Below are 114,564 nucleotides of genomic sequence, written 5' to 3'. Positions count from 1 at the left end.
AACGTCGCGAAGGTGACCCGGACGAGGTCGAGTTCCGCGCCGAGCGGGACGCCGTCGGCGTTCGTCGGCTGAACGTCTTCGTGACAGACGGACGCGCTGTGGTCGTGGACGTGTTGTTCGACGTCCGCGCCGACGGGGCGACCCTCCTCGAAGAAGGCCCACGTACAGCAGTCCTGTACCCACGGACCGTCACCGCTCGGGCCGCCTGCACACTCGGTGTCGCCCTCGGCCGTGATGAGGTGCGCCTGGAACGAGCGCTCGAGGATGTCGGCGTCGCACTCCGGGGAGACGTCGACGAACACGCCCGACTCGTCGCGGTCGCTCATCGCCTCCCGACGGACGTGGAACGACCCGTCCCAGCCGTCCGATCCCTCGGCGCAGTCGACCGGTTCGTCGCCGACGAGCTTCCGGAACGACGAGGCGCTGAGATACCCGACCTGCTTTTTCCCGCCGATGCAGGTCCCCTCGCCGCCCTCGATCTCGTCCACCGACCACGGAACGACCGCCACGTCGTCGCCGACCCGATCCCCCTGCGGATCGCTTCGGGGGTTGCGCTCGGTCTGCGGGCCGCTCGGGTCGCCCCAGTAGTTACACCGAGCGTGCACCCGGTCGGAGACGAAATCGGGCGATCTGTCGACGAGCGCGCCGTACTCGTCGTTGTCCCGTACGTTGTTGTCTTCAAGCACTGCTCGATAGCGACGGTCGCCCGTGAGCAGGTAGCCGTGTCGGTTGTCCCGGATGTCGCAGGACCGGACTTCGAGGAAACTGCTGTCGTGGAGAATTCCCGGACCGTCGTTGCCGCTGATCGCGCACCCGGTCACCGGAACCGACTCATCCAGAAGCGGGGTGTCGATGAACCCCGTTCGGAGCCCCGCTCCCGAGCTGTCGCGAATCTCGGTGTTCGAGATCTCCGTCCCGGAAACCGGGGGGAGCGCCACCGGGCCGCCGTTCCCGACGACGACGCAGTTCGAGACGCTGATCGCGGTCGAGACGCTCGGGGCGATCGCTCGGCCGTCGTTGTCTCGGACGTCACAGTTCCGTACCGTCAGATCGCTGCGCTCCCCGACACCGATCCCGACGCCACCGTTCTCGCGGACGGTACACCAGTTGAACGCGGTCCCGGACGTCCGGAGCCCATCGACTCCGTGGCTCTCGTTGTCCTCGATCACGAGCGACTCGAAGGAGAGGTCCCCGGTCAACGACCCGACGAACAGTCCCACGTCGAAGCCGGTGATCGCGAGGTTACGGACCGTTAGGTCGAAGACGTCTCCGGAGACGTCGATGCCTCGTCCGGTCCCGTCACCGCGCAGCGCGTGACCGTCGCCCTCGATGGTGACCTCCCCGTCCACCGCCTGGACCGTGAGACACGTCTCCTCGGCGTCGATATCGGTGCCGAGCACGTATGCTCCGGGTTCGTCGATGGTCGTCGGCTCGGTGATTTCCACGGGGCCGTCTCCGGTGGCGCTCGCCGAACCACGGGTCACCCCGTTCGACCGCGCCGCCCCAGTGGCTTCGGCGTCGTCCGAGACCGCCGAGAGTCCGAGCATCGCCCCGACGGGGCCGACCGCACCCAATTTGAGGACTGTGCGGCGTGTCGACCGCCGTTCGTTCGAGTCCATAGTCTCTCGTTCGGACAATTCCGGTTTTGTTATGAGTCTCCTACGCGGGACGGTCGAACATCGTCAATCGGGCGCTTCCCGTCGTTAGGGAGGACCAACTGCCGGGTCCCTGCGCCTGACTCAGACGGCGCGAGCGACCGGGCCCGGTAGCCTTTAGCGAACGGGACGAGACACTCGTGACGTGAGTCAGTACGATCGGAGCGTCGAGACGGACGCGGACGAAGAGCGCGGCGATCCCAGCGACGGCGACGCCTCGCTCGCCCGCCGTACCGAGTCTCGCGTGCTCCCCGCCGAGGTGTTTTCGACGCTCGGCAACGACACCCGCGTCGCCATCCTTCGCGCCCTCTTGGAACTCGGCGCCGACGAGCGGCCCGTGAGCTTCACCGACCTGTTCGACCGCGTGGACGTCGACGACAGCGCGAACTTCAGCTACCACCTCCGACAGCTCACGGGCCACTTCGTCAGGCGAAGTGACGAGGGCTACGCGTTCCGCTCGCCCGGCCGGAAGGTCGTCAGCGCCATCTTCACCGGGTCGCTGACCGAGCGCGCACAGCTCGGCTTCTTCCCCGTCGACGGTGCCTGCTACGACTGCGACGGCGACCTCCACGGCTGGTACGTCGACGACGCGCTCACGATCGGCTGTGCCGACTGCGGGGCCGTACAGGTGAGCTACCCGTTCCCCTCCGGCGGACTCGACGACCGCACGACCGACGAGCTGTTGCAGGCGTTCCACCACTACGTCCGGCACCACTACTGTCTGGCCGCGGACGGCGTCTGCCCCGAGTGCACCGGAGCCGTGGAGACGACGATCGTTCGCGAGCCCGACGAAGACGACCTCGATATCGCCGTCGAACACGTCTGTCAGCGGTGCAGCTATCGACTCCGCTCAACGGTCGGCGTGACGCTGCTGGACCACGCGGAGACGCTGGTGTTCCACTCGGACCGCGGCGTCGACTTAAATACCGAACCGTTCTGGCAGTTCGACTGGTGCGTCAGCGACGAGCGGACGACCGTCGTCTCCGAGGACCCGCTCCGGGTCCGGCTCTCGCTTCCCTGCGCGGGCGACGAGCTGCGCGTGATCCTCGACGAGACGTGCGGCGTGCTCGAAACGACGGTCGCCGAGTGAGTTCCGTGTTAAGTAGGGGGGTCGGTGGATTTCGCGGACGCGTCCGACACGACGAGCGAAACCGCCCGTCGACCGACGCGGCGGGATCGCAGTAGAATACCTCGGATGGTCGGAGCGGTCTGTCGGCGATCCGCTGTCCGTCCGTTACTCGAAGAGCTCGACGGCCTGCTCGTAGCGGGTCGCGGGCTCGTTCCAGTCGACGACCTCGAAGAAGTTGTCGACGAACTCGCCGCGGGCCGGACCGTAGTCGTGGTAGTACGAGTGCTCCCACACGTCCAGTGCCAGAATCGGGTGACCGCCCCAGATCGCGCCCTGGTCGTGCTTGTCGACCACGACGTTGCGCAGCTGATTCGAGAACGTGTCGTACACGAGGAGCGCCCAGCCGCTCGCCGCGGACGCCGCCGCCTCGAACTCGCCTTTCCACGCCTCGTAGGACCCGAAGTCCTCCGCGATCCGGTCCGCGAGCGCCCCCTCGGGCTCGTCGCCGCCCGCCGCGCTCATGTTCTGCCAGAACAGGTCGTGGAGGATGTGGCCCGACGAGTTGTGGGTCACGCTGCGAAGCGCGCCGCCCGACGAGGCGAAGTCGTGGGACTCACGGTTCTCCTCGAGCGTCTCCTCGGCCGCGTTCCACCCGTTCACGTAGCTCTGATGGTGCGTGTCGTGGTGCCATTCGAGCACCTGCTCGGAGATGTGCGGTTCCAGCGCGTCGTAATCGTACGGCAGCGGATCGAGTTCGTGGCTCATGTCTACATTCATGTCCATGCACGGGACGGGTATGAACGTTCTCTGTAGCGTTTTTCAGTAATACTGTTGTTACTTCTTAAGCGGCATATATTCGCCCCTATCGGCCTTTAAACTCAAATCTCGGGATACACATATACGATCTGTCTGCTCTCGGCTACCGGCGACGCGGAGCTTATCCGTGCCAGACCCGTCAGATCGAGTATGACACCAGACGAGACGATCGCGGGCGGCGTCGAGCCGCTCTCGGGCGAGACGGTCCGACACGGGACGGGCGTGAACTCCGACCGCGCGTTCCCGACGAGCCGGCATCCCGACAATCTCGACCCCTTCGTCCTCTTCGAGCGGTTCTACATCGATCCGGACACGGGATTCCCGATGCACCCGCACAAGGGGTTCGAAATCGTCTCGTACATGATCGACGGCGGCATGGATCACGCGGACTCGCTCGGCGTGGAACACACCGCTCGCAGGGGCGAGGCGATGCGGATCACGACCGGGAGCGGCATCCGCCACTCCGAGTTCCCCGCCGACGGCGCGGCCTGTAACGGGCTCCAGCTCTGGGTGAACCTCCCGCGCGAGGAGAAGGAGGCGGACCCGGACTACGTCGACGCGAGCGCCGCCGAGCTCCCCACGGAAGAGACCGCGGGCGCGGCCGTCACGACCGTCGTCGGCGACGGGTCACCGATCGAGCTGTACACGCCGATGGAGTACCTCGACGTACGGGTCACGGACGAATGGACGTGGGCGGTCCCCGAGGAGTGGTCCGGGTTCCTCTACGGCGTCGAGGGGAACGGGACCGTCAGGGCCGCCGACGCCGGGGCCGACACCGACCGCCGCCGTGAGTTCGCCGCGGGCGACGTGCTACCGAACGCGGACGCGCGGGACGTGACGGTCGAGAGCGACGGAGACGGCGAGGGACTCCGGCTCGTCGCCGTCTCCGGTCGACCGCACGGCGAGCCGATCCGCCAGCAGGGGCCGTTCGTCTTATAAACCATCTCGGCGAAAGATAACGAGGTATGATAACGCAGGACACCGAAAGAGCGGTCGAATGTCATTTGACCCGGACCGCGTTCGGACCGTGACGTTCGACTCGTACAGCACGCTCGTCGACGTGGAGGCGGCCGAGGCGGCGCTCGCCGACCGCGTCCCCGACCCGGAGCCGGTGTCCCGGCTCTGGCGGTCGCGGTCGCTGGCGTACACGTTCGTCGCGAACGCGATCGACGCCTACCAGCCCTTTTACGAGATGAACCGCGACGCGCTGACGTACGCGCTGGCGGCTCACGGCGTTGACCTGTCGACCGCCGAGCGAGACGAGATCCTCGCGGTGTATCACGAGTTGGAGGTGTTCGACGACGTCCGGTCGGGGATCGAGCGTCTGCGCGACGGCGGTTACGAGTCGTACGTGCTCTCGAACGGGAACCCGGAGATGCTCGATTCGATGGTCGAGCACGCGGGGATCGGCGATCTCGTCGAGGACGCGATAAGCGCCGACGAGGTGGAGACGTTCAAGCCGGCGGCCGAGCTGTACCGCCACGGCGCCGCTCGGACCGGGACGCCGATCGACGAGATCGTCCACGTCACGGCGGGCTGGTTCGACGTGTTGGGCGCGTCGCACGCGGGGATGCAGGCCGTCCGCGTCGATCGGAAAGGAACTCCGTGGGAACCGTTCGCAGGCGATCCGGACCTCACGGTCGAGTCGATCCACGAGCTGGCCGACGCACTCGGGGCCTGAGGCGGTCGCCTCCGGTGTCCGGGCGAAGTAGTGCTCGGTGATTTCGGTCGTCTCCTCCGTTGAGGGGCGGTCCTGCTGGCGAGGCCCCGCCGTGCGCTCAGTCCCGCTCGGCGATGATCGTCTCGCCGGCGCGGACCGCGTCGCCCTCGCGGACGAGCAGGTCGGCCGCGTCGACGTCGGCCGGGAGGATCACGTCCGCGCGGGAGCCGAACGAGACGTGACCGACGCGCTCGCCGCGATCGACGGTGTCGCCGGGTTCGACTGACGGGTGGATCCGCCGGGCGAACCAGCCCGCGATGATCAGGAGCTCGTACTCCCCGAAGTCGATCGCGACCTGTTCGTTGCGGTCGGACTCCTTGTCGAACGCGGGCCGGTTCGCGCCCGGGCGGTGTCTGACTTCGCTGACCTCACCGGCGATCGGGGCGCGATTGACGTGCACGTCGGTGACGTTCATGAACACGCCCACGCGGATCCGCCGTCCCTCTTCGCGGACCACGCTCACGGTCCCGTCGGCGGGCGCGACGACGATGCCGTCCGCGTCCGGCGGCGAGCGGTCGGGGTCGCGGTGGAACCAGAGGATACCGAGCGTCAGCGCGAGCAGCGCGGCACCGACGGGCGGCAGGAACGGCAGCGTCACGGCCGCGCCGATCGCGGGTACGAGCGCGAGCCGCCACGCCTCGTCGACGACCGGGAACGGGAGCAGACGGGCGAGCGGCGGGTTGCGCGCCATTATTAAGCCTCCACCGGGTCTCGTAGCGGCTCTCGGAGTTCGGTGCGGCCCGCGGCCCACGACGCGAGCAGGTGGGTGAGATGGATCCGGTCGTCGAGCCCGTCGGTGAGATCGAGGTCGGCCTCGCCGGCGAGCACGTGGAGCCGCGCGAGGTCGTCGCCGCCGTACTCGGAGCCGGCGCGAGCGACCCGGAGGACCGCTCTGAGCAGCTCCCCGCCGTCGTACCCCCCGTCGTCGAGGAGGTCGTCGAGCGTCGACCGGGCGTCCTTGAGGTCTCCGGCGCGGGCGTCGGCGAGCGCTTCCCGGATCTCGTCGTCGTCGCCCACCTCGCCGAGCGTCTCGTAGGCCGTCGACATGGTGATCTCGTCGCCCTCGACCGCGGTCGCCTGCGCGGAGAGGATCGCTTCACGGAGGTCGCCACCGGCCGCGCTGGCGACGAACTCCAGCCCGTCGTCGTCGTACGCGACCCCCTCGCGCTCGCAGATCGTCGCCAGCACGTCGATCGTCTCGTCGGTGGTCGGCGACCGCACCCGAACCGGGAAACAGCGCGACCGGATCGGCGCGATGAGCTTCGACGGCTGCCGGGTGGCGATCACGAACTGCGTCGTCCGGTGGTGTTGTTCCATCACCCGTCGGAGCGCCTGCTGGAAGTCCTCGCGGATCGCCTCGGCGTTGTCGAGGAGGACCGTCTTGTACTCGCCGGACATCGGCGCGTACGACGCCGACTCCTTCAGCACGCGGTTGATCATGTCTCGTTTCGCCATCCGGCTCCGTCCCTGTAGGAATCCCTCGAAGCGGGGGTCGGTCCGGATCTCCTTTTTCGTGCGTCCGAAGAAGTCGGCGACGTTGATCTCGATCAGATCGCTCTCGGGGTTCTCGTGGGACACGCGAGTCAGCGCGCGCGTCGCCGCGGTCTTACCGACGCCTGGCGGTCCCTGCACGACGAGATTCATCGGCTCGTCGACCGCGCGCTCCAGCCGCTCGCGGGCCTCGTCCTGCCGGATCTCGTCGAGCGACGGGGCGTGCGCGTCGGTCCACAACGGTCCGTCCATTGCGTTCACATGGGGGCCGCGCGCTCAAGAATCGGTCGGTCCCGGGACTGAACGAACGGAGCCGCGTGAGTAACTAACGCAAAAGAATTACTTGACATATGAAATAATCGAACATCAATTATTAAGTGTTCACGGTGTCGATCACTAATATACATGTCACATGACAGCCCATCCGACGAGACAGGCCGTCTCACTCGCCGGCACTACGTCGCCGGCGCCGGGACCCTCGCGACCGTGGGGATCGCCGGTTGTTCAGACGACGGGAACGGCTCCGGCGACGACGGCGGCGCAGATGACGGGAGCGCTGACGACGGCTCCGGCGACGACGGAAGCGGTGACGGCTCCGGCGGCGACGCGTCCAGCGAGCTGGAGATCATCCACTGGTGGACCGCGGGCGGCGAGGAAGACGCGTACAACGCGATGCTCGACGGGTTCCGCGAGGAGAACCCCGACGTCGAGATCGTCGACAATCCGGCACCCGGCGGTGCGGGCTCGGCGATCGACGCCGTCGTCCAGAACCGCGTCATCGACGGCAACCCGCCGAGCACGTTCCAGATCTGGCCCGGACAGGCTCTCACGCCGTACACGAACGAGGGACTCTTGGAAGATATCGGCGACTCCGTCTGGGACGACGACATGCGCGAGGCGTACCTCGACGACGTCGTCGACCTCTCCAGTCCGGCCGGCGACCTGGTCGCGGTACCGATCAACATCCACCGCCTGAACAACCTGTTTTTCAACGTCTCCGTGGTCGAGGAGGCCGACATCGATCCGACCGACATCGACGACCCACAGGGGCTGCTCGGTGCGCTGGAGACGATCGACGCGGAGACCGACGCCACGCCGCTGGCCCATCAGACCCAGAGCCCGTGGTCGTCGCTCCAGCTGTGGGAGAACATCTTCCTCGGTCAGCAGGGCGTCGACGACTACCAGTCCATCCTCGACGGCGACGTCGAGGGGCTCGAAGACGAGGTCCGTTCCGCCCTCGAACTGCTCGCGGACTACCTCGACTACGTCCCCGAAGACGCGGGCTCCATCTCGTGGGACCAGGGGAACGACGAGCTGATCAACGGCAACGCCGCGGTCATCCACCAGGGCGACTGGGCGGCGGGCCAGTACGAGGGCGCGAGCGGCTTCGAGTTCGGCGAGGACTGGGACATGGTCCCGTTCCCGGGCACCGACGGCGTGTACCACTCCGTCATCGACTCGTTCGTCTTCCCGACCAACAACCCGTCACCGGAGGCGACGGAGCGGTTCCTCAACTACGCCGGCTCCGTCGACGCCCAGGAGCGGTTCAACCCGATCAAGGGGTCGATCCCGCCGCGTACCGACGTGCCGATGGACGAGTTCGGTGACTTCCTCTCGCGGCAGTTCGACGACTTCCAGAACTCGAACAGCCAGCCGCCGACGATCGCGCACGGGACCGGTGTCGCACCGGCGATCCACTCCGCGCTGGAGGAGGTCTTCGCCAACTTCAACGGAAACCTCGACGTCGACACGGCGTACGAAGGGATCCGCGACGCGTTCTAACTCGCGATGTCTTCGCGGATTTTTGCAGCGTTGACGCGTGACACCGGCAGGTCATCGGCCGCCGAGAGCGACGCCGGTTCCGTCGCCGAGAGCGACGCCGATCCCGCGGCCCGGACCGACGGCGGCGCGGTCGTCGACGCGGAGCCGGAACCGAGCGACCCGGCCGACACCGATAGTGCTCCGCTACTCACGCGGCTCGGCCGCAGTCGGTTCCTCGAGTCGCTGCCCTTCTGGGGGCCGCCGGGGCTGCTCGTGTTCTTCTTCGTGTACGGCGCCATCTCGTGGAACTTCGTCATCTCGCTGACCGAGTGGGAGGGGCTCGGGTCGCCCGACTACTCCTCGCTATCGACGGCGGCGTACGCGGAGCTGCTCTCGGACGCCTCGTTCGTCGCGGCGTTCCGGAACACTATCGCACTGCTCGTCGTGTTCACCGCGCTCTCGCTCGTCGTCGGCCTGTTTCTGGCGATTCTGGTCGACCGGAAGATTCGCTTCGAGAACACGTTCCGGACGATCTACCTGCTGCCGATGAGCCTCTCGTTCGTCGTCACCGCGATCTTCTGGTCGTGGATGTACAACCCGCGAATCGGGCTTATCAACGAGGTGTTGCGCGGGGTCGGGCTCGACGCGCTCACGCAGGCGTGGCTCGCCGACCCGCGATTCAAGCTGGCGTCGATCATCTTCGCGCTGATGTGGCAGTTCTCCGGCTACTGCATGGTCGTGTATCTCGCCGGACTCCGCGCCATTCCGAACGCCCAGTACGAGGCGGCCCGTATCGACGGGGCGTCGACGCTCCGGCTCTACTGGCGCGTGATTATCCCGCAGCTACGGGCGTCGACCATGTCGGCGGCCGTCGTACTGATCGTGTTCGCGCTGAAGGCGTTCGACTTCCTGTTCGTGCTGTTCGGGGTCAACCCCGGCAGCTCCGCGGACATCCTCTCCGTGATGATGTTCCGCGTCGCGTTCGACAGGCTTCAGTGGGCGTACGGCTCGGCGGTCGCGATGGTGCTGTTCCTGATGGCGCTGAGCGTGATCGGTCCGTACCTGTACCTGCAGTACCAGCGGGGTGAGCTATGAGCGACGACGCGAGCGACGGGTCGGTGTTCGGACGGATCGAGGCGTCGCGGGTCGCGCTGTACGCGGTGCTGCTCGCGATGGTCGCGTTCTACCTCGCGCCGCTCGAATCCGGGCTGATGACCGCGTTCAAGACCCCGGAAGGCTTCCGGACGACGACGCCGTTCGCGCTCCCACCAGCGGGCGAGTTCACGGTCACCGCGTGGGGAACGGCGTTCGAGCGGCTTTCGACCGGGCTGCTCAACAGCGCGATGATGGCGGTTCCGGCGACGGTGTTGTCTGCGCTGTTCGGATCGCTGGCGGCGTACGGGCTGACGAACCTCGACTGGCGCGGGCAGGTCGGCGTCCTGATGCTGTTCGTCGCCGGCGTCTTCATCCCGTACCAGGCGGTGTTAGTGCCGCTGACGCAGTTCTGGTCGTTCGTCGACCTCGGCGGCCGGATCCCCCTCGCGTTCGTCGACGACTACCAGGGGCTGATCAACCTGAGTATCACCCACGTCGCGTACGGGATTCCGATCTGTACGGTGCTCTTCCGATCGTACTACGCGACGATCGACGACGAGATGCTGGAGGCGGCGCGGCTGGACGGCGCTTCCGCGGCGACGATCTACCGCCGCATCGTGCTCCCGCTGTCGGTGCCGATCTTCGCGGTGACGCTCATCTACCAGTTCACGCAGATTTGGAACGATCTCCTCTTCGCCATCGTCTTGGTCAGCGACCCGTCGAACCAAGTCGTGACGGTGGCGTTGAACCAGCTGCAGGGGTCGTTCGTCCAGCAGTACAACCTTCAGATGGCGGGGGCGTTCATCGCGGCGTTACCGACGCTTATCGTGTACGTCCTCTTCGGCGAACAGTTCGCGAAAGGCGTCGCAGGTGAAACATAATGGCACAACTCGAACTCGACTCGGTGACGAAGCGATTCGGCGAGGGGGACGGCTCCATACTCGCCGTAGACGACGTGAACATTGACATCGCGGACGGGGAGTTCCTCGTCCTCGTCGGCCCCTCGGGCTGCGGCAAGTCGACGACGCTCCGAATGATCGCGGGCCTCGAGTCGATCACCGACGGCGAGATCCGACTCGACGGTCAGCGGATGAACGAGCGGGGGCCCGCGGAGCGAGACATCGCGATGGTGTTCCAGAGCTACGCGCTGTATCCGCATATGACCGTCCGCGAGAACATGCGGTTCGGCTTAGAGGAGTCGACCGACCTCGACGCCGCCGAGATGGACGACCGCGTCGAGCACACGGCCGACCTCCTCGACATCACCGAGCTGCTCGACCGGAAGCCGGGGGCGCTCTCCGGCGGCCAGCAGCAGCGGGTCGCGCTGGGGCGCGCCATCGTGCGCGAGCCCAAGGCGTTCCTCATGGACGAACCGCTCTCGAACCTCGACGCCAAGCTCCGCTCGCAGATGCGCACGGAGCTCCAGCAGCTGCAGGCCGACCTCGACACGACCACCGTCTACGTCACCCACGACCAGACGGAGGCGATGACGATGGGCGACCGGATCGCGATCTTAGACGCCGGAGAGCTCCAGCAGGTGGCGACGCCGCTCGAAGCGTACCACCGGCCGGCGAACCGGTTCGTCGCCGGATTCATCGGTGAGCCGTCGATGAACTTCATCGACTGCGAGGTAGAAGGAGACGCGCTCGTCGCCGAGGGGCTCCGCTACCCGCTCGCCGACGAGGCAGCCGCTGCGGTCGCCGAAAGCGTAACCGTTACACTCGGGATCCGTCCCGAAGACATCGTCGTCGACGTCGACGGCACTCCCGACGGAGCTCCTGACGGCGACGGGCGTGACCACACCTTCCTCGCCACCGTCGACGTGGTCGAGCCGATGGGCGACGAGAACGTGGTCCACCTTTCCGTCGAGGAGGGGCCCGGGCTGATCGCGACGGTCGACGGGCTCCGGCAGATCGACGCCGGCACGGCTATCACCGTCACGATTCCGGAGGACGCGATACACGTGTTCGACGACGCGTCCGGTGAGGCGCTTCACAGCCGCTCGCTCGACGACGCCGAGCTTGACGACGCGCGGGTCTGAGCGGACGGGCGTCAGTCGAGGACCGCACCGCTCGGGCGGTAACCACTCAGATTCCGCGCCGCTCCCACGCCCGGCCCGTCGCGTGACCGATCGCGGCCGCGGCGACGACTTCGACGTAGAATCCGACGAAAAAGCCGAGAGCGACGGCGTTGAGCGGGCCGTACGCCGCGGCGGTCAGCCCCAGCCCGCCGGCCGCGAGGAGGGTCGCGACGAGGTACCCCGCGTCCCGCGTCGCAGTCCCCACGAGGGTCGTGTCGACCGCGGCGCGCAGGGAGCCCTCGCGGGCGACGGCGACGAGCGCGGCCGGAAGCGGGTAACAGATCGCAAAGGCCAGCAGCGTCGAGACCGTCGTCCCGACGAGGAAGAAGACGCCGTCGGTCGTCCCCGTCGGATCGATCCCCTCCAGCGGCCCGCCGAGGGTGACGAGGAGGAGCGCGACGGGCGCGATAAGGTAGCCGACGGCCGTCACGAGCAGCCGGAGTCCGTCGCGGAGCAGCGGCCCGACCGGCCGCCATCCCGGACGCTCGGCGGTCTCATCCGGGCCAGCGGACGCAGTGGCGGCGAGCACCCGCGAGAGGTAGCCAGCGACCGCGACGAACGGAACAAGCGGGATCCAGACGGCGAGCAGGTGGAGTCCGCCGCCGACGACGAGCGCGTCGAACCGCGGCGGTCCGCGAATCGGGTACGCGAGGAGTTCGGGAATGGAACGCGTCACGCGAGACCCCCGCTCCGAACGCTCACGGAGTCGAACCGGTCACTCACGAGTCCGAACCGGTCACTCACGGATCCGCTCGACCTCGCGACGGATCCCCTCGCGAACGCGGTCGGCGACCTCGTCCGGATTCGATCCGCCCGCGACCTCCGCGTCCTCGGTCTCCAACAGCCGATCGAGCTTCCGTTCGAACTCGGTCTCGTCGATCTCGCCGCGAGCGTAGCGCTCGCGGAGCGCGTCGAGGGCGGGGTCGGTCTCTTCTCCGGTCGCGTCGCCCGAGGCGTCGCCGTCCGGGAGGGGGCTCGTCAGCGTGTGGAGGACGGGCAGGAGGATGAACAGCCCGACGAACCAGACGAGCGGGAGCGACCACCACACACCGGTGACGAGGGGCGCGACGACACCGACGCCGACGACGAGCAGGGCGAACACCCGTCGCCAGCGGTGGCGGAGGTTCCACGCGATCCGGCGGGTGAGCCCAGTCATAGTCGGATCGACGACTGCGAGGGGGAAATCGGTTTCGTCGCCGTCGGGCCGGAGGCGGTCACGGCAGCGCAAGGACGGTCCCGTTCACGGCAGTTCGAAGACGATCCTGTCGCCGGGCGCCACCCCGTTGCGGTCGCTCCACCCTCGCGGCACTTCGAGGACGTACTGCCCGGTACCACGATACTCGGTGAGCGGTCGCGACTCCGGCTCCGCCTCGTGGATCGCGGTGACGGTGCCGTCGGGGGCGGCGAAGATGATATCGATTCCGAAGGACATGTCGCGCATCACGTACGGGTACTCGCCGGGTTCGTCGTGGACGAACAGCATCCCCTCGTCGGCGCGGAGTGCTTCGGTCGCCGAGAGTCCGACGTACCGCTTCGCGATCCCGTCGGCGACCCGGACCTCAACCGTCGCGAGCGACTCGCCGGTCTCGCCGTCGACGGCCTCGACGGTCGTGGTCTCGTAGTCCGTGATCAGCAGCGCCGGGTTCATCGCGACGACAGCCGCTCCCGCGAGGACGAGCAGACCGACGACCAGCGCGAGGCGACGGCGGGTCACGAATCGGCGTCGGTCTCGGGCGTCTCGGCGGCAGTCTCGTCCTGCTCAGTATCGGTGTCGTCCCGCTCGGCATCACCCGCGAACAGCCCGGCGACGACGGTGTCGATGAGCGCCGCCTCGACGGCGTCGTAGTCGGCGGTACCGCCGATCTCCACGAGCGTCTCCTGCGACCGGGTAGTGAAGACGAGCGAGCGGATCACCCCGCCGACGACCGCGGGGTCATCGAAGCGGAACTCGTCGAGTTCCACCCACCGGTCGGCGTAGGAGAGGTCGCTCTCGCGGACGCTCGCCGCGAGCGCCTCCTGCTCCGACTCCGAGAGCCGCGCTTGGAGCGCGTGGAGCTCGTTCTCGACGATCAGCCGCGAGATGAGCGGATTCGTCCTGACCTCGCTGAACATGGTTTCGAGCATCGTCCGGAGTTCCGCCCGGGGCGTCGTGGCGGCCGACACCGCCTCGTCGATTCGCGCTTCGAGCAGGTCGCGTTCTGCACACAGTACCTCGACGTACAGTGCCTCCTTGGAGTCGAAGAACCCGTAGAACGTGCTCGTCCCGATATCGACCGCCTCGGTGACGTCTCTGATCCGGGTCCGCTCGAACCCGAACTGCGTGAACAGGTCGCGACCCGCCTCCACGAGCTGCGAGCGGATCCGGTCGCGGTCCGCCTCGCTGAACCGGCTCATCGCGGGATTCCGAGACGATCCGACGGGCGGTCGGCTCCCGAGTCGGTCGATCCGCGAGGGAGGGTCACTATCAGTTCCATACGCCCCGCACGATTCCACGAACGAAAACATTATGGATTCGTGGACGCTCAGTTTGGTCGTGAAGCGAATCGCATCCGCGACGACCGTCGGTCCGTGTCCGCTGCGTCGGTCGTCGCGTCGGTCGTCGAACCCGTTTCTTCCGTTGAGTTCTCCGTTCTCGTCGAAATCGCGCCGTCCTCCGTGGGGGCGGTGACCGAATGCGTTCGACGCGAACGCCGTCGGCCGTCGCCGTCGTTGCCGTCGTCGTTGCGGTCCTCACCGTCGCGATCCTCTCGGCCGTCGGAGGGATCGCCGTCGCACAGGGTAACACGGCCCAGCAGACGGCGGCGCCGCAGGCCGGAGGCGAGCCCGACCTCGACGTCCACGCCCCGAACCCGACGCTCACCCCGGGACAGACGAACGAGGTCACCCTCCAGATCTCGAACGACGGCGAGTTGGACTACGGCTCGCCCGAGCTTCGCGAGGCGGTCACCACCGCCCGCAACGTCCGCGTCGAGGCCGACGCCGACGGCACCCCGCTGACGGTTGAGTCCGGCGAGACGGCGATCGGTTCCGTCACCGAGGACCGTCCCGGCGAGGTACCGATCGCCGTGAGCGTCCCCGACGACATCGAGGAGGGCTCGTACACCGTCGACGTGCGGGTTCGGTACTCGCACACGTACCGCACCGGATCGGTGGTCCAAGAGCGGTCGCGATCGACGACCGTCTCCGTCGACCTCGAAGTCGACTCGGACGCGCGCTTCGAGGTCGTCAACGCGACGACCGACGCCCGAATCGGCGACACCGGGACGCTGGAAGTCGAAATCGAGAACGTCGGCGCCGAGTCCGCTCGCGACGCCAACGTGATCCTCGAATCGCAGAGCGCGGGGCTCGGGTTCGGCGAGAGCGCGAGCGACGCCGCGCGAATCGGCGAGATCGAGGCAGGCGAGACCGCGACCGTCAGGTACGACGTGGGCTTCGCGCCGGACGCGCCGGTGCGCGAGTACGCGCTCGACGCGAGCGTCGCCTTCCGGACGCCGGAGGGGCTTCAGCGGCTCGACGAGACGCCGACGCTCGGCGTGACTCCCGCGGAGCGTCAGCGGTTCTCCGTCGCAGACGTCGAATCCGACCTGTACGTCGGCGAGGAGGGCGAGGTTCGCGGGACCGTCACGAACGACGGGCCGGTAACCGCGCAGAACGTCGTGATTCGGTACGCCGAAGAGTCGCCGAACGTGATCCCGATCGAGACCGCGGTCGCCGTCGGGACGCTCGAAGCGGGCGAGTCGGCCGACTTCCGGCTCCCGATCGAGATCAGCGGCGAGGCGGAGGCAGTCGACCGGACCGCCGACATCGCGGTCCAGTACCGGAACGCCGACTCCGAGCTGCGCCTGTACGAGGACGTCGAGCTCCTCTTCGACGTGTCGCCGAAGCGCGACCAGTTCGTCCTCGACGTCCAGCAGCGGGAGATCACGGCGGGCGAGTCGATCACCCTCGACGTCGAGGTGACGAACAACCTCGACGAGCCCGTCACGGACGTCGAGGCGCGGCTGTTCACGGACAGCCCGCTCGACAGCGACGACGACGAGGCGTACGTCGAAGCGTTGGCCCCGGGTGAATCCACAACGATGACATTCACTCTCGACGCGGAGTCGTCGGCGACCGCCAAGACGTACCCCGTTTCCGTCGACTTCCGGTACGACGACGCTCGCGGGAACAGCCAGCTGTCGGACACCACGCGGGTCCCGATCACCGTCGTCGACGGCGAGGGCGGGGTGCCGTGGCTGGTCATCGTCGGCGCGCTCGTCCTGATCGTCGTCGCGGGCGGCGCCGTCTACTACACGCGGGCGACGTAGATGTCCGGAGCCGGCGAGCGGATCGAAGCGGTCACCCAGCGGGTCAACGAGCGGATCGTCACGCGTCCGCGGGCGGTCGTCGTCGCGTTCCTCGTCGTCACCGCCCTGTTCGCCGGGGGGATTCCGGCGATCGAGACGCAGACGGACATCACCGAAGGGTTCACCGAGGGACTCCCCGAACAGGAGGCGCAGGACGCGATCGACGCGGAGTTCGACGATCCGTTCACGGCCGACGAGGAGACGACACAGCTGATCCACGTCGGAACCGACGTGCTCACGCGCGGGGAGCTGTTATCGATGCTCCGGGTGCTCGAACGCGTCGAGAGCCGCGACGAGCTACGGATGGCCTCGGCGAACGGACCCGCCCCGATCGTCGCGCAGGCGCTCGACCCGACGGCGGTGACGGCGGCCGAACAGCGTCGGGCCGTACAGCGCGCGAGCGATTCGGAGATACGGCGGACGGTCCGTCAACTGGGCGAGAACCCCGGATTCTCGGCGCTCCTCTCAGACGATTTCAATCCGGATCAGGCCACCGCCTCCGCGTCCGTGACGGTCGTCACTCACGAGGTGCCCGGGAGCTCCGACGGCGACGACCTCGCGGACATCCAGCGGACGACGGGCACGATCGCGGACGACGAGCCGAGCGACATCCGCGCGTTCGGGCAGGGGGTCATCGACGACGAGTTCGCGGCGATCATCGGCGACTCGCTTTTGATCGTCATGCCCGTCGTCGTCGTGCTGCTCTTAGGCTTCCTCGTCGTCGCCTACCGCGACCCGATCGATCTCGCGCTCGGACTCTTCGCCCTGCTGATGACGCTGATCTGGACGTTCGGCTTCCTCGGGTACTCCGGGATCCCCTTCGACCAGCAGCAGATCGCGGTCCCGGTGTTGCTGCTGGCGGTCGGCGTCGACTTCGGGATCCACATCATCAATCGATACCGCGAGGAGACCGTCCAGGGGTACGACGCGGTGCCCGCGATGCAGACCGCCGCCAACCAGCTGGCGATCGCGTTCGTCATCGTCACCGTCACCGCGGTGTTCGGGTTCGGCGCGAACGTCACCTCGGCGCTCGAGCCGATCCGGAACCTCGGGCTCGTCTCCGCCGTCGGGATCGTGTTCACGTTCCTCATCTTCGGGCTCTTCTTACCCGCGGCGAAACTCGAGATCGACCGGCTCCGTGTGCGATACGGCGTCCCGGAGTTCAACGCCTCTCCCATCGCTTCCGAGGGATCCGCGCTCGGACGGCTCCTCTCGGTGTCGGCGACGGCCGGGCAGAAGGCGCCCGCGCTGTTCGTCGTCGCCCTCCTGCTCGTCGGCGGCGGGTTGGGCGCGTACGGCGCGGGCGTCGACACCACCTTCGAGGAGGAGGACTTCTTACCGCCCGAAGAGGAGCCGGGGTATATCGAGTACATCCCCGAGCCGTTCGCGCCCGGCGAGTACACGGTCACCGAGACGATCAACATCCTCTCGGACCGGTTCGAGGCGAATCAGGACGAGTCGATCACGATATTCGTCGAGGGCTCCTTCGAAGAGGATCACGCGCTGGAGGCGCTCGTCGCCCCGAACGACGACCCGCCGGAGAGCCTCGCGGTCGGCCCGGGCGGGACCGCCGACACCCGGAGCATCGTCACGGTGATCCAACAGCACGCGCAGAACGACGAGGAGTTCGCGGCGCTCGTCGCCCGCAACGACCGGAGCGGGAACGGCGTGCCCGACCGGAACCTCGATCTGATCTACGACGAGCTGTTCGCCTCACCGGCCGGGCCGCAGGCGGAGCGGTACCTGACCGAGGACCGCCGCGGCGCGCAAGTCGAGTACACCGTCGCGGCCGACGCGACGCAGGGCGAGGTGTCCGCGGACGGTGCGGCCCTCGCCGACGACTTCCGGTACGCCGCGACGGCGACGGGCCAACTCATCATCTTCGACGCGATCACGTCGGTGATCTTCGAGTCGGCGGTGCAAGGCATGATTCTCGCGGTCGGACTCACGGGCGTGTTCCTCGTGATCACCTACGGGGTGTTGGAGGGGAAGCCGATGCTCGGCGTGGTGAACGTGTTCCCGATCCTCATCGCGGTCGCGTCGCTGATCGGGACGATGCGATTCCTGGGGCTGCCGCTGAACGCCCTGACCGCGACGATCCTCTCCATCGCGATCGGGATCGGGATCGCGTACTCGGTACACATCACGGCGCGCTTTATCGACGAGTACAACGCGACCGCTGACACGCTCGGGTCCCTGCAGACGACGCTGACCGGGACGGGCGGGGCGCTCACGGGGAGCATGCTGACGACGACGCTGGGGACCGGGGCGCTCTCGCTGGCGATCACGCCCGTGCTCGGCGACTTCGGGTTCCTGATGGCGATGAGCGTGGCCTACTCGTTCGTCGCCTCGATCGTGGCGCTGCCGCCCGCGCTGTTCCTCTGGGACCGGGTGCGTCGGGCGGAGGGGTCGAAGCTCGCGGCGCTCGTCGGGAGGCAGTAGGCGCGCTGTGGCCGGAGTCGGTCGAAGTAGTAACCGTTTTCAGCGCACGGCGGGTCCGTCTTGGTGCGGGCTCGTGGTCTAGCTGGTTATGACGCGGCCTTTACAAGGCTGAGGTCGGCGGTTCGAACCCGCCCGAGCCCATTTCTGGGACGAGCGAAGCGAGTCACAGAAATGTATGCGAAGGCGGTCGAACCGAGTATACTATCCGACTTGGTAGCGATAGCGGTTTGCTATCGAATACACGCGAATCGTTCTCTATATTCTCAGAGTCGTGGAATGGTAGCAACGGCTACATATTGTGTTCACTAAATTGAAACATGGCTGGATCCGAGTGGATAGAGGCGATTAAGCGCCAACGTGTTGGAGTCAAGATCGCCCTTGCGCTCGGCGGGTTGGTCGTCATCGGATTGGTGATTTTCGGCGGGCTGTATGCGTTCGGAGCGTTCCTTTTCTACGACTCGTACGAATCGTCGTACAACTACGAGACGAGAGTTTCCGTCGACGGAGCGACGGAAGATCTCGTCCTCGTCGCTCCCGTTCCGGTCCATAACGACGAGGTCGATATCGGCGAGATCAATCTCTATACGTATGACGATCAAGTGGGTGACTGGGAATATGCCGTCATTGATACCGAACACGGCCCCATGCTGGAGATTAGGATCTCCGAGATCACCGGTGCCGATGAACTCGTCTTCGAATCGACCGTCTACTCGGATCGGACCATAGAGACGAAAGCGCCTCGTGGAGTCGAGCCGGTCCTCTCACCGATGTACGATGTCGAGGAGCTCGACGCTTCGTTCGAGCGTCGCCCGGATACCAAGCTGTATAGTCTCACGAGCATGGCGTATGCAGAACACGGCGGTCCCGGTGACGTCGAACTGAGCCTGGTCGTCCGGCATGAGGGAGCGAATACGTGGTGGACGTTCGGCTGGAGTGGGAATCATTACGAGACGTACGTAACGACGTTCGGCGCCACACCCGATCCCGCTGGAGAGTGGTTTCGGCTTGAGGGAGATCACCGAGAGGGGGCCGGAAGTTACGCCCGCTTTGGCCCCCCACTCCCACAGTGAAGTTCGAACCAGCTGTCGGCCATCGCCCCGATATCGATTTGCCGCTCGAACGACTAGAGAACAGTAGCGTTCGAGGTTCAAAGTAGACATGATGCCGCCTATTATCCGTCGGTGTCCCGAGTGCGGCCTTATAAGCCGGAGCCGTCGGTTCACGGTCACCGTCACCGATGCCGGCGACCGGCTGGTCGTGTGCCCCTCATGCGACCATCGGTTCAGACCACTCGACGATCCGCGGCGCAACTGATCCGAGAGAGGGACAACCGGCTCTGTCGAACTCCCGGAAAGCGAGATGTTCTGACCGCACGTAGCCAGTGCAGACGCGGCGGATCGATAGTACGTCGAGCGTCTCGGTCGCGGCACGTCCGAGGATAGCGATATTCGTCCCTCGATGTCGTCGAGACCGCCGGTGACAGCGAGCGAACGTGGCCCCGGTCTCGATATCGAACGCGTCCGACCGAACGCAGGTGGGCCAGATCGATGTCGAGTGGTAAGCCGCCGACCGCCTCCTCGCAGAAGGTTCCCTCGTCACCCTCGGTCGAGAGAGAATCAGTGACATTCCAACGGTAGTGTTCAGATAAGTTGACTCCATGCGAAAGCAAACGATCTCAACCACTCGTTAGCAGTTTCTGCTTCGGCGTTGCTGAAACAATTTGAGAAACAGATAGTTCTGCATTTTATCTCACGAAAGACACGTTCGACACTGTTCCGATTTCCATGTCGTTCGCATCTGAAATCGAGCCCATACTTTTCACGGGGTCGGTGAAGCGGAACCGCGCCATCAATGAGAAAGATCGCGTCATCTACATCGTGGTTTTCGCGGATTTTCCACGAAAAACTGATCTGTTATAACGTTCGTTCTTATTGTCTCGAGCTTTGTATGTAGCAGATCGTTCGAGTCGGGATCGACAGCGGCGTACAGCCAATATTGTTCGTGATCAAGCTGGATCACCGTTTCATCAACTGCAACGTGATTCGGACTCCGATCTGATTCCAGCTGTAGATCGGCCTTATCAACCCAGTTATGAACGGTAGATCGAGCCCGATTAACGCTGAATATTTCAAGAAAAAAGATAGTATTTAAAAACGATAGTTCAGACAGATGAAGCTGAATACTGAGCTCATCAACAGCCGCGGTGTTGCTTCTCGGGTCGCGTTAAGTTTGGCGTGAATTGTGGTAGACGGCGACGGCTTCAAGCCAGTTTTGAGCTGTTTCTAACTCGACATTGCTGAAACTATTTGCGAACGAGGATGTTCGTCGTTCTATTTCTCAAAAACACACGTTCGATGTCATTCCGGTTTCCATGGCGAATGACTCGAAATCGATAGCCATCCTCAGCGAGGACTGATCCAAGATAGTCTGCGTCATCGACGGGAGATTCGACGTTATTCAGTTGGTAGCGCCGATGCAGCTCGGTTAAAAATAATCGTGTTGTTTGCTTATTTGTGGTTGGATAGTGGTTTACGTGGAGGATTTCAGTCGTAGACGGATCTGCGTCGTACAGCCAGAACTTCTGGCCGTGGAGGCAGATCATCTTTTCGTCAACCGCGAGTTGATCCTCGGAGACGGTTGAGATTAGCTGTAAATCAGCCTTCTGAACCCAGTTGTGAATGGCGATGTGACTCCGATCGATCTCATATTTATCGGGGAATTTACTTACCTCACGTAGTGACATATAGGCCAAGTGACCGCAAATCCCTACTTCAATCGCCCACCGCGGCGTTCGATCTCGCTCCACAAATGACAAGTCGATACACGTGATACTCTCGCCGAGGCGTTCGATTTCGGCCATAGACACGCTGAAGTCGAACGCCTCATCCTCTAACGTAACGCGACGGTGAGATCCTCAATTACACTGTAACCGGCTAACAGGCGATTGTACAGTCTCCGCCGAAACAAGGTCGGGTTCGATATCCGTCGGAAGCGTGTTCTATCCTGTGATTCACCCCCATTGACCGAACAAGACTGATCTGCTGTCGTGTATCTCTCGGATGACCTCAGCGATCTCAAGAGGTCGATCTGTCGACGAGACTGGAACATTCGTGTCCCTTCACAGCGATGGACGTGTCGCTAAATATCTGTAATAGGATATAACAGTCAATAGGTCTGATTTATTTAATTTAAACCCGATCGACTCTCGACCACGACGGCCTGGATCGGTTCCACAGCGGCCTGGTGGAGTCGCACCTCTCGAACGCGACGATCCCGACAAGTGGTAGCGGGTTACGGTCGACCGCGTGAGAGTTACCGTTATGACCGGCAGAAAATTACAGTACTATATTTGTAATGATTCCCTACAGACAAATGGTCGTCGTGGGATCCGACTTCCCGAACGGAAACTGTTACACATCTCTCCGTCTCCGAGTCGGCGGTTTACGTAGCCGTGAGCAGCAACGCCTCGATCCAAAATGGATTGTCCATCCGACGTAACCCATATCTTCGTCACTGATTGCTACAGTTCGCTATTCACCGTCCGTCGGGACGAGGACATGCGTCACTCAGTTCGTCGTATGCGAACAAAACGCGGACGACATGCTGCTATCGGACGTACCGTTACTGCATCGACTTGCTCGCACTTGACATGTTGAGCTTCGCTTCGATCACGTTTGCGCTCTCGGTAACGGTCCCCGAGAACGTCTCGTGGCAGCGATCTAGCGTGAATCGACCGGTCGGCCCCGAGACACTGATCGCACCGAGAACCCCGCCGTTCGCGTCGCGAATCGGGGCACCGACGGCGCGGATCCCGACGACCTCTTCCTCGTCGTTGATCGCGTATCCGCGGGAGCGAATGGTGGAGAGCTCTTCGAAGAGGTCGGACGGCTCGGTAATCGTCTTCGCCGTCTTTTCAGGGAGGTCGTGGTCCTCGATGATCGACTCGACTCTCTGTTCGGGGAGGGCCGCCAACACGGCCTTCCCGCTTGCGGTGAAGTGCAGATAGTCCGGCTCCTGCTCTTTCGTCGCGTGGTACTCCTCCCCGACGGCGTGCTCTCCGGCGCATTTGAGGATGTTCCGCTCGAGTCCGTGCTGTTCACACATCAGATGAACGTACTCCCCCGTTTCCGCGGCCAACTCTTCGACGACCGGTTTTCCGTATGTAAACAGAATGTTTCGGCGCTGAACCGCGTTCCCGAGGTAGAGGAACTCGAGGCTCAGTCTGTACTTCCCGTCTGTCTGGACGACGAGATGCTTCTTCCGTAGCGTGTTGAGATACGCGTGAGCCGAACTCTTCGAGATGCCGACGTGGGCCGCCACCTCTGTCACTCCCGCCTCCTCCAATTGGTTCAGCGTCCGTATCACATCACACGCACGTCCGACGGTCGCGAGCTGCCGGGATTCGGATCCGGATCCGGTCATAACTAACACTGGGAGCAAACCGACATAATTGTTCTCATTTGACGAACATATTATAAACCAATGATTTGTTTCTGAAATAAAGGAGGTACCCGTACAGAGGTGTGTAATACGAACGCTTAACACACAGTACGCAACACCAAGGTGACAATGGACACAGTGTCAACGACGCGCTTACGGTCAGATATCGAGGCCAACGCCGAATTCGGACGGATCGATGTCGACGAGGGGCGGGGGCGAACGGTGCTCGCGGGGACGGACGCGAACCGCGATGCCCGTGATCGCTTCGTGGACCGGTTAGAGGAGGCCGGACTGACGGTCATGATCGACGCGGTCGGAAACATCGTCGGCCGGTGGGTCCCGGAGTCCGCGGACCCGGACGCGGCTCCCGTCGCGTCCGGAAGCCATCTGGACTCCGTGCCTAAGGGCGGAATATTCGACGGACCGCTGGGCGTGTATGCCGCGCTGGAGGCGGTGAGAAGCCTGCAGGACGCCGAGGTTGATCTCGCTCGGCCCGTCGATGTCGTCTGTTTCACCGAAGAAGAGGGTCAACGCTTCGGGAACGGACTCGTCGGATCCTCGGTTGCGACCGGACGCTCGACCGTCTCTGAGGCCCTTTCGCTCACCGACGAGTCGGGCCTCTCGTTCCGAGAGGAGTTCGAGCGGATCGGGTATCACGGGAGCGGAACGGTCGACGCCAGCGAGTGGAGCGCGTGGATAGAGCTCCACGTCGAACAGGGAACCCGCTTGGAAGAGGCGGGGGCAAAGGCGGGGATCGTCAGCAACATCGCTGGGATCACGCACTGCTACGCGGACGTGGTCGGAGACGCCGATCACGCGGGATCGACACCGATGGACCAGCGGAGCGACGCGCTGGCCGCCGCGAGCGAGCTTGTGCTTGACGTGGAGTCGGATGCGCGTCGGATGGCGGCCGACGAGTCTCCGACCGCAGTGGGAACCGTCGGAAGTCTCGAGGTGTCGCCGAACGCGACAAACGTCATTCCCGGCGACGCACGAGTGGGGATCGACATTCGCGACGTCGACAACGAGTCGATCGACTCGCTCGTTTCGTCGCTCGAAGCCAGCGCTCGGCGCATAGCGACCGATCGGGATGTCGCGGTGCGAGTTGAACGGCCCTACAGCGTCCCGCCGGAACCGATGGCGGAACGCTGTCGATCCGGGTTGCGCAGTGCGGCCGAAACGGCCGGTATTCCGGCGCTGGAACTCCACTCGGGGGCGGCACACGACACGATGAACGTGGCGCGAGTGACCGACGCGGGACTGTTGTTCGCGCCGTCGAAGCACGGTGTCTCCCACAACCCGCGCGAGTGGACGGACTGGGTCGACTGCACGGCGGCGACGACGGTACTCGCCGGGGCGATCAGAAGTTTGGCGGCGTGACGGGACGACCTCCCGATACGCGAGAGACGCTGTCGAGTGAAACGGACAGTATCGATAGAGCGGAGCGATACGTATTAGGATCTAATACGATCACCCATCCACCGAAACGGGTTTTACCCATAGTTTTATATATTCGAGATTGGTACGAAGCTACAGCGAATGACAACAAGTAACAGTAGCCATAGTGGTGGAGAGTCGTCAGACGGACCGAGCCGCCGCCTGTTCGTGAAGGCCGCGGCGACGGGAGTTCCGATCGCGTTTGCCGGGTGTCTCGGTGGCGGCGACGAGAGCGGTGACGACGGCGGCGACGGCGGTTCCGCCGACGGTGCGGACGCCCCCGACACCGGTGGCGTGTCCGACGAGGAAAATGCCCTGTTGTGGGGCGGGAGCGTCCCAGTCCAGAGCCTCGATCCGCACTTCGAGAGCGCGGCGGCGACGGCACGCGTCCTCGAAAACATCACGCAGGGGCTGCTCAGGGTCAACTGGGAGTACGACCTCGAACCGCTGCTCGCGGAATCGTGGGAGACGTCCGACGACAACCTGGAAATCACGTTCTCGCTCAGAGAAGACGTGGTCTTCCACGATGGGACGGAGTTCACTTCAGAGGACGTGATCGAGTCGTTCAGGCGGATCCGTGACGGCGAGGCGATCGCCGCCGAGTACATGGACCGCGTGGAGTCGATGGAGACGCCGGACGACAACACGTTCGTGATGCGACTCGAGGAGCCGTTCGCGCCGATGCTGTTCCGGATGGCGACGTCCGACATGCACATCCTCACCGCCGAGCAGGCCCAGCAGGACTCGATATCCGAACCGATCGGAACCGGTCCGTTCGAGTTCGACAGCATGGAGATCGACAACGAGTTCGTGATGACCAGCTTCGACGACTACTGGGACGACGAGCTCCCGTACCTCGACAAGGTCACGAAACTCGAAATCTCGGACGACGACAACCGGCTGAACACGTTCCGCGCCGGCGAGGTCGACTTTATCAACGACGTGCCGCCCCGGCACGCGGAAGACCTCGAAGACGACTCGGACGTCGATTTCATCCGTCGGTTCCCAAAATCCCTGACCTACCTCGGTGTCAACTGCAACGAGCCGCCGTTCGACAATCGGGACGCCCGGCTCGCGCTCGAATACGCGATCGACAAACAAGAGGTCATGGAGGCTGCGCTGTACGGACAGGGACAGGTGGCGACGAGTCCCGCCTCGCCCGGAAGCCAGTGGGAGCACCCGACCCTCGAACCGCGAGAACAGGACCTCGAGAAGGCTCAGGAGCACCTAGACGCCGCGGGGTACCCCGACGGCTTCGAGGCGACGTTCAAGATTCCCCAGCAGTACAACGACCAAGTCACTGCCGCACAGGTCATCGAGGCGTCCGCCGCACGGGTGGGAATCGACCTGCAGATCCAGCAGATCACGTGGAGCAATTGGCTCAGTGACGTGTACACCGACCGGGACTTTCAGGCAACGACGAGCTCCTACCTCGCGCTTTGGTTCCCCGACGCCGGGTTCCACCGCCCGCTCCACAGCGAGGGCGCGTTCTTCTTCACCGGCTGGGAGGACCAGGAATACAACGACTTGATCGACGAGGCCCGGACAATATACGACATGGAGGACCGCGCGCCCCTGTACCACGAGGCTGCGGAGATGCTCAAGGAGCGTCGCTCCGGGCATATCCTGTTGTACTGGGCACCGACGCTCATGGCGCGTCACAACAACTACACCGGAGAGGTCATGTCGCCGGACGGCTCGACCTTCCGATTCGAGGAAACGAAGTTCGAATAACGATTCCCGCACAATGACACAGACTCCTGCGCATCGGTCCGGGCTGCACCAATAGATGGCGTTCGCCAACTACCTCATCAAACGGCTCGGATTCATGATGGTGACGCTGTTCCTCGTCACCCTCATCACCTTCGGGTTAACGAACATCCTTCCGGGGAACGTCGCGCTCCTCATCCTCGGACCGAACGCGAACGAGGCGTCGATCGCCCAACTAGAGGCCCAACTCGGGTTGAACCAGCCGCTCATCGTCCAGTACGCCGATTGGATCACGGACTTGGCGCGGGGTGACATGGGGATGTCGCTGCGGTACAACACGCCGGTCGCCGAGCAGATCGGGGTCCGCCTCCCGCGATCGCTACTGCTCGCGGTGTCGGCGACCGTCGTCTCGGTGACGCTCTCGATCCCGCTCGGGATTATCGCCGCGGTCAAAAAGAACACGCCGACCGACCTGACCGCGTCGATGCTGGCGTTCCTGGGACTTTCGCTGCCGATCTTCCTCTGGGGACTCGTGTTCATCTACGTGTTCGCGCTCTCGCTCGGCGGCTTTCCTACGCGCGGGTACGTCTCCCCGTGGGTCGACCCCGTCGGGGCGTTACATCACCTCATCCTGCCGGCGAGCGCGATGGGCGTCGCGCTCACTGCGTACATCATGCGGATGACCAGATCGAGCATGATCGACGAGATGAGTGAGGACTACGTCGAGTTCGCGCGGTCGAAGGGGCTCAGCGAGCGGGCCGTCGTCCTTCGGCACGCACTAAAAAACGCCGCGATCCCGGTCATCACCGTCATCGCGTTCCAGTTCAGCTACGCGTTCGGCGGCGTCGTGGTGCTCGAAGAGGTGTTCTCGTGGCCGGGGATCGGTCGCCTCACGCTGACGGCGATCGAGAACCGGGACATCCCGCTGTTACAGGGCTGTATCATCGTTATCGCGCTCATCTACATGCTCTCAAACTTCCTCGCGGACGCGTTCTACGCGTACGTCGATCCGCGTATCCGATACGGAGGATCAGAGTAATGTCGTCCGAAAGACTCTCGCTCAGCGACGAACGCAAGGCGCACTACGCCCGGTTCATCCGGCAGTTCCGCCGAAACCAGAAGGCGATGATCGGGCTCGGAATCGTCGTGAGCCTGTTCGCCATCGCGATCGTCACGTACCTATTCCCGGAGATCGTCCCGTACGACCCGGGAGCGACGGACGTGCCGAACAGGGAGGCCGCGCCGAGCCTCTCGAACCCGATGGGGACCGACGATCTCGGGAGAGACGTGTTCAGCCGCGTGGTGTTGGGCACGCAGATCTCGCTGTACGTCGGGTTCACGTCGATCAGCGCGGCGATGATCATGGGTACCTCGATCGGTATCGTCGCGGGCTACTACCAGGGGCTCACGGACGAGTCGCTGATGCGGGCGATGGACGCCATGATGTCGTTCCCCCCGATCCTGTTGGCGCTGACGATCGTCGCGGTCATGGAACCGAGTCTGAACAACGTCATCATCGCGTTGGCGCTGGTGTACACCCCGTTCATTGCACGCGTGGCGCGCAGCGCGGCGCTGTCGGTGCGCAACGAGTCGTACATCGAAGCCGCGGAGGCCCGCGGAGAAAGCGACCTGTACATCATCTTCCGCGAGGTGCTGCCGAACTGCGTCGGGCCCCTGTTGGTGCAGGGGTCGATCAACATCGCGTTCACCATGCTGCTCGAAGCGAGCCTCTCGTTCCTCGGGCTCGGCGTGCAGCCGCCGGAGCCGTCGTGGGGGCTGATGATCAACTCCGGATGGGCCTACATGGGCGACGCCCCGTGGATGGTCTTCTTCCCGGCGGCGGCCATCGCCATCGCCGTGATCGGCTTCAACCTGCTCGGCGACGGCCTCCGTGACGTGCTGGATCCGAAAGGAGAGATAATCGAATGAATTCGAACACCACAGACCCGCTGCTGTCGGTCGAATCGCTCCGGACCCAGTTCCGCACAGAAGACGGTACGGTGACCGCCGTTGACGACGTCTCGTTTACCCTCGAAAAGGGCGAAGTAATGGGGATCGTCGGCGAATCGGGCGCCGGAAAAAGCGTCACTGCCCGGTCGATCATGCAGCTGATCGAGTACCCCGGCGAGATCGTCTCGGGTTCGATAGCCTTCGACGGACGCGATCTGCTCTCGCTTTCCGAAAAAGAGATGCAGGGTGTTCGGGGGAACGAGATCACGCTCATCCCGCAGGACCCGATGACCGCGCTGAATCCCGTGTTGACCGTCGGGCAACAGATAACCGAGACGATCGAGCTCCATCAGGACGTGAGTTCCACGGAGGCCCGCGAGATAGCCATCGAAGCGATGCGAGAGGTGGAGATCCCGTCCCCGAAAGAGCGGATCGACGAGTACCCGCACCAGTTCTCGGGCGGGATGCGACAGCGCATCCTCATCGCCATCGGGCTGGCGTGTGAGCCGGACCTGATCATCGCCGACGAGCCGACGACCGCGCTCGACGTCACGACGCAGGCGAAGATCCTCGACTTACTCAACGATCTGCGCGAGAGACGCGACGTATCGATCCTGATGATCACCCACAACCTGGGTGTCGTCGCGCAGACCTGCGACCACGTCGGCGTGATGTACGCCGGAAACCTCGTCGAAAGGGGGCCCGTGTCGTCGATTTTCGCACGGCCGAGACACCCTTACACGCGGACGCTCATCGACGCGATCCCGGCGGTCAACTCCGACCGCGATCGCCTCTACGCGCTCCCCGGCTCGATGCCGGACCTCAAGTCGCTGCCCGACGGATGTAACTTCGCCGACAGGTGTCCACACGCAGTCGACGCGTGTCGGACCGGCGACGATCCGGCGCTAGAGCCCATCTCTGGCACTGAATACGATGACCGCGGAGATTCAGAGGTGGCGTGTATCCGGTCTGCGGAGCTCGACCTCTCCGAGTCGGCCGTCACGGAAGACGCCGGCCGGCAACAGAAGGAAATCGACGGTGACCCGCTCTTAGACGTGAGCGGACTCAAGAAGCACTTCCCGTCCGGCGACGGACTGCTCGGGAACATCTCCCTCGCGCGAACCGACGGGGGAGGGTTAACGCTCGAACGCCGATACGTGAAAGCGGTCGACGGCGTGGACTTCAGCATCAGCCGCGGGGAGACCGTCGGTCTCGTCGGTGAGAGCGGCTGCGGGAAGTCCACCGTCGCGCGGACCGTCATGCAGTTGCTCGAACCGACTGACGGCGAGGTGTACTTCGACGGACAGCCGCTCCACTCGCTGAGTGACTCGGAGATGCGAAGTCTCCGGCAGGAGATACAGATCATCTTCCAGGACCCGAAGAGTTCGCTCAATCCTCGGAAGACGGTCGAGCAGATCGTCGGACGAGGGATGGAGAAGCACGGAATCGCGACGGGCGACGAGAAACGCGCCCGGATCGAAGAGCTGTTGGAGCGCGTCGGACTCCAAGCGAGCGACATCGATAAGTACCCGCATCAGTTCTCCGGCGGGCAGCAGCAGCGGATCGCGATCGCCAACGCGCTCGCTGTCGAGCCGAAACTCATCGTTTGCGACGAACCCGTCTCCGCGCTGGACGTGAGCGTGCAGGCGCAGATTCTCAACCTTCTCGACGACCTGCAGGCAGAGTACGGGCTCTCGTACCTGTTCATCTCACACAACATCAGCGTCGTACAGCACATCTGTGACCGCGTCGCCGTGATGTACCTCGGAACGATCGCCGAGTCCGGATCGGTCGAGCAGGTGTTTAATCCGCCGTTCCACCCGTACACGGAGAGCCTTCTCTCGGCCGTTCCGCATCCGACTCCGGACGACCAGCCCGAGCGGATCCTGCTCGAAGGCGACGTTCCGAGCCCCTTAGACCCGCCGACCGGATGTCCGTTCCACACCCGCTGTCCGAAGAAGATCGGCGAGGTCTGCGAGACGGACGCTCCGACGCGGGACCCGGTCGAGGGCGCGCCAGGTCACCGGATCGCCTGCCACCTGTCCGAAGCAGAGATGTCCGAACGGCTCTATGGGAGCGACGGGAGCGCGACGTGACGTTCTCGATCTGCGCGTCGGTCGACGGCCGCCACGGCGCCGCGATAGCCACGAAGGCGATCGCCGTCGGCTCGACGGCTCCGTTCGTCTGTCGTGACGGAGCGGTCTGCACGCAAGCGATGACGAAGACGCCGATCGGCGTCCACGCGATCGGTCGCCTAGAGCGCGGAGCCTCGGTCGTCGAGGCCGTTTCGTCGTTGCTGGCAGCCGACACGCACTCGGCCCAACGGCAGGTACACGGGATCGACAGTTCCGGTCAAACCGTCGCACGGACCGGCGACGACTGCGAGCCGTTTGCAGGCGATATCGAGGGGGAGACGTACACCGTGGCCGGCAACATGCTCGACGGACCGGCAGTCATCGAGCGGATGGCCGACGCGTTCGAACGGTCCCGGGATCGGACGCTCGATCGTCGGCTCTTGGCGGCGCTTCGGGCCGGAGCAGACGCTGGTGGAGATAAGCGGGGCCCCAACGCCCAGAGCGCGGCAATCGTCGTCTTTGATCCCGAGACGCCGCAGCTCGAACACGACCTTCGCGTTGACGAGCACGACGACGCGGTCACAGAGCTCGAGCGGATTCACGAGACGGCCAGAACGGCCGGCGCAGACTGGGCCGCAGAGTACCCGAATCTGGACGTACAGCGCTGGCCCCCAGCAGAACGGGACTGAAACGAGAGCGGGCCGTAGCCGTCGATAACGTTCGACATTTCGTGTTATCTGCCAGAAATACCAGTTTTTAGTAATACTATACATTCTTATATTTAGTGGAGATCGGGATCGATCTACCGTTCACAACGGGGCATACAAAGCAGATCTCCCTCCGGAGACTAATTCAAGTGCGACTCATGCTACAGTGGCCGTTACCGTGGTGCAAGTTGAACACGAGTAGTACTGGTTATTCAAGACTCAAACCGACAAACTCTCGTGGTTCGTCAGTTTGAATGTCTCCGTCAAAATAACGAAAATAATGAGATTAGCTCACCGATTGAACATTTATATTCCACCAAGATTACGTAGTATGCATTTTTATTATGCTCGCGTTAAGTTTGGCGTGAATTGTGGTAGACGGCGACGGCTTCGAGCCAATTTTGAGCTGTCTCTAGCGCGACATTGTTGAAGCTATTCGAAAACGATAATATTCGTCTTTCTGTTCCCCAAAAGACACGTTTGATGGCGTTCCGATTTCCATGTTGAATGACTTGAAATCGCTAGCCGTCTTCAGCGAGAACTGATCCGAGATAGTCTGCGTCATCGACGAGGAATTCCACGTTATCGAGCTGATAGCGCCGGTGTAGTTCGGTTAGAAACCACCACATCGTCTGTTTATTTGCGGTCGGATAGAGACTCACGTGAGGGACCTCATTCGTCTGTGGATCAACCGCGCCGTACAGCCAGAACTTCTGGCCGTGGAGGCGGATGATCTTTTCGTCAACCGCGAGTTGATCCTCGGAGACGGTTGAGATCGGCTGTAGATCGGCCTTATGAGCCCAGTTATGGATCGCGACGTGACTCCGATTGGTCCCAAACAGTTCAAGATGCTTACTTACCTCACGTAGTGACATTTAGGCCAAGTGACAGCGGATCCCTACTTCAATCGCCCAGCGCGGAGTTCGATCTCGCTCCACAAACTCTAAGTTGATCTCGTCTAAACAGCCGCTGAGACGGTCGTTTTCGGGCATGAACCACTTTGAAAACGCACCTCCTCACCCTTCAATCCTTATCTGAACACCGCGTTCCAACGGAAGAAAGTCATTTCAGTGGTACGTCCCACAGCACGCTCATGCCCTCCGCTGTGCGGTCGTTCAAACCCCACTCGGTCCCGCTGGTCGTGTTCCTCGTGGTGGCCCTCGCGGTCCTCGCCGTGCCCCCGGTCGTGCTGGGGACGCGACGACGAGCACGTACGCCCTCACGGCGGCGGTCCTCGTTCTCGCGGGCGGCTCCGTCTTTCCGTATGCGGTAGTCGTCGCGGTGGGGACGCTCCCGCTCCTCTATGTCGGTGTCGCGAGTTTTGCAGCGCCACAACCGGGGGCCGAGGTGCCTCACTCGTTTTCCACCGGCGCGGCGATCCGACACCCTCCGGGGCGAGGTCGCCCGGCTCACCGTCCTCGGGACGATCGCGCTCGGGACTCTGGTGGCCGCGTCGCCGGTCGTCGCCTTCTGGGCCTTCGACGGCGTCCTCTGGTGATCGACGACGACGACCGAGTCAGGGCGATCGATGTCCCGCAGGCGGAGGCTGTATTCGGGGAGCGCGGGTCACGAGGACGCCTGCGAAAACGGTCGAATTCCTCCGACTTTCCGCCGCTCACCGGGCCGTCCAGCCGCCGTCGGCCGCGAGGGTCTCGCCGGTGACGAAGCTCGCCGCGTCGCTCGCGAGGAACACGACCGGCCCGGCGATCTCCATCGGATCGGCGAACCGGTCGAGGGGCGTTCGGTCGACGATCGATTGCCGGAGCCGCTCGTTCTCCTGAAGGGGTTCGGTGAGGTCGGTCGCGACGTAGCCGGGAGCGACCGCGTTCACCCGCACGTCGGGGGCCCAGTCCAGCGCCGCGCTCTTCGTCAGCCCGACGAGCCCGTGTTTCGAGGCGACGTACGGGTGCTGTTTCGGCAGTCCAACGAGCCCGGCCACGCTGGCGACGTTGACGACGCTCCCCCCGACCGCTTTCAGGTGCGGCCCGGCGGCTCGAACCGCGCGGAACGCGCCTCGCAGGTTCACGTCGAGCACGGCGTCGACCGCGTCGCTCTCGACGTCGTCGGGGTCGCCGAGCGCGTCGCCTGGATTGAAACCCGCGTTGTTGACCAACACGTCGAGCGAACCGAACGCGTCGACGGTCTCCTCGACGAGCGCGTTCACCTCGTCGTCGTCGGTCACGTCGGCGGTGATCCCGCGCGCCTCGACGCCGTACTCGCGGGCCTCGGCGGCCACGGCCTCGACCTCCGCCGCGGTCCGCGCCGAGGGGACGACCGTGGCCCCCGCCGCGGCCATGCCGAGTGCGATCGCCCGCCCGATCCCGCGGCCGCCGCCGGTGACGACGGCGACGCGCCCCGAGAGGTCGGGGAGAGCGGCGGCGGGGGCGAGCGGCGGCGACTCGTCGTCGCCGGTCGTCGGATCGGTGTCGACGACGTCGGCCGCGTCGTCTCCCGTCATTCGCCCTCACCCGGCGCGTACGGCAGCTCCGGGTCCTCGACGGTCTCGCGGAGCGTCTTCTTGTCGAACTTCCCGGTCGCCGTCTTGGGGATCTCCTCGCGGAACCGCACGTCGTCCGGGAGCCACCAGCGCGGGAACTCGTCGGCGAGGAACGCCCGGATCCCCTCAACGTCGAGGTCGCGGCCCGCCTTCGGCACGACGAACGCAAGCGGCCGCTCCTGCCATCGCTCGTGGGACGCCGCGATCACGACCGCCTCGGCGACGTCCTCGTGGGCCATCAGCGCGTTCTCCAGTTCGATGCTGGAGATCCACTCGCCGCCGGACTTGATCACGTCCTTGACGCGGTCGACGACCTCGATGTAGCCGTCCGCATCCACCGTGGCGATGTCGCCGGTGCGGAGCCACCGAGCGCCGCCGTCCTCGGCCGCCACGAAATCGGTCTCGGTCGCCTCGGGACGGTTGTAGTACTCCTCGACGACGGAGGGGCCGCGGACGAGCAGTTCGCCGAACGCCTCGCCGTCCCAGTCGACCGGATCGTCGGCGTCGTCGACGATTCGCATCTCCAACCCCGGCGAGAGCAGCCCCTGTTTGGCGCGCTTGTCGAGTTTCGCCTCGCGGTCGTCGTCGGTCATCGACGACTTCGGGCGGGAGACCGAGCCGATGCTCATCGTCTCGGTCATTCCCCACGCGTGTTCTATCGTCACGTCGTGTTCGTCCGCGTAGCGCCGCATCACCTCTCTGGGCGCCGCGCTCCCGCCGACGACGATGCGCTCCAGCGAGGAGAGGTCGCCGCCGTGTTCGTCGAGGTGATCGAGCACGTCGATCCAGACGGTCGGCACGCCCGCGGTGAGCGTCACTCCTTCCGCCTCGATCAGTTCGACGAGGTCGGCGGGGTCGGGCGACGGACCGGGGTACACCTGCTTCGCACCCGCCATCGTCACGGCGTAGGGGAACTCCCACGAGTTCACGTGGAACATCGGCACGACGGGCATCACCACGTCCTCCTCCGCGATGTCGAGCGCCGACGGCGTCATCACCATCATCGCGTGGGCGTAGATCATCTTGTGCGTGTACTCGACGCCCTTGGGCTTCCCCGTCGTTCCGGAGGTGTAACACATGCCAGCCGGGTCGTCCTCGGCGAGCGGCGGCCACGAGCCGACCGGATCGGCCGCCGCGAGCAGCTCCTCGGAGGCCGACAGCGGCATGTCGGCCGTCGTTTCCGGGACGGTGTCGCCCATGACGACGACTTCGCGGACGCCTTCGATCCGATCCCACAGTCGGTCGAGGGTCGCGACGGCGTCGCGGTCGACGAGGAGCACGTCGTCCGCGGCGTCGTTGATGATGTACTCGACGTGGTCGTCCTGTAAGAGCAGGTTCACCGTGTGGAGCTGCGCCCCGGAGAGGGGGACCGCGTAGTACGCCTCGAAGTGCCGGTGGGTGTTCCACCCGAGGGTGCCGACGCGGTCGCCGGGCTCGACGCCGAGCGCTTCGAGTGCGGCCGCCAGTCGCCGAACGCGGTCGCCGAAGTCGGCGTACGTGTAGCGCTCGACCCCGTCGTGGGTGCGCGAGACGACTTCGGTCTCGGGGAACAGTCGGGTCGCCCGCCAGAAGAACGGGCGGAGCGTGAGTTCCTCAGGCATCGGCGCTTCCCACGGAGAGGTACGTTTCGAGGAGGTCCTCCCGCTCTTGGATCTCCTCGACGGTGCCGTCGAAAACGATCTCGCCGGTGTCCATGATGTAGCCGCGTTCGGCGAGGTCGAAGGCGAAGTCCACGTTCTGCTCGGTCAAGAGGACAGTCACGTTCTCGTCGACGACCGTCTGGACGATCTCCCGGAGGTCGTCGACGATGACGGGTGCGAGCCCCTCGGTCGGCTCGTCGAGTAACAGGACGTCAGGCGCCTGCACCAGCGCGCGAGCGACCGACACCATCTGTTGTTCGCCGCCGCTGAGGTTCTGTCCGTCGTTGTTCCGCAGCGGGTCGAGCGCGGGGAACAGCTCGTACATCTCCTCGACCGGCCGCGGGTCGGTGGCGAGGTTGTGCGCGAGCCGAAGGTTCTCCTGAACGGTCAGCGTGGGGAACACCCGGCGGTCCTCGGGCACGAGTGAGATCCCCAGCTTGTTGATCTCGTCGGGCGATTTGCCCGCGATCTCCTCGCCGCGGTAGGTGATCGACCCGGTTCGCGGCGGCGACGCGCCGACGATGGAGCGCATCGTCGTCGTCTTGCCGGCGCCGTTGCGTCCCAACAGCGTCACCACCTCGCCCTCGTCGATCTCCAGCGAGACGCCGTGGAGGACGTGGCTGTTCCCGTAGTACGTATCGATGTCGTCGACTGTGAGTATCGTCATGCGCTATCGCTCCCCAAGTAGGCCTCGGTCACGCGTTCGTCGGTCAACACGTCCGTCGGCGTGCCGTCGGCGAGGATCGAGCCCTCGGCGAGCACGACGATCCGGTCGGAGATGTCTTTCACGACGTCCATGTTGTGTTCGGTCACCACGAAGGTGGCGTCGAGATCGGCGTCGAGGTCGCGGATCAGCGAGACGATCTCCGTCACTTCCGTCGGATTCATTCCCGCCGTCGGCTCGTCCATCAGGAAGACGTTCGGCTCGATGGCCAACGCCAAGGCGATCTCGACGGTCCGTTTCTCGCCGTGACTCAGCGTGTCACACGCCGTATCGGCGATGCCGGTGAGCCCGGTCAGATCGAGGATATCCTCGATTTCGGACTCCATTGCCTCGTTTTCATTCGCACGGGACCGGAAGTCGAGCCGCGTCTCCTCGTGGCTGATCCGCGCCACGCGGACGTTCTCGCGAACGGTGAGTCCCTCGAAGATATTCGTGATCTGGTAGGAGCGTGAGAGTCCGGCTTGCGCCACCTCGTGCGGCTCGGCGTCGGTGATGTCGCGGAGGCCGTCAGACGGGCCGTCGGCGTTGCGGCCGCCGTCACCCCCGCTCTCGTCGCTCCGCAGCCAGATCGAGCCGGCGGTCGGCTGGAGCACGCCCGTCAGCAGGTTGTAGAACGTGGTCTTGCCGGCGCCGTTCGGGCCGATGATACTGGTGATCTCGCTGTCGTCGATCTCGATCGAGACGTCGTCGACGGCGGTCAGTTCGCCGAACTGCTTGCGTAGGTCTTCCGTTTTGAGGACGGTCGTCACGAGTCGTCACCCCGGTCGTCGGATCGGTCGTCGCGCGATTCCGCGTTCTCGCCGCCCGGGTCGGCGTCCGGTTCCGCAGCCTCGGCGTTCGGATCGCCGTCCGATTCCGCGCTCTCACCGTCCGTATCGTCGCCGAGCAGCCGATCGCGGAGCAGCACGAGTCCGCCGACGGCGCCCGCTTTGAAGTACAGCACCACACCGATGAGAAGCGCCCCGAAGAAGAACTCCCAGTGCGCTTCGAGCGCGGGGAACCGGCTGATCCCCCACCGGACGTACAGGAAGATGAACGCGCCGACGACCGGCCCCGCGAAGTACGTCGCGCCGCCGATAACGGTGGCGACGACGGCGACTGCGCTGGTCGACCAGTAGGCCAGTTCGGGCGACGCGACACTGGAGAGGCCAGCGCGCAACACACCGGCGATGCTCACGATCGCCGCCGAGAGGATGAACGTCATCCACCGGTGATGCCTGACGTCGATCCCCAGCGCAGCCGCGCGGTCGGGACTCTCGCGGATCGCCTTACAGACGGTGCCGAACGGGGAGTTGACGATCCGCCAGACCGCGTAGATCGTCGCGACCACGACCGTCGCCGTGAGGACGTAGTACCCCTGTCGGTCGCCGATCCGGAAGCTCGACCCGCCGATATCGACGCTGCCGAGCAGGATGATGATCCCGTCGGTGCCGTTCGTCAGCCCCGCTGGATTCTGAATGATGAGCGAGTACGCTAACATCCCGAACGCGAGGGTGATCAGCGCGAAGTAGATCTCCTCCAGTCGGACGCTGAGCCAGCCGACGGGGACGGAGACGAGCACGACGAGCGCGAGCCCCGCGAGCCCGCCGATCACGAACGTGACGAGCGGAGCGACCCCGGTGCCGACGACGTCCGCGATCACCGGACCCAGGTCCCGCAAGACGATGGCGAATCCGTAGGCGCCACCGGCGTAGAACATGCCGTGGCCGAACGACAGCAGCCCGGTGTAGCCGTAGAGGAGATTGAATCCGAGCGCGAACAGCGCGACGATCAGGAACTCCGTGAACAGGAACACCTGGAAGCTCGGGGCGAACGCCATTACCACGAGCCCGAGCACGCCGAGCACGCCGAAGCGCTCGCGCGTCCAACCGTCTGCGACGGCGGCACCGAACGAGCGAAGCGTCCCGGTGTCGTCGGTCGTCGTGCTCATTCGCCGATCCCCCCGAAGAGCCCCTCAGGGCGGAACAGCAGGACGATCACCATCGCGAGGAACGGGATGGCGATCGAGCCCGCAGAGATGAACTGCGGACCGATACTCTGCATGATGCCGATGATCATCGCGCCGACGAACGCGCCGGTCATCGAGCCGAGCCCGCCGATGACGACGACGATGAACGCGTCGATTATCACCTGGTCGCCGAGGCCGGGACTGGTCGACTGCAGCGGCGCGGACAGCGCCCCGCCGAGCCCGGCGAGCAGGCTGCCGAGGAAGAACACCGCGGTGTACAGCCGCGGAACGTTGACGCCGAGCATCGACGCCATCTCGCGGTCCGAGGAGGTTCCCCGGATCAGCGAGCCGAAGTACGTTCGCGTGATGAACAGCCAGAGACCGGCCATCACGACGAGGGCCATCGCGATTACGAACAGGCGATACGCGCCGAAGGTGCTTCCACCGACCGACAGCGAGTAGTCGAACAGTGCGGGCGGGTCCATCGAGTACGACTGCGAGCCCCAGATGAACCGCACGGCCTCGTGGATCACGAGCACGAACCCGAAGGTGACGATCAGCTGATCGAGCTCGCTCTCGACCCGTCCGTACAGCGGCCGGATCGTCGTTACCTCGATGAGCGCGCCGACGACGCCGACGGCCAACGCGCCGACGACGACGGCGAGCCAGAAGTTCGAGATGACGCTCGTGGTGACCGCGAGCGAGAAGTACGCGCCGAGCATGTAGAGACCGCCGTGCGCGAAGTTGAGCACGCCGAGCACGCCGAAGATCAGACTCAGCCCGACGGCGATAAGGAACAGCCGACTGCCGAGGCTAAGCCCGATCACGATGTCGGCGACCCCGATAAGCGGAACGAGCGATGGTAGGCTCATTGGATGTGTAAACGGCGTTCACACGCCCGTCGGCAGGTCCGAGTCGCCGAGCGCGTCCGCGATCTCCTCCGGCGAAGCGTCGTACACGGTCACCGGGTCGAGGACGTTGCTGTCGTACTCCTCGTCGTAGCGAACCTCGCCCCAGATCGAGGGGACGGTCGCCTGATTCGTCCGCTCGTTGAACTGATAGTCGCCGACCGGGCCGGAGTGCTCCATCCCGTCGAAGGCGTCGATCAAGTCGTCGGGGTCGGTTCCCCCGGTCGACTCGATGACTTCCCTGTACAGGTAGACGGCGCGATACGCGCCCTCGGCGTTGTACGTCGGGAGGGTGTCGTACTCGTCGAGGTAGCGGTCGCGGAAGGAGTTGTTCGTCGAGTTATCCGGCACGAACGGGTCGTATCGGGTCGACGCGAACTCGCCCTCCGGGAGGGGACTCCCGTCGGTCGGGAGGTCCGTCCCCATACCGACGCTGAACAGGGTGTGATCGATCTGTTCGAACCAGCCAGCCTCGTCGGCCTGGCTGAGGAACGTCGTGAGGTCTGCACCCCACAGCGGGGTGATAACGCCGTCGGGCTCTTGGTTGAGGATCGAGTTGATGTACGGCGTGTAGTCGCTGGACGCCAGCGGCGGGTACTGCTCGGCCGTGAACTCGGCGTCGACGCCGAGTCCCTCACAGAAGTCGCGGAAGTAGTCCCACGTCTCGTAGCCGAACGCGTAGTCGGGGCCGATCGTCGCCCACTCCTCGGCGTCGAGCTCCGCCGCGGTTCGGGCCGCGCCGTACATGTCCTGCGTGAGGTTGTTCGAGCACCGGAACATGTAGTCGTTGCCGACGGAGTTCTCGTGTTCGCCTGCCGGCGACGTGATGTACGGCGTCGCGGCGTGGGTGACCATGTACGGCATCCCGATCTCGGCCGCCTGCGGCGCGACCGCCTGCGCGACACCGCTGGAGTCGAGCCCGAACAGCCCGTCGACGTCGTCCTCCTCGACGAGGCTGCGCATCTGTCGGATCGCCGTCTCGGAGTCGCCCTCGGTGTCTCGCGAGATGATCTCGAGGTCCTGTCCGTTGATCCCGCCGTTGTCGTTGATCTCTTGTTCTGCGAGGTCGAACCCGCGTTCGGCCTCCTCGCCGTACAGCGAGGCGAATCCGGAGAGGATGTACGTCGCGCCCAGCCGCACCACGTCGTCGTCGCCCCCTGCACAGCCGGCCAACGCGACGGTCGCACCGGCACCGGCGGCCTGCAGGAATCGCCGCCTGGCGACGGGCGATGAACTTTCCGAACCGCTCTCGTTTACCCGCTCGTGGTTACGCTTGTTTTCTGTTTCCGAACCTGAAGTTACCATTGTTAACGATTATCCGTGCGCGTCCGCCCCATATAAACATGCGGGTCAATACCACGCGACGAGGCACCGGTGCGACACGGGCTCCGTTTCGGGCGCCAGCACCCGGTGTCACGGGCGTCATCGAGCAAAATAGACGGGTACGAGGAGCAAGGGCGCCCGTAAATTGATTTCATACTGTCACTTGCCACACTATATCATACCGGCACTCGTAGTAGAGTTCATGGAATCAGAACCCTTCGAAAACGAGCAGACCGTATTCACACAGCAACGAGACGAGACGATGGACGAGTTCCATCGTTCCTACGACCGGGCCATTGAAACGCTCAAAACGACACTCGGGGGCACTCACTCGTTGCGTATCGACGGTCAGCCAGTGGAGACTGACGACCACTTCACGGTCACCAGTCCGGGAGATACCAGCCTCGAAATCGGGAGGTTTGCCGATGGGACAGCCGACGCCGTCGACCGCGCTGTCACGGCCGCGAGCGACACCTTCGACGAGTGGCGGGGGACCCACTGGAGTGAACGGGCGGAGATCGCTCGAGAGGCGGCGGATCGAATGAGCGACCGGAAGTACGAACTCGCCGCGGTACTGACGCTCGAAAACGGGAAGAACCGAACCGAGGCGATGGCCGACATCGACGAGGGGATCGACTTCCTGCGTTTTTATAGCCGTGAACTCGAACGGAACGGCGGATACGTTCTCGACACGGGAGAGCCGACACCCCGACAGCACTGCACCAATCACCTCGAACCGTTCGGCGTCTTCGGTGTCGTCGGACCGTTCAACTTCCCGTTCGCCATCTTCTCCGGCATGACCATGGGAGCGGTGCTTACCGGCAACACCGTCGTAGCGAAGCCAGCGAGTACGACACCGTTAATCGCACACGAGATCGTAAACGTCCTCTCCGAAGCGGGGCTTCCCGACGGAGTCGTCAACCTCGTCACGGGCGGTGGACGTGCTGTCGGCCAGCCACTCGTCGAACATCAAGCGGTAGACGGCGTGGTTTTCACTGGGTCTCGGGACGTCGGCCGGACCATCCAGCAGACGTTTTTCGAGCAAGAAAAAAACGGCCCGGTGATCGCAGAGTTGGGTGGCAAGAATCCGGTCATCGTCACGGCGAACGCGGACCTACAGAAGGCGGTTTCCGGAGTCAAAAACGGCGCGTTCGGGTTTAGCGGGCAGAAGTGTTCGGCAACGGCGCGGGTGTACGTCGAGGAAGGCGTCGTCGATCAGTTCACTCAGCGGCTGGTGAGCGAAACGGAAGCGCTGCCGATTCAACCACCGGAACACGAAGACGCGTTTCTCGCCCCGCTTATCGACGAGAGTGCGGAGGAACGGTATCGAAGTATTTGCGACGCGGCACGCGAAGAGGGAACGGTTCTGACGGGTAGAAACACCGTCGCGTCGGCTGACCTTCCGGACGGACGGTACGTCGAGCCCACCGTTGTAACCGATATCCCGCACGGTCACGAGTTGGCCCGCGAAGAGCACTTCCTCCCGTTCGTAACGATCCACCCGGTATCTGATCTGGACGAAGCCATCACGAAGGCGAACGAGAGCGAGTACGGACTGTGTGCCGGACTGTTTTCCGAAGACGAGAGCGAAGTGACAGAGTGGTTTGAGCGGATCGAATCGGGGATGTGTTACGTTAATCGCCATCAGAGCGCGACGACCGGCGCACTCGTCCAGGCACAACCGTTCGGTGGCTGGAAATCGTCCGGAACAACGAGCAAATTTGCCGGCGGGTACTGGTACCTCCCCCAGTTCATGCGCGAACAGACTCGTACTGTCGTCGGCGAGGTCGGTCGGCAGTAGCTCTCCACTCTGCGTTCCCAAACTGCTAACTCCGCGGATCGGTCGATCTGTGCCCTTCACAGTGGAAATTCCGGGTAGATACGCCGAGCCTCCGGACGGTTGTTTCGAGACAGTGGAAGCAGTCCACCGGGGAGTGCATCCCGGGCGAGCTCGCCGGCGAACGACTCCGAGTCCGGCCGGGGCCGATGACGACGTGTGCGGCCTTTCGCGAGGCTCATCCCGACGGAGTTGTCCTCCAGCCGGAATCCGACGGATCGGCCGCCGCGAGCGGGTACGACTCCTCGGGCTACGAGGCGTACGAGGAGCGCGAGGCGTTCGGTCTCCGCGGGATGCGCGGCGAGGGTCCGGAGCGCGAGTGGGATCGCGATGACCTCGACCCGACGACGGTCGTCCTCGGCGTGACGCCGGTCGATGGTGGTGCGCTCGGCTTCCCGCTACCCGTTGTTGAGGCGGCTGGCGGTGTCACGGAAGCGACGGTGGGAGAGACCGATGTCGTGGTTCTTGCACCTACTGATGGCCTTCACGCCTTCGAGCGACCCGCCTTCGAGCTCCGGATGGAGGACGGAACGGTCCGCGGGGACGGCGCGACGTGGGCTCCCGCGACGGGCGAGAGCAGCGACGGACGCCGGCTCCGACGGGTACGGACACGCCGCCTCTACGCGTTCGCGTGGCAGGACGACCACGGGCCTGACGCGTTCTCTTTCGATTGATCTGCTTCCCAGCCACTCCCGCATTCCCTTCGCTGATTCCGGAGCTATAGCGGACCGAGCGACCTGGTTGGTGGTGTCCCAAGACGTCGCTCATCTCGTTGGGAGCCCGATAGCATTGCTATCGGGGAGCCTAACTGATTGTCTGGCGAACTGATGACAGACTAGTCGGCGACTCGTTCGGTTCGTCGGGCCCGCTCTACTTGGAGCGGGTCGGCCGTCGATGTCGCGGTGACCAGTCGCAGGAGCTGTCCCGCGTTCGTGAGGAGTTTGTTCTCTGCTTTTCGGAGGTGTTCTTCGTACGTCGAGCGAGCGACAACCGTCTGATCGGCCAGGTCCCGGAGAGAGGTTTCTCGCGGTTGCTCGTAGTACCCGCGTTCCAGTGCTAACTGGAGTGCCGCTAACTGCCGGTCAGTGATGTCCTCGAACAGTTGATTCGCCGGAGCCAACATGCTGTGGGGAATCTGCTTCTCCGAAATCGACGTTTTCGAGAGCAGTTCGATCTCTCTGTCGGAGCGGAGATCTCCGAGCAGCTCCCGAATGTCTTCGCCGTCGAACGCGACCACCGTGTAGTGCTCCCAGCCTTGACGGTAGATCGTCGGCGACTGGTACAGGCAGTTGTGTTTCTCAAACCGGTCGATGATCGACTGTTCGAGTGAACACAGACAGGACTGCGTGACGATATGATACCCCCCGTTACCCTTCGATTCGTGCAGAACGGTTCCGAGTTGGTCAATGTCGTCACGCAGCTCGTCGGTCGGGGTCGTCTCTGACGTGATTTCCAGCACCTGGCAGTCGCTCAGCGGCCACTCACGGATGGTCAAGTCCGGATGCCGTTCCGAAATTTCCCGGTACGGACACTCGTGTTTAACCCGAATAGAGGCCTCGTACAAACTCATACTGATCATTTTGAGCTAATCGATTTTAACGGTGCCGGTCATGTCCGGCAGTGTTCATATACAGAGATACCTCGTATCGATAAACACCGATGCAGGAGATCTCGCCGGAAGCACTCAGTGAACAGGTACGTAATGGCGACGGCAAGCCACTCGTCCTCGATATTCGCCACCGAGAAGAGTTCGAAGAGTGGCGTGTTCCGGGTAGTATCAACGTCGATGTCTACGACGAATTGACCGATAGCCCTGAACGAGCCAAGGGGCCTCTTTCGGACCTTCCCCGTGAAGCGGAGATCGTTACGGTCTGCGCCGCAGGTGTCGTCTCGGAGACGGCGACGGAAGTGCTCCGAGAATTGGACTACGATGCGGTGACGCTCACCGACGGGATGAATGGCTGGAGCCGTGTGCACCGCCACGCAGAAGTACCAGTAAACCTCGACGGCACGCTCGTTCAGGTCGCACGCCCGGGGAAGGGCTGCCTCTCACACGTCCTCGTCTCAGCCGGTGAAGCCGCAGTCTTCGACCCCTCGCACTACCTCGATGAGTACGACGCGATTCTTGACGGGGACGACGCCGACCTCGTCGGTGTCTTCGACACCCACGCCCACGCTGACCACGTCTCGGGTGCTGCGGAGTTCGCGGGTCGTCACGACGTCCCGTACTATCTCCACCCGAAGGATGCGCTCGCCATCGATGCGACGCCGGTTGAGGACGGACAGACTGTCACGGTCGGCGGTCTCGATATCGAGGTTATTCACACACCGGGACACAGCGAAGGGAGCGTCTCGTTCGATATCGACGGTGCAGCGCTGATCACGGGCGATACGCTCTTTCACGAGAGCGTCGGGCGTGTCGAACTCGGCGTCGAAGCCGGTATCGAAGACTCCGACGTCGAACAGAACGCTGCGACGCTCTACGAGAGCCTGCAGCGGCTGCTGAACAGGCCGGACGACGCGGTTGTGCTGCCTGCACACGATCCTGGCTCGCCTGAACCGCCGGTGACGGCGACCCTCGCTGAGGTCACAGAACGGAATACGGATCTCGACCGCGGCCGCGCCGAGTTCGTCAGAGAACTCGCGTCGGATATCCCGGACCATCCCCCGAATTTCGAGCGCGTCAAGCGAACGAATGTCGGCCAGGAGTCGGTTCCCGCCGACGAGTTAGCTGAACTGGAGTTGGGTCCCAACAACTGCGCTGCCGAATAACCCCATGAGCACAGGAACTGAAATCAAACAGGGTATCCGCGAGCACCTCGGGCAGTTCTCGCTACACGTCCTGCTGGTGTTCGCCACCGGATTGACCATCGGGTCCGAACGGACCGTCGTCCCCGTTCTGGGAGAGGAAGTCCTCGGCGTCACGTCGTTCCTCGTTATCGGTTCGTTCGTCGTCTCGTTCGGGATCGTGAAGTCGATCCTCAATCTCTACGCTGGCAAATGGGGCGAGGAGTACGGCCGGAAGCCGGTTCTCGTCGCCGGATGGGCGACGGCACTCCCCCTACCGATCATCCTCATCTTCGCTCCGAGTTGGGGGTGGATCACGGTCGGAAACATCCTGCTGGGTATCAACCAAGCGTTGACGTGGAGTATGGCGATCAACGCGAAGATCGACCTCGCAGGACCCGACCAGCGCGGTCTCGCGGTCGGAATCGACGAGTCGTTCGGATACACTGGTGTCGCTGTCGGTGCGTGGCTCACTGGCGTCATCGCTGGGCAGTGGAGCCTCCGGCCCGAACCGTTCTACTTCCTCGCGATAGTCGTCGTGCTGGCGTTCCTCATCTCGATCTTCCTGATCAAAGAGACCGTCCAGTACGCCCAGGCCGAAGGCGGTGACGACCACCGCGACGCGAACTTGCCGTTCAACGAAGTGGTGAAGCGGGCGACCTACGGCGACAGAACGCTGTTCGCTGCCGCTCAAGCGGGCCACATCGAGAACTTCGTGGATACGCTGTTCTGGATCGCCGTCCCGCTGTATCTGGTGAGTCAGGGTCTCGGTATTGCGGCTGTCGGTGTCGTCGTCGGAATCCACAGCGCGATGTACTTCCTCCAGATCGCGACCGGTGGGCTCGCTGACCGTATTGGCCGCCGACCGCCCGTCATCTGGGGGATGTTCCTCGCGGGAGCCGGCGTCCTCGGAATGGTACTCGTAGAGGGATACCTCGCGTGGGCCGTCTTGGCCGCTGTCTCCGGCTTGGGAATGGCGTTACTGTATCCGAACCTGATGACTGTGCCGAGCGACGCTGCTCACCCGACGTGGCGGTCAGCGGGTATGGGTGTCTATCGAATGTGGCGTGACTCCGGCTACGCAGTCGGTGCAATCCTGATCGGAGTTTCGATGGAGTTCGTCAGCGCCGAAGCCGCATTCTACATGACTGCACTTCTCATGTTCATCTCCGGCGCGATCGTGTACGTCTGGATGGAAGAGACGCACCCAGACTTCGGGACGCACGAGCCGCCCGCCCCTGCGACGGAGCAACCAGCGAACACAGTCCCTCAAGACTAGTTCTGTATAGCGGCTGTGTCGATTGATCTGACCGTCCCTTATCAAGAGAAGACTGGTGGGTTATTCTCGCGATCGTCGGAATATCTTTTTGAACTGCTAGAACACGCACGGGTCTACGCAGGCCCTCACGGCTGATTCAATCACGAGCCGGAGAGTACAACTAGGTTCCTGGGCTGACTATAACCTGCTCTATTCAGTGGTTGAACCACGCTAGATTCGAGAGAGTCTTTCCACCCGCGAGAGCGGAATCGGTCAATCGGCGAGTGATCTTCTCTAGTGAGTCCAGTTTGGACGGACGCGAACCTCGCTGATACACCAGTGGACAGTCACCCATCAAACGAAAGCACGCGCCTCGCAGCACTCCGGCGTCTATCTCGCCGCAGTCATGCGAGTAGAACGATGCGGGCGCGACGGGATCCACGCGAGCGAAGCGAACGAACGGGCGCGACGGGATTTGAACCCGCGGCATCTTGGTCCGGAACCAAGTGCTCTGTCCGCTGAGCTACGCGCCCTCACAGCCGCGTACCCGCGGCGAGCGTTTAACGCTTCTGACTCGGGTTATTTCGTCGCCGCCAGTCGTCCCGAGATCGGCCCCAGAGATCGCGAACACGTCTTCCAGACGGGGTTCACCACCCGCGAAGACGCGACGAGTTACGGGCTCGATACCGTCCGAGAGGTCGTCGAATCACGCGGGCGGACCGTCGACGCTTGCCCCAACAGGACCGACGTTGAGGCGCCCGCGGGCGTGTCCGTACCGGAAGGCGCGTGTTTCGCGGTCCGTGCGCCCGGCTCCGAGGCGGTCGAGGCGTCCGCGCCGTGGGTCGACCGGTGAGAACGCTCGTCCCGTCGTGTTTATTTTGCCCGCGCACGAACCCGGCTCGTGACTCCTCTCGACGTGAGCGTGCGCCCGGTCGGGCGTGCCGATCTGCTCGAAGTGATACGCATCGAGCGGGCGTGCTTCGCGGACCCGTGGCCCTACGACGCCTTCGAGCGGCTGGTGGACGAACCCGGGTTCCTCGTCGCCGAGCGCGACGGTGCGGTCGTCGGCTACGTCGTCGCCGACCGGACCCCGAACCACGGGCGCGATATCGGCCACGTCAAGGACCTCGCGGTCCACCCAGACGCGCGGGGGGAGGGCATCGGTCGCACGCTCCTCCGCTCGTCGCTCGCGCGGCTCCGCGGGCTCGGCGTCGCTGTCGTCCGGCTCGAAGTTCGAGAGAGCAACGCACCCGCCCGCTCGCTGTACGCGAGCGAAGGGTTCGAGCCGATCCGACGCGTCTCGCGGTATTACCGCGACGGGGAGGACGCGATCGTGCTCATCGCCGACCTCGCGAAGTGGGCCGCTGGCGGGTAGCGAGTGTTCACCCCCGCCAGCAGATAGTCGACGCTCACCCCCGCCCGCTTTCCGGTTTTGACAAGGCTTAGTGTGCGAGGGTCCAACCTCTCGGTATGAGTTCGGTTCCCGAACGATCCGAGATTGAGGAGGCGTACAAGTGGGACCTCCAGAGCATCTACGTGGGCGACAACAGCTGGGAGACCGCCTACGAGGCGACCGCCGAGCGGATCGATGAGCTCCGCGCGTACGAGGGCCAAGCGACCGCGGACGCCGAGACGCTTCTCGAACTCCTCGAACTCCGCGAGGACATCTTCCGCGACCTCCAGCAGGTGATGACCTACGCGCAGCTCCGTAGCGCCGAGGACACCCGCAACCAGGAGTACCAGGCGATGTCGGCGAAGGCGTCGTCGCTCGGCTCGGAGGCGTCGAGTGCGATCTCGTATCTCGAACCCGAACTGCAGTCGCTCAGCGAGGCGGACGTGGAGGCGTTCATCGACGCGGAGCCCGCGCTCGCCGAGTACGAACACTACCTCGACGACGTGTTGCGAATGAAACCCCACACCCGTTCGGCGGAGGTCGAGGAGGTGCTCGCGGACCTCTCCGAGGTGACCGACGCGCCGAGCGAGATCTACTCGATGCTGACGAACGCCGACATGACCTACGGCGTCGTCGAGGACCCCGACGGCGAGACCGTCGAGATCAGTCAGGCGAACTTCACGAAGCTCCAGAAACACCCCGACCGCGAGTTCCGCCGCCGCGTCCACGAGACGTTCTACGACGAGTGGGAAGACGTTCGCAACACGGTCGGCACGAGCCTCGAAAAGGCCGTGCGCGAGCACGTGACGACCGCCGAGATCCGGGACTACGACTCCGCCCGAGCGGCCGCGCTCGACGGCTCGAACGTCCCGGTGGCGGTGTACGACACCCTCGTCGACACGGTCGACGAGAACCTCGACGTGCTCCACCGTCACGCTCGCCTGAAGGAGGCGGCCCTCGGCGTCGAGCAGCTGGAGAGCCACGACCTGTACATGTCACTGACGGGCGATCAAGGCCCTGATGTCGGGTACGAGCAGGCCCGCGAGTGGGTGATCGAGGCGGTCGCGCCGCTCGGCGAGGCGTACCAGGAACGGATGGCCGAGGGGATCGACTCGCGGTGGGTCGACGTGTACGAGAACCGCGGGAAGCGCTCCGGCGCGTTCTCCTCGGGGACCTACGACACGCAGCCGTTCATCATGATGAACTACCAGGACGACATCTCCTCGATGTACACGCTCGCACACGAACTGGGTCACTCGATGCACTCGGAGCTGGCCGGCGACGCCCAGCCGTGGCACGACGCGAGCTACGAGATCTTCGTCGCGGAGATCGCCTCCACGGTCAACGAGACCCTCCTTACTCACCACCTCCTCGATACGGTCGAGGACGACGAGCTGCGGACCCACGTGCTCGACGAGTACCTCGAACGGTTCCGCTCCACGCTGTTCCGTCAGACGATGTTCGCCGCGTTCGAACAGCGGATCCACGAGCGCGTGGAGGCCGACGAGGCGCTCACGCCCGACGCGTTCGACGAGATGTACGCCGACCTCAAGGGCGACTACTACGAGCCCGCCGAGCTCACGGGCGGTATCGAGCGCGAGTGGCAGCGCATCCCGCACTTCTACTACGACTTCTACGTCTACCAGTACGCGACCGGCATCTCCGCCGCCGCGGCGATCGTCGAGCGCGTCCTCGACGAGGGCGAATCGGCGGCCGCCGACTACCGCGAGATGCTCGCCGCCGGCGGCTCCGACTACCCGCTCGCCGTCGTCGAACGAGCCGGTATCGACATGGCCTCGCCGGACCCGATCGAGTCCGCCGTCGGGATCTACGACGAGTACCTCGACGAGGTCGCGACGCTACTCGATCTGGAGTAGACCGCCCAGGGGTGTACTGACGTTTATTTATGATTTGAGTTGCGGTGGCGTCGGCGGCGCTTCGCGCCGACTGCAAGCGGGAGCTCCGCTCTCGCCCTGTGCGCCTGCGAGCGAGCGACGAGGCTGGGGCTTTGTGGATGGTTCCGATCAACCTGCTGCCATTCGCTTACAAACCAACTCCCGCTGGGTCTGCGCGACGATCGCCATCCCGGCACCGATTTACCGCACCCCCGCAATCTACCGAGTATTATGGACGAACGCGTACGCGAGCACGCCGCGGTGCTCGTCGACTGGAGCGCACGGATCGAGACCGGGGACGACGTCGTCGTCAGCGTCGCCGAAGACGCCCACGAACTGGGCGTCGCCGTCGCCGAGGCGCTCGGCGAGCGCGGCGCGAACGTGACGACGCTGTACGGCTCCGACGAGCTCTCTCGCGCGTACTTAAAAGGAGCCGAGAGCGAAGGTCGCGACTTCGACGACGACCCGGCGGTCGACCGCGCGATCTTCGAGACCGCCGACGCCTACCTCCGGATCGGGGGCGGCCGCAACACCACGGCGACGGCGGACGTGAACCGCGAGACCCGCCAGGCCTACGCGAAAGCCCGCAAGGGCGTCCGCGAGGCACGAATGGACACCGATTGGGTGTCGACCGTCCACCCCACGCGCAGCCTCGCCCAGCAGGCGGGGATGGCCTACGAGGAGTACCAGGAGTTCGTCTACAACGCCGTGCTCCGCGACTGGGAGGCGCTGGCCGAGGAGATGGCCGAAATGAAAGCGATCCTCGACGCGGGCGACGAGGTCCGGATCGTCACCGAGCGCGACGAGGCCCCCGACACCGACGTGTCGATGTCGATCGCGGGCCGGACCGCGGTCAACTCCGCCGCGTCCGTCGCGTACGACTCGCACAACCTCCCGTCCGGCGAGGTGTTCACCGCCCCGTACGCCACCGAGGGCGAGGTCTTCTTCGACGTACCCATGACGATCGACGCGACACGTGTCCGCGACGTTCACCTCGTCTTCGAGGACGGCGAGGTCGTCGACTTCGACGCCGAGACGGGAGCGGAGGCGCTCGCGAGCGTGCTCGACACCGACCCCGGCGCTCGTCGCCTCGGCGAACTGGGGATCGGGATGAACCGAGGTATCGACCGGTTCACCGACTCGATCCTCTTCGACGAGAAGATGGGCGACACCGTCCATCTCGCCGTCGGTCGCGCCTACGACGCCTGTCTCCCCGAGGGCGAATCTGGCAACGACAGCGCGGTCCACGTCGACATGATAACGGACGTGAGCGAGCGCTCGCGGCTGGAGGTCGACGGCGAACTCGTCCAGCGCGACGGGACGTTCCGATGGGAAGACGGGTTCGACGACTAGACCGACCGCGCTATCGGACGCCCAAGCGGTCCCGCTACTAGACGACCGAGCAGTTCGTTACTAGACGACCGAGCGACCCGCCGAGTCGGCGGCCGTCGGTCCTTCCCGTACCGCATCCCACTCCTCCGAACAGGTCACACAGAGGTAGTACGCAAAGCCGTCGACATCGCGGTGGTAGACCGGCGCATCGGTTCCGCACTTCTCGCAGTTCATGCGAAAACTCTTCCACAAGCGGCACAAGTATTTTGTGATTCAGATCCCACTCGGATCCCGGGATCAGCAGCGATCGTTCGAATCGCCGTTTCGTCGGTTCTCGTCGACTACCGGAGCGCGTCGAGGTCGAACTCGAAGGCCGCGACCGGCACCTCGAGGTGGTGCTCGACGAGCACGGCCGGGTGCACCTCGCCGATCACTCCGACCGGTTCGCCGTCGATCACGACGGAGGCCGTCCGCCCGTCGATAAAGGAGGGATGGTCGGTACGCGGCGTCTCCAGATCGGCGCCGAAGTCGTCACACACCGCCTGTAGCCGCCCCTTCGCGGCCTCGTAGGAGGCGTCACGCCGCGCGACCGCACCGGCGACGTGGCGGCGTTCGGTGACGTTCGTGTTCTGCGTCTCGTCGCGCTCGGCGACGAAGCCGACCTCCGCGACGTCCTGCGGATACGTGTTGTGGGTGTTCCGTTCGAGCAGCATGATCAGCGACGGGATCGCCCACGTCCGGAGCTGCGTGTACTCCTCGCTGTACGGCTCCGTGATCGAGACCGGGTCGCCACCGCCCAGAACGCCGACGCCCGCGAGCGGCTGGCGCTCCTCGGACGCCGCGGACGCCGCGGACGCGACGTCCGCTCTCGCCCCGTCCGCCTCGACGACGGCCGCGCCGCCGGTTCCGGGCTCGACGCGCATCCGTTCGTAGTTCTCCCTCCCGCTCGTCATGTGGAAGTTCAGCAGGTCCTCGAAGCCGAGGCCGACGAGACTCGTCCGAACGGCGTCCTCCAGCCGCGAGCGCTCGTGGCGCCCGCCGACGGTCCCCACGTCGGGATAGCGCGGCTCCAAGTTGTCGAACCCGTACGCGCGTCCCACGTCGTCGATCAGATCGAGCGGGTGGAGCACGTCGACGCGGTACGGCGGAATTACCACCTCGTAGCGCACCGCCTCGTCGAGCGTGTAGCTCGCGTCGAGACCGGCGCGCTCGAAGCAGTCGACCACCTCCTCGGGTTCGAACTCGACCCCGAGCAGCGTCTCGATCCGGTCGTGGCTCACCGTCTTCTCGTCGGTGTCGAGGTTCGGACGGACCAGCTCCGCGCCGTACTCGCTCGGGTGCGTCGCGCCGTCGGCGTAGTTCACCTCGACCTCCTCGATCGTCGCACCGCGCGCGGAGAGTGCATAGCAGATAATGGTACACATCCGGTCGATCGTCCACTGATCGGTGCCGGTCAGCTCGACGAACAGCTCGCGGGAGCCCGTCGTCACCTCGGTGCGCTTCCCGTTGATCACGGGCGGGAACGAGAAGAGCCCCAGCTCGTCGTAGATCGCCGGGTAGCGTTCGAGGCCTTCGACGAGATCGGCGTAGGTCCGGCCGGTATCGTGTTCTTCCAGCACCTCGTTCGGCGTCAGCTCGTCGTTCGCGTCGAGCGGGACGAACGAGACGCCGTCGGGGTCGACGCCGCGATAGGTGATCGACGGCTCGGCGCCCTCCTGCAGCGGTGCGCCCTTGAGCATCGCGAGGTCGTGGATCCCGATCGCGCCTTTCGCGCGGCCGCGACCCATCGTCGCGTGGAGCTTCTCCTGCAGCTGGATCAGCGAGTCGAGCGCGCCCTCGTCGAGGTCGACGCCGCGGACGACGGCGCCGGTGACGTAGGGGCGCTCGTCCGGGACCGACTCGTCGACCTCGATCGTCCACTCGGGGTCGTTGGTGTCGGGGACGTACACGCCGCGGTCGTCGCCGTAGTGGTAGCGCAGCGAGCGCGCCACTCCCTCGACCGAGAGCCTGTCGAGCCGATCGGGCGCGAACTCGAACTGCAGGAGTCCGTCGTCGGTCTCCCCTTCGAACTCCAGCCCGAGCCCGAACAGGTCATTCTTGAACTCCTCGTCGGTCGTGTCGGTGCGGCCGGTGAGTCCGCGCAGCTCGTCGGTGTCGATGTCGACGACGGGCATCAGTAGCTCACCTCCGCGTTCCGCAGGAACTCAATGTCAGCCAAGGTCCCGTGGAGGTCGCGGATGTCCTCCGCGCCGGTGGTCAGCATGGCGAGCCGTTCGAGGGCGAGCCCCCACGCCATCACGTCGCAGTCGACGCCGAGCGGGCCGGTGACTTCCTCGCGGAACACCCCCGAGTTGCCGATCTCGATCTCCTCGCCCGTCTCGGGGTGTTCGCCGAATAGCTCGAAGGACGGCTCCGTGTACGGGTTGTAGTGCGGCTTGAACCGGATGTCCGTGATCCCGAACTGCCGGTAGAACTCCTCGAAGGTGCCCATCAGGTCGCGTACGGAGAGGTCCTCGGCCATCACCCATCCCTCGATCTGGTAGAACTCGAGGAGGTGCGTCGGGTCGAGCGTGTCGTTTCGGTACACCTTCTCGACGGAGAAGTACCGCTGCGGCGGCTCTAGCTCGGCGCCGGCGACTCCGGAGAGGTAGCGCATCGACAGCGACGTGGTGTGGCCACGCAGGGCGATTTCGCGGGCGAACTCCTCGGACCACGGCGAGTGGTAGCCGTCGCCGTCGATCCCCCAGCCGTCGCGATGGGCCGCCTCGACGCGAGCGATCAGCTCGTCCGGAATGCCTTCCATCGGCGGGACGTCCAGCGCGAACCGGTCCCAGTGCGTCCGGGCCGGGTGGTCCTGCGGCATGAACAGGCAGTCGTTGATCCAGAAGTCGCTGTCGGCGTGTGGCCCCTCCATCTCCTGGAAGCCCATCCCGACCAAGACGTCTTTCACGCGGTCCGCGGTCCGGCGGAGCACGTGTTTCCGTCCGCCGGAAATCGCCGGCGCGTCGGCTTCGACGTTGTACTCCGAGAACTCCACGTCCTCCCACTCGCCGCTGGCGAGCAGTTCCGGGGTGACCTGCGCGACCGTCTCCGTCGCCTCGACGCCCGTCATCAGCGCGTCGACGCCCTCGTCGGTGAGCGTCAGCGAGCGGGTGACCGACTCGCCGATAGCGACGAGGCCACGTGAGTCGAGCTGGTCGAGCACCGACTCGTCGACATCGGGCGTCTCTCCGGCCGCGAGCGCTGTGAGCGCGGCGGCCTCGGGATCGGTATCGGGATCGGCGTCGATGTCGACCGTCAGCTCGCCCGAGTCGATCGAGCCGAATCCCTTGCGGGCGAAGTTCGACAGCGCGATGTCGACCTCGGGGCCCTCGAGGTCCGCCTCGCCGATGACTCGCCCCATCGAGACCGGTTCGTCGTCCGCATCGAGCGCGAGACCGGCCCGGTAGAGCCGCGTCTCGGGGAGCCCGTCGTCGACGTACGCGCGTCCCTCGTCGGTGAGATCGAGCGTGTCGGCGGTGTGCTCAGCGACCGAAATCAACCCCTCGTCGCGGAGGTCGAAGGCGGCGCCGACGACCGTCTCGGGTTTCAGGCCCGTTTCGGCCGCGATCTCGTCTATCGTCCGTTCGTCCGTCGCGCTCGCGGCTTCGAGGACCGCGAGCTGTCGTTCCGGGAGTCGCATTCGAGTTGTATGCATACGGGTGTGGGTGGTTGGTAACGGTTCCGGCACGTCGCCGAGAGGAGTGGCGGGCGCACGCCCCTCACGGGACGCGTGAACCCATCACTGTGGGTCGACGAGTCGCGACGGGCACCAACTGACAAGATACGTCGTCAAACGCGAATTATCAAACGTGATTAACGACGAGGAATAGTTATATGCCGAACCGGATTACTGGCGGTATGAGCAGCGTAACGGCAGATATCGGCGATAGCGACCCGACACCAGAGACGGTGCGAGTCGGTTACGCCGCCGACGACACGCTCCCGAGTCTCGCCGTCGTCGAGGGGATCGGCGACCTCGCCGACATCGAACCAGCCGACCTCGCAGACGAAACGGGAATCGTTCTGTTCGACCACGTCGACCCCGACGCGCTCGACGCGCTCGTGGACGCCCGCCCCGGAACCGGAGTCTCCGTCTCGTTTACCGTCATGAAGTACGAGGTCACGGTCACCGATAGCGACGTTGTCGTCCGCCGATCCGGCGAGTAACGCTGGCCGTCGGGCGACGCCGCCACCACACCGATTGCGGTTCCGGACACCATCACCCTCACGCGCGTTCCGAATTCGCCCGCTCACGAAGCGCCGCGATCCGATCGCCGAGCGGCGGTTGCACCTCGAACCACGTCGACCAGTCGCTCGTCTCCGGTTCGACCCCGCGAACCGCTGCGACCCGCTCGAAGGCGTCGGCGACTCGCCCCGCCCCCACCGCGTCTGCGGCGCGGTCGTCCGCCGCGTACTGCACCCGTCGCCCGACCCAGAACGCCGAGAGCCCGATGAGCACGAGCGACGCGAATCCCGCTTCGAACGGGACGGTCGTGGTGACGATACCCGCCAGTAGGCCGAGCACGACCGCGATGGAAACGGCTCGGAACTCACCGTAGTAGGTTTGTACGCGCCCGGCCTCGGCCGCGAGAAGTCCGACTGCGACGTCCTCGTCTAACTCGTCAAGCACGGTATCGGTGACGAATAGGACGCGGCGGCGCGGCGGACCGCGAGCCGCCACGTCGATCGAGTTGTCGCCGCTCGTCTCGACGATCGCGACCCGATCGACGTCGAGTCCGGCGGCCGCACGGAGCGCGTCGAGTTCGGCGCGTTCCGGGTCCGTCGGCTCTCGCAGATCGCGAAACCGGTCGGTGACGTACAGCGGCCCGACCTCGACCGCGAGGAAGGCGAGAACGACGACACCGACGAGGAACGCGGCCGCGAGCATGGATCCCCGTCGTGGCGGGACCGAATAAAACGAATCGATGTCGGCCGGGATCGACCCGGCATTCTGAGCGCTCAGCGAGGCACGCGCCGTGCGAGCTCACGGAGCGCGACGGCGGGATCGCTCTCGGGAGCGGCGTCAACGACCGGGCGCTCCGTTTCGACGGATCGGCCGACTCGGGGATCCGCGGGGACGACAGCGACGGGAGCCCCGAGCGCGTCGGCGATGGCGTCCCGCGGCGGTGCCTCGACGACTCGGTTGACCGCACAGCCGACGAGTCCCGCGTCGAGTTCGCGGGCGAGCGCCCGCGTCCGGATCGCGTCGGCCAGCGCGAACGCGCGCGGCGAGACCACGAGCAGACACGCGTCGGCCAGCGCGAGCGGGACGCCCGCGTCGGCGCGCCGCCCCGCCGGACAGTCGAGCACGACGGTACCGAACTCGCGCTCCAGCGTCCCGACCGCGCCCTCAAGTCGCGTCAAGTCGCACGCGCGGGCACCGGCGAGCGTCCGACCGCAGGGAGCGATCGGGACCAGCCCGGATCGCACCGTCTCGATCGGGTCGGCGGCGCCAGCCAGCACGTCGTGGAGATCCGGACCGGGACCGCCCGGCAGATCGGCCATGCCGAGATCGGCGTCGACGACGACCGCGTCGAGCGCGGCGGCGACGTTGTACGCGAGCGTCGTCTTTCCGACGCCGCCCTTGCCGCCGGCGACCGCGAGGATCACGCTACTCGCTCCATCGCGTCGATCGGCGCGTCGGACGCCTCCGCCCGGGCCGCCAGCGACGACGCCCGTTCGCTCACCGCTCGGAGCCGTTCCGCATCCGTCGCGATGCGGTCGTCCAGCGATCGGAGCTCGTCGAGACCGCCGGCGGACTCGACCATCGCCGTCGCCGTCTCGAGATCTGCGTCGGTCAACCGCTCCGCGCGTTCGATCCGCTTCTCGACCGCGTCGAGCCACGCGTCGATCGGTTCCGCCGCCGCGGGAGGCGGGGTAGCGGTGCGGGTTTCGGCGGAAAGCGCACCGTCGGTATCGAGGTTTGTCTGTGGCTCGTCGCCCCCCTCAGTTCCTCTGACGGCGTCTCCTTCGCTCCCGCTGTCGGCGTCACTTCCGCTTGCGGCGTCGTTCGCGCGACCGTCACTGCCCCCGCCGTTGGCGTCGACAGCGATACGGTCTCCTCCGTCGGCGCCGCTCTCGACCGCCGACCTCGGCGGGCGGTGATCCCCCAGCGTACGGAGCGCATCGGCGACGGTCGTCCCGCCGCGCTCTCGGGCGACCGACAACTCGCCGTCGTGCCCGGCTATCGGCTCCGTCTCGGTGAGCTCCACGGGCGGTTCGATCGACGGGGCCACCGCGGCAAATCCGAGCGCGCGTCGCTCGCCCGGGTCGAGCCGCAGCGTCACACCCGTCTCGTCCCACCCCGCTTCGGGGACGCCGGCGCGTCGCGGCGGGAGCACCGGTCCGTCGAACCGGCTCCGGATCCGAACTCGACGTCGAACCGCGCCGTCGTTGCGTACGCGACAGCGCACCATCGACACGCCGGCGTCTCGATCGACGCTCCACGTCAGGTCCATACGCCGGGTGCCGCGGAATAGTATTTAAATTCGCGGAGCGATCAGGACTCGTCTTCGGCCGTTCCAACCCGACCCGCGGTACCGTCGATCGTGGTCCTGTCTGCCGGCGTTCCGGCGTCAGCCACCACGGCGGGCACCGTGCCGTCCCAGTCGTCGAGCCGAGCTGTGGCAGCCTCATCGAGGGTGACCGGTCCCTCGATATCTGCAATCTTGACCGCGGCGAGCGACGCCGCGAGCGCCTCACCGTCGTACGCCGACGGCTCCGAGCCGGCGGTAGACGGGTCACCGCCCGGCACGGACGCCAGCGCGACGCGGAACGAGGGGTAGATATCCCGGGCGAGCTCCCGGCGGGCGTCACGCCGGCGGTTCTGGAGGCGGTCTCGGAGCTCCAACCGGCGCTCTCGCTGATCGCGGACTTCGGCGGCTCGTGCTCTCGCGTGCTCCAGCGCCTGCTCCGCGGCGATGCGGTCCGTCTGGGCGTCCGACAGCTCGCCGGCCGCCGCCTCGAGGTCAGCGAGCGTCTCGTCGGTTTCGGCCTCGACCGCACGGCGGGCTCTGACGTCGCCGCGAAGCGCCGCAACGCGCTCTTTGAGCCGCGCTTCCGCTCCGCTCGCCTCGGCGACCCGCCGACGCGCGGCGTCGAGATCGACCGGCTCGACGGTAATGTCCGCGAGGGTATCGAGCAGGTCGACCAGTTCCGCTCTGAGGGACGAGCGCCGCCCGCGAGACCGCGCGGCCGCCGCAAGCTCGGCCCGCAGGCTCGTCCCGGTGGGTATCCGCGCGAGTACCCTCGCCGGACGAGCCACGACGGGTTCGTCGACGCACCGAGCGGTGGAGCGTTCGTCGCGGTCAGCCGCCTCTGACGGATCGACCGCATCAGGCGGGTCGATCGACCGTCTCACAGCTCTTCGCCCCGCAGCGTCTCCGGGTCCGGGTGCTCCGTTCCCGCGGCGAACGCCGCGTACGGCGTCGCTTTGGCGTCCCGATCCGCGTAGGCGCTCGCGGCCTCGCGGACCGAGTCGTCGAGCGCGGCGAACTCGTTGAACGGCTCGGTGCGCTCGATCTGTACGTCGCCGCCGTGCGTCTCGCGGAGTCGGAGCGCGAGAAACGCGGCGTACTCCGTCGCGTCGAGCAGTGCCGCGCGGCCGAAGCGACGGACGACAGGTTCCCCATGGCGACGACACAGATTCCGGAGGCCGGTCCGTGCCGCCGACGAATACGTCACGACCAACAACACGACCTCGGCTGGTCGGCTCTGAAACTTAGCCCTTCCGGACTAGTACGTTTATCGGACTCTTTCGATCTCGAACTCGGGGACTGAGCCGTTGTTCCGTGCTGTCAGGTTGTCGGACACGTTTTGAGAATCTGAATCGTCTTCCCTACCCGAATCGGGGTTTTCGTCCGGGCTGTCGCCGCCGCCGACAGCCCGATCGAACCCCGACAGGACGAGGACGCGCTCCCTGGCCGCCGGTGCCGACGAGGCGACGACGATCCGTCCGTCGACCGGCTCCTCCCCGACCGCACGGAAGACGTCGTCTTCGCCGTCGAACTCGGTCGCGTACGTCCGGAGGACCGCTGCGACGCGTCGCTCCGTGTTCGCGAGGTCGGCCTCGCCGTTCTCGAACGCGCGGAGCGCGTCCTCGACGTTCCGGATGGCGGAGATGCGGTCCATCTACGTCGTCCGTAGGTGCCCCTGCTTCGGTTCGTACACTTCGCCCTTCGTGCGGAGCTTCTCGATCTCCTGTTTGGCCTTTCCCGAGTCCATCCCGATCTCTCCGGCGCGGTCGAGCACCTCGTCGACAGGCGCGCCCTCCTGGTACTCCTCTTCGATATCGGCGATGAGCGCCTTGATGTTCTTGATACGGTCGCGCTGGCTCTTCGAAGTCCCGGTCTCCACCACGTCGGCGTCGAACTGCCCCGTCTCCGGGTCGACGCCGATGTCCTTGAGACACGACTCGACGATGCTCGTCGCCCGGTCGGCGTCCTCGCGCTCGACCGTGTCCGAGAGGCGGACGCGCGCGCTCGCCTCCGCGAGCCGCACCAACGCCTCTAGCTTCCGGGCGGTGACGGGGACCGGCGCGTCCTCGTCGGCGCCCTTCGAACGCAAGTTGACGTAGAACTCCTCGATCAGTTCCTTCGCCTCCTCCGTCATCGTCGGGAAACACGTTCGTTTCGCGTGGGCGATGTACTTCCGTAACAGCTCGGCCTCGATCTCGGGAGCGACCTCTTGCGTCACTTCCGCGACCTGCTCCGCGGTGAACTCCGAGGTCGTCAGCTCCTCGCGCTGGGTGTTGAGCTCGCCCGCGTAGTTCGTCTTGATGATGTGTTTGGCCAGCCGCGAGTCGTGTTCGGGGTCCGGGGTGTCCGTCACCGTGAATATCAGATCGAACCGCGAGATCAGCGCGGGTTCGAGGTCGATCTGCTCGCCGATCGGCTCGTACTGATCGAACCGACCGTACTTGGGGTTCGCCGCGCCGAGCAGGGAGCACCGCGCCTTCAGCGTCGCGTTGATCCCGGCTTTGTTCACGCTGATCCGCTGCTGTTCGAGCGCCTGGTGCATGGCCGATCGATCTTCCGATCGCATCTTGTCTAGCTCGTCGACCGCAGCGATCCCCTTGTCGGCGAGCACCAGTGCACCGGCTTCGAGCGTCCACTGCTGGCCGTCGCCGAAGTCGTCGCGTACGGCTGCGGCCGTCAACCCCGCCGACGATGAGCCCTTGCCGGAGGTGTAGACTGAACGCGGCGCGATATGTCGGATATATGAAATCATCTGACTCTTTCCGGTACCCGGATCCCCGATCAGGAGCATGTGGAGGTCGCCGCGGATCCGAGAGCCGTCGGGGAGGTGTTTGGTGACGCCGGAAAAGAGCTGGAGGATCATCGCGAGCTTCTCCTCCTCGTAGCCGTAGATGGCGGGGGCGATCGACTTCACCATCGCGTCGTAGATGTCGGGGCGGTTGGAGAGCTCGATTATCTCGCGTTTGTCCGCCTCGGTGATCTGCATGTTCTCGAACTCCTCGTCCTCGATGGCGATGGCGACGCCGTCCATGTACAGGTCGAAGATGGCGGACTTCTCGTTGCCTTGCTCGACCTGTTCGATGTGGAGGACGCCGACGCAGGTGACGTGGTCGCCCGGACTCACCTTCCCGGTGATGTCGTCGACGATGTCGACGTCGAGCGACTGGGGCGTCTCGCCGCCCCGGAGTCCCTCGGGAGACTCTTGGATCCGGAGCTTCTGGGAGTCGATGAACTCCGACTGGTCGAAGTTGACGCGGAAGGGACCCTGCCGCTCACACCCCTGACACTCGTGGGGCTCCTGGAAGCCGCCGTCGCTCTGGGGGATGTACGTCATCGTCCCGCAGCGCTGGCACTCGAAGGCCGCCTCGGTCACTTTCGGGCGGACGTCGGTCGCCTTCCGGACGATCCCTTTGACCGAGACGAGCTTTCCGATGTGGTCGTCGTGCACGCGGATGCCGCGGATGTCGATGCTATCGGGGAGGTTCTCGATCCGGACGTGCGCGCGGCCGAGGCTGACGTCGGCGGGGAGGTCGTAGAGCCGAATCGCCTCCTCGGCGTACTCGCGCATCTGGTCCGGCTTCGTGCGGAAGTCCTCGGCGAGGTCGCGGTCGAACTGGTACAGGTCGTCGTAGTCGACGTACAGGGAGCGCTGTTCGTTGGGGTACTGCTGTGCGAGGGTGCCGATCTCCTCGCGATAGTAGTTGCGGTAAAACTGAATGAACCGCTCGGTAAGATCCTGATTCCCGGCCTGAGCCATTACGACGGCCCTTCGTCGGCATCACCTATGAACCTCATGCTCGGGGCGGAGGTGAACCGGTCCGGGCGGAGATGGACCGGTCCGACGCGTGCGACGTGCCGTGACCGCGGCCTCACGCCTTCGTGACGAACGTCGCGTCCGCGGAGGTGCGTCCCTCGTTGAACGAGAGGACCTTCGCGCGGATCACGTCGCCTTCGCTGATGTCTTTCGGGATGTCCTGGGTGAAGAGGACGAACCCCTCCACCTTGCCGACGGCGACCTCGTTACCCGAGTGGTGGTCGGTGAGTTCGGTGACGCCGAACTCGTACGTCTCGCCGATCTCGACCGGCGGGTCCCGCTCCTGTGCGGCGTCGTGCGCGCGCTTCGAGTCCCGGGCGTCGGCGGACGGGCCGCGGACGCGGCGAACGATCAGCAGCAGGACGACGAGCAGAACGAGGGCGGCGGTCCCGACGACGATCGGCGATGACGGTATCATACCGGGCGGTTGACCCGCGGTCACGTAAACGCTCGGGGTTGTCGACGGGCGTGGTTTCGGGGAACGGCCGATCCGGCCGCCGACCGTGGTCGGAGGCGTCCCCGGCCTCGCCGACCGTATGAGAAACGCCTTTGCCCTCGAAGCCCCCGTCTCGATCCAATGCGAATCAGCCGCGGTCGCCGTCGACTCGTCCACGGGTGTGGTGTGCCGTGAAGGTCGCGGACGCGGTGCCGGAGTTCGCCGACGCGTTCGGCTTCGAGGAGTTCAACCGAATGCAACGCGAGGCGCTGCCGGGGATCTTAGAGACCGATCACAACGTGGTCGCGTCCGCGCCGACGGCCTCGGGCAAGACCGCGCTCGCCGAGCTCGCGATCTGTCGGACCCTCTCGGCGGGCGGGACCGCCCTCTTTATCGCACCGCTGCGCGCGCTCACCAACGAGAAGGAGACCGAGTGGGAGCGGTTCGAGGAGCTCGGCTACTCCGTGTACGTCGTCTCCGGCGAGCGCGACCTGAACCCGCGCCGCGCCGAGCGCGCGGACGTGCTCGTGACGACCCCGGAGAAGGCCGACAGCGCGACGCGGAAACACGACTCCGCGCGCTACTCCTTTATCACCGACGTCGACTGCGTCGTCATCGACGAGGTGCACCTGCTCGACAGCGAGAAGCGCGGCGCGGTGCTCGAAGTCACCGTCTCGCGGCTCCGCCGGCTGCAGGACCCGCGCGTCGTCGCGCTCTCGGCGACCATGCCGAACGTCGCCGACGTGGCGGAGTGGCTCGACGCCCCCGCGGAGACGACCTACGAGTTCGGCGACGAGTACCGGCCGGTCGATCTGGAGACCGGCGTGAAGACGTACTCGCACGGCTCGAACGCGTTCGCCGACAAGTACCGGCGGCTCTACCGCGCGCTCGATTTAGCCGAGCCGCACGTCCGCGAGGACGGGCAGGCGCTCGTGTTCGTCTCCTCGCGGCAGGACACGGTGCAGGCCGCCAAAAAGGCCCGCGACGAGATCACCGAGCGTGACATCCCGATCGACTCGCGGGGCGACTACGACTTCCACAACGAGGCGAAAGAGCTGACGAACGACACCCTCCGACAGTCCGTCACCGACGGCGTCGGCTTCCACCACGCGGGACTCGGGAAAGACGACCGCGACAAGGTGGAGCAGTGGTTCAAGGAGGGGAAGATCAAGTTCCTCTTTTCGACGTCGACACTCGCGTGGGGCGTCAACCTCCCCGCGCGGTGCGTCGTCATCCGCGACACGAAGTACCACGACCCGCTGGAGGGCGAGACGGACATCTCGCCGCTCGACGTGCTCCAGATGCTCGGGCGGGCGGGACGGCCGGGCTACGACGACGTCGGGTACGGATGGGTGGTCTGTGACCGCGCGGACGCCGACAAGTACCGCGAGCTGCTGCGGGAGGGGAAAGACATCGAGTCCCGGCTCGCGGCCGAGCTCGAATCGCACCTGAACGCGGAGATCGCGATGGGGACGATACGGGGGTTAGAGGACGTGATGGCGTGGTTAGAGACCACCTTCTACTACGTCCGCGCGCAGTCGAAGCCGGACGAGTACGCGTTCGGCACCCTCCGCGACCGCGTGCGCGACACCCTCGAGTCCCTCGTCGACGACGGGTTCGTCGCGGCCGACGACACCCTCGCTATCGAGCCGTCAGCGCTCGGCCGGCTCGCGTCGAAGTACTATCTCCGACTCGACACGGCCCGTCGGTTCCGCCGGCTCGCCGAGCGCGACGCGCTGACCGTCGACCGGATCTTGGAGACGGTCGCGGCCGCCGGCGAGTTCGACTCCGTCTCCGCGCGCTCGGCCGAGGCCGACGCGATCGACCGGATCCTCGACGGCCACGACACCGACCTCGAAGACGGCCACCGCAAGGTGTTCGCCATCCTGCTCGCGGGAATGGCCGACTCGGTCCCCGGCGATCTCCGTTCCGACGCGTGGGTGATCCGACAGAACGCGCTTCGACTGCTGGCCGCGCTCTCGGAGTTCCTCGACCGGTTCGCCGGCGCGCGCGCCGCCAACCTCGCCTGCCGCGTCGAGGCGCGGGTCGAACACGGCGTCTCTCGGGAAGCGGTCGCGCTCACCGCGATCGACGGGGTCGGCTCCGGCCGCGCCGAGCGGCTGGCGAACGCCGGACTCACCTCGCCGGGCGAGGTCGTCGACGCCGGCGCGAGCGCGCTGGAAGGGGCGGGACTGAGCGCTTCCGTCGCCGATCGGATCGTCGAGGCGGCACGCGACTGCCCGCGGATCGAGGTCGACTGGGGCGCGTTCCCCGAGACCGTCGCCGTCGGCGAGAACGAAATGTGCGAGGTCGCCGTCGCGACCGTCTCCGGTCGGGCCCGAACGGGAATCCGCGTCACCGTCAACGACGTGGAGATGACCGAGACGACGACGTACCTCGACGGCGAGACGACGGTTCCGGTCGGCGTGTTCGGTCCGCCGGACGCCGACACGCTGGAGTTCGTCGTCGAGGTCGTCTTTCCGGACCTGCCGCTGATGCCGGTGAGAGCGACGCGAACGGTCCGAGTGGAATGACATCGCCCTCGCCGTGAACGGCGGGACTCTCTCCTTGAGTCAGGTAGTTCACTCTTCGGACGCCCGCTTCGTGACGTCCACGTGGTAGCCGTCGAGGAGGTCTCGACCGAGGAGCACGGGGTAGTTCATGTGGCTCCGGTTCTCGAGACTCGCGGTCACCGTCTGCCAGCGGTCACCGACCTTGACGTCGATCTCGACCAGCGGACGCTTCTGCCGCCCGGTCCGCGAGCCGGACTTCACGTAGACGGTGTCGACGATCGGGCCGGCACCGATCTCCGCCGCGATATCGAAGTCGATGCTCGTCCGCTGGGCGCCGGTGTCGGACTTGGCGATCACGGCTGCCGACTGGCGGCCCGCACTCACCGTCACGCGCTCGGTGTAGCCGATCGTCAGTGGACCCTCCGGCTCCGGAGTGAGTGACGGCTTACACGCCGGGACCGAGTCGTCCAACACCGTCGAGAGGGCGGTGACGCGGTCGGGGTCGACCCGACCGCCGGCGCGCTCGATCGCGAGGCGGGCGATGTGCGGTGCGGGACTGATCCCCGTCGCCTCGAAGAGCCCTTTGAATCCGGCCGTCACGTTCACTTCGAGGACGTACCACGCGCCGTCGCGGCACAGCAGGTCCACGCCGGCGTAGTCGAGATCGAGCACGTCGGCCGCCTCCCGAGAGAGTCGCGCCGCCTCCTCGGGGAGGTCGGCGGTGAAGTCCTCCACTTCCCCGCCGACGGCGACGTTCGTGCGCCACTCGTCCGCCGGCGCGTACCGTTTCATAGCGCCGACGACTCGGTCGCCGACGACGTACGCACGGACGTCGAACGGACGCTCCGTGCCGGTGTCGATGAACTCCTGTAAGAACGCCCGACGGCGGTCGATGTGCGGAGAGACGACGTCGGCGGCGCTGACGATCGACATCCGAGCGCCGTGCGTCCCGATCGCGGACTTGTGGACCGCCTTCTCGCCCGTGAGGCGGTTCCCCTCGTTGATCGTTCGATGCGTGAAGGCTATGTAGGCGTCTGGAACCGGGACCCCGGCCGCGGCGAGCGTCGCCGCCGAACCGTACTTGTGCATGGCCCGGACGGCGACGGCGGGCGGGTTCAAGACGGGACACGAAGCGACGTACATCGTCGCGATGCCGAGGTCGTCGAGCGGCTGTGCGGCCTTCGTCGTCAGCAGGCGGTTCGCGACGATATCCACGTCGGGGTCGAAACAGAGGCTCCCGGCGCCGATCCAAGACCGAGCGTTTTCCTCGCGGAGCCACACCGGTTCGTGTCCCAGCGCGCGAACGGCGTTACAGATCGCTTTGGTCTCTTTGCTGTTGTGAAAACTCAACACCCCGACCCGAACGGGAGGCGTGTCGTCCGTCCCTGTCGACGAACCCGCGTCTGAGGCCTCGGTCATACGTCGTCGTACGGAAACGACACGCTAAGTTAATCACACAATTTCACCGGGAAGCGGTCGGCGGACCGCCAGAACTGACCGACGGTGTTTAACCGAGCGCCCGAGAACGGGTCGCCATGGAGCCGGTCGACGACTGGGGGACGGCGATCGCGGACGCCGGAGAGCTCACCGCCCCGATCGCCGCCGGCATCGTCGCGGACCATGGCGATCGCGGGAAGCGAGCGATCGAGGCGGTCGGTGAGGGGCGTGTGAAACGCTACCGCGATTTCACCGTCGTCGTCGGCCACGACGACGAGTACGTGGTCGAAGACGGGGAGTGCACCTGCGCGGACGCGACGTACAACCTCGACGCCGAGGACCCGTCAGAGCGGTGTTGGCACGCGATCGCGGTCGACGTGGCCGACGCCGTGGGCGCGGTCGACCGCCACGACATGTGGTACTCCGAGGTACGAGAGTTCTTGTGAGCGACGCGCAGAGACCGACCGTTCCACGTAGCCACGGCTGAACCGCTGAACCAGACGACACGCTTCGACCCGACAACACGGCGATATTCCGCCGTTTCGACCGCTCAGTCGAAAACGTTTACAACGGCGGCCGGTCTCCCCTACGGTATGGCGGACTGTCCACTCGCCGACGATTGCCCCAGCTTCGACGAACGAATTCAGGGGATGGGGTGTCAGCACTACGGCAACAAGGGCGGCGCGGAGTGGTGTAACCACTACGACATGCCCATCTACGAACTGAAACAGCAGCCGGTTCAGCCCGGCGAGGAAGTCGTCGTCGAAGTCGACGACATCCACGAGAGCGGGGCCGGCGTCGGTCGGACCGACGACGGCTTCATCGTTCTCGTCGACGGCCTCCTGCCGCCGGCGCGCGCCGAGGTCCGAATTCACCGCGTGAAATCCAGTCACGCGACCGCACGGGACGTCGTCGAGCGCCTCCCCGAAGATCCCGACGAGGAGGGCGAAGGCGACGACGCGGACGCAGCCGACGAGGACGACGCAGACGAGACGGGCGATCGTCGCCGCGATCGTCCCGACCGGGAGCGGCTCGGCAGCCGCGAGAACTTCTGGGGCAAGTAAGTGCGTCTCGGGGTGGTCACACCCCACGGACAGTCCAGACGCCGCCGATCCGTCTCAGATGTCCCGACCGGTGAACCCGTCGGGAGGGCTCCGCCCGTCGAAACCGCCGTTTTTTGAGCGAGCGGCCCGTCGCCGCGAGTATGGTCGCAGACGACGATCCGACCGGCGGCGACGATTTCGACGATCTCGACGACCTCACTGATGTCGACGCCGCGGACCTGTTGGAGCGGGCGGGGTTCGACGCCGACGCGAGCGTCCTCACCGACCGCCAAGCGGAGGTGTTAGCGCTCCGCGAGCGGGGGCTCCGCCAGTCCGATATCGCCGAGCGGCTCGGCACGTCGCGCGCGAACGTCTCCAGCGTCGAGGCGAGCGCTCGCGACAACGTCGAGCGCGCGAAGGAGACGATCGCGTTCGCGGAGGCACTCACTGCGCCGGTCCGCGTCGAAATCGAGGCCGGGACGGACCTGTACGACGCTCCAAAGCGCGTGTACGACGCCTGCGATGAGGCGGGCGTGAAAGTAAACCAGACCGCACCGGATCTGATGAAGGCGATCGGCGACCGCGCCGGCGACGCGGTCCGCGGTCGCGAGGTCAAACGTCGGCTGTTCGTCACGGTCGACGCCGACGGGCGAATTCGGGTTCGAAAACCGTAGGTGACCGACGCCGCGCCCCGCTCGTGCTATCCTAAGCCGGACTCCTGTCTGAGCAACACGACCATCGAGAGTCCGGAGATGAGCACCAGTATCAGCGCCGGGACCGCGGCGTACTGATAGTACAGCGACTCGTGGGCGGCCCACACGATGGTCACGAGCGTGTCGAGGCCGATCGGCTGGAGCATCAGCGTCGCCGGCAGCTCCTTCATCGTCGTGAGGAAGACGAGGACCCCGCCCGCGACGACGCCCGGGAGGATCAGCGGGAGCGTCACCTTCCGGAACGTCTCGACGGGACCGGCGTTCAGCGTCCGGGCCGCCTCGACGAGCCTGTCGTCGACCTGCAACACCGCAGAGCGCGTCGTGCCGACCACCTGCGGGAGGAACCGGACGACGTACGCGAACACCAGCAGCGGCACCGTCCGGTAGATCGCCGGGGCGTAGTTGGCACCGAAGAAGACGAGCGAGAGTCCGATGACGACCCCGGGTGCCGCGAATCCGACGTAGGTCGCGCGCTCGAAAATCCGCGAGAGCGGAGAGTCGGACCGGACGGAGGTGTACGCGACCGGGATCGCGAGCAGACAGGCGACCGCGGCCGCCATCGTCGCGAGGTACACGGAGTTGAGCGCGTACCCCCACTCGAACGCGAGCGAGGGCACCGCCGTGTCCGGCCCCCGGAGTATCCAGACGCCGAAGATCGCGACCGGGACGACGAGCGTGACGGCACCGATCGCGCCGATCGCCGCCATCGCGGCCCATCGCCATCGGCCGAGTCGGATGCGGGCGGTGCGGCCGCCCGCCGCGGAGCCGGAGTCGCGTCCCACCCGGGCCTCGATCAGGAGGATGACCGCCGTGACCGCGAGCAGTTGCATCGAGAGCAGCGCCGCGTACTCGACGTTGAACGATCCGGACTCGACGTAGATCTCGTAGGTGAAAACGCTCACCCGCATGAACGCCGGCGTCCCGAAGTCGGAGACCGCGTAGAGAGCGACCAACAGCGCTCCCGCAGCGATCGCGGGGCGTATCTGCGGGAATATCACGCGACGGTAGGCGGCTATCGGCCCGACGTTGAGGCTGCGCGCGGCTTCGACCAGCGTCATATCGACGGAGAGCAGCGCCGCCCGCGTCGACAGGAACACGTACGGGTACGTGTACAGCGTGATGACGACGACCGCCCCCCAGAAGCCGTCGACGGTCGGAAGCGGGACGTCGAGCGCGGAGCTGACCTCGCCGCCGCTGCCGAACGTGCGGACGAACGCGAACGCGCCGATGTAGCTCGGAATGACGAGCGGGAGCGCCGCGACGATCGTCCAGAAGCGGTCGTACGGCAGGTCCGTCCCCGTGGTGACCACCGCGAGCGGGACGCCGATGGCGACCGACGCGACGGTGACCGCGAGCATCAGGCTCACGCTGTTGACGAGGATCTCAGCGGTGCGCGCCGAGACGACCAGTTCGAGCGCACGCTCCGTCGAGGCGACCTGCGAGGCGCGGAGGACGAGCCACAACAGCGGGGAGGCGACGAGCGCGGCGATCGCGCCGCTCAACAGGAGGAGGCCGAGCGACGACCGGTCGTCTCTCGCGCCGCCCGTGTCGTCGGGGGCTCCCCTATCGTCGCGGCCAAGCGCACGGCGGACTGGTTCGAGCACGGCTGTTCGGTGAAGGGTTCGTCTCCGGCGATATACGGCTTCTGGAACGGGCCTCGATCGTCGGGGAGGAGAAACGATGCGACAGCGGGGACCGAGTGCCCACAGCGGGTCGATCGTGTCGCGTTTCGGTCAGACCGTCATTCCCTCGTCGCGGAGGAGGTCGACGGCGCGCTCGACGTCCGCGAGGGCGTTGAGGTCGAACTCCGGCGGGTTGATCTCCGAGAGCGACGGGAGGTCCCCGACGTAGTCGACGCCGTCGAGAACGGGATACTCGCCGTTGGTGTTCACGAAGAACTCCTGACCCTCCGCGGCGAGGACGTGGCGGGTGAACTCCGCGGCGAGGTTCGGTCGGTCCGAGGAGTCTAAGATTCCGACCCCGGAGACGTTGAACAGACACCCCGCGTCGCCGTCAGTGAAGGCGAGGTCGAGGGGCGTGTCGGGGTCGTTGTTGAGCACGCGGGCGGCGTAGTAGTTGTTCCCGAGCGCGACCGCCTGGTTCCCGTCCGCGACGTTTTGCGCCTGGTCGCCGCCGCTGGAGTAGAGGGTGGCGTTCTGGTCGTCGACCATGCCGCGAACCCACTCGCGAGTGGCCTCCTCGCCTTCCAGTTCGATCATGGCGATGATGAACGACCGGAACGTCCCGGAGTTCGGGCGGGTGGAGATGATTCCCTCGAAGCGCTCGTCGGTGGCGTACTCCATGATGTCGGCGGGGAGCGCCTCGGCGCCGCCCTCCCACAGGTCCGTGTTGTACTGGATCGAGCGCACGCGCCCGGAGGCCCCCGTCCACGTGCCGTCGGGGTCGCTGTAGGTGTCGCTCACGGCGTCGACCACGTCGTCGGGGAGGGTCCGGACGCGGTCCTCCTGCTTGAGCGAGGCGAGCGCGCCACCGGACTGGGTGTAGAAGATGTCGGCCGGGCTTCCCTGCCCCTCCTCGTTGATCTTGTTGAGCTGTTCGGCGTTGCCGTCGTAGTCGCGATTGATCGTGAACCCGTCGTACTCGTCTTCGATCGCGGCGAACAGCGGGTCGATCTGGTCGCGCGTCCGACCGGAGTAGATGGTGAGTTCGCCCTCTAGGTCCCCCAGATCGTCCCACGAGACGGCGGACGCCGACACGGCGGCGGCCTGCGGTCCGTAGTCGTCGAACGGATCGGCGCCGTCGCCGCCGCCGAGACCCGAACAGCCGGCCAGCGCGAGGGCCCCGGCTGCGCCGACGGTACCGAGGAAGGAACGACGATTGGAAAGTGACACGCCCCGAGATCGATTGGAGCCGTTTGCCATACTTGTTTTAGGCCGACCTAAATGCAATAAGGATTCCGATTTAGGCCAGCCAAAACCGTGTGGGGGATCTCTCGCCACGGGCACAAAGAGGGTTTCGAGACAGGGGCGCTCACTCCGGGTCGATCCGCTCCGCGACACCGACGAGCGTCGCTCCCGCCGTGACAGTCGACTCCAGAGCGACGGAGTAGACGATTCCGTCGCGATCGGCGACGGCGGTCTGGAGCGTCTCGAACGTCGTCGGGTCGTGGAGCGCGCCGAGCACCTCGCCCGCGACCACCTCGTCGCCGATCTCGAGAGTGCGGGCGGGCGTGAACAGTCCCGAGTCGGCCGCGGTCACGCGACCGAGATGGTTGCGTGCGCGGGTCCCGTCCCACGGTGCGGGGTCGCCCGGTAGGAGCCCCTCGTGACGGAGGGCGCCGAGCATTCCGTCGACACCGATATCGACCGCGTCGGCGACGACCTCGCGGCTGTGCGCCAGCTCCGGGGTGATCGTCGGGATTCCCTCGCGAGTAGCGGCGACCCGAAACTTCCCGGCGAAGCCGCGCTCGCTCCATTCGACGTCGGCGTCATCGCCCGCGGCCTCGGCCAGCAAGAGGTCAGTGCCGAACGCCTCCGCGAGCGAGCGACACGCGTCGTCGCCGCGCATGTACACCGTGTGGGTGAGCATCGACGGCGACCCCGTATGGAGGTCGACGACCGCGTCGGCCGCGCTCGCGAACGTCCAGAGGCGGGCGGCCATCCGCTCGTGGAGGGTGCCGTCGGCGTCGCCCGGCCAGCAGCGGTTCATGTTGGAGTGGACCGAATCGAGCGACTCCGGCGTGGTGTACGAGACGCGGTCGAAGGTGAGCGGATCGGCGACAGGCACCGTGACGAGGGTGCCGTCGAGGTCGGAGGCGCCGTCCTCTGCCCCGTCGGCCGTTTCGTGAGCGCCCGTCTCGCGATCGCCCGTCTCGTGAGCGCCCGTCAGCCGCTCGTGGAGCCGGCGGAGCACCGCCGTCCCGTTCACCTCTCGGCCGTGTTGGGCGGCCTGCGCGTAGACGACCGGCCCGCTGTCATCGGGAACATCGAGTGCCGGTCCGTCGTCGCCGTCGACGATCCGTCCCTCGCCGTACGCGTGAACGGTCGTGCGGATCGGGACGCCGGAGGGGAGTCGGGCGAGCGTGAGCGTTCTGCTGGTGTGCATACGAACGCCTTCGGAACGAGCCGAAATGATACCACTGGGTTCTCTCGTCTGCCGGTCGATCGCCGTGCGATCGCGGTACGACCGCGGACGCTAAGGCCGTGGCCCGAGGAGAGTACAGCGAATGCGCGTCACCCTCCTCGGCACCGGCGACACGACAGGGACGCCGACCGCCGGCTGCGGCTGTGACACCTGCGCGGCGGCGCGCGAACGCGGCGTGTCGCGCTCGCGGTTCTCCGTCCACGTCACGAACGAGCGGACCGACGAGTCCCTCCTCGTCGATTTCAGTCCGGACTTCAGAAGTCAGTTCCTCGCGAACGACGTCTCCCTGCCCGACGCCGGACTGGTGACCCACATCCACTTCGACCACCTCGACGGCCTCGGCAACGTCTACCGGCTTGTCGACGGGCTTCCGGTTCACGCCCCGTCCGAGACCGACCCCGCCACCGACGAGAGCGTCGCGGAGACGATCCGAGACAAGTACGACTACCTCGAAGACCGGATCGGCGTGCACGCCCGAGAGCCGTTCGAACCCTTCGAGACGTGCGGGTTCGAGGTCCGATTCGTCCCCGTCGACCACCCGCCGCTGCTCTGTTACGGCGTCGTGATCGAAGACCCCGAGACGGGAGGAAAGCTCTCGCTGACGGGGGACACGAGCTACAACGTGCCCGAGGCCTCGCGCGAGGCGCTGTCCGATCCCGACCTCCTCCTCGCCGACGCCATCGTCCCGGCGTCGCTCTGCAAGCATCATCCGATCGGCGGACGCCACGAGGGCCCGGACGGCGTCCCGCGCACGTTCGGCTCGAAGCACATGACTCGCGAGGGTGCACTCGCGCTCGCCGACGAGTTGAACGCGGACCGAACGCGGCTCGTCCATCTCGCCCATTTTTACCCGCCCGACGAGGCGTTCGAGGAGCCGCTGGCGGTCGACGGGGAGACCTACGAGCTGTGACGACGCTTTTGTCTCGGTAGCGCGTAGCACGATCGAGATGAGCGTGCGATCTCGACTCGGTGCGGCGCTCGACCGCCTAGAGCCGCCGCCGCGCGCGGTCGACTGGTCGCTGCTGGCGTTCGTCTCGGCGGAGGTCGTCACCGGACTCGTCTCGTTCACCGTCGGCGTCCCGGCGGGGTGGCCGCTGTTCTGGCTGCATCGCGCGTTGGGTCTCGCGATCGTCGCGCTGCTCGCGTGGAAGCTCGCGAGGGTTCGACACCGGCTCACCGACCCGACCCTGTGGCGGCGGTCGACCGCGCTGTCGGTCCTGACGCTCGTCGCCGCGCTCGGGGCGCTCTCGACGGGGATCGTCTGGGTGTTCGGACTCGACGTGCGGATCTCCTACTGGACCCTGCTCTCCGTCCACGTCGGGTTCGGACTCGTCCTGCTTCCGCTCGTGGTCGCACACGCGTCGACTCGGTTCCGGCTCCCGCGCCGGGTCGATTTCGAGCGGCGGCGAACCGCGCTGCGGTACACCGTTCTGCTCGGTGCTGGCGCGGCGACGTATCGCCTCCAGCAGGGGATCAACGATCTGCTCGGCACGGCCGGCTCCGACCGGCGGTTCACCGGGTCACAGCCGCGGGAGGGCGAAGGGAACGGCTCGTTCCCGATCACGTCGTGGGTCGCCGACGACCCCGACCCGATCGACCGCGACGACTATCGGTTGCGGGTCGACGGGCTCGTGAGTGATCCGATCGAACTGACCGCCGACGAACTCGCGGCGGGTCACGAGACGGAAGCGCTGCTCGACTGCACGAGCGGGTGGTACACGGTTCAAGAGTGGGGCGGGATCCGCGTCGGTGATCTACTGGATGCAGCCGGCGGAACGGCAGCCGGGGACCCGGACCGCGGGCCCGCCTACGTCCGGTTCACGTCAGTGACGGGGTACCGCTGGAGCCTCCCGCTCGACGAGGCCGAGGACGCCCTGCTCGCGACCCACGTCGGCGGCGACCGGCTGAGCCACGGCCACGGCGCGCCCGCGCGGCTCGTCGCGCCCGGCAGGCGCGGATTCCAGTGGGTGAAGTGGGTGACGCGGGTGGAGGTCAGATCCGAGTACGACGTCGGTCAGTGGGTGGTGACCCTGATAAGCGGATTCGACTGACGGGCGCTTCTCATATCGCGCGGATTATTCGTACTCGCTTCCGACCACTTCGCGAATCCGCTCGGCGGTCACTGACCCGACGCCACCGACCTCCAAGAGGTCGCCTTCCGGCGCGGTCATCACCGCCTCGACGGAGCCGAAGTGTTCGAGCAGCGACCGCGCGGTGACGGGCCCGATGTCGGCGATTGAGGAGACGACGTACTCCTGTTGTTCCGCGCGGGTCTTCGTCGTCTTCTCGCCGTGGACGCTCACCTCGCGGTCGCGCGTCTCCTGCTCGCGCTTGGCGATCGTCGCGAGCAGCTCCGTCGTGTCCGTCTCGCTCTCGGTGCGGAGCACGCTCACGTCGAAGTCGACCGCCAGCGACGCGAGCGCGCCGCGGATCGCGTTCGGATTGATGTCGCGCTGGCCGTAGAGGTTCGTCCCCTCGACGATCATCACGGGCCGAGCGTACGCCCGCGAGAGCTCGCCGACCTGCTCGAACATCGACCGATCGGCGTCGAGCATCGAGTCGACGAAGTCGGCCGCCGACTTCCGCTCGACGGCGACCCGGTCCGAGAGCACGTAGTCGCCGACCGCGAGCGTCTCCAATCGAGTGACGAGCCCGTCGCGCGTCGAGAGGTCCTTCGCGATCGAGGAGTCGAGCTCGCGCTGGTCGACGACGATCTCGACGCCGTCCTCGATACCGGCGGTCGCGACGACGCCGTCTTCGTCCGCGTCCGATCCGAGGTCGTCGTCGACCGCGTCGCCTCCGTCATCGCTCTCGCGGTCCCCGCTGTCGCCGTCAGCGTCGCCACCCCCTCCGTCAGCGTCGCCGTCTCCTGCCTCCGCGGCGAAGTCGGTGAGTCCGGCATCGCCGGTGTCGGCAGCGTCGCCATCGCCGTCGGCGCCCGCGTTGTCGCCGGTATCCGCCGCGCTATCGTCCGTCTCGGAGTCGGTGTCGCTTCCGGCGGATCCCCCCGCGAACGCGCCGAGGTCCGACTGTCCGTCGTCGCCGACGGTCTCCTCGATGTCGTCGGTGGCCTCCTTCAGCTCGGCGAGTTGGCTCACCATCTTCTTCTCGCGGCGTCTGGATATCCAGAAGAACGCCTCGTCGCGGGTGTCTTCGGCCATCAGGACGACCACTTGCCCTTCGGCCTGACGGCCGGTCCGACCCTTCCGCTGGATCGAGCGGATCGCGGTGGGGACGGGCTCGTAGAAGCAGACGAGGTCGACCTCGGGGACGTCGAGCCCCTCCTCCGCGACGCTCGTGGAGACGAGTACCTCGAACGCACCGGCTTTGAACTCGTCGAGCGTCTCCTGTTGCTGCTTCTGGCTCATCCCGTCGGAGCCCTCCTTGTCCCCCTGGCCGACGAACTTCCGAACGTCGAAGCTGGTCGAGAGGAACTCGACGAGCGCCTCGGCGGTGTCTCTCGACTCCGTGAAGAGGATCGCGCGCTCGCCGCCGTTGATCCCGAGCGTCTCCGCCAGCAGGATCCGCGCCTTCGAGAACTTGGGGTGGAGGCCGTCGAACAACTCCGCCTTCCGCATCGCCTCGCGTACTTGGGGGTCCGCGACCATCCGCTGGCTCGCCTTGGAGGCGCCGGACGAGCGCGCCGCCTCGCGCTGACGCTCGAAGTACCGACGGACGGACTCGACCGACTGCGTTTCGACCAGCTCGGTCGCGCGCCGGAGCTTCATCACCTCGGCGTGGGTGGACATCCCCTTGTAGCCGTCCGACTGGTCGTTGTCCATCATCCGCTTGAGCTTCCCGCGCATCTCGTTGAGGTCACGCTGGGAGAGGTCCGGACTCGTTTTGTTCGTCACCCCGAGCGATTTGAGCTTCTCCAGTCGATCCGTGATCACCTCGTTGAGCGCGTCCCGGATCTCGAGAACTTCCCGCGGGAGGGTGACCTGCTCCCACCGCACGTCGGTGTCGTGGGTGTACTCGTCGACGTCGGCGTCCTCCTCGGTCATCACCTCGACGTTTCGGAGGCCGAGGTTCTCACAGACCGTCTGGATCTCCTCGGTGTCACCGCCGGGAGAGGCCGACATGCCGGTGACGAGCGGGTCGGCGGCGTCGGCGTGGTACCGCTCGGCGATGTACACGTACGCGTAGTCGCCGGTCGCGCGGTGGCACTCGTCGAACGTCAGGTGGGTCACGTCGCGGAGCGAGATCCGGTTGCCGACCAAGTCGTTTTCGACGACCTGCGGGGTCGCGATCGCGATCCGGGCGTCGTTCCAGAGCGCGGCTCGGTCGTCGGGTTTCACGTCACCGGTGAACACCACGATCTCGTCGTCCGGGATCGAGAGCGCCTCCCGGTAGAAGTCGGCGTGCTGCTGGACGAGGGGTTTGGTGGGAGCCAAAAAGAGGGCCTTCCCGCCGACCTCGTGGAGGCGCTCGGCGGTGACGAGCAGGCTGACGGTCGTCTTGCCGAGGCCGGTCGGGAGACAGACGAGGGTGTGGTCGTCCATCGCGGACGCCGCGAGCTGGAGCTGGTAGCGGCGTCGCTGAAGGAAGTCGTCGACGAGCAGGGGTCGGTCGATACCGGCGGCCTCGGTCGCCATCGGCGGGCCTACGCCGTCTTCGGCCTAAAGGCTTCGCGAAGCGGAGTGAAAGTTATCGTTCGGCGGATCGGTCCTCTCGGACCCCTCGGACCTCGTCCGGGACGTCCTCGTCGACCAGCTGTGCCCACTCGACGAGTCGCTCTCCAGATGGTGTCTGTGCACTCATTAGGCGACGGATCACAGTGACACGTATTAACAGTTACTCCGGTTTTACATGATTTAACATCGACTCGACATGAGATGGAGATCGCGGCGGGCGTCGATGGCGGTTCGCAGTCGGTGCGAAGCGGATCCAGACTCACCGCGACTCGCACTCCTTTTACGGCTCACGCGCGTCGCGTCGGCATGAGCAAACTCGACGAGTTCCTCGCCGGCGAGCGGCTCGACGACGTGGTCTTCTACGTGAGCGACGCGTACCTCGACGACGACTCCCGGCTCCGGAACGTCGGAAGCGAGACGGGCGGCGGCGTCCGACTGATCCTCGACGGCGAGACCGGCCGGTCGGCGTTCGAGGCCGGCACGGGCATGGGTGCGATGGAGTTCGCGAAGACGGCGATGGGCGCCGAAGGGGCGATAGCGCGCTCGCTCGACGACGGAGAGTGCCCGTTCGCCGACAGCGGCGGAGACGGCGAAGATGGAGAAGACGAGGAGACCGACGACGACCACGGCGTGCGATTCGTCTTCGCGTTCGCGGAGGCGCAAAACGAGGAGGTCGGCGGGCTCTACGCCGAGGGCGACGTCGTCCACGCGTACGCCCACTGCACGTGCGGCGAGAGCTACTCGCACAAGTGGATCGTCGGCGACCGAACCGAGTAAAAGCGGCCGCCGCGCTCGGCTCGGTTCTACTCCTGTTCCGGCGCGTCCGCCTCCGGCACCGACCCCTCGACGAGCGACTGGTCGGCGTACCGCTCCCGGAGGTCCTTCTTCGAGAACTTCCCGGTGGCGGTCTTCGGCACCTCGTCGATGAACTCCACCGCGTCCGGCACCCACCACTTCGGGTACTGCTCGCGGAGCCCGGCCTCGATCTCGTCGACGAGCGCCTCGCGGTCGACGCCGTCGGCGGCGACGACGAACGCGACGGGACGCTCCTGCCAGCGCTCGTGGGGGACGCCGATCACGGTCGCTTCGCTCACGCCGTCGTACGCCATGATCGCGTTCTCCAACTCCACGCTGGAGATCCACTCGCCGCCCGACTTGATCACGTCTTTCGTGCGGTCGACGAGCTGAATGTAGCCGTCCCCGTCGACGGTGACCACGTCGCCGGTCTTCAGCCACCCGTCGACGAAGTCCGCTTCGCTGGCGTCGGGACGGGCGAAGTACTCCTTCGTGACCCACGGGCCGCGGATCCGGAGCTCGCCGAACGCCTCGCCGTCCCACGGGATCTCCTCGCCGTTCTCGTCGATGACTTCGAACTCCAGGCCGGGCACGACGAGCCCCTGCTTCGAGCGCTTGTCGACCTGCGTCTCGTAATCGGCGCCCCGCAGGTCCGCGGTGAGGTGCGAGACCGTACCGATCGGCGACAGCTCCGTCATCCCCCACGCGTGGAGCACCTCGACGCCGCGGTCGTCGTACCACTCGATCAGCGACTGCGGGGCGGCCGCGCCGCCGACGATCACGGTGTCGAGCGTCGAGAGGTCGACGTCGTTCCCCTCCGTGATGTACTCCTGAAGCCCGAGCCACACCGTCGGGACGCCCGCGGAAATCGTCACGCCCTCCTCCTCGATGAGCGCCGCGAGGTCGGCCGGGGACGGCGACGGTCCCGGGTAGACGTGTTTCGCGCCCGCCGCGGTCGCGGTGAACGGCATCCCCCACGCGTTGACGTGGAACATGGGGACGACCGGCATGACCACGTCGGCGTCCTCCATCGGGATCCCCTGCGGCGTCTGCGAGGCCATCGTGTGGCTCCACAGCATCGATTGGGTGTACTCCACGCCCTTCGGCTTCCCCGTCGTCCCGGAGGTGTAACAGAGCCCGGCGGGCTGCTCGCCGTCGAGCTCGGGCCAGTCGTAGTCGGTCGGCTGATCCGCGATGAACTCCTCGTACGGCGTGGCGTCGAGCTCGTCGATCTCCGACGAGCCCATGACGACGAAGTCGACGTCGGCGAATTCCTCGGCGTCCTCGGCCGCGCCGGCGAGCTTCCCGGCGAGCGACGGGTCGACGAAGACGACCTCGTCTTCGGCGTCGTCGACGATGTACCGGATGTGCTCGTCGGGCAGCAGCGGGTTGATCGTGTGGAGCTGTGCGCCGGTGTTCGGCACGCCGAAGTACGTCTCGAAGTGTCGCGTGTGGTTCCAACAGAACGTCGCTACCCTGTCGCCGCGCTCGATGCCGTACTCGTCGAGCGCGTTCGCGAGCTGCGCCGTCCGGTCGGCGTACTCGGCGTACGTGTGTCGCGTGCGCCCCTCGCGCGTTCGGGAGACGATCTCGGTGTCGGGGTACAGTCGTTCGGCGCGCCACAGGAACGGCCGCAGGGTCTGGGAGTGTCCACCGGGCATACCTTACACACCACGAAGTGGAGAATTATGAACGTTATCATGGTTGATCGTGATATATCTACGCTCGATGCGGATCGGGACGCGGTCTCGCGAGGGGTTATCCCCGAAAGAGGCTAGAGTGGACGGGCGCGTGATCGCGTTCCACGCGGCGGGGTCGGCCGCCGTCGGTCTCACCGCCCCCGTCGTCGGAGACCGCCCGGCCCTCGACCCCCTCGGCGAGGAAGTCACGGAGCGGCGGACCGACGTGCTCCGGCTCGACGAGGAACGCGTCGTGGCCGTGGTCGGAGTCGATCACGTGGTGCGCGACGGGCGCGTCGCGCTCGCGAAAGGAAGTCGCCAGCGACGTGGACTGCTCGACGGTGAAGTGCCAGTCGGCGGTGAAGCTCAGCAACAGCGCCTCGCCCTCGAACGCCGCCAGCGCGGCGGCGTCACTGCCGTGTCCCGCGGCGAGGTCGTACTCGTCCATCGCGCGCGTGAGGTACAGGTAACTGTTCGCGTCGAAGCGGTCGCCGAACCCCTCCGCCTGGTAGTCGAGGTACGACTCGACTTCCCGATAGGGGAAGAATCCGGCCGTGGGCTCCGGTGGGAGACCCAAATCGCCCTCTTCGCGGGTGAGCGAGTCGCGTCCGGCCGAGCGCCGACCGAACTTCCGCTCCATCGAGGCCTTCGAGAGGTACATCACGTGGCCGATCTGTCTCGCGATCGCGAGCCCCTCGTCGGGCGACGGGCGGTCGTCGCCGTAGTAGTCGCCGCCGTTCCAGTTCGAGTCCGCGCGGATCGCGCGCCGAGCGATCGCGTCGAGCGCGAGACACTGCGCGTCGAGGCGACCGGCGGTCGCGACCGCGACGATCCGATCGACGTCGTCCGGGTATCGCTTCGCCCACTCCAGGACGTTCATCCCGCCGACGCTCCCGCCGACGACGGCTCGAAGCCTCCCCACGCCGAGGTGGTCGAGGAGCCGACGCTGCGCGCGGGCCCAGTCTTCGACCTGTACCGGCGGGAACGCGGTCCCCCACCGGTCGTGGTCCGGTTCGTCCGGGAGGTCGAGGTCGGCTGGGCGCTCGCTCGCGGGTCCGGTAGTTCCGTAACACGACCCGGGGACGTTCGCGCAGACCACGTAGTACTCCGTCGTGTCGATCGCCTTCCCCGGCCCGACGATGTCGTCCCACCACGCCCGGGCCTGCCCCGCCTGCCCGGCGTCTCGCTCCGGCGACGGCGACCGCGCGACGTTCTGGCTGCCGGTGAGCGCGTGACAGACCAAGACGACGTTGTCGCCGTCGAACTCCCCGTGCGTCTCGTAGGCGACCTCGAGGTCGGGGACCGACTGCCCGCACTCGAAGGCGAACTCGCCGAGCGAGGCGACTCCGTCCTCGGAGGGCGTCGTACTCATGTGGGCCCCCCTGCCCCTGCCTCTCCTCGCCCCTCTCCGCTCGCAGCACGCTCGCCGCTCGCAGCACGCTCGCCCGCCGCCAGCCCGTGCTCCAAGTCGGCGATCACGTCGTCGGGGTCCTCGATCCCGACGGAGAGCCGGAGCATGTCGGGAAACACACCGGCGAGCCGCTGTTGGGTCTCGTCCATCTGCGCGTGGGTGGTGGAGGCCGGGTGGATCACGAGCGTCTTCGCGTCCCCGATGTTCGCGAGGAAGCTCGTCAGCTCCACGGACTCGCAGAGGGTCTTCGCGGCCTCGTAGCCGCCGTCGACGCCGAACGTCACCATCCCGCCGAAGCCGTCGAGGTACTCGGCGGCGTTGTCGTGGCTCGGGTGGTCCTCGAACCCGGGGTACGTCACCCAGTCGACGCGGTCGTCGTCTCGGAGGAACTCGGCGACGGTCCGGGCGTTCTCGCAGTGGCGCTCCATCCGGAGCGGGAGCGTGTTGAGCCCCTGGATCGTCTGCCACGCGTCGAAGGGGGACTGCTGGCCGCCGGTCGGACGGACCCCGCGCTGGCGGGCGACGTTGGCGAAGGCGGCGTCGCCGAACTGCTCGACGAAGTCGATCGGGTAGGCGGGCGACTGGCCGTCGAGCTCGTCGTAGTCGGCGTCGGGGTGGTCCCACGGGAACTGGCCGCCGTCGACGACGACGCCGCCGACGGTCGTTCCGTTCCCCGTGATCCACTTGGTCGTCGACTCCCAGACGATGTCCGCGCCGTGTTCGAACGGCCGACAGAGGTACGGGCTCGCGAAGGTGTTGTCGACGACGAGCGGCACCGCGTTCTCGTGGGCGATCTCGGCGAGCCGCTCGAAGTCGGGCGTGACGAGCGAGGGGTTCGCGACCGTCTCCACGTGGACGAACGCGGTGTCCCCGTCTATCACGTCCGCGTACGCCTCGTAGTCGAGCGTGTCGACGAGCCGCGCCTCGACGCCGCGGCGGTTCGCGATGCTGGTGAGGTACGCCGCCGTGCCGCCGTACATCTCGGAGCTGGCGACGACGTTGTCGCCCGCGCTCGCGAGCACCGTCGTGATCGCGTCGAACGCGGCCATCCCCGAGCCGGTCGCGACCGCGTCGGAGCCGCCCGACAGGTCGGCGAGCCGGTCTTCGAGGACGCTCACGGTCGGGTTGGAGAGCCGGGAGTAGATGTGGCCCTCCGCCCGGAGCGCGTACATCTCCGCCGCCGTGTCCGCGTCGTCGAAGACGAACGAGGTCGTCTGATGGATCGGGGTCGCACGCGACCCGGTCGCCGGGTCGGGCTCGGCGCCGGCGTGGAGACTCCGGGTGTTGAACCCACGTGTCATGTGTGTAGTGCATATATCTTTAGGCATCTATAACCGTCAGTTACGGCAAGTGATGCCTCTGTCGGGCACGCGGGCGCCGGGAGCGCAGGGAGCGGGTGGTCGCCTTTTCATCCCTCCGGAGCGGAGGGCGATCATGCGCGTGCTCATCGTCGGCGGGACCGGGCTCATCAGCACAGCGATCACCCGGCAGCTCGTCGAGGCCGGTCACGAGGTCGTCGCGTTCACCCGCGGAACCACCGACGCGGACGTTCCGGAGGCCGTTCAGTTCCGACACGGCGACAGAACCCGCCGCGAGGACCTCGATCGAGTCGCCGCCGAGGTCGACCCGGACTGCGTGATAGACATGGTGTGTTTCGACCCCGAGACCGCCCGCGCCGCCGTCGACGTGTTCGCCGGGATCGCCGACCAGTACGTCTTCTGTTCGACGGTCGACGTCTACCGGCGGCCGCCGGCGGACCAGCCGATCACCGAGTCCGCGCTCCGGGAGTCGGAGACCGGCGCGGCGCCGGTCAGCGCCTACGCCGCCGACAAGTCCGCCGCCGAGGACGTCTTCTTCGACGCCCACGGCGACGCGTTCGCGACGACCGTGATCCGCCCGTGGAGCACGTACGGCGATCGGGGGCCCGTCCTCCACACGCTCGGGTCGGGGACCTACTACCTCGACCGGGTCCGCGAGGGGAAGCCCCTGATCGTCCACGGGGACGGAACCGCCCTGTGGGGGCCGTGTCATCGCGACGACGTCGCCGGCGCGTTCGTCGGCGCCGTCGGGAACGGATCGACTCACGGCGAGTCGTACCACGTCACCGGCGGGGAGCCGATGACCTGGAACCAGTACCACCGTCGGGTCGCGAGCGCCCTCGACGCCCCCGAGCCCGAGCTCGTTCACATACCGACCGACCTGCTCCGCGAACGGCTTCCCGAGCGGACCGACCTGCTCGCCGACCACCTCCGATACACCACCGTGTTCGACACCGCGAAGGCCGAACGAGACCTCGGGTTCGCGTACGAGATCGATTTCGAGACGGGCGTTCGCCGAGCGGCCGCCGCGCTCGAATCGACCGACGATATCGATCCGTGGGACGCGGAGGACGACGACGAGGTCGTCCGGGAGTGGCGCGCGGCGACCGCCGCGTTCGTCGGCGAGCGCTGACCGTCTCGGCTGCCGCAACTCGGGCGCAGGGCGCACCCCCGAAGCGACAGTTTATCCCCGACGACGCGCCAACGGGCGGTAATGGCAGCCGCCGGCACACCCGTACCCGACCTCGCTGAGCGCGCCGAGGCCTGCGCCGATCGCCTCCGGGCGGCGGACCGCGTCCTGCTCGCCTCGCACATCGACGCCGACGGGCTCACGAGCGCCGCGATCGCCTCGTCCGCGCTCGCACGCGCCGGGATCGACCACGAGGTCGTCTTCGAGAAACAGCTGGACGAGGACGCCGTCGACGGGATCGCCGCCCGCGGGTTCGAGACCGTGCTCTTCACCGACTTCGGCTCCGGCCAGCTCGACGTCATCGCCGCTCACGAGGCCGCCGGCGACTTCACCCCCGTCATCGCCGACCATCACCAGCCCGCCGACCCCGACACCGAGTTCCACCTCAACCCCTTACTGGAGGGGATAAACGGCGCGAGCGAACTCTCGGGCGCGGGCGCGAGCTACGTCCTCGCTCGGGCGCTCGAAGGCCCCGACGGCGACAACCGAGACCTCGCCGCGCTGGCGATCGTGGGCGCGGTCGGCGACATGCAGGACTCCGACGGCGGACTCGTCGGCGCCAACGAGGCGATCGTCGCCGACGCGGTCGACGCCGGCGTGGTCGAGACGCGGACGGATCTGGACCTGTACGGCAGGCAGACCCGACCGCTCCCGAAGCTGCTGGAGTACGCGTCCGACGTGCGGATTCCCGGCGTCTCGAACGACGAGGCGGGGGCGATCGCCTTCCTGACCGACCTCGACGTCGACGTGAAACGGGACGGGGAGTGGCGCCGATGGGTCGACCTCGACGCGGCGGAGCGACGGACGCTCGCGTCGGCGCTGATGCGTCGGGCGGTCGCCTCCGGCGTTCCCGCGGACCAGATCGAGGCGCTCGTCGGCACGTCCTACACGCTCGTCGACGAGGAGTCGGGGACGGAGCTTCGAGACGTGAGCGAGTTCTCGACCCTGCTCAACGCGACGGCGCGGTACGAGCGCGCCGACGTCGGTCTCGCGGTGTGTCTCGGCGACCGCGGGGACGCGCTCGCGGAGGCGCGGCGGCTCCTCCGGAATCACCGGCGGAACCTCTCCGAGGGGCTCCAGTGGGTGAAGACGGAGGGCGTGACCCACGAAGACAACCTCCAGTGGTTCGACGCCGGATCGCGGATCCGCGAGACGATCGTCGGAATCATCGCCGGGATGGCGATCGGGTCGCCGGCGGTCGACCGCTCGAAGCCGGTGATCGCGTTCGCCGAGGAGAGCGCGGAGGAGCTGAAGGTGTCCGCTCGCGGGTCTCACTCGCTCGTGCGACAGGGGCTCGACCTGTCCGTCGTGATGCGGGAGGCGAGCCGGTCGGTCGGCGGCGACGGCGGCGGTCACGACGTCGCCGCCGGAGCGACGATCCCGACGGACGAGCGAGACGCGTTCGTCGCGGCGGCCGATCGGCTGGTCGGCGATCAGCTATCGTGAGTGTGAGGGCGGCGCAGTACGGCGTATCGGGCGATCGATTCAGGCCTCGCCGAGGTCGCGGAACATCGCGCGGTAATCGTCCGAGGAGAGCGACTCGCCGAGGTCGTCGATGTCGGCGTCGAGGTCGTCGAGGCGGGCGACCAGTTCGGCGTACGCTTCGTTGCCATCGCGCTGGGCCGCCGGTTTCTGCGCACTGAGCACCGCTCGCTTGCTCGCGAGCGCCGCCGCCTCCTTGACGAGGTCGTCGTACTCATCGCGCGTGAGCAGGGTGTCGATCGCCGCGAGGAGCTTCGAGCGGCTAACGGGTTTCGTGAGATACAGGTCGAATCCCATCCCGATAATGTCGAAATCCGGCTCGACAGCGGTGACCATCGCCACGCGACAGTCGTACCCCGATTCGCGGATGTGTTCGAGCACGTCGTCTCCGCTTCCGTCGGGAAGTCGACGGTCGAGCAACACGACGTCGACCGCGGCGTCGACTCGGTCGATCGCCTCGGTGGCGGTCTCAGCGAGCGTAACGTCGTACCGGCCGTCAAGGAAGCCCGCGTACAGCGCAGCGATATCGGGCTCGTCTTCGACAATGAGGACCGAGGGATCACTCACCGCCGATCACCGCCGGACACGACGGGGGACGCTTCACCGGACATACAGAATGGCTGGTGTGTCGAGAAATAAAGCTGTCGGCGTTCGTACGGGCGAGCCCCGTAGCCGGGAGCGTCGGTCCCGATACGCAGTCGGGTAGCCGGGAGCGTCGGTCCCGATACGCAGTCGGCAGCGTCGACCCCAGTAGGCGGTTGAGAGATCGGCTCCAGTAGGGTGGTCGAGCGTGTCGGCGTCAGCGGTCCGTCGGATCGTCTTTTATGTACTCTCGTCGCCAAGGGAAACACGAATGTCAGAACTCGTCTCTACCGGGGTCGAGGGCCTCGACTCGATCCTCACCGGCGGTATCACGGAGCGGTCGACGGTGCTCGTCTCGGGGAACCCCGGGACCGGGAAGAGTATCTTCGGAATTCAGTATCTGTATCACGGTGTCACCGATCACGACGAGCGCGGCGTGTACGTCTCCTTCGAAGAAGATGAGGCGGACATCCGCGGCGCCGCGGAGTCGATCGGCCTCGAGGGCTTCAGCGACGCCGTCGATCGGGGCGACATCGTCGTTCTCGACAAACGCGAGATGCTGCGCGAGACCGACTTCTCCACGGCCGTCGATCGGCTGCTCGATACCATCGAGGACGGTGAGTTCGACCGGCTCGTGCTCGACTCGCTGTCGATGTTCCAGCTCTTTTTCGACGCCGAACAAGAAAAGCGGACCTACCTGCTGAAATTCTCGGACATCCTCAAAGCCAACGGGCTGACCTCTCTGCTCATCAACGAGCAGGGCGCGGTGTTCCCCGACACCGAGGTCGGGCTGGAGAACTTCCTGACCGACGGGAACATCTACTTCATCCAGACGCCGACCGACTCCGGCGTCAACCGATACGTCTGGGTGGCAAAGATGCGGAAACAGGATATCGACACCGACATCTTTCCGATGGAGATCGGCGAGGGGGGGATCACCGTCCACGACCGGGCTGGCGGATTCTCGATGATGAGTCAGTCCGAGGGACCGTCGTTCTAGCGAACGGGAGCGATCGGTAGCGAACGAATTACAGAACGGAAGGTCGCCCGCGCCTCGAAAGGGTGGGAAGAGATGGACGGGGCGAGCCGCCGCAGAACGCTACTGACTCGACGAGAGGTCCCGCCACACGTCGTCGAGGCGGTTTTTCACCGCGGAACGCTCTTCGACCTCGACAGTCAGCCCGTCGCGAAAGTCGACATCGACGCCGTCGACCTTCCGACGGTACACCTTTACGCGGCGGTGCTCGTCAGAGAGCGGACGGTCGTGGAGTTCGAGCAGATTGGCCTCCTCTAACTCGTTGATCCGGCGATAACACGTCGCGATCGGGACGTCGAGCTCGTCGCTCAGGGCCTGCGCGGATTTGGCGTCACCCGTCGCGGTCAAGATGTCCGTGTTATACTTGTTGCCGAGTACCGTGATTAGATCGTCCCCCACCATTCACGTTATCGATGTTGATTTTTACGGCTTAAAAGGATACCGGTGGGATATGTCGGTCTCGGCGGCGCTTCGACGGCGTGTCGAGTGTCGAAAGCAGGATTGCCGTTTCGGCGCCGAGCGAGAGCATTATCGGCGGTGATAGCCGCTACCGTGGGTTTATAGTCGGACTCCGAGCAGGACGGATATGGAACTGATCGAGGGGCTGTATCTCGTGACCACCACCGTGCTCGCCGGTGCGAGCGCGACGCTGCTGGCGTTTGCCCTGTCGGCGTATCGGTCGTCCGGTCGCACGGCGATGGCGTATCTGGCGGTCGGGTTCGGACTGATCGTCGTCGCCGCCGTGGCGACGCCCGCCGCCGCCTTTCGGACGGCGTTCGCGGACGCGCAGGTACTGCTTTTGATCAACACCGGCCTGTTGGCGGCGTCGATGGCGTTGGTCGCCGGGAGCCTCGCGGTGTACGAGCCCGGCACGCAGGAGTTCGTGATCCCCGACTCGGAGCTCGCGCGGATTCAGAACCGGTAGCGACGAACCGCAAGGCGCGGTCAGACGTGCGAATCTGGAGCCCGTTTCTGGTGGCGTCACGGACCGAATCGAAAATATCTAACCGTGAGAACTACGGCCGAAAGTCGTTGATGTATTCATAAATTATTCGTTTGGAAATATAGACGAAACCGCAGTACAGCACCGTTTTATCAATCTGAATAATCTGCACAGAGTCTTTAATAGGCGATTTCAAGTCCGTATTGATAACGCCGCCGGGCGGCCCGGGGGCCCACGCAACACACAATGTTCGAAACCATACTGGACGAGGAAGAGCGCGGTCAGGTGGGAATCGGGACACTCATCGTGTTCATCGCGATGGTGCTGGTGGCAGCGATCGCCGCCGGCGTCCTGATCAACACCGCCGGGTTCCTGCAGACGCAGGCGGAGGCAACGGGCGAAGAAAGTACGAGTCAGGTGAGCGACCGGCTGCAAGTGGTGAGCCAATCCGGGACCGTTAACGCTAGTGGCGACCAGATCAACGTGACCGAGATCGACTTCGTGCTCGCGAAGGCCCCCGGCGCGGGAGCCATCGACCTCGCACAGGTGAGCGCGGAGCTCATCGGGACGAACGGTCAGGAGAGCTTCCAGGTAGACGAACTCGAGACGGAAACCGAGCTAGGTAGCTCCGATAGTAACGTTTCGATCTTCACCGCTCCGGGCGACGATAACGTCGTCTTGACCGATAGCAGCGATCGCGCCGAGGTCAAGTTCGTCCTTGAGCCAGACCCAGTTAACTACGGTAACCTCAGTACCGGCGATCGGCTCTCGGTAACGTTCACGACGGCGTCGGGCGCGACGACCACCACTGAGATCCGCGTCCCGACGACGCTGACCAGCGACCAGACTTCGGTGAGGCTGTAACAATGTTCGAATTCATCAACAACGACGACGACCGCGGTCAGGTCGGTATCGGCACGCTCATCGTGTTCATCGCGATGGTGCTCGTCGCCGCCATCGCCGCCGGCGTCCTGATCAACACCGCCGGCTTCCTGCAGTCGCAGGCGGAAGCAACCGGCCAAGAGAGCACTGACCTCGTCTCCGAGCGCATCGACGTGACCAGTACCGTCGGGATCGTGAACAGCACAGACGGAGCGTCCTCGGGCGAGCTCGAGGAGATTCGCGTCGGCGTGGCTGGCGCGGCCGGGTCCAACCAGATCGACTTGAGCTCCGCGACCATACAGGCTGTCGGCCCGAACGGCCAGCAGAATCTGATATTCAGTGACAGTCTGAACGTTGACAATAGCACTGCTAACGGCGATACCGAGATAACGGATGTTGGAGATATCCCGAATGGTGCTTTCGCCGTTCAGAACTCCAGCGGTGACTTCGTCGACGATAGCGAGGCGGTCCTGAACGACGACGATCGGTTCACCGTCGTATTCAATCCTGAAACCGAGCCGTTCGGTGACAACGATACAGTTGTGTTCGGCGAGAGCGACCAGTCGTCGCTCGACATCGTCTCGCCCTCGGGCGCGACCACCTCAGTCGAGCTCCGCGCACCCGACCTCTTCAACGAAAACGGGGAAGCGGTCCGGCTGTAACACCCGGCTCGACCAACTTATATATCATTTTTCAGTAATGGTGAGAGATATCTCTACGCTGTCTGCTGATTATTACATTCAATATATTGGACCGATACCTTATGAATAGGTCTCACTTTTCGCTGAGTAGAGCCCGAGAGCGGACCTCACGGGCGTTCGAGACAGATACAAATGTTCGACAAACCTACCGACAACGACCGCGGTCAAGTGGGCATCGGGACCCTCATCGTGTTCATCGCGATGGTCCTGGTGGCGGCGATCGCGGCGGGCGTACTGATAAACACCGCCGGCTTCCTCCAGACGCAGGCGGAAGCGACCGGCCAAGAGAGTACTTCGCAGGTCTCCGATCGGATCCAGATCGTGAGTCAGTCCGGATCGGTCGAGGACAACAACGTCACCGATCTCCAGTTCGTGGTCGCGAAGGCCCCGGGATCGGGGTTCATTGACCTAAACAGAACGACGATCGAGTTCATCGGCACGCAGGGCCAAGAAACGGTCCAAATCGAAGACCTCGGCGGTGAGGTCGAGGATATCCTCGGCGTCGAAAACGGCGTTCTCACGGACAGCAGCGATCGAGCGCTTGTGAAAGTGAACATCACGGACGACACCGACCTCCCCGAGTACGACGCTCTCCAAGAAGGTGAGCGACTTTCAGTGACGTTCACGACCGCATCCGGCGCGACGACCACCACTGAGATCCGCGTCCCGACGACGCTGACCAGCGACCAGACGTCGGTGAGGCTGTAACGATGTTCGAGTTCATCACTGACGACGACGGCGACCGCGGCCAGGTCGGTATCGGGACCCTCATCGTGTTCATCGCGATGGTGCTGGTGGCGGCGATCGCGGCAGGCGTCCTGATAAATACCGCTGGATTCCTGCAGTCACAGGCCGAAGCGACCGGCCAAGAGAGCACCGACCTCGTCTCCGAGCGCATCGACGTGACCAGCACGGTCGGGATCGTCGAAGACGGCGACAGTCCGACGAACCTCTCCGCGATCCGCGTCGGCGTCGCCGGCGCGGCCGGGTCCAATCAGATCGACTTGAGTACCACGACAGTCCAGGCGGTCGGTCCGAACGGGCAGGAGAATCTTGTCTTCAACAACACGAACGAGTCCGACGGCACAGTTGTAAACGCGAGCGAGATCCAGGCCGGCAACTTCGCCGTCCAGAACTCCAGCGGGACGTTCGTCGACGCGAGCGACGCGGTCCTGAACGACGACGAGCGGTTCACGCTCGTGTTCAACCCCGAGGAGGCGCCGTTCGGTAGCGAGGACGGCGACATCTTCGGCGAGAGCGACACCTCGGCGCTCGACATCGTCTCGCCCTCGGGCGCAACCACGAGCGTCGAGCTCCGCGCACCCGACCTCTTCAACGAGAGCGGCGAAGCGGTCCGGCTCTAACGGGCCTCGAACAGCCCCCTAACCACTATCCCGGCGGATCGCTCCGCCCGGAACACCTATTTTCTCGCGCGATAACGCCTACGCCATGAGTGACCACGACGCACCGCCGGCCGACCCCGAGGAACTCGATTTCACCGACGACGAGACCGTCGTCGAGATCGGGGAGAGCCGGTACGTCGTCGGGACGAACGGCCGTCCCAACGTCGGGCGAGCCGGGGCGAACCGGCGCCCCGCCGACGAGGCGGGGTTCACGGCCGCGGATCCGACGAGCCCCGCGGAGCGGCAGCCGCCGGGTGGCAGCCCGGGTCCGAACGCGACGAGCACGGCGTCGGGCGGTGCCGGAGGGGCTGCCGCCGGTGCAGGCGGAACCGGCGTCGACCGGCAGGCGGTGAGCCGGTGGCTCGCCACCTCCTTCGACGACGACGGGTTCACCTACGGAATCGACGCGACGCTGCACGTCGACGGCGACACCACCCGACAGCGGATGGTCTCGAACGACGTGACCGCGACGTTCGACAGCCTCGTGTCGTGGTTCGCCTCGAACGCCGGCCCCAAGTCACCGGCCCCCGAGGCGCTCGGGCTCCTCCTCGTGGCGAGCGAGACGACAGTCGACCTCCCGCCGGTGGCGATAAAGCGATTCGCGGCGAGCCAGGGGCTATCGGCGAGTGACAGCATCGGCGACCTCGTTCGTGCGGCGGAGGAGTCGGGCGGGTTCCGAATTGAGTAGCGGGCGTTTCGGGTAGCGGCTCTTCTCGGCGGGGGTTTATAACAGGACGAGCAGCGCGATCCCGGTCACCGCGAACACCGCGTACAGCCCGGCCATGACCTCGCGTTTTAACGGGCTCCCGAGCGGTCCCGCCGTCAGGCGGCGGATCGGCGGGAGGATCGCGATCCCGCCGAGGATCAGGAGGAACGAGCCGATCTGCGGGACGAGCGTGAGCGCGATCACGACCGTTCCGTACCCGGCGACGTAACAGCCGCGCCGCCAGAGCTGCTCGCGGTCGGTGAGCTCCTCCATCGAAGCGAACCCACTACCGGCGCCGTCTGCTCGTCTCTCACCTCCGGAACCGCCACCGGCTCCGGTCCCCGACTCGGCGGCCACCTGCTTGGCCTGCCGCTGCACGTACTCGTCGAACTCTTCCGCTGCCGGCTCTGTCTGGGGGGCGCCACACTCGATGCAGTAGCGGGCCTCGTCATCGATCGACGACTCACACCGGGGACAGGTCTTCATCCTCATCGAAACCGGACCGCGGTCGGGCTTAACTCTTCGGGGCTCGAAGAGAGACGGATCCCGCTTCGGTCGGCCGATTCGCTTCGACTGCGCCGCGGTAGTCGACTCCAGTTCTCCAACACGATAATCGGGAGGGTACGCTTTAGTCGCGGAGATCCCGATAGTACAGCAGTTCACGGCGAGCCGTCCGCGTGACTCGGCCCCGTTGCGATACAATCGACACAACGATGACCTCCAGAGTTCCACCGGACGGCACGGATCGGTCCACTCAAGCGACGGCAATCGACTCCTCCGGCGGGTACGGCGAGGACGACGCGGAGAAAGAATCGACAGTCACGCTGCGCTCCCGGCTCTCGACGCTCGGGGCCGCACTGGTGGCATTAGCGGTACTCCTCTCGTTTCTCGGGGCCGCAGCCACGGCCCCCGCCGCAGCGATCCCCGGCGGAGGAGACGCGACAGCAGCGGGCGACGACGTCGTGCCCGCGATCACGGCAGACGGAGCGACAGGGTCGGGTGACGGCGTCGCTCGAGAGGTCGACGGCTCATTCAACAGACCGGTGTACACCGGAACGGCCGGGGATCCGGTGGAGATCAAACACGTTGCCAGCGCCGCCGGGAACGACAGCGCGTACCTGTTGGTCGGCGGCAATCGACTCACCGACTCCGGTGGGACGGTTGGATTCGTCGACGTTCTCAGAGTAAGCGGCTCTTCGACGACGATCAACACGCGGCTCATCGGGACGACGGAGAGCAACGTCGACAGCTGTAGCGCGGCCAATGTGTCGTGCGATCTCGAGTTCACGAACGAGGACGGCGACGTGATCGCGAAAAACCTCAGCGAACTGTCCGGCGCGACCGGGGCCGGCGGACTCGTGCGACCACTGGCGCCGCAGCGGTACCGACTCGCGATCACCAACGGTACGTTCATCGTCAGGAATTCGGGTGCAGTGGATCCGGTCACGGTGGCCGCGGAGTCTGACCTCGTGTTACAGGAACCGGCGTTCCACGACGAGATCGAGGCCTTCACGGCCCCGGCCGCCGGCGTGATCGCCGACGGCGAGGACGGGCCCGAATCGATCGGTGTCCTCAGGGAGACCGGCGTTGACCGCACGGCGGTGACGAAAGGCGACCGCGTCGTCCTCGGTTTCGAATCAACCGGGGTCTGGGGTGCGCTCTCGTACTTCGCCGAACAGCGGTCGGGAGAACCGCTTGAGGCCGGGACAGCGATCGATCACCGGGTCCTCGTCGACCTCCTCGAGGCCGAGGAGGGCGTCTCGCTACGGGTACGGCAAACGAATCCCGGCCGGAACGAACGCCGGACTGAACTCGACCTCGCGGACGCGGACCCGGAGGATGTCACCCTCTTTCTCGCCGACGGAGCAGAGCTGAAAAAGGGAGAGAGCGACCGCGCGCCCAGCCGCTTCTACCTCGCGATAGACACGAGCGACGGCGGCCCGTTCACCGACGGCCCCGAGCCGGGAGACGAGTTCTCGGTCGAGTTCGCGCTGGAGGGGACCGAGGGCGATCGGTACGCGTTCCGCGACGGGGACCCCCCAGCGGCGTTCGGAGCGGCGTCGGCGACGGACGACCGGGTCTCGGAGCAGTACCCGTACCACGGGACTGCGGACGGTCGGACCAGTGCCGAGGCGTCGTTTAACGTCCGAGAGCGGTACCTCCGGTACGACCACGTTACCGACGACCGAACCATCCTCGTCGAGACCGGCGATGGCGCCATTACCGGAACGACTTCGATCCTACCCGCGACGGATCTCTCGGCGACGATCGTCCGAGATACCGACGAGACCCCGTCCCGGACGGAGCCCGAGTTGACGGTCGCCGACGGGAACTTCTCCGTGGACAGCGGACTCACCGACGTGTCGCCCGGAACGGAGGCGAGCTACCGACTCTACCGGGGGCAGTCGCTGCGGGACAGCCGGACGATACTCGTCGTCGAGAACGCCACGGACCCGGCCCGATTGCGGTTCGCGAACGAGACGACGACGGACCTCGCGGTGACTCGCGGCGAGGCGCTGGCGAACCTCTCTGCGACGGTGCGAAACGTCGGGCAGCTACCGGCGAGAGAGCGCCTGACGCTCACCGTTGACGACGGGGAAATCGTCGAGGAACGACACGTCACGGTCGCGCCGCAGACATCGAGAAGCGAGACGTTCTCTGAAATCGAAGTCGACGTAGAGCCGGGCGAGTACTCGTACGTACTCACGATTGGCGAGGACAGCGTGAGGGGGACGGTGACCGTGGAGGCTGATCCCGCGGTAACGCGCATAAACGAGCGCGACGCCGACGCGGAGATCACGGAATCGATCGATAGGGCGGACGAATCGGACGAAGTCGATGAAGCGAGCGAAACGGAGGACGCTGGCGATCGCGACGGAGGCACGGCGGACGGCGACGGAGGCGACACCGACGGCGAGCGAGGCGACACCGACGGCGACCGAGAGGCACCCGATGACGCGCCAGCGACGCTGCTTCCGTTCGGGATCGGAACCCGAGAGACGTTCGGCGGCACCGTACTCGTCGGAGCCACCTATCTGCTGGGTCACTGGGTGTGACGGACTGCCTCGGCCGGGGGTCGCTTCACCGTCTCGTCAGCGGCCGTTCTCAGCGCTGAGAACCACGGGAGAGTTGTTAAGTGATCGCTGAGCGGCGTTCCACGTACTCATGGCTACGCGCGTGCTTATTGCGGACGATTCGGAGTTCATGCGGAACCTTCTCCGAGAGATCCTCGACGGGGAGTTCGAGATCGTCGGCGAGGCCGAAAACGGCGTCGAGGCGGTCAACAAGTACGAAGAGCACGGGCCGGACCTCGTAATGATGGACATCGTAATGCCGATCCGGGACGGGATCGAGGCGACGACGGAGATCATGGAAGGACACCCGGAGGCGACCGTGATTATGTGTACCAGCGTCGGGCAGGAAGAGAAGATGAAGGCCGCCATCAAGGCGGGTGCGGAAGGATACATCACGAAGCCGTTCCAGAAGCCGAACGTGCTCGACGCCATCGGATCGGCGGTATAATGCGGGTCGACGTCCGGGCGCTCGGGGCGTGCAACCGGCTGGCCGAGCGCGGCGCGAAGCAGGCCGCCGGCGCGCTCTCCGAGCTGACTGGAACAGATCTCGCCGTCGAGGTCACGGGTGCGAGCGTCGCCAGCGGCGCGGACCTCGCCGAGGCGTTCTCCGGTCGGGAGTCGATCGGTGTGAGCGTCGGGCTCCGCGGCGGGCTGGAGGGCGAGGCCGTCCTCGCGTTCGACGCCGCCCACGCCGACGCGCTGCTCTCGCTGCTTCCGGGCGGCCAAGCGATGGAGCGCAGCGCGGTGACCGAGGTGGGTAACATCGCGCTCGGCGGCTTCCTCGACGGGTGGGCGAACTACCTCGGGACGGCGATCGACATGACGCCGCCGCGGTACTTCGAGGCGGACGGCGCCGCCGTCCTGCCCGACGGGGCGCTCGCTGGCGACGGCGTGTTCCTCTTCGAGAGCCGCCTCGACGCGACGGCGACGGACCTCGACTTTTCGATCTACATGCTCCCCGACTCCGGGCCGTTCCGCGACCTCATCGTCGGAAGGACGGCGACGGGCGCGGGACCCTCCGGCCACGAAGGCGAACGCACGGCGATTCCGTATGAGTCGTTGTCGACGTTCGCGTCGCTGGCGAAGCGAGGGTCGACGAACGCGGCGGACAACATCGCGATGATGACCGGGCTCGACACGAGCGTCGACGTGAGTCGGCTCCGGTTCGTGCCGCTCGCCGACGTGCCCGCGGAAGTCGGTACGGAACCGAACGCCGGGACCGTCTTCGAACTGCGGGGACAGCCGAGCGGGTATCTCGCGATCCTCTTCGACGAACAGTCCGCCGCCGCGATCGCCGACGCGATGTTACCGATGGAGACGGACGAGCCGCTCGGCGATATGGCACAGAACGCGCTGTGTGAACTCGGAAACGTGATGACGAGCGGCTTCATCGACGGGTGGGCGAACGTCCTCGGCACGTCGATCTCGCACTCCCCGCCGGAGTTCGTCCATGACCTCGGCGCGTCGACGGTGAGCCCGCTCGTCGCCAAGCTGAGCGAGCGACAGGACTACGGGTTCGTGATCGACGCCGCGATTCGGACCGAAGGGGTACAGGCGCGGTGCGACATCTACGCGCTCCCCGACGAGCGCGAACTGGCCGCGGCCCTCCAGCGGCTCTCGGGAGCGTGAGCCGCTCGTTCGTGTCTCGCGACCGAGACGCGGCAGACGAGAGCAGCGACGGTAGCGATCCCGACTCACGTCGTATCAAAGTGGGCGTCGGAGAGCTTGCAGTCGCGACCGGCGACGAGACGCTGACGACGAGCGGCCTCGGCTCCTGCGTCGCGGTGGCGCTCGTCGATGATCATGCGAGTGTCCGCGGCCTCTTGCACGCGATGTTACCGAGCGCGGACGAGCGAGCCAAAGCCACCGCTCGGCCCGCGAAGTATGTGGACACCGGAATCGAGACGCTCGTCGGGGAGCTTCGGTCCGCCGGCGGATCGCCGACTCGGCTGGAAGCCCGCGTCGCTGGGGGCGCCGAGATGCTCGAGCTCGCGGACGCGGTCGGGCCTCGGAACGTCGCGTGCGTCGAGCGGTGCCTGCGCGCGGCTGCGGTCCCGATTGTCGCGAGCGACGTTGGCGATAACGTGGGACGAACCGTTCGACTGAAACCGGACGGACAGCTGTCCGTGCGGGCGGCCGACGGGTTCGAGCGGACGCTGTGAGGGCGACCGACTGCCCGAGGGGTCGATTCGTCCCCGAGCGACCGCGGCGGAATCCGCTTTTCGTCGCGCGATTGACGTGCTTTCTCATAGTTGATATTTTGAGGGGTGAATTGAAGTGGGTTCTGCGGGTCGTCTGTGGCAATGGGCCTCGAACTACCGGTGTGGGGAGCTCCAACCGTTGTTTGGACAGTCGCCACGCTGGGACTCGTCGGTGCGAGCGTCCTCGATAGGTTCCTCGACGATGGTGGTTCCGACGACGACGATTCGGGAGGCATGGGCGACGACGACCCCTTTGGCGGCGGAGGAATGAGTGGCGGAGGAATGAGTGGCGGAGGAATGAGTGGCGGAGGTATGGGCGGCGGGGACGGCCTCGACGACTTCGACGGAATGGACGAGTGGGACGACGGCTTCGACGACGGCGACGGTGGCGGGTCCGACACCGACGAGCTCGAAAAGCGGCTCGACGACCTCGAAAACGAGGTCGCGTCGCTCTCTTCGACGGTCTCGACGGTACGGTCGGAAAACGAGGAGATCTCCGCCGCGGTCGACGATATCGAGGAGGACGTGCGGAACCTCCTCGACATTTACGAGATGGTTACCCGCGGAATCAATCCCTTCGTCGACGATTCGAGCGGGTTCGACAGCGTCAGCGGCGGCGGTGAGGGGTCGTTCGGGCTCTTCGACGACGAGGGGGACGAAGAGACCGACGACGACCTCGACGAAGACGTCGCGAATGCGGACGCCGACGGGTTCTTCGACGACGACGTGCTCGACGACGGCTTCGAGGGCGACGGGTTCGGAGACGATGCGTTCGACGAGCTGGACGAGGAACCGGACGATGATCACACGGACGACGGCGATTCCGCCGACGCCACGTCCGAGAGCGGGGCGGCGGACGACGAAGACGATATGAACGACGATGGAAAGAGCTTCAGCGAGTTGAAAGAGGAGTACGACGCCGGGGAGGCCGACTGGGCCGACGAGAACGGGAGCGACGGCGCGGAGGCGACCGCGGACGACGGCTCGTTCGACGACGACCTCGGCGACGAAACGGACCCGTTCGGCGACGGCTCGGACGACATCGGCTTCGAGGACGCGGGGTCGGATCCGGGCCGTGAGCCCGAACAGCGCGGACCGCAGCTCGGCGGCGACCCGGCGGAAGCCAGCGGCGACGGCTTCGAGTACGTCCAGAAAGACGACCTCTCCGGGAGCCGGGGGAAGCCGTACCTGACGGAGCTGCCGGGCGACTACGTCGGCGACCTCCTCGTGATGGAGTGGCTGGAGTTCCTCGTCTCCGAGAGCGACGTCACCGACGCGGTCCGCGCGATCAACTACTACGAGCGTATCGAGTGGGTCGGTCCGAACGCCGCGGCGCGGCTCCGCGACTTCCTCTCCGGGTTCGGCACGATCGACCGGAATCTCGCCGACCGATCCGGCACGGACCGGCTGGTCCGCGAGCACCACACCCGCAGCCTCCGGTACGTCACCCAGCTCAACGGGACGAGCGGCCATCTGCTACTACTCGACCGATGGGACGACCTGGCCGGTGGATCGCTGGTCGGTGGCGGTGCCCCCGCCTTTGGCGGCGACCGCGGGCGACCGGACGGCCGCGAGGACCACGAGGCGTGGAGGCGCAGCGGTGGCGACGGGCACGATAGCCGCGGCGACGGGCACGATAGCCGCGACGACCGCGACCGCCGAGCGGACGGGCGCGAGCGGAACGGCGGCTCCACCCGGCCGATGAACGACCCGGACCCGCGTTCCGACCGCGCCGACCCGGCCGACGGAGGGTGGGGCGATGGGCGTTAGCGTCTCCGCGTCGACGGCGATCATCGTCGCCGGGCTGTTCTTCGCGTTCACCACGTTCTACCCCGTCGCGGCGAACGGGTTCGACAGCGTCACCGACGCGCAACGCGGGATACAGGAGCGCGCGCTCGAACAGCAGAACACCGACTTCGCCGTGGCGAACGCGACCGGCGGCTCAGGAACGCTCACCGTGAACGCCACGAACGACGGCCCCGTCGGGCTCGTCGTGAGCGATGCGACGCTCGTCGTCGGCAACGAGTACGTCGACGTGGGCGGGCCGAACGCGAGCACGATCGTCGACGGCAACGCCGAGACCGACCTCTGGCTCGGCGGCGAAGCGCTGACTCTGACCGTGAACGAGGGCGAGCTCTCGACCGACGTGGTCGCGGGCGAGACCCGCGTCGTCCTCGTCGTCGAGTCCGGCGTCCGCGACGCCGCGACCGTCACGGAGGGTAGCCCGTAGATGGCGAGCGTTCCCGTCTCCCATCTCATCCTGTTCATCGCGAGCCTCGTGATCGCCGCGGGCGTGGTCGGGACGATCACGACCGGCGTCGACCGCGTGAGCGCGGCCGTCGACGACGCCGGGCTCGACGCCACCGAACAGCTCCGGACGGACGTGACGGTCATCTCCGACCCGAACGCGGGGGTGTACAACGCGAGCGACGAGAACGTCACGCTCCTGATAAAGAACACCGGCACCTATCGGCTCGCGCCAGACGGCTCGGGCCTCGACGTCGTGTTCAACGGACGGTTCGTCCGTCCCGACGCGACGAGCGGCGAGCTCGTCTCGGCCGGGACGGGCGCCGCGTGGAGCCGCGGCGACGTCCTCCGACTGACGATCGACGTCAGTCGGATCGACGGGTACGGGGAGGGGCTCGATAGCGGGACCGACCACCGGGTGTTCATCACCGTCAACGGCGACGAGGAGCTGTTCCAGTTCCGCACGGAGGAGAACTAAGATGCCACGCGCAAGCAACCTACTCTCGATCGGACTCGGCGAACGCGACCGACTGAACAAGGAGCTCGGTGGCGGTATCCCCCGCGGGAGCATCGTCCTCATGGAGGGCGACTACGGCGCCGGGAAAAGCGCCATCTCTCAGCGGTTCGCCTACGGGCTCATCGAGGAGGGCGCGTCGGTGACGATGATGTCGACGGAGCTCACCGTCCGTGGATTCATCGACCAGATGCACTCGCTCGAGTACGACATGGTGAAACCGCTGTTGAACGAGGAGCTCCTCTTTTTGCACGCCGACTTCGACTCCGGCGGCGCGTTCTCCGACGGCGACGGCGAGCGCAAGGAGCTGCTCAAGCGGCTGATGAACGCGGAGGCGATGTGGAACTCCGACGTCGTCTTCCTCGACACGTTCGACGCCATCTTCCGGAACGATCCGACGTTCGAAGCGCTCGTCCGGAAGAACGAGGAGCGACAGGCCGCCCTGGAGATCATCTCTTTCTTCCGCGATATCATTTCGCAAGGGAAGGTGGTCGTGCTCACCGTCGACCCCTCGGCGGTCGACGACGACGCGATCGGTCCGTTCCGGTCGATCGCCGACGTGTTCATCCAGCTGGAGATGATCGAAGTCGGTAACGACATCCGCCGGCAGATCAACGTGAAGCGATTCGCCGGCATGGGCGAACAGGTCGGCGACACGATCGGGTTCTCCGTTCGGTCCGGAACCGGAATCGTCATCGAGAGCCGCAGCGTCGCGTGATGAATCGCCTGGCACGCGACCGTATCGTCGTCTCGCGCCTGGCACGCGACCGTATCGTCGTCTCGCCGCTTCGAGACGCGACCGACAACCCGGAACCGATCCACCCATGACCGAACACGGAACCGCGAAACCGTCCGACGAGCTGCGGAAGCTCGCTATGCAGCGGCCGCACCTCCGCGAGCACCTCCGAGAGTTCAAACAGATAACGGGGGAGTTCCCGCAGTACATCGAGGAGCCGAAATCGGAGTACGAGTCCAACCGACCGAACGTCATCTACCCCGTCGGCGGCCCGATCTACAGCCACATCTACGGCGATCTCGGACAGGACACGAAGTACTACGCCATCGAGCCGGAGGTCTCCGGTCCCGAGGCGCAGATCCTCAACGAAGTGAAAAACAGACTGCTCGCGGCCAGCGGGCAGCACACCGCACCGGACTCGGAGGCGGGGTACGACGATCTCATCGAGGAGCTGTTAGAGGAGGTCACGCACGTCGACAACGGAACGGGCGGCTGGCGCGGCGGCGTCTCGAAGGTCCTCAACATGGGGAAACTCACGGTGACCGAAGAGACCTACCAGAACATCCGCTACCGGCTCAACCGCGACATCGTCGGGCTCGGACCGCTTGAACCCGTGATGCGCGACTCCGCCAACGAGGACATTCACGTTATCGGCCCCAAGGAGTGCCACGTCGATCACGGCACCTACGGCATGCTGGAGACGACGGTGGACTTCGGCACGCCGAAGGAGTTCGACAACTGGCTGCGAAACATGGGCGAGCGGATCGGCGATCCGCTTTCCGACTCCGACCCCATCGTCGACTCGACCCTGCCGGACGGGTCGCGTATCAACATCATCTACTCCGACGACGTCTCGCTGAAGGGCTCCTCGCTCACGATCCGGCAGGGCGAAGAGGTCCCGCTGTCGATCAATCAGATCACCAACTGGGGGACGCTGTCGCCGGAGCTGTCGGCGTATCTCTGGCTCTGTCTGGAGAACGAACAGACCGTGTTCGTCGTCGGAGAGACGGCGTCCGGGAAGACGACGACGCTGAACGCCATTCTCTCGTACATTCCGAGCGACTCGAAGATCTACACCGCGGAGGACACCGCCGAGGTCATCCCGCCGCACAACACGTGGCAGCAGCTGTTGACTCGCGAGGGCGGCGGCGAGGGCTCCTCGGACGTCGACATGTTCGACTTGGTCGCCGCCGCGCTCCGGTCCCGGCCCGACTACATCATCGTGGGCGAGGTTCGTGGCGCCGAGGGACGCATGGCGTTCCAGGCGGCCCAGACGGGCCACCCGGTCATGCTGACCTTCCACGCGTCCGACATCGTCTCGATGATCCAGCGGTTCACCTCCGAGCCGATCAACGTCCCCGAGACGTTCATGGACAACGCCGACGTGGCGCTGTTCCAGAACCGGGTGAAACAGGGCGACGACGTGCTCCGACGCGTGACGAGCGTCCAGGAGATCGAGGGGTACTCCAAGGAGATGGAGGGAGTCGTCACCCGCGAGGTGTTCAGCTGGGACCCCGTCGAGGACGACATCGTTTTCCAGGGGATGAACAACTCCTACGTCCTCGAAGAGCAGATCGCGACCCTGCTCGGCTACGCGGACACCCGCGACATCTACGACGACCTGCAGTTCCGCGCGGAGCTGATAGAGCGGATGATCCAGGAGGGGATCTTAGGCTACCACGAGGTCAACGACGCGATCGACGCCTTCCAGCGCGACGGCGTCGAGGGACTCCCCTTCGACATGCACCGAAATGTGAGGTGATCGGACGGATGAGCGAGGCCTCAAGAGAGCGGAACACAAGCGAGGAAACTCGGTAGCATGGCGGTCAAACAGGTCGGCGACGGGCTCGCGACGGCGGCGGCGTTGACCGCCGCGATACTGGAATCGTACGACAAACTCGATATCTCGAAGCGGAAGTACGTCGGGTTCGTCCTGACTCCCGCGGTGCTCGTGTTCCTCGCGAGCGTGGTCGGCCTGTTCGTGCTCCCGCTCCCGTTGGCCGCGCGGGTTCCGGTGCCGATGTTCGGCGGTCTCGTGTTGGTCTCTGCGGTGATCTACCCGAGAATCTACCTCTCCAGCCTGGAGAATCAGATCGACAACCAACTGCATCTCGTGATGACGCACATGACGGTGTTGTCGACGACGAACATCGACCGTATGGAGGTGTTCCGGACCTTGGCGCGCGAAGAGGAGTACGGCGTCGCCGCCGAGGAGATCGCGCGCGTCGTCCACCTCGTCGACACGTGGAACCAGAGCCTCGACGACGCGTGTCGCCGGCGGGCCGAGGAGGTCCCCTCGGACGCGATGGCCGACTTCTTCGACCGTCTCGGCTACACGATGGGCGCGGGCCAGTCGTTAGAGGAGTTCCTCGTCTCCGAGCAGGACGTCATGCTCGCCAAGTACGAGACCCTGTACGAGTCCTCGCTGTCGAACTTGGAGGTGATGAAGGACCTGTACATGTCGATGATCCTCTCGATGACGTTCGCCTTGGTCTTCGCGATCGTCCTCCCGATCCTCACCGGGAACGACCCGACGGCGACGGTGGCGGCCGTCATCGTCCTCTTCGTGTTCGTCCAGCTCGGCTTCTACGCCATGATCCGGGCGACCTCGCCGTACGACCCGATCTGGTTCCACCCGGACGAGCGCGCCCCCGGCGACCTGACGCTGTGGGCGTCGCTCGGGATCGGTGGCGGACTCTCCTTTCTGATCATCGGGATCACGGCCAGCGGCATGTTCGGATACGGGCCGGGGCTTCCCGGACTCTTATGGTTCGTCGACGACGTCCGATTACCCCTGTACCTCGCGGTACCGGTCTCGCCGCTCATTCTCACGGGCGTGATCCTCCGACGGGAAGAACAGGCGATCACGGCCCGCGACGGGGAGTTCCCTTCCTTCGTCCGGGCGCTCGGCGCGACCGAGAGCGCCAAGCAGTCGACGACGACGGACGTGTTGACCACCCTCCGAGAGAAGAACTTCGGCGCGCTCTCGCCCGCTATCGAGCGGCTCTACCGGCGGCTCAACATGCGGATCAGCACCGAGGGGGCATGGCGATCGTTCACGTACGACACGCGGTCGTACCTCATTCAGAAGTTCTCCGAGATGTACCTCGTCGGCCGGCAGATGGGCGGCGACCCGAAGATGCTCGGCGAGCTGATCTCGAAGAACATGAACACCGTGAACCAACTGCGCGAGCAGCGTCGACAGGCGGCGCTGACGTTCATCGGCCTCCTGTACGGGATCACGGCGGCGGCGACGTTCGCCTTCTTCATCGGGTTGGAGATCGTCGCGATCCTCGCCGACCTGACGGCCGACTTCGAACTCGACCAGATGGATATCGGACAGATCGTCTACCCCGGGGCGTACAACATCCCGCTCATCGAGTACCTCCTGTTGACCGTCGTCCTGTTCAACGCCGCGCTCTCCTCGCAGATGATCCGGCGGATCGACGGCGGGAACCCCGCGAACGGCTACATCCACTTCGTGCTGTTGACGTGGCTCGGCGCGGCGACGGCGATCGCGACGCGAACGCTCGTCAACGCGATCCTGACGATCTAGCGTTCTCGACCGTGCAGCGGTGTGCTTGTTTTTGCCTCGACGTGCTACACTTCCGTTTTCATCTCTTTGCGTCCGGTGAGCGTCTCCGGGACGAGTCGATAGAACGAGAAACTGAGGTCCGCGGGTCGATCACCGAAGATGTCCACGAACGGGATCGTGACCCCTTCGAGTCCCGCGAGCGCTTCCGTGGCGATCTCGTCGTCCGTCGTCGGTTCGAGCGACCCCTGAGCGACGACGCTGACGTAGCCGCCGATCGCTTCGTCCCTACCATACGTGACGAACGTCACTACTCTGCCGTCTAATTCGCCTTTCTCCTCGGGAGGGAGGTCAACGATCCGGAAGTAGAAGGCGGTCTGCGCGGCGTTGTATCCGAACGAAACCGGGACGCTGTGTGGGGCCGTGTCAGTTGGCGTCGACAACGAGAGAACCCCGGTATCGACACGGCTTAAGAACGCGTCCCGCTCCGAGTCGCTCAGCTGGATCTCCGCTGGACCAGTATCGACCATACCCAATGTAGACGGTCGAATAGCAAAAGAGAGAGGGTAGCATATCGCAGGGATCACCGCTGTGCAAGGTCGTTCGGAGGTTGCGCCGCTCCGGCCCCCCATCGCTGCACGCCGCCACGCCACGTTCGAGGTATCGAAGACTCGTTTTCGGCGATTTACCGCTTGAACAGCGTCGGCTCGGCGACGCCGGTCGCGTCGGCGGCCTCTCGCCACGAGTGCGACGGGGTCCAGTCGAACAGGCGCTCCGCCTTCTCGATAGCGTAGGCGGTCCGGTCGTCGCCCTCCGCGACCGCGGGGTCGTCCGGAACCTCGCCGTACGATTCCCGGAGGAGGTCGAGCAGTGGACGCCCCAGGGCGTTGTCGGCGGCGACGCAGTTGACGGCCTCGTGGGTTCCGGGGGCCACGGCCGAATCGGGCTCACCGGTCGCCGCGAGCGCGGCCGCGACGAGGTCCGCAACGTCGCGGGCGTCGACGTACGACCAGAAGTTGCCGGCTCCAGCGTCGAGGTCTCCGACGTATCCGTCTTCGCGACACGGGTACGCGCCGGGGTATTGGATCCACGACGGGCGGATCGACACCGCCGGGACGCCCTCGCGGCGCGCGACCGCGCCCGCGGTCGCTTCCGCGGTCACCTTCGAGAGGCCGTACGGGTCCTCCGGCCGGAGCGGGTGGTCCTCCGTGACTGGAAGCTCGTCGGGGACCGGGGTCGGGTCGGCGAAGAAGAAGCCGTACGCGCCGTCGCTGGACGCCTGGACGATCCGGGCGTCGGCGCGGCCCGCGGCGTCGAGGACGTTCTTCGCGGCGCGGACGTTCGTCTCGAACACCCGCCCGTCGGGGTGCGTGCCAGCGACCGGAATCGCCGCCCAGTGGACGACGGCGTCGGGGTCGACCGCGGCGACCGTGTCGAGCGCCTCCCCTCGATCGGCGAGGTCGGCCGCGCGGAAGGAGACGTGCGACGCGGGCTCCACGGCGAGTCCCGGGTGCTCGTAGTCGGCGACGACGACCTCGTAGTCGCCCGCGAGCCGATCGACGACCCAGCGCCCGGAGGCCCCGCGGCCGCCGGTGACGAGGACGGTTTCCATGCGTTTGCGTCGCCGGGGCGGGACAAAAGGGCTGCCGTCTCCCGAAGCCGAGCGGTCCTCGTGTCGCGTGCCACCGGTATCGCGTGCCGCTGGTGTCGCCCGGCTCCGGCAGTCTTTAACCCACTGAGCAGTACAATACGGGTATGGAATGGAAGACGGACTGGGGGCTACGTGGACGAATGGCGTTCACGATGTTCCTCCTATTCGCCCTCTACGTCGTGTTCGTGGGAGTTCTGACGCTGTACTTCCAGAACTTCCTCTTCCCGATGATCATGTTGGGGGCGTTCTCGATCGCGCAGTACTTCTTCAGCGACAAGCTCGCCCTGCGGAGCATGGGTGCGAAAGCGGTCACGCCCGAGGAGTACCCGGACCTGCACCGGCGGATGGACAGGCTGAGCCAGCAGGCGGACATCCCGAAGCCGACGGTCGCCGTCGCCGACACGCAGGTCCCGAACGCGTTCGCCACCGGCCGGAACAAGAAGAACGCGACCGTCGCGGTGACGACCGGGCTGCTCCGAGCGCTCGACGAGGACGAACTCGACGCCGTGCTCGCCCACGAGCTCGCGCACGTGAAAAACCGCGACGTGATGGTGATGACCATCGCCTCGTTCCTCTCGACGATCGCCTTCTTCATCGTGCGGTGGGGCTGGCTGCTCGGCGGGAACAACCGGCAGGGCGCGCCCGTCATCGTCGCCATCATCGCGTCGCTGGTCGTGTGGGTGATCTCGTTCCTGCTGATCCGCGCGCTCTCGCGGTACCGCGAGTACGCCGCCGACCGCGGCGCGGCGCTGATCACCGGGCGGCCCGGCGCGCTCGCGTCCGCGCTGATGACGATAGACGGCCGGATGGACCGGGTCCCGAAGGAGGACCTCCGCGAGGAGGCGGAGATGAACGCGTTCTTCATCATCCCGATCAAGGCGGGGTTCGTCGGCAAGCTCGCCTCGACGCACCCCCCGACCGAGAGCCGGATCGAGCGGCTTCGCGACCTCGAAAAGGAGATGGCGACCGCCTGATCGGGCGAGTGCAGCGAGGTAAGCGCAGGGAGAGACGGACAGACAGTCTGCGGCGGCTTTGTTGAAATCGGTCCTGTTGAAACCGGTCCTGTTGAAATCTGTTTTTCAGATGTGTTCTTGTCTGAAATAGCGGGTCGCTGAACGGTGTGAATGGAACCCGCAATCCGGCCATAGCGGAAGATGTCAATCTGTTGAACAGAGTGTAGAACTTGCTTCCCCTGTACTGGCCGCGACCGAGACAGAACACATTCGCCGATGAGAACTTCAACAGAGCCTCCGTGCCGTTTCGACCCCTCATTTTCCGGAGCCTCACGGTTTTAGGTGCGGGCTCGCAGATGTGTGCGCATGAGCGCGCTCACCGACCCCACGAAGCGCCGATGGCTCGGGTGGGGGTCGCTGGCGGTCGTCTTCCTTCTGGTCAACGTTCACCGCCTCTCGACGGCAGTACTGTCTGAAGAGTTGGTCGACGCGTTCGCGATCTCGGCGTCGCAGCTCGGAACCCTCCACGCCTCCTTCTTTTTCATTTACGCGATCGTGCAGATCCCGACCGGCGTCGTCTCCGATCGATACGGCGCGCGGTACGTCGGGGCGGCAGGCGCGCTCGTCCTCAGCGCGGGCGCCATCGCCTTCACCCTCAGCGGGAGCTACCTCACGGCGTTCCTCTCACGGGCGGTGATCGGGCTCGGCAGCGGCGTGATCTTCATCGCCACGCTCCGCTTTTGCGCGAGCTGGTTCCGCGTCAACGAGTTCGCGACGATGACGGGTGTGACGACCGGAATCGCCGGACTCGGCGCGATCCTCGCGACGGTTCCGCTGGCGATCGCGATCGAGCAGATCGGCTGGCGGACGACCGTGCGCGCGCTCGCAGTGGTCGGCTTCGTGGCAGCGGTCGCGGTGTTCGCGCTCGTTCGCCGCTCGCCGAGCGACGCGGGGCTCGACCCGATCGAGAACGTTCCGAAGCAACGCACGGCGAGTCTCCGTGAGACCGGTGCGCACCTCCGGACGCTGCTCGGCGACCTCGACCAGTGGCTGCTGTCGGTCGTGTTCTTTTCGGCAATGGGGACAATTCTCACCGTGATCGGGCTCTGGGGCGTACCGTATCTCGTCGTCGTATACGGGCTCGACGTGACGACCGCCTCCTACTTCACGCTCGTGGGGGCGGTCGGAATGCTGATCGGTGCACCGGCGATGGGACGTATCTCCGACCGGATCGGTCGCCGTCACGGGCCGCTGATCGGTGGGCTCGGACTGTTCGCGCTCGTCCTCGCGGTCGTGCCCGCCCTCGGCGCTCCGCCGCTCGCCGCGATCGCTGCCGTGTTCTTCCTCGTCGGGTTCAGCCTCGGGTTCGTTATGCTTGCGCTCCCGATAATCAAGGAACAGTACCCGGCCGAGGCGAGCGGAGTCGCCACCGCGACCGTGAACGGCGCCGGGTTCTTCGGGGGCGCGGTCCTCCCGACCGCGATGGGCGTCGTCCTCGACGGGTACCGCACCGGCGACGTCGTCTCCGGAGCCGTCGTCTACACCGAGTTCGGCTACCGGGTCGCGTTCTCGCTGACGACGGCCGCCGTCGCCGTCGCCTTCTGCTGTGCGGTGTGGCTGTCGATCCGGCAGCGGCGGCGCGTCGGCGCGGCCGAGAGCTGAGCCGCGCGGGGTTGGTGTGTCGGAGAGACGGCGACGCGGATCGACCCCGCCGACACGCGACGGACTGCCACAACGCGTAGCTTTAATTCGAGCGATCGCCTGCGGACAGGCGTGGTATCGCTCTCGTCGATCGCGGGAGCCGAATCGGGGATCGTTCGGGAGCGGCCCTTCCAGCTGCTGCTTCTCATCAACGTCCTCCCGCCGCTCGGCACCGCGCTCCTCTCGCCGGTGCTCGGCTCGCTCGTCGAGCCGCTGGGAGCGTCGACGGCGAACATCGGGCTCATGATGTCGGCGTTCACCGCGCCGTCCATCGTCGTCATCCCGATCGCGGGCGTCATCTCCGACCGGTACGGGCGGCGACCGGTGCTGATCTTCGGGTTGCTCTGGTTCGGGCTCACCGGCACGGCCATCGCCTTCGTCTCCACCTTCGCGGCGGCGCTCGCCCTGCGCGCGCTCCAAGGGATCGGCTTCGCGGCGCTCACGCCGATCATCATCACCAGCCTCGGCGACCTGTACGAGGGGACGAGGGAGGCGACCGCACAGGGGCTCCGGTTCACCGGTTCGGGGCTCTCGCAGACGGCGTTTCCGCTGGCTGCAGGGGTGCTCGTGGGGATGGCGTGGCAGTACCCGTTCCTGCTGTACGCGGTCGCCTTCCCGGTCGCGGCCGTCGTCTACCGCCACTTCGAGGAGCCGCTCGACGAGGCGGCCGACGAGGGGTCGGAAGCGGGGGTCCGAGCGCAGCTCGGCGACATGCGCGCGCTCGTCGCGCACCGTCGGGCGTGGACCATGGTCGTCGCGCGGGGGAGCGCGAACGTCGCCTGGTTCGGTTTTCTCACGTACAACTCGATCCTCGTCGTGAACGTGCTCGGCTACACGCCGACCGAGGCGGGGGTCCTCGCCGCGATCGCAAGCGTCACGTACGCGCTCGCGGCGACGCAGGCCGGACGGGTCGCCGACGTCTTCGACGACCGGCTCTACCCGCTCATCGCCACGAACGTGTCGATGGGCGCCGGCCTCGCACTCGCCTTCCTCGCCCCGTCGATCGGGATCGCCGCCGTCGGCGTCGCCTTCATGGGGATCGGATTCGGGCTCGTGCTCTCCATCTACCGGAGCGTCATCACGACGCTGCCGCCTGCGGACCTGCGCGGCGGCCTCGTCAGCCTCGGCGAGGGGAGCGGACGCGCCGCGGCGACGGCGACCCCGATTCTCATGGGCGTCGCCGTCGCGGTCGCGACCCGCCCGCTGGGGTTCGAGGCGGCGGTCCGCGCCGTCGGCGTCGGCACCGGACTCCTGGGTGCGGGCGTCGGGATCGCCTGCCTGCTCCTGATGAGCGCGTCACCGGCGATCCGGATGGAGGGATAGCGCTCGATGACGGGCCGCCAGCTCTGCGACCGTGCGATCCCGACCACCGCGACCCGCGGGACTTTATCCGTTCACCGCGACGCCGCGACTATGACCTCGGTAGACATCGCGGTGCTCGATCACGACGCACACGGTATTCCGGCGGCCGAGTACGTCGAGATACTCCGACAGCGGCTCCCGGACCGCGAGGTTCGCCTCGCCGCGACGGCGGACGAACGACGCCGGTACCTCCGTGAGGCCACGGTCGTCGCCGGGAAGGACGTCGAGGAAAGCGAATTAGAGCACGCAGAGCGCCTGCGGCTGTTCGCGTGTAACTCCGCGGGCGTCGACCACCTACCGCTCGGCGCCCTCGCCGAGCACGGGGTCGCGGTGACGAACGCCTCCGGCGTCCACGGCCCGAACATCGCCGAACACGTGCTCGGCTGGGTCCTGACGTTCGCGCGACGACTCGACGAGGGGCGTCGCCGACAGCGGCGGCGCGAGTGGCGACGCTTCCAGTCGTTCACCGAACTCGCCGGGAGCACCGTCACCGTGATCGGTCTCGGCGCGATCGGAGAGGCGGTCGTCGAGCGGTTCGACGGGTTCGGCGTCGACACGATCGGAGTTCGTCACACCGTCTCGAAGGGCGGCCCGACCGACGAGCTGCTCGGCTACGGCGACCTCGCGACGGTGCTGCCGCGGACGGACGTGCTCGTCCTGACGTGTCCGCTGACGGAGACGACCGAGGGGCTGATCGGCGCCGCGGAGCTCGACGCGCTCCCGACGGACGCGATCGTCGTCAACGTCGCTCGCGGCGGCGTGATCGACACGCCGGCGCTCGTGGACGCGCTGCGGTCGAACGCGCTTCACGGCGCCGCCCTCGACGTCACCGACCCCGAACCGCTGCCGACCGATCACGACTTGTGGGGGTTCGAGAACGCCTTCCTGACTCCCCACGTCGCGGGCCACACGCCGAAGTACTGGGAGCGGCGCGCGGACGTCTTCGTCGAGAACGTCGAGCGAGTCGCCGAGACGGGGAGCTACGACGGGCTGCGAAATCAGGTGGCGTAGGGGCGCGTCGAATGGAAAGAGCGGTCGACGGCGTTACTGGTACGCCGGGATCCCGGTGAGATCCTCGCCGAGGATCAGCGTGTGGATGTCGTGAGTGCCCTCGTAGGTGTACACCGTCTCCATGTTCGCCATGTGACGCATCGGCGAGTAGTCCGCCGTGATCCCGTTGCCGCCGAGCATCTCGCGGGCGATACGCGACTGGTCGCGGGCCATGCGGACGTTGTTCCGCTTGGCCATCGAGACGTGTTGCGGGCGCATCTCGCCCGCCTCCTTGAGGTCGGCGAGCCGGTGGGCGAGCAGCTGTGCGAGCGTGATCTGCGTCGCCATCTCCGCGAGCTTCTCCTGTTGGATCTGGAAGCCGCCGATCGGCCTCCCGAACTGCTCGCGGTCCGTGGCGTACTCCCGGGCGGTCGCAAAGCAGTCCTGCGCGGCCCCGACCGCGCCCCACGCGATGCCGAATCTGGCCTGCGTGAGACACGACAGCGGCCCCTTCATCCCCTCGACGTCTGGCAGGCGGTTCTCGGCCGGAATCCGGACGTTCTGGAGGCTGATCTCGCCCGTGATCGACGCGCGCAGGCTGAGCTTCTCGTCGATCTTGTTCGTCGTGACGCCGTCCCGGTCGGTCTCGACGAGGAACCCGCGGACCGGGGTATCCTCCTCGCCGTGGTCTTTCGCCCAGACGACGGCGACGTCCGCGATCGGCGAGTTCGTGATCCACGTCTTCGAGCCGGTCAGCACGTACTCGTCGCCGTCGGGCTCCGCGGCGGTCTCCATCGCGGAGGGGTTCGAACCGTGCTCCGGCTCCGTCAGCCCGAAGCAACCGACCGCGTCGCCGGTGCCGAGTTTCGGGAGCCATCGCTCCTTCTGTTCGTCGCTCCCGAAGGCGTGGATCGGGTACATCACCAAGGCCCCCTGGACGCTGGCCATCGAGCGGAGCCCGGAGTCGCACGCCTCCAGCTCGCGCATCAGGAGCCCGTACGCGGTTTCGCTGACGTTCGGGAGTCCGTATCCGTCGAGGTTGGGCGCGTAAAATCCCATCTCGCCCATCTTCGGAATAAGCTCCGTGGGGAACGTGCCGTCGATCCAGTGCTGGCCGATGTCGTCGACCTCGCCGTCGATGAACGACCGAGCGGAGTCGACGAGCATGCGCTCCTCCTCCGAGAGCGTCGACTCCATGTCGAAGTAATCGAGCATGCTACTGCTTACAGTGGAACCGATAAATAGGTACAGTTCGCGTGCGGTCCGACGTCGACGACAGATCCGTGTCCGTCGGCAGCCGATGGAAACGCTTTCACGCTGAACGCGACATGGCCGTGGTATGGCTCAGTCTATCACACATTGTGCGCGATCTGACGACAGCGCCGCCACGAGGTCGAACCGATGAAGCCGGTCGCGTTCGACGAGGCCGAGACGTACGAGCCCGAGGAGGGGTGGCGACGCGTCTCGATGGCGGGGAGCGACCAGTTCTCTTTCGAGTGGTTCGAGAAGCCACCGGGACACAGTTCGCCGATGCACGACCACGAGAACGAGCAGGTGTGTCTCTGCTTGAAAGGCGAACTCACGGTCGCGACGGAAGACGACGAGATCACCCTCCAGAAGAACGACTCGGTGCTGTTGGAGTCCGACGAGACCCATCGAGTGGAGAACACCGGCGACGAGCGGGCGGTCGGCCTCGACGTGTTCGCGCCCGGGCGCTCGTTCGACTTCTGGACGGACCGAGAGGAGTGAGCGATGAAGTACCTCGCGCGGACGGCGACCGGCGATCCGCTACTCGGCGACGACGACGGGTTCGTTCCGCTCGGTTCCGTCGAGTCCGACCTCGAGGGCGTCCGTGGCGCGCTGCCGCGGGCGGCCGCAGGCGAGTTGGGTACCGTCGCCGACGCGACCGCCGACCCCGTTCCCGCCGCTGACATTTCGTTCGGAACACCTCTCGAATCGTTCGGGAAGTTCTGGGGAATCGGGCTGAACTACGAGGAGCACGCCGGCGACCTCGACGAGGATCGCCCCGACGAACCGGCGAGCTTCATGAAGCCTTCGACGGTTCTCACCGGACCGAACGGGCCGATCCGTCTCCCCCCGAAATCGCAGAGCGAGCGGGTGACCGCCGAGGCGGAGCTCGCCGTCGTGATGGGCCGGACCTGTCGGAACGTCGACGCCGACAGCGTCGCAGACGTGATCGCCGGCTTCCTTCCGGTGATCGACATGACCGCCGAGGACGTGCTCCAGCGGAATCCGCGGTTTCTCACGCGGGCGAAGAGCTACGACACGTTCCTCGTGACCGGGCCCGCGCTCGCGGTTCCGGAGGAGCCGCTCGATCTGGACGGCCTCTCGGTGCGGACCGAGATCAACGGCGAGGTCGAAGCCGAAAACGAGATTCGGAATATGTTGTTCCCCCCGGCCGAGATCGTCTCGTTCCACTCCGACGTGATGACGCTCGAACCCGGCGACCTGTTCAGTACGGGGACGCCCGGGGCCGCACCGATCGAGCCCGGAGACGAGGTGCGAGCGGTCGTCGAGTCGATCGGGTCCGTCGACGCCCCGGTCACGAGATAACAGTCGCGTTACGATCGACCGATAACAGCCGTGTTGCGGTCGCCCAGACCGACGGCTAGTCGTCGAGCGTTCCGTTCGTCAGCTCTTCGGCGACCATCGCCGGGTCGATAAGAGACGGATCGATCGCGAGGTCCGACACGCCGGCGACGAACTCCGGAAGGGAGCGCTCGGCGTACGTCACCGCGGTGGCCGTCGGATTCAGTTCCTTTGCGACGACGATACCGGTCGCCTCCTCCACGTCGGTCAGGACGAAGTAGGTCGCCTCATCGATCCCGGCCGTCTCTAGCGTTCGTGCGGTGACCGATCCGTCGATCCGGCGCACTGTGACGTCGAGTGCCGCGAGCTCCTCGCCGAGACCGTGCTCGTCCGGTCCGGCGACGATGGCGATAGTGCTCGCCGCCATCACTCGTACTCGATCGTCGCGGGCGGTTTGTGCGTCACGTCGTAGAGGACGCGCGCGACGGTCTCGTTCTCGCCGGTGATCCGGCTCTGGATCCGCTGGAGGGTGCTCCAGTCGATCTCCTGTGCCCGCGCGGTCATCCCGTCGCGGCTCTCGACGGATCGCACGGCGACGACCCAGCCGTGCACGCGGTTGTCGCCTTTCACGCCGGTCGCCTTCCCGAGCACCGCGGCGAACGCCTGCCACGGCTCGTACTCCTCGAGTTCCTCCTCGACGACGTGGGTCGCCTCGCGGGCGACGGCGGCTTTCTCGCGGGTGACCTCACCGACGATCCGGACGGCCAGCCCGGGACCGGGGAACGGCATCCGCTCGGAGATGATCTCCTCTAAGCCGAGTTCGCGAGCGACCTCGCGGACCTCGTCCTTGTAGAGGTCGCGCACCGGCTCGACGATGCCCTCGAAGTCGACGACCTCGGGGAGCCCGCCGACGTTGTGATGGGACTTGATGTTCCCCTCCGACTCGATGCGGTCGGGGTAGATCGTCCCCTGCACGAGGAAGTCGGCGTCGACGTCGCGGGCGACCGTCTCGAACTCGTCGATGAACCCCTCGCCGATGACGTGGCGTTTCTCCTCGGGGTCGGTGACGCCCGCGAGCCGATCGAAGAACCGGTCTTGCGCCTCGATCACGCGCAGCGACTCCATGAAGGAGAACGTGTCGCGGATCTCCTCGGTTTCGCCCTTGCGCATCAGCCCCGTGTCGACGTAGACGGGGGTGAGCTGGTCGCCGACCGCCTCGTACGCGAGCGTCGCCGCGACCGAGGAGTCGACGCCGCCCGAGAGGGCGATCACCGCGTTCGCGTCGCCGATCGCCTCCCGGATCTCCGTTATCGCCTCGTCGATGAACGCCTCCGTCTCCACCATCTATAGCCTCACGTCCGCGTTCCGCTCGGTTGTGTCCGTCGATTTCAGCGCGGCCTCGACCAAGGAGACGAACGGCGGGCTCGCGCGGTCCGGTCGCGACCGGAACTCGGGATGCGCTTGGGTGCCGAAGAAGAACGGGTGGTCAGGGCGTTCGAGTATCTCCATCCGGTTGTCCGCTCGACCGGAGAAGCGGAGGCCGTCCGCCTCCAGCTCCTCGATGTACTCGGGGTTCACCTCGTACCGGTGACGGTGGCGCTCCGTACAGGAGTCCGCGCCGTACACCGACGCCGCGAGGGTGCCCGGCTCGATGTCGGTCTCGTGGGCACCGAGCCGCATCGTGCCCCCCATGTCCTCCGTCTCGTACTGGTCGGGGAGCAGATCGATGACGGGGTGCGGCGTGTCCGGGTCGATCTCGGCGGAGTGGGCGTCCGCGAGGCCGAGGACGTTCCGCGCGTGTTCGACGACCGCCATCTGGAAGCCTAAACAGAGCCCTAAGAAGGGCACGTCGTTCTCGCGGGCGTACCGGATCGCCTCGATCTTCCCGTCGGTGCCGCGAGAACCGAAGCCGCCGGGGACGACGACCGCGTCGGCAGAGGCGAGGCGCTCCTCGTGGCGGTCCGTCGTCTCGTCTGCGTCGACCCACAGCACGTTCACCTCCGTCTCGGTGTGGATTCCGGCGTGTTTCAGTGCCTCGTGGATCGACATGTACGCGTCCTCCAAGGCGTACTTGCCGACGAGCGCGACGTCGATCGCCTCGTCGCGGTCGCGGGTGACCAGTTCGCGCCACTCCGTGGAGCGTTCCGCCTTCGGCAGCGCCTCGTCGGCGATGCCGAGCCGCTCCATCACGTACTCGTCTAACCCCTCGTCTTCGACCATCAGCGGGACGTGGTAGATGTCCTCCACGTCGGGGTTCGAGAAGACGGCGTCCGTGGGCACGTCACAGAACAGGGCGATCTTCTCTTTCACGTCGGGGTCGAGTCTGTCCTCGCAGCGGCCGACGAGGATGTCCGGCTGGAGGCCGATCGAGCGCAGCTCCTTCACCGAGTGCTGGGTCGGTTTCGTCTTCTGCTCGCCGTTCTTCGAGTACGGGACGAGCGTGACGTGCGCGAAGAGGATGTCCTCGGGGTCCTCCTCGCTGGCGAACTGTCGGAGCGCCTCTAAGAAGGGCATGGACTCGATGTCGCCGACGGTCCCGCCGATTTCGATCAGGCAGACGTCCGACCCCTCGGCGGCCTCCCGGATGCGCCGCTTGATGTCGTCGGTGACGTGCGGGATGATCTGGACGGTCTTGCCGAGGTAGTCGCCGGCGCGCTCGCGCTCGATGACGTGCTGGTACGTCTTCCCCGTGGTGACGTTGTGGTCGAACGTCATGTCCGTGCCGAGGAAGCGCTCGTAGTTGCCGAGGTCCAGGTCGACTTCGCCCCCGTCTTTGAGGACGTACACCTCGCCGTGCTCGTAGGGATTCATCGTCCCGGCGTCGACGTTGAGATAGGGGTCGACCTTCACGGCGGTGACGTCGAAGCCCGCGTTCGCGAGGAGTCGGCCGGTGCTGGCGGCGGTGATTCCCTTCCCCAGCCCGGACATTACCCCGCCCGTGACGAAGACGAACTTCCGACCCAGCGAGGGGTCGTACCCTGTGTCGGGATCCGTTGGCATATCGACCGTCCGTCAGGGGTCGGCAAAACCGTTTCGGACCCTCCGTTTCGGGTGGACGTCCGTGAGGATTCGGTGGGGGTGCACGTCGATGGGTGTAGATAGGGTGGTGTCGGTGCGGCGAGGCTCTGTCGCGCCGAACGGCCATTTATAACTGATTGGTGAGCGGATCGACAGGAAACGCCTCCGAAACCCCAGCCGCTCGGCACACCGTGAGAGACTGCTCTGCGGTGAACACCTCCAAAGCCCCGGCCGCGAGGCGCTTCGCGCCTCTGGCAGCCAGCGGCTTTGCCGCCGGCAACTGCCCCTTTGAGTCCCACCCCGCACAGCACCGCACAGCCTCATGCCTCCCCAGCCTCGTCGCGGCCGCTTATAAGCGG

The 114,564-nt window shown here is 66.0% G+C and carries 101 protein-coding genes, 2 tRNA genes and 4 pseudogenes (1 of these 107 only partly in view); 58 read left to right on the top strand and 49 right to left on the bottom strand.

The annotated features are described in order from the left end of the window. Positions 1-1,619: the 5' portion of a right-handed parallel beta-helix repeat-containing protein gene (locus ACNSN4_RS09885; protein WP_418285650.1), read on the bottom strand. It extends 16 nt beyond the left edge of the window; the window shows 1,619 of its 1,635 coding nt (coding positions 1-1,619); it begins with the start codon at positions 1,617-1,619; the stop codon falls past the left edge of the window. 181 nt (positions 1,620-1,800) lie between these two features. On the opposite strand from ACNSN4_RS09885, the gene ACNSN4_RS09880 reads away from it, so the two are divergent. After that, positions 1,801-2,745, top strand: a complete 945-nt coding sequence (locus tag ACNSN4_RS09880) for an ArsR/SmtB family transcription factor (RefSeq protein ID WP_418285649.1) — start codon at positions 1,801-1,803, stop codon at positions 2,743-2,745. Positions 2,746-2,889: 144 nt separating this feature from the next. Here the strand turns inward: ACNSN4_RS09880 and sod are convergent, their stop codons facing one another. Beyond that, on the bottom strand, positions 2,890-3,489 hold the full coding sequence (sod, locus tag ACNSN4_RS09875) for a superoxide dismutase [Mn] (protein ID WP_418286357.1): 600 nt from the start codon (positions 3,487-3,489) through the stop codon (positions 2,890-2,892). A gap of 201 nt (positions 3,490-3,690) precedes the next feature. On the opposite strand from sod, the gene ACNSN4_RS09870 reads away from it, so the two are divergent. Next, on the top strand, positions 3,691-4,479 hold the full coding sequence (locus ACNSN4_RS09870; protein ID WP_418285648.1) for a pirin family protein: 789 nt from the start codon (positions 3,691-3,693) through the stop codon (positions 4,477-4,479). A gap of 58 nt (positions 4,480-4,537) precedes the next feature. After that, positions 4,538-5,221, top strand: coding sequence for a haloacid dehalogenase type II (locus ACNSN4_RS09865; RefSeq protein WP_418285647.1), 684 nt, complete (start codon positions 4,538-4,540; stop codon positions 5,219-5,221). Between the two features lie 97 nt (positions 5,222-5,318). On the opposite strand, the gene ACNSN4_RS09860 is transcribed toward ACNSN4_RS09865, so the two are convergent. Both ACNSN4_RS09860 and ACNSN4_RS09855 read right to left on the bottom strand, forming a co-directional pair. Continuing rightward, the gene (locus tag ACNSN4_RS09860; protein ID WP_418285646.1) at positions 5,319-5,951 is read right to left on the bottom strand and encodes a protein sorting system archaetidylserine decarboxylase; all 633 of its coding nucleotides are present in this window, start codon (positions 5,949-5,951) and stop codon (positions 5,319-5,321) included. Between the two features lie 2 nt (positions 5,952-5,953). Then, entirely contained in the window at positions 5,954-7,003 is a 1,050-nt protein-coding gene (locus tag ACNSN4_RS09855; protein WP_418285645.1) for an AAA family ATPase, read from the bottom strand. Positions 7,004-7,156: 153 nt separating this feature from the next. Here ACNSN4_RS09855 and ACNSN4_RS09850 point away from each other — a divergent pair, with 153 nt between their 5' ends. From ACNSN4_RS09850 to ACNSN4_RS09835, 4 genes are read left to right on the top strand one after another with little or no spacing between them, the layout of a single operon-like run. Then, a complete protein-coding gene (locus ACNSN4_RS09850) occupies positions 7,157-8,533 on the top strand; it encodes an ABC transporter substrate-binding protein (RefSeq protein ID WP_418285644.1) in 1,377 nt (458 codons plus the stop codon). 6 nt (positions 8,534-8,539) lie between these two features. Continuing rightward, on the top strand, positions 8,540-9,607 hold the full coding sequence (locus tag ACNSN4_RS09845; protein ID WP_418285643.1) for a carbohydrate ABC transporter permease: 1,068 nt from the start codon (positions 8,540-8,542) through the stop codon (positions 9,605-9,607). Then, positions 9,604-10,488 carry a carbohydrate ABC transporter permease gene (locus tag ACNSN4_RS09840; protein WP_418285642.1) on the top strand — a complete coding sequence of 295 codons (885 nt, stop codon included), beginning with the start codon at positions 9,604-9,606 and terminating at the stop codon, positions 10,486-10,488. Before ACNSN4_RS09845 ends, ACNSN4_RS09840 begins: the two co-directional genes overlap by 4 nt. After that, positions 10,488-11,648, top strand: a complete 1,161-nt coding sequence (locus ACNSN4_RS09835) for an ABC transporter ATP-binding protein (RefSeq protein ID WP_418285641.1) — start codon at positions 10,488-10,490, stop codon at positions 11,646-11,648. The genes ACNSN4_RS09840 and ACNSN4_RS09835 overlap by 1 nt, the downstream gene beginning before the upstream one ends. Before the next feature lie 46 nt (positions 11,649-11,694). Here the strand turns inward: ACNSN4_RS09835 and ACNSN4_RS09830 are convergent, their stop codons facing one another. The 4 genes from ACNSN4_RS09830 to ACNSN4_RS09815 all read right to left on the bottom strand — a co-directional run bounded on the left by ACNSN4_RS09830 (position 11,695) and on the right by ACNSN4_RS09815 (position 14,081). Beyond that, positions 11,695-12,363: a DUF4013 domain-containing protein gene (locus ACNSN4_RS09830; RefSeq protein ID WP_418285640.1), complete on the bottom strand. Its 669-nt coding sequence runs from the start codon at positions 12,361-12,363 to the stop codon at positions 11,695-11,697. 60 nt (positions 12,364-12,423) lie between these two features. Then, positions 12,424-12,843 carry an SHOCT domain-containing protein gene (locus tag ACNSN4_RS09825; protein ID WP_418285639.1) on the bottom strand — a complete coding sequence of 140 codons (420 nt, stop codon included), beginning with the start codon at positions 12,841-12,843 and terminating at the stop codon, positions 12,424-12,426. A gap of 84 nt (positions 12,844-12,927) precedes the next feature. Beyond that, the gene (locus ACNSN4_RS09820; protein WP_418285638.1) at positions 12,928-13,401 is read right to left on the bottom strand and encodes a DUF192 domain-containing protein; all 474 of its coding nucleotides are present in this window, start codon (positions 13,399-13,401) and stop codon (positions 12,928-12,930) included. Continuing rightward, complete coding sequence (locus tag ACNSN4_RS09815) at positions 13,398-14,081, bottom strand: TetR/AcrR family transcriptional regulator (protein ID WP_418285637.1); 684 nt, start codon at positions 14,079-14,081, stop codon at positions 13,398-13,400. The genes ACNSN4_RS09820 and ACNSN4_RS09815 overlap by 4 nt, the downstream gene beginning before the upstream one ends. Positions 14,082-14,359: 278 nt before the next feature. Between ACNSN4_RS09815 and ACNSN4_RS09810 the strand changes: the two genes are divergently transcribed. The 4 genes from ACNSN4_RS09810 (at position 14,360) to ACNSN4_RS09795 (ending at position 19,545) form a co-directional block, all read left to right on the top strand. Next, entirely contained in the window at positions 14,360-15,994 is a 1,635-nt protein-coding gene (locus tag ACNSN4_RS09810) for a COG1361 S-layer family protein (RefSeq protein WP_418285636.1), read from the top strand. Next, a complete protein-coding gene (locus tag ACNSN4_RS09805; protein ID WP_418285635.1) occupies positions 15,995-18,475 on the top strand; it encodes an efflux RND transporter permease subunit in 2,481 nt (826 codons plus the stop codon). A 67-nt stretch (positions 18,476-18,542) separates the two neighbouring features. Continuing rightward, positions 18,543-18,616 (top strand) — tRNA-Val (locus tag ACNSN4_RS09800). Positions 18,617-18,792: 176 nt separating this feature from the next. Then, positions 18,793-19,545, top strand: a complete 753-nt coding sequence (locus ACNSN4_RS09795) for a hypothetical protein (RefSeq protein WP_418285634.1) — start codon at positions 18,793-18,795, stop codon at positions 19,543-19,545. A gap of 570 nt (positions 19,546-20,115) precedes the next feature. Here the strand turns inward: ACNSN4_RS09795 and ACNSN4_RS09790 are convergent. From ACNSN4_RS09790 to ACNSN4_RS09780, 3 genes and pseudogenes are all read right to left on the bottom strand, one after another. Further along, a pseudogene (locus ACNSN4_RS09790) lies at positions 20,116-20,739 on the bottom strand (IS6 family transposase). Then, positions 20,699-21,335: pseudogene (locus tag ACNSN4_RS09785) on the bottom strand (transposase family protein). The pseudogenes ACNSN4_RS09790 and ACNSN4_RS09785 overlap by 41 nt, the downstream one beginning before the upstream one ends. A 761-nt stretch (positions 21,336-22,096) precedes the next feature. After that, positions 22,097-22,897: an IclR family transcriptional regulator gene (locus ACNSN4_RS09780; RefSeq protein ID WP_418285633.1), complete on the bottom strand. Its 801-nt coding sequence runs from the start codon at positions 22,895-22,897 to the stop codon at positions 22,097-22,099. Between the two features lie 147 nt (positions 22,898-23,044). Between ACNSN4_RS09780 and ACNSN4_RS09775 the strand changes: the two genes are divergently transcribed. From ACNSN4_RS09775 to ACNSN4_RS09750, 6 genes are all read left to right on the top strand, one after another. Beyond that, positions 23,045-24,295 carry a Zn-dependent hydrolase gene (locus ACNSN4_RS09775; RefSeq protein WP_418285632.1) on the top strand — a complete coding sequence of 417 codons (1,251 nt, stop codon included), beginning with the start codon at positions 23,045-23,047 and terminating at the stop codon, positions 24,293-24,295. A gap of 159 nt (positions 24,296-24,454) precedes the next feature. Beyond that, on the top strand, positions 24,455-26,086 hold the full coding sequence (locus ACNSN4_RS09770) for an ABC transporter substrate-binding protein (RefSeq protein ID WP_418285631.1): 1,632 nt from the start codon (positions 24,455-24,457) through the stop codon (positions 26,084-26,086). A 55-nt stretch (positions 26,087-26,141) separates the two neighbouring features. Beyond that, complete coding sequence (locus ACNSN4_RS09765) at positions 26,142-27,101, top strand: ABC transporter permease (RefSeq protein ID WP_418285630.1); 960 nt, start codon at positions 26,142-26,144, stop codon at positions 27,099-27,101. Continuing rightward, complete coding sequence (locus ACNSN4_RS09760; protein WP_418285629.1) at positions 27,101-27,991, top strand: ABC transporter permease; 891 nt, start codon at positions 27,101-27,103, stop codon at positions 27,989-27,991. The genes ACNSN4_RS09765 and ACNSN4_RS09760 overlap by 1 nt, the downstream gene beginning before the upstream one ends. Next, a complete protein-coding gene (locus ACNSN4_RS09755; RefSeq protein ID WP_418285628.1) occupies positions 27,988-30,108 on the top strand; it encodes a dipeptide ABC transporter ATP-binding protein in 2,121 nt (706 codons plus the stop codon). Before ACNSN4_RS09760 ends, ACNSN4_RS09755 begins: the two co-directional genes overlap by 4 nt. After that, positions 30,105-30,776, top strand: a complete 672-nt coding sequence (locus ACNSN4_RS09750) for a DUF1028 domain-containing protein (protein ID WP_418285627.1) — start codon at positions 30,105-30,107, stop codon at positions 30,774-30,776. The genes ACNSN4_RS09755 and ACNSN4_RS09750 overlap by 4 nt, the downstream gene beginning before the upstream one ends. Before the next feature lie 371 nt (positions 30,777-31,147). Here ACNSN4_RS09750 and ACNSN4_RS09745 read toward each other — a convergent pair. After that, positions 31,148-31,786: pseudogene (locus ACNSN4_RS09745) on the bottom strand (IS6 family transposase). Between the two features lie 311 nt (positions 31,787-32,097). On the opposite strand from ACNSN4_RS09745, the gene ACNSN4_RS09740 reads away from it, so the two are divergent. After that, positions 32,098-32,292: a hypothetical protein gene (locus ACNSN4_RS09740; protein WP_418285626.1), complete on the top strand. Its 195-nt coding sequence runs from the start codon at positions 32,098-32,100 to the stop codon at positions 32,290-32,292. 117 nt (positions 32,293-32,409) lie between these two features. On the opposite strand, the gene ACNSN4_RS09735 is transcribed toward ACNSN4_RS09740, so the two are convergent. The 7 genes from ACNSN4_RS09735 to ACNSN4_RS09705 are packed head-to-tail and all read right to left on the bottom strand — an operon-like array spanning position 32,410 to position 39,816. Beyond that, entirely contained in the window at positions 32,410-33,252 is an 843-nt protein-coding gene (locus tag ACNSN4_RS09735) for an SDR family NAD(P)-dependent oxidoreductase (protein WP_418285625.1), read from the bottom strand. Beyond that, entirely contained in the window at positions 33,249-34,892 is a 1,644-nt protein-coding gene (locus ACNSN4_RS09730) for a long-chain fatty acid--CoA ligase (RefSeq protein ID WP_418285624.1), read from the bottom strand. Before ACNSN4_RS09730 ends, ACNSN4_RS09735 begins: the two co-directional genes overlap by 4 nt. Beyond that, positions 34,885-35,598, bottom strand: coding sequence for an ABC transporter ATP-binding protein (locus ACNSN4_RS09725; protein WP_418285623.1), 714 nt, complete (start codon positions 35,596-35,598; stop codon positions 34,885-34,887). The genes ACNSN4_RS09730 and ACNSN4_RS09725 overlap by 8 nt, the downstream gene beginning before the upstream one ends. Continuing rightward, the gene (locus ACNSN4_RS09720; RefSeq protein WP_418285622.1) at positions 35,595-36,404 is read right to left on the bottom strand and encodes an ABC transporter ATP-binding protein; all 810 of its coding nucleotides are present in this window, start codon (positions 36,402-36,404) and stop codon (positions 35,595-35,597) included. The genes ACNSN4_RS09725 and ACNSN4_RS09720 overlap by 4 nt, the downstream gene beginning before the upstream one ends. Then, entirely contained in the window at positions 36,401-37,585 is a 1,185-nt protein-coding gene (locus ACNSN4_RS09715) for a branched-chain amino acid ABC transporter permease (protein ID WP_418285621.1), read from the bottom strand. Before ACNSN4_RS09715 ends, ACNSN4_RS09720 begins: the two co-directional genes overlap by 4 nt. Next, complete coding sequence (locus ACNSN4_RS09710; RefSeq protein ID WP_418285620.1) at positions 37,582-38,475, bottom strand: branched-chain amino acid ABC transporter permease; 894 nt, start codon at positions 38,473-38,475, stop codon at positions 37,582-37,584. Before ACNSN4_RS09710 ends, ACNSN4_RS09715 begins: the two co-directional genes overlap by 4 nt. Before the next feature lie 18 nt (positions 38,476-38,493). Further along, a complete protein-coding gene (locus ACNSN4_RS09705; protein WP_418285619.1) occupies positions 38,494-39,816 on the bottom strand; it encodes an ABC transporter substrate-binding protein in 1,323 nt (440 codons plus the stop codon). 220 nt (positions 39,817-40,036) lie between these two features. Between ACNSN4_RS09705 and ACNSN4_RS09700 the strand changes: the two genes are divergently transcribed. Next, positions 40,037-41,635 (top strand): aldehyde dehydrogenase family protein, encoded by a 1,599-nt coding sequence (locus tag ACNSN4_RS09700; RefSeq protein ID WP_418285618.1) that lies wholly within the window; start codon positions 40,037-40,039, stop codon positions 41,633-41,635. A gap of 47 nt (positions 41,636-41,682) precedes the next feature. Then, positions 41,683-42,345, top strand: a complete 663-nt coding sequence (locus ACNSN4_RS09695) for a DUF3179 domain-containing (seleno)protein (RefSeq protein ID WP_418286356.1) — start codon at positions 41,683-41,685, stop codon at positions 42,343-42,345. A gap of 161 nt (positions 42,346-42,506) precedes the next feature. On the opposite strand, the gene ACNSN4_RS09690 is transcribed toward ACNSN4_RS09695, so the two are convergent. Next, on the bottom strand, positions 42,507-43,241 hold the full coding sequence (locus ACNSN4_RS09690) for a helix-turn-helix domain-containing protein (protein ID WP_418285617.1): 735 nt from the start codon (positions 43,239-43,241) through the stop codon (positions 42,507-42,509). Between the two features lie 89 nt (positions 43,242-43,330). Here ACNSN4_RS09690 and ACNSN4_RS09685 point away from each other — a divergent pair, with 89 nt between their 5' ends. Together ACNSN4_RS09685 and ACNSN4_RS09680 are read left to right on the top strand one after the other, a co-directional pair. Then, positions 43,331-44,443, top strand: coding sequence for an MBL fold metallo-hydrolase (locus ACNSN4_RS09685; protein WP_418285616.1), 1,113 nt, complete (start codon positions 43,331-43,333; stop codon positions 44,441-44,443). A gap of 4 nt (positions 44,444-44,447) precedes the next feature. Next, positions 44,448-45,737, top strand: a complete 1,290-nt coding sequence (locus ACNSN4_RS09680; RefSeq protein WP_418285615.1) for an MFS transporter — start codon at positions 44,448-44,450, stop codon at positions 45,735-45,737. A 439-nt stretch (positions 45,738-46,176) separates the two neighbouring features. On the opposite strand, the gene ACNSN4_RS09675 is transcribed toward ACNSN4_RS09680, so the two are convergent. Continuing rightward, positions 46,177-46,249: transfer RNA gene (locus tag ACNSN4_RS09675), tRNA-Arg, on the bottom strand. Positions 46,250-46,617: 368 nt separating this feature from the next. On the opposite strand from ACNSN4_RS09675, the gene rimI reads away from it, so the two are divergent. From rimI to ACNSN4_RS09660, 3 genes are all read left to right on the top strand, one after another. Continuing rightward, positions 46,618-47,091 (top strand): ribosomal protein S18-alanine N-acetyltransferase, encoded by a 474-nt coding sequence (gene rimI, locus ACNSN4_RS09670; protein ID WP_418285614.1) that lies wholly within the window; start codon positions 46,618-46,620, stop codon positions 47,089-47,091. Positions 47,092-47,186: 95 nt separating this feature from the next. Beyond that, entirely contained in the window at positions 47,187-48,986 is a 1,800-nt protein-coding gene (gene pepF, locus ACNSN4_RS09665) for an oligoendopeptidase F (protein ID WP_418285613.1), read from the top strand. A gap of 249 nt (positions 48,987-49,235) precedes the next feature. Continuing rightward, positions 49,236-50,357, top strand: coding sequence for an aminopeptidase (locus ACNSN4_RS09660; RefSeq protein WP_418285612.1), 1,122 nt, complete (start codon positions 49,236-49,238; stop codon positions 50,355-50,357). A gap of 60 nt (positions 50,358-50,417) precedes the next feature. Here ACNSN4_RS09660 and ACNSN4_RS09655 read toward each other — a convergent pair whose 3' ends face one another. The 3 genes from ACNSN4_RS09655 to pheS form a co-directional block, all read right to left on the bottom strand. Next, a complete protein-coding gene (locus tag ACNSN4_RS09655; protein WP_418285611.1) occupies positions 50,418-50,570 on the bottom strand; it encodes a hypothetical protein in 153 nt (50 codons plus the stop codon). 107 nt (positions 50,571-50,677) lie between these two features. After that, positions 50,678-52,510 carry a phenylalanine--tRNA ligase subunit beta gene (gene pheT, locus ACNSN4_RS09650; RefSeq protein ID WP_418285610.1) on the bottom strand — a complete coding sequence of 611 codons (1,833 nt, stop codon included), beginning with the start codon at positions 52,508-52,510 and terminating at the stop codon, positions 50,678-50,680. Beyond that, the gene (gene pheS, locus ACNSN4_RS09645; protein ID WP_418286355.1) at positions 52,510-54,018 is read right to left on the bottom strand and encodes a phenylalanine--tRNA ligase subunit alpha; all 1,509 of its coding nucleotides are present in this window, start codon (positions 54,016-54,018) and stop codon (positions 52,510-52,512) included. The genes pheT and pheS overlap by 1 nt, the downstream gene beginning before the upstream one ends. Positions 54,019-54,236: 218 nt before the next feature. Between pheS and ACNSN4_RS09640 the strand changes: the two genes are divergently transcribed. Further along, positions 54,237-54,545 carry a HalOD1 output domain-containing protein gene (locus ACNSN4_RS09640; protein WP_418285609.1) on the top strand — a complete coding sequence of 103 codons (309 nt, stop codon included), beginning with the start codon at positions 54,237-54,239 and terminating at the stop codon, positions 54,543-54,545. Positions 54,546-54,603: 58 nt separating this feature from the next. Here the strand turns inward: ACNSN4_RS09640 and ACNSN4_RS09635 are convergent, their stop codons facing one another. The 8 genes and pseudogenes from ACNSN4_RS09635 to ACNSN4_RS09600 all read right to left on the bottom strand — a co-directional run bounded on the left by ACNSN4_RS09635 (position 54,604) and on the right by ACNSN4_RS09600 (position 61,086). Continuing rightward, positions 54,604-55,266, bottom strand: a complete 663-nt coding sequence (locus tag ACNSN4_RS09635; protein WP_418285608.1) for a M48 family metalloprotease — start codon at positions 55,264-55,266, stop codon at positions 54,604-54,606. A gap of 71 nt (positions 55,267-55,337) precedes the next feature. Next, the gene (locus tag ACNSN4_RS09630; RefSeq protein ID WP_418285607.1) at positions 55,338-55,988 is read right to left on the bottom strand and encodes a MinD/ParA family ATP-binding protein; all 651 of its coding nucleotides are present in this window, start codon (positions 55,986-55,988) and stop codon (positions 55,338-55,340) included. Next, positions 55,985-56,836: a DUF7857 domain-containing protein gene (locus ACNSN4_RS09625; protein ID WP_418285606.1), complete on the bottom strand. Its 852-nt coding sequence runs from the start codon at positions 56,834-56,836 to the stop codon at positions 55,985-55,987. The genes ACNSN4_RS09630 and ACNSN4_RS09625 overlap by 4 nt, the downstream gene beginning before the upstream one ends. Positions 56,837-56,877: 41 nt before the next feature. After that, entirely contained in the window at positions 56,878-57,738 is an 861-nt protein-coding gene (locus ACNSN4_RS09620) for a DUF7856 family protein (RefSeq protein ID WP_418285605.1), read from the bottom strand. Continuing rightward, the gene (locus ACNSN4_RS09615; RefSeq protein ID WP_418285604.1) at positions 57,735-58,073 is read right to left on the bottom strand and encodes a DUF7855 family protein; all 339 of its coding nucleotides are present in this window, start codon (positions 58,071-58,073) and stop codon (positions 57,735-57,737) included. Before ACNSN4_RS09615 ends, ACNSN4_RS09620 begins: the two co-directional genes overlap by 4 nt. A gap of 162 nt (positions 58,074-58,235) precedes the next feature. Next, positions 58,236-58,508, bottom strand: a pseudogene (locus ACNSN4_RS09610) (DUF7854 family protein); the annotation flags it as partial. After that, positions 58,509-60,611: a minichromosome maintenance protein MCM gene (locus ACNSN4_RS09605; RefSeq protein ID WP_418285603.1), complete on the bottom strand. Its 2,103-nt coding sequence runs from the start codon at positions 60,609-60,611 to the stop codon at positions 58,509-58,511. Positions 60,612-60,723: 112 nt separating this feature from the next. Beyond that, on the bottom strand, positions 60,724-61,086 hold the full coding sequence (locus tag ACNSN4_RS09600; RefSeq protein WP_418285602.1) for a TRAM domain-containing protein: 363 nt from the start codon (positions 61,084-61,086) through the stop codon (positions 60,724-60,726). A 209-nt stretch (positions 61,087-61,295) separates the two neighbouring features. Here ACNSN4_RS09600 and ACNSN4_RS09595 point away from each other — a divergent pair, with 209 nt between their 5' ends. Continuing rightward, the gene (locus ACNSN4_RS09595; protein ID WP_418285601.1) at positions 61,296-63,638 is read left to right on the top strand and encodes a DEAD/DEAH box helicase; all 2,343 of its coding nucleotides are present in this window, start codon (positions 61,296-61,298) and stop codon (positions 63,636-63,638) included. A gap of 48 nt (positions 63,639-63,686) precedes the next feature. Here ACNSN4_RS09595 and ACNSN4_RS09590 read toward each other — a convergent pair whose 3' ends face one another. Beyond that, a complete protein-coding gene (locus ACNSN4_RS09590) occupies positions 63,687-65,036 on the bottom strand; it encodes a putative ATP-dependent zinc protease (protein WP_418285600.1) in 1,350 nt (449 codons plus the stop codon). Between the two features lie 116 nt (positions 65,037-65,152). Between ACNSN4_RS09590 and ACNSN4_RS09585 the strand changes: the two genes are divergently transcribed. The 3 genes from ACNSN4_RS09585 (at position 65,153) to ACNSN4_RS09575 (ending at position 66,771) form a co-directional block, all read left to right on the top strand. Further along, positions 65,153-65,500: a hypothetical protein gene (locus tag ACNSN4_RS09585; RefSeq protein WP_418285599.1), complete on the top strand. Its 348-nt coding sequence runs from the start codon at positions 65,153-65,155 to the stop codon at positions 65,498-65,500. 147 nt (positions 65,501-65,647) lie between these two features. After that, positions 65,648-66,118 (top strand): TRAM domain-containing protein, encoded by a 471-nt coding sequence (locus ACNSN4_RS09580; protein WP_418285598.1) that lies wholly within the window; start codon positions 65,648-65,650, stop codon positions 66,116-66,118. Positions 66,119-66,258: 140 nt separating this feature from the next. Further along, positions 66,259-66,771, top strand: coding sequence for a Tfx family DNA-binding protein (locus tag ACNSN4_RS09575; protein WP_418285597.1), 513 nt, complete (start codon positions 66,259-66,261; stop codon positions 66,769-66,771). 26 nt (positions 66,772-66,797) lie between these two features. Here the strand turns inward: ACNSN4_RS09575 and ACNSN4_RS09570 are convergent, their stop codons facing one another. The 3 genes from ACNSN4_RS09570 to ACNSN4_RS09560 form a co-directional block, all read right to left on the bottom strand. Further along, positions 66,798-68,315 (bottom strand): ABC transporter permease, encoded by a 1,518-nt coding sequence (locus ACNSN4_RS09570; protein WP_418286354.1) that lies wholly within the window; start codon positions 68,313-68,315, stop codon positions 66,798-66,800. A gap of 228 nt (positions 68,316-68,543) precedes the next feature. Further along, complete coding sequence (locus ACNSN4_RS09565) at positions 68,544-69,692, bottom strand: extracellular solute-binding protein (RefSeq protein WP_418285596.1); 1,149 nt, start codon at positions 69,690-69,692, stop codon at positions 68,544-68,546. A 109-nt stretch (positions 69,693-69,801) separates the two neighbouring features. Continuing rightward, positions 69,802-70,875 carry a succinylglutamate desuccinylase/aspartoacylase family protein gene (locus ACNSN4_RS09560; RefSeq protein ID WP_418285595.1) on the bottom strand — a complete coding sequence of 358 codons (1,074 nt, stop codon included), beginning with the start codon at positions 70,873-70,875 and terminating at the stop codon, positions 69,802-69,804. A 121-nt stretch (positions 70,876-70,996) separates the two neighbouring features. Here ACNSN4_RS09560 and ACNSN4_RS09555 point away from each other — a divergent pair, with 121 nt between their 5' ends. Next, the gene (locus tag ACNSN4_RS09555) at positions 70,997-71,824 is read left to right on the top strand and encodes an MBL fold metallo-hydrolase (RefSeq protein WP_418285594.1); all 828 of its coding nucleotides are present in this window, start codon (positions 70,997-70,999) and stop codon (positions 71,822-71,824) included. Positions 71,825-71,861: 37 nt separating this feature from the next. Further along, positions 71,862-72,965 carry a molybdopterin-dependent oxidoreductase gene (locus ACNSN4_RS09550; protein ID WP_418285593.1) on the top strand — a complete coding sequence of 368 codons (1,104 nt, stop codon included), beginning with the start codon at positions 71,862-71,864 and terminating at the stop codon, positions 72,963-72,965. Positions 72,966-72,989: 24 nt separating this feature from the next. Here ACNSN4_RS09550 and ACNSN4_RS09545 read toward each other — a convergent pair whose 3' ends face one another. After that, complete coding sequence (locus ACNSN4_RS09545) at positions 72,990-75,509, bottom strand: DEAD/DEAH box helicase (RefSeq protein WP_418285592.1); 2,520 nt, start codon at positions 75,507-75,509, stop codon at positions 72,990-72,992. A gap of 345 nt (positions 75,510-75,854) precedes the next feature. Between ACNSN4_RS09545 and ACNSN4_RS09540 the strand changes: the two genes are divergently transcribed. Then, entirely contained in the window at positions 75,855-76,325 is a 471-nt protein-coding gene (locus ACNSN4_RS09540; protein ID WP_418285591.1) for a DUF5807 family protein, read from the top strand. A 26-nt stretch (positions 76,326-76,351) separates the two neighbouring features. On the opposite strand, the gene ACNSN4_RS09535 is transcribed toward ACNSN4_RS09540, so the two are convergent. From ACNSN4_RS09535 to ACNSN4_RS09525, 3 genes are all read right to left on the bottom strand, one after another. After that, positions 76,352-78,004, bottom strand: a complete 1,653-nt coding sequence (locus ACNSN4_RS09535) for a long-chain fatty acid--CoA ligase (RefSeq protein ID WP_418285590.1) — start codon at positions 78,002-78,004, stop codon at positions 76,352-76,354. A gap of 97 nt (positions 78,005-78,101) precedes the next feature. Further along, entirely contained in the window at positions 78,102-79,394 is a 1,293-nt protein-coding gene (gene metX, locus ACNSN4_RS09530; RefSeq protein ID WP_418285589.1) for a homoserine O-acetyltransferase MetX, read from the bottom strand. Then, a complete protein-coding gene (locus ACNSN4_RS09525; RefSeq protein ID WP_418285588.1) occupies positions 79,391-80,734 on the bottom strand; it encodes an O-acetylhomoserine aminocarboxypropyltransferase/cysteine synthase family protein in 1,344 nt (447 codons plus the stop codon). Before ACNSN4_RS09525 ends, metX begins: the two co-directional genes overlap by 4 nt. A gap of 133 nt (positions 80,735-80,867) precedes the next feature. Here ACNSN4_RS09525 and ACNSN4_RS09520 point away from each other — a divergent pair, with 133 nt between their 5' ends. Both ACNSN4_RS09520 and recJ read left to right on the top strand, forming a co-directional pair. Then, positions 80,868-81,884: an NAD-dependent epimerase/dehydratase family protein gene (locus tag ACNSN4_RS09520; RefSeq protein WP_418285587.1), complete on the top strand. Its 1,017-nt coding sequence runs from the start codon at positions 80,868-80,870 to the stop codon at positions 81,882-81,884. An 81-nt stretch (positions 81,885-81,965) separates the two neighbouring features. Further along, positions 81,966-83,387, top strand: a complete 1,422-nt coding sequence (gene recJ, locus ACNSN4_RS09515; RefSeq protein ID WP_418285586.1) for a RecJ family nuclease — start codon at positions 81,966-81,968, stop codon at positions 83,385-83,387. A 39-nt stretch (positions 83,388-83,426) separates the two neighbouring features. Here recJ and ACNSN4_RS09510 read toward each other — a convergent pair whose 3' ends face one another. After that, the gene (locus tag ACNSN4_RS09510) at positions 83,427-83,990 is read right to left on the bottom strand and encodes a HalX domain-containing protein (protein WP_418285585.1); all 564 of its coding nucleotides are present in this window, start codon (positions 83,988-83,990) and stop codon (positions 83,427-83,429) included. Between the two features lie 286 nt (positions 83,991-84,276). On the opposite strand from ACNSN4_RS09510, the gene ACNSN4_RS09505 reads away from it, so the two are divergent. Further along, complete coding sequence (locus ACNSN4_RS09505) at positions 84,277-85,005, top strand: RAD55 family ATPase (RefSeq protein ID WP_418285584.1); 729 nt, start codon at positions 84,277-84,279, stop codon at positions 85,003-85,005. Between the two features lie 99 nt (positions 85,006-85,104). Here ACNSN4_RS09505 and ACNSN4_RS09500 read toward each other — a convergent pair whose 3' ends face one another. Next, complete coding sequence (locus tag ACNSN4_RS09500) at positions 85,105-85,443, bottom strand: helix-turn-helix domain-containing protein (protein WP_418285583.1); 339 nt, start codon at positions 85,441-85,443, stop codon at positions 85,105-85,107. Positions 85,444-85,627: 184 nt separating this feature from the next. Here ACNSN4_RS09500 and ACNSN4_RS09495 point away from each other — a divergent pair, with 184 nt between their 5' ends. The 6 genes from ACNSN4_RS09495 to ACNSN4_RS09470 all read left to right on the top strand — a co-directional run bounded on the left by ACNSN4_RS09495 (position 85,628) and on the right by ACNSN4_RS09470 (position 89,658). Then, positions 85,628-85,966 (top strand): hypothetical protein, encoded by a 339-nt coding sequence (locus ACNSN4_RS09495; protein ID WP_418285582.1) that lies wholly within the window; start codon positions 85,628-85,630, stop codon positions 85,964-85,966. Positions 85,967-86,230: 264 nt separating this feature from the next. Continuing rightward, a complete protein-coding gene (locus ACNSN4_RS09490; protein WP_418285581.1) occupies positions 86,231-86,848 on the top strand; it encodes a flagellin in 618 nt (205 codons plus the stop codon). 2 nt (positions 86,849-86,850) lie between these two features. Further along, the gene (locus tag ACNSN4_RS09485) at positions 86,851-87,528 is read left to right on the top strand and encodes a flagellin (RefSeq protein WP_418285580.1); all 678 of its coding nucleotides are present in this window, start codon (positions 86,851-86,853) and stop codon (positions 87,526-87,528) included. 171 nt (positions 87,529-87,699) lie between these two features. After that, positions 87,700-88,275, top strand: a complete 576-nt coding sequence (locus ACNSN4_RS09480) for a flagellin (RefSeq protein ID WP_418285579.1) — start codon at positions 87,700-87,702, stop codon at positions 88,273-88,275. A gap of 2 nt (positions 88,276-88,277) precedes the next feature. Further along, positions 88,278-88,931, top strand: coding sequence for a flagellin (locus ACNSN4_RS09475; protein ID WP_418285578.1), 654 nt, complete (start codon positions 88,278-88,280; stop codon positions 88,929-88,931). 85 nt (positions 88,932-89,016) lie between these two features. Next, the gene (locus tag ACNSN4_RS09470; RefSeq protein ID WP_418285577.1) at positions 89,017-89,658 is read left to right on the top strand and encodes a DUF7500 family protein; all 642 of its coding nucleotides are present in this window, start codon (positions 89,017-89,019) and stop codon (positions 89,656-89,658) included. 36 nt (positions 89,659-89,694) lie between these two features. Here the strand turns inward: ACNSN4_RS09470 and ACNSN4_RS09465 are convergent, their stop codons facing one another. Further along, positions 89,695-90,162: a zinc-ribbon domain-containing protein gene (locus ACNSN4_RS09465; protein ID WP_418285576.1), complete on the bottom strand. Its 468-nt coding sequence runs from the start codon at positions 90,160-90,162 to the stop codon at positions 89,695-89,697. Positions 90,163-90,389: 227 nt separating this feature from the next. Here ACNSN4_RS09465 and ACNSN4_RS09460 point away from each other — a divergent pair, with 227 nt between their 5' ends. The 10 genes from ACNSN4_RS09460 (at position 90,390) to arlJ (ending at position 102,004) form a co-directional block, all read left to right on the top strand. Next, positions 90,390-92,732: a BGTF surface domain-containing protein gene (locus ACNSN4_RS09460; protein ID WP_418285575.1), complete on the top strand. Its 2,343-nt coding sequence runs from the start codon at positions 90,390-90,392 to the stop codon at positions 92,730-92,732. 109 nt (positions 92,733-92,841) lie between these two features. Continuing rightward, on the top strand, positions 92,842-93,198 hold the full coding sequence (gene cheY / locus ACNSN4_RS09455; RefSeq protein WP_418285574.1) for a chemotaxis protein CheY: 357 nt from the start codon (positions 92,842-92,844) through the stop codon (positions 93,196-93,198). Next, entirely contained in the window at positions 93,198-94,379 is a 1,182-nt protein-coding gene (locus ACNSN4_RS09450) for a chemotaxis protein CheC (protein WP_418285573.1), read from the top strand. The genes cheY and ACNSN4_RS09450 overlap by 1 nt, the downstream gene beginning before the upstream one ends. Before the next feature lie 11 nt (positions 94,380-94,390). After that, positions 94,391-94,912 carry a chemotaxis protein CheD gene (locus ACNSN4_RS09445; RefSeq protein WP_418285572.1) on the top strand — a complete coding sequence of 174 codons (522 nt, stop codon included), beginning with the start codon at positions 94,391-94,393 and terminating at the stop codon, positions 94,910-94,912. Positions 94,913-95,053: 141 nt separating this feature from the next. Further along, positions 95,054-96,721: a FlaD/FlaE family flagellar protein gene (locus ACNSN4_RS09440; RefSeq protein WP_418285571.1), complete on the top strand. Its 1,668-nt coding sequence runs from the start codon at positions 95,054-95,056 to the stop codon at positions 96,719-96,721. Further along, entirely contained in the window at positions 96,711-97,181 is a 471-nt protein-coding gene (gene arlF, locus ACNSN4_RS09435; protein WP_418285570.1) for an archaellum stator protein ArlF, read from the top strand. Before ACNSN4_RS09440 ends, arlF begins: the two co-directional genes overlap by 11 nt. Beyond that, positions 97,182-97,676 (top strand): archaellum stator protein ArlG, encoded by a 495-nt coding sequence (gene arlG, locus ACNSN4_RS09430; protein WP_418285569.1) that lies wholly within the window; start codon positions 97,182-97,184, stop codon positions 97,674-97,676. Between the two features lies 1 nt (position 97,677). After that, the gene (gene arlH / locus ACNSN4_RS09425; protein ID WP_418285568.1) at positions 97,678-98,430 is read left to right on the top strand and encodes an archaellum protein ArlH; all 753 of its coding nucleotides are present in this window, start codon (positions 97,678-97,680) and stop codon (positions 98,428-98,430) included. Between the two features lie 106 nt (positions 98,431-98,536). Further along, positions 98,537-100,210: an archaellum flagellar ATPase motor FlaI gene (flaI, locus tag ACNSN4_RS09420; RefSeq protein ID WP_418285567.1), complete on the top strand. Its 1,674-nt coding sequence runs from the start codon at positions 98,537-98,539 to the stop codon at positions 100,208-100,210. Between the two features lie 57 nt (positions 100,211-100,267). Next, a complete protein-coding gene (gene arlJ, locus ACNSN4_RS09415) occupies positions 100,268-102,004 on the top strand; it encodes an archaellar assembly protein ArlJ/FlaJ (RefSeq protein WP_418285566.1) in 1,737 nt (578 codons plus the stop codon). A 44-nt stretch (positions 102,005-102,048) separates the two neighbouring features. Here arlJ and ACNSN4_RS09410 read toward each other — a convergent pair whose 3' ends face one another. Both ACNSN4_RS09410 and ACNSN4_RS09405 read right to left on the bottom strand, forming a co-directional pair. Beyond that, the gene (locus ACNSN4_RS09410; protein WP_418285565.1) at positions 102,049-102,510 is read right to left on the bottom strand and encodes a pyridoxamine 5'-phosphate oxidase family protein; all 462 of its coding nucleotides are present in this window, start codon (positions 102,508-102,510) and stop codon (positions 102,049-102,051) included. Between the two features lie 155 nt (positions 102,511-102,665). After that, positions 102,666-103,592 (bottom strand): NAD-dependent epimerase/dehydratase family protein, encoded by a 927-nt coding sequence (locus ACNSN4_RS09405; protein ID WP_418285564.1) that lies wholly within the window; start codon positions 103,590-103,592, stop codon positions 102,666-102,668. A gap of 143 nt (positions 103,593-103,735) precedes the next feature. Between ACNSN4_RS09405 and htpX the strand changes: the two genes are divergently transcribed. The 4 genes from htpX (at position 103,736) to ACNSN4_RS09385 (ending at position 108,658) form a co-directional block, all read left to right on the top strand. After that, positions 103,736-104,605, top strand: coding sequence for a zinc metalloprotease HtpX (htpX, locus tag ACNSN4_RS09400; protein WP_418285563.1), 870 nt, complete (start codon positions 103,736-103,738; stop codon positions 104,603-104,605). 345 nt (positions 104,606-104,950) lie between these two features. After that, positions 104,951-106,246, top strand: a complete 1,296-nt coding sequence (locus ACNSN4_RS09395; RefSeq protein ID WP_418285562.1) for an MFS transporter — start codon at positions 104,951-104,953, stop codon at positions 106,244-106,246. 111 nt (positions 106,247-106,357) lie between these two features. Then, the gene (locus ACNSN4_RS09390) at positions 106,358-107,608 is read left to right on the top strand and encodes an MFS transporter (RefSeq protein WP_418285561.1); all 1,251 of its coding nucleotides are present in this window, start codon (positions 106,358-106,360) and stop codon (positions 107,606-107,608) included. A 90-nt stretch (positions 107,609-107,698) separates the two neighbouring features. Next, on the top strand, positions 107,699-108,658 hold the full coding sequence (locus tag ACNSN4_RS09385; protein WP_418285560.1) for a D-2-hydroxyacid dehydrogenase: 960 nt from the start codon (positions 107,699-107,701) through the stop codon (positions 108,656-108,658). 33 nt (positions 108,659-108,691) lie between these two features. Here the strand turns inward: ACNSN4_RS09385 and ACNSN4_RS09380 are convergent, their stop codons facing one another. Next, positions 108,692-109,852, bottom strand: coding sequence for an acyl-CoA dehydrogenase family protein (locus ACNSN4_RS09380; RefSeq protein ID WP_418285559.1), 1,161 nt, complete (start codon positions 109,850-109,852; stop codon positions 108,692-108,694). 186 nt (positions 109,853-110,038) lie between these two features. Here ACNSN4_RS09380 and ACNSN4_RS09375 point away from each other — a divergent pair, with 186 nt between their 5' ends. Then, positions 110,039-110,386 (top strand): cupin domain-containing protein, encoded by a 348-nt coding sequence (locus ACNSN4_RS09375; RefSeq protein WP_418285558.1) that lies wholly within the window; start codon positions 110,039-110,041, stop codon positions 110,384-110,386. A gap of 3 nt (positions 110,387-110,389) precedes the next feature. Then, the gene (locus tag ACNSN4_RS09370; protein WP_418285557.1) at positions 110,390-111,211 is read left to right on the top strand and encodes a fumarylacetoacetate hydrolase family protein; all 822 of its coding nucleotides are present in this window, start codon (positions 110,390-110,392) and stop codon (positions 111,209-111,211) included. Positions 111,212-111,266: 55 nt separating this feature from the next. On the opposite strand, the gene ACNSN4_RS09365 is transcribed toward ACNSN4_RS09370, so the two are convergent. Genes ACNSN4_RS09365 through pyrG form a run of 3 tightly spaced genes read right to left on the bottom strand, consistent with a single transcriptional unit; the run spans position 111,267 to position 114,187 of the window. After that, positions 111,267-111,614, bottom strand: a complete 348-nt coding sequence (locus tag ACNSN4_RS09365; RefSeq protein WP_418285556.1) for a DUF7126 family protein — start codon at positions 111,612-111,614, stop codon at positions 111,267-111,269. Further along, positions 111,614-112,531 (bottom strand): glutamine-hydrolyzing GMP synthase, encoded by a 918-nt coding sequence (gene guaA / locus ACNSN4_RS09360; RefSeq protein WP_418285555.1) that lies wholly within the window; start codon positions 112,529-112,531, stop codon positions 111,614-111,616. The genes ACNSN4_RS09365 and guaA overlap by 1 nt, the downstream gene beginning before the upstream one ends. After that, positions 112,532-114,187, bottom strand: coding sequence for a CTP synthase (gene pyrG / locus ACNSN4_RS09355; protein WP_418285554.1), 1,656 nt, complete (start codon positions 114,185-114,187; stop codon positions 112,532-112,534). Positions 114,188-114,564: the final 377 nt, after the last annotated feature.

This window comes from Halorubrum marinum, assembly GCF_048381195.1.
In the GTDB taxonomy this organism is placed as follows: domain Archaea; phylum Halobacteriota; class Halobacteria; order Halobacteriales; family Haloferacaceae; genus Halorubrum.
The sequence above is the reverse complement of the archived record's forward strand: the minus strand, read 5'-3'. Positions and strand labels throughout refer to the sequence as shown.

Bases quoted from the DNA above. Each gene is read 5' to 3' on its own strand.
- ACNSN4_RS09640 (WP_418285609.1), top strand. From the start codon at position 54,237: ATGAGCAGCGTAACGGCAGATATCGGCGATAGCGACCCGACACCAGAG.
- pyrG (WP_418285554.1), bottom strand. From the start codon at position 114,187: ATGCCAACGGATCCCGACACAGGGTACGACCCCTCGCTGGGTCGGAAG.
- htpX (WP_418285563.1), top strand. From the start codon at position 103,736: ATGGAATGGAAGACGGACTGGGGGCTACGTGGACGAATGGCGTTCACG.
- ACNSN4_RS09810 (WP_418285636.1), top strand. From the start codon at position 14,360: ATGCGTTCGACGCGAACGCCGTCGGCCGTCGCCGTCGTTGCCGTCGTC.
- ACNSN4_RS09685 (WP_418285616.1), top strand. From the start codon at position 43,331: ATGCAGGAGATCTCGCCGGAAGCACTCAGTGAACAGGTACGTAATGGC.
- ACNSN4_RS09715 (WP_418285621.1), bottom strand. From the start codon at position 37,585: ATGAGCACGACGACCGACGACACCGGGACGCTTCGCTCGTTCGGTGCC.
- ACNSN4_RS09760 (WP_418285629.1), top strand. From the start codon at position 27,101: ATGTCGTCCGAAAGACTCTCGCTCAGCGACGAACGCAAGGCGCACTAC.
- ACNSN4_RS09465 (WP_418285576.1), bottom strand. From the start codon at position 90,162: ATGAAGACCTGTCCCCGGTGTGAGTCGTCGATCGATGACGAGGCCCGC.
- ACNSN4_RS09555 (WP_418285594.1), top strand. From the start codon at position 70,997: ATGCGCGTCACCCTCCTCGGCACCGGCGACACGACAGGGACGCCGACC.
- ACNSN4_RS09865 (WP_418285647.1), top strand. From the start codon at position 4,538: ATGTCATTTGACCCGGACCGCGTTCGGACCGTGACGTTCGACTCGTAC.
- ACNSN4_RS09710 (WP_418285620.1), bottom strand. From the start codon at position 38,475: ATGAGCCTACCATCGCTCGTTCCGCTTATCGGGGTCGCCGACATCGTG.
- ACNSN4_RS09835 (WP_418285641.1), top strand. From the start codon at position 10,488: ATGGCACAACTCGAACTCGACTCGGTGACGAAGCGATTCGGCGAGGGG.
- ACNSN4_RS09575 (WP_418285597.1), top strand. From the start codon at position 66,259: ATGGTCGCAGACGACGATCCGACCGGCGGCGACGATTTCGACGATCTC.
- ACNSN4_RS09550 (WP_418285593.1), top strand. From the start codon at position 71,862: ATGAGCGTGCGATCTCGACTCGGTGCGGCGCTCGACCGCCTAGAGCCG.
- ACNSN4_RS09520 (WP_418285587.1), top strand. From the start codon at position 80,868: ATGCGCGTGCTCATCGTCGGCGGGACCGGGCTCATCAGCACAGCGATC.
- ACNSN4_RS09815 (WP_418285637.1), bottom strand. From the start codon at position 14,081: ATGAGCCGGTTCAGCGAGGCGGACCGCGACCGGATCCGCTCGCAGCTC.
- ACNSN4_RS09365 (WP_418285556.1), bottom strand. From the start codon at position 111,614: ATGGCGGCGAGCACTATCGCCATCGTCGCCGGACCGGACGAGCACGGT.
- ACNSN4_RS09660 (WP_418285612.1), top strand. From the start codon at position 49,236: ATGGACGAACGCGTACGCGAGCACGCCGCGGTGCTCGTCGACTGGAGC.
- pheS (WP_418286355.1), bottom strand. From the start codon at position 54,018: ATGCGACTCCCGGAACGACAGCTCGCGGTCCTCGAAGCCGCGAGCGCG.
- ACNSN4_RS09545 (WP_418285592.1), bottom strand. From the start codon at position 75,509: ATGGCGACCGAGGCCGCCGGTATCGACCGACCCCTGCTCGTCGACGAC.
- ACNSN4_RS09850 (WP_418285644.1), top strand. From the start codon at position 7,157: ATGTCACATGACAGCCCATCCGACGAGACAGGCCGTCTCACTCGCCGG.
- ACNSN4_RS09780 (WP_418285633.1), bottom strand. From the start codon at position 22,897: ATGACCGGATCCGGATCCGAATCCCGGCAGCTCGCGACCGTCGGACGT.
- metX (WP_418285589.1), bottom strand. From the start codon at position 79,394: ATGAGTACGACGCCCTCCGAGGACGGAGTCGCCTCGCTCGGCGAGTTC.
- ACNSN4_RS09460 (WP_418285575.1), top strand. From the start codon at position 90,390: ATGACCTCCAGAGTTCCACCGGACGGCACGGATCGGTCCACTCAAGCG.
- arlG (WP_418285569.1), top strand. From the start codon at position 97,182: ATGGCGAGCGTTCCCGTCTCCCATCTCATCCTGTTCATCGCGAGCCTC.
- ACNSN4_RS09805 (WP_418285635.1), top strand. From the start codon at position 15,995: ATGTCCGGAGCCGGCGAGCGGATCGAAGCGGTCACCCAGCGGGTCAAC.
- ACNSN4_RS09735 (WP_418285625.1), bottom strand. From the start codon at position 33,252: ATGACGGGAGACGACGCGGCCGACGTCGTCGACACCGATCCGACGACC.
- ACNSN4_RS09725 (WP_418285623.1), bottom strand. From the start codon at position 35,598: ATGACGATACTCACAGTCGACGACATCGATACGTACTACGGGAACAGC.
- ACNSN4_RS09495 (WP_418285582.1), top strand. From the start codon at position 85,628: ATGGAACTGATCGAGGGGCTGTATCTCGTGACCACCACCGTGCTCGCC.
- ACNSN4_RS09580 (WP_418285598.1), top strand. From the start codon at position 65,648: ATGGCGGACTGTCCACTCGCCGACGATTGCCCCAGCTTCGACGAACGA.
- pheT (WP_418285610.1), bottom strand. From the start codon at position 52,510: ATGCCCGTCGTCGACATCGACACCGACGAGCTGCGCGGACTCACCGGC.
- ACNSN4_RS09440 (WP_418285571.1), top strand. From the start codon at position 95,054: ATGGGCCTCGAACTACCGGTGTGGGGAGCTCCAACCGTTGTTTGGACA.
- ACNSN4_RS09410 (WP_418285565.1), bottom strand. From the start codon at position 102,510: ATGGTCGATACTGGTCCAGCGGAGATCCAGCTGAGCGACTCGGAGCGG.
- pepF (WP_418285613.1), top strand. From the start codon at position 47,187: ATGAGTTCGGTTCCCGAACGATCCGAGATTGAGGAGGCGTACAAGTGG.
- ACNSN4_RS09765 (WP_418285630.1), top strand. From the start codon at position 26,142: ATGGCGTTCGCCAACTACCTCATCAAACGGCTCGGATTCATGATGGTG.
- ACNSN4_RS09395 (WP_418285562.1), top strand. From the start codon at position 104,951: ATGAGCGCGCTCACCGACCCCACGAAGCGCCGATGGCTCGGGTGGGGG.
- ACNSN4_RS09870 (WP_418285648.1), top strand. From the start codon at position 3,691: ATGACACCAGACGAGACGATCGCGGGCGGCGTCGAGCCGCTCTCGGGC.
- ACNSN4_RS09370 (WP_418285557.1), top strand. From the start codon at position 110,390: ATGAAGTACCTCGCGCGGACGGCGACCGGCGATCCGCTACTCGGCGAC.
- ACNSN4_RS09840 (WP_418285642.1), top strand. From the start codon at position 9,604: ATGAGCGACGACGCGAGCGACGGGTCGGTGTTCGGACGGATCGAGGCG.
- ACNSN4_RS09405 (WP_418285564.1), bottom strand. From the start codon at position 103,592: ATGGAAACCGTCCTCGTCACCGGCGGCCGCGGGGCCTCCGGGCGCTGG.
- sod (WP_418286357.1), bottom strand. From the start codon at position 3,489: ATGAGCCACGAACTCGATCCGCTGCCGTACGATTACGACGCGCTGGAA.
- guaA (WP_418285555.1), bottom strand. From the start codon at position 112,531: ATGGTGGAGACGGAGGCGTTCATCGACGAGGCGATAACGGAGATCCGG.
- ACNSN4_RS09585 (WP_418285599.1), top strand. From the start codon at position 65,153: ATGGAGCCGGTCGACGACTGGGGGACGGCGATCGCGGACGCCGGAGAG.
- flaI (WP_418285567.1), top strand. From the start codon at position 98,537: ATGACCGAACACGGAACCGCGAAACCGTCCGACGAGCTGCGGAAGCTC.
- cheY (WP_418285574.1), top strand. From the start codon at position 92,842: ATGGCTACGCGCGTGCTTATTGCGGACGATTCGGAGTTCATGCGGAAC.
- arlF (WP_418285570.1), top strand. From the start codon at position 96,711: ATGGGCGTTAGCGTCTCCGCGTCGACGGCGATCATCGTCGCCGGGCTG.
- ACNSN4_RS09655 (WP_418285611.1), bottom strand. From the start codon at position 50,570: ATGAACTGCGAGAAGTGCGGAACCGATGCGCCGGTCTACCACCGCGAT.
- recJ (WP_418285586.1), top strand. From the start codon at position 81,966: ATGGCAGCCGCCGGCACACCCGTACCCGACCTCGCTGAGCGCGCCGAG.
- ACNSN4_RS09505 (WP_418285584.1), top strand. From the start codon at position 84,277: ATGTCAGAACTCGTCTCTACCGGGGTCGAGGGCCTCGACTCGATCCTC.
- ACNSN4_RS09375 (WP_418285558.1), top strand. From the start codon at position 110,039: ATGAAGCCGGTCGCGTTCGACGAGGCCGAGACGTACGAGCCCGAGGAG.
- ACNSN4_RS09845 (WP_418285643.1), top strand. From the start codon at position 8,540: ATGTCTTCGCGGATTTTTGCAGCGTTGACGCGTGACACCGGCAGGTCA.
- ACNSN4_RS09525 (WP_418285588.1), bottom strand. From the start codon at position 80,734: ATGACACGTGGGTTCAACACCCGGAGTCTCCACGCCGGCGCCGAGCCC.
- ACNSN4_RS09855 (WP_418285645.1), bottom strand. From the start codon at position 7,003: ATGGACGGACCGTTGTGGACCGACGCGCACGCCCCGTCGCTCGACGAG.
- ACNSN4_RS09860 (WP_418285646.1), bottom strand. From the start codon at position 5,951: ATGGCGCGCAACCCGCCGCTCGCCCGTCTGCTCCCGTTCCCGGTCGTC.
- ACNSN4_RS09470 (WP_418285577.1), top strand. From the start codon at position 89,017: ATGAGTGACCACGACGCACCGCCGGCCGACCCCGAGGAACTCGATTTC.
- ACNSN4_RS09770 (WP_418285631.1), top strand. From the start codon at position 24,455: ATGACAACAAGTAACAGTAGCCATAGTGGTGGAGAGTCGTCAGACGGA.
- ACNSN4_RS09730 (WP_418285624.1), bottom strand. From the start codon at position 34,892: ATGCCTGAGGAACTCACGCTCCGCCCGTTCTTCTGGCGGGCGACCCGA.
- ACNSN4_RS09485 (WP_418285580.1), top strand. From the start codon at position 86,851: ATGTTCGAATTCATCAACAACGACGACGACCGCGGTCAGGTCGGTATC.
- ACNSN4_RS09480 (WP_418285579.1), top strand. From the start codon at position 87,700: ATGTTCGACAAACCTACCGACAACGACCGCGGTCAAGTGGGCATCGGG.
- ACNSN4_RS09775 (WP_418285632.1), top strand. From the start codon at position 23,045: ATGGACACAGTGTCAACGACGCGCTTACGGTCAGATATCGAGGCCAAC.
- ACNSN4_RS09475 (WP_418285578.1), top strand. From the start codon at position 88,278: ATGTTCGAGTTCATCACTGACGACGACGGCGACCGCGGCCAGGTCGGT.
- ACNSN4_RS09500 (WP_418285583.1), bottom strand. From the start codon at position 85,443: ATGGTGGGGGACGATCTAATCACGGTACTCGGCAACAAGTATAACACG.
- ACNSN4_RS09825 (WP_418285639.1), bottom strand. From the start codon at position 12,843: ATGACTGGGCTCACCCGCCGGATCGCGTGGAACCTCCGCCACCGCTGG.
- ACNSN4_RS09600 (WP_418285602.1), bottom strand. From the start codon at position 61,086: ATGATACCGTCATCGCCGATCGTCGTCGGGACCGCCGCCCTCGTTCTG.
- ACNSN4_RS09740 (WP_418285626.1), top strand. From the start codon at position 32,098: ATGTCGGTGTCGCGAGTTTTGCAGCGCCACAACCGGGGGCCGAGGTGC.
- ACNSN4_RS09560 (WP_418285595.1), bottom strand. From the start codon at position 70,875: ATGCACACCAGCAGAACGCTCACGCTCGCCCGACTCCCCTCCGGCGTC.
- arlH (WP_418285568.1), top strand. From the start codon at position 97,678: ATGCCACGCGCAAGCAACCTACTCTCGATCGGACTCGGCGAACGCGAC.
- ACNSN4_RS09705 (WP_418285619.1), bottom strand. From the start codon at position 39,816: ATGGTAACTTCAGGTTCGGAAACAGAAAACAAGCGTAACCACGAGCGG.
- ACNSN4_RS09490 (WP_418285581.1), top strand. From the start codon at position 86,231: ATGTTCGAAACCATACTGGACGAGGAAGAGCGCGGTCAGGTGGGAATC.
- ACNSN4_RS09385 (WP_418285560.1), top strand. From the start codon at position 107,699: ATGACCTCGGTAGACATCGCGGTGCTCGATCACGACGCACACGGTATT.
- ACNSN4_RS09795 (WP_418285634.1), top strand. From the start codon at position 18,793: ATGGCTGGATCCGAGTGGATAGAGGCGATTAAGCGCCAACGTGTTGGA.
- ACNSN4_RS09565 (WP_418285596.1), bottom strand. From the start codon at position 69,692: ATGGCAAACGGCTCCAATCGATCTCGGGGCGTGTCACTTTCCAATCGT.
- ACNSN4_RS09680 (WP_418285615.1), top strand. From the start codon at position 44,448: ATGAGCACAGGAACTGAAATCAAACAGGGTATCCGCGAGCACCTCGGG.
- ACNSN4_RS09635 (WP_418285608.1), bottom strand. From the start codon at position 55,266: ATGCTCGCGGCCGCGTTCCTCGTCGGTGTCGTCGTTCTCGCCTTCCTC.
- ACNSN4_RS09700 (WP_418285618.1), top strand. From the start codon at position 40,037: ATGGAATCAGAACCCTTCGAAAACGAGCAGACCGTATTCACACAGCAA.
- arlJ (WP_418285566.1), top strand. From the start codon at position 100,268: ATGGCGGTCAAACAGGTCGGCGACGGGCTCGCGACGGCGGCGGCGTTG.
- ACNSN4_RS09755 (WP_418285628.1), top strand. From the start codon at position 27,988: ATGAATTCGAACACCACAGACCCGCTGCTGTCGGTCGAATCGCTCCGG.
- ACNSN4_RS09605 (WP_418285603.1), bottom strand. From the start codon at position 60,611: ATGGCTCAGGCCGGGAATCAGGATCTTACCGAGCGGTTCATTCAGTTT.
- ACNSN4_RS09540 (WP_418285591.1), top strand. From the start codon at position 75,855: ATGAGCAAACTCGACGAGTTCCTCGCCGGCGAGCGGCTCGACGACGTG.
- ACNSN4_RS09535 (WP_418285590.1), bottom strand. From the start codon at position 78,004: ATGCCCGGTGGACACTCCCAGACCCTGCGGCCGTTCCTGTGGCGCGCC.
- ACNSN4_RS09625 (WP_418285606.1), bottom strand. From the start codon at position 56,836: ATGGACCTGACGTGGAGCGTCGATCGAGACGCCGGCGTGTCGATGGTG.
- ACNSN4_RS09590 (WP_418285600.1), bottom strand. From the start codon at position 65,036: ATGACCGAGGCCTCAGACGCGGGTTCGTCGACAGGGACGGACGACACG.
- ACNSN4_RS09450 (WP_418285573.1), top strand. From the start codon at position 93,198: ATGCGGGTCGACGTCCGGGCGCTCGGGGCGTGCAACCGGCTGGCCGAG.
- ACNSN4_RS09380 (WP_418285559.1), bottom strand. From the start codon at position 109,852: ATGCTCGATTACTTCGACATGGAGTCGACGCTCTCGGAGGAGGAGCGC.
- ACNSN4_RS09690 (WP_418285617.1), bottom strand. From the start codon at position 43,241: ATGAGTTTGTACGAGGCCTCTATTCGGGTTAAACACGAGTGTCCGTAC.